Raw genomic sequence first — 115,097 nt, forward strand, 5'->3', positions numbered from 1 at the left:
AACCTTCACCTGATGATCCACCCGGCCCAGGAACTGCACCTGCCCATCCGGCAACACACACGCCAAATCCCCGGTCCGATACATCCGCCCACCCACCACCCCGAACGGATCCGGCCGAAAACGCTCCGCCGTCAACCCCGGCTCACCCAGATAACCCCGCGACACCGCCGCACCGCCCACCCACAACTCTCCCGGCACACCGACCGGCACCAACTCCCCCACCCCATCCAGCACATACACCCGCACACCCCGAATCGGCCGACCGATCGGCACCGACGCCGCCACCGGTGCGGATCCGGGCTCGGTGCAGCAGGCGGTGTCCCATGCCTCGGAGGAGCCGTAGAGGTTGACCAGCCGGGCGTGCGGCATCGCGGTCTGGAAGCGGTGCCACAACGACCACGGCAACGCCTCACCACTGCTCACCCACATCCGCAGCTCCGGCAACCGGGCACCCAGGTCCGGCACCGCGTCCAGGATGGAGCGCAGCAGCGACGGCACCAGCAGCAGCCGGGTCACCCGCTCGCGGGCGAGCACCTCGACGAGTCGTACCGGGTCCCGGGAGACCTCGTCCGAGACCACCACCGACCGCACCCCCGCCAACAACCCACCCACCAACTCCCACACCGAATCCACAAAACCCACACTCGTCTTCTGACACACCACCTCCCCCACCCCAAAACCAAACCCCTCCCACATCCACACCAACCGATTCCACAACTGCCCGTGCTCCACCACCACACCCTTCGGCCGCCCCGTCGACCCCGACGTGAACACCACAAACGCCCCCTGCCCCACCACCGGACCCACCGGCGCCACCACCCCGTCACCCACAACCCCAGCCACACCCCCGGACACATCCACCACCCGACCCGTAAAGTCCGGCACCGCACCGTCCACACCGGACACCAGCACCGAAACACCCGCCGCACCCGCCATCTCCGCCAACCGCCCAGCCGGTAACGACGGATCCAACGGCACGTACACCCCACCCGCCCACCACACCGCGAGCACCACCACCGGCAGATCCACCCCACGCGGCACACACACCCCGACGGGCGACTCCCGCACCACCCCCGCCGAACGCAACACCCCCGCCAACCGACCCGCCAACTCCGCCACCTCGGCGAACGTCACCGACACACCGGAGTCGTCCGACAACGCCACCGCGTCCCCGCTCGAACCCGCCACCCGCACCAACCGCTCAAGCACGGATCCACCGGCATCAGCACCGGCAGCCCGGTCACCGGTCAGCACCGACAGGAGCCACTCCCGCGACGCCGCCGACATCAGCGGTGCCCGCGAGACGGGCTGGTCCGGGTCGGCGACGACGGCGGCGAGCAGGGCGCCGTACCCCTCGGCGAACCGTTCGACGGTGTCGGCGTCGTACCGGTCGGTGTCGTAGGTCCAGGAGGCGACCGCCCCGGTCGGGGTCTCGGCGACGGTCAGCGTCAGTTCGAACGGGGTGGCCACCCGGGGCAGCGGCACCGCGTCGACCTCGAGCGGGCCGAGCCGGCCGTGCTGGCCGGGGATGCCGAGGACGAGGCCGGCCAGCGCGGCATCGCCACCGGGGTGGGCGGCGGCGACGGCGAACATGGTCTGGAACACCGGCGCGTGGCTCAGGTCGTGGGTGCCGCCGAGCGCGTCGGCGACGAACGCGAACGGGTACTCCTGACGCTCCAGGGCGGCCAGCAGCTCTCGACGGACCTGGCCGAGCAGGGTACGGAACGACGGTTCGCCGGAGACGGTGCTGCGCAGCGGCAGCAGATTCGACACGTAGCCCACCACGTCGGCGTCGCCGGGCCGGACCCGGGCACCGGCCGGGGTGCCGACGACCAGGTCAGACGCGCCGCTGTAACGGTGGATCAGGGCCGTGTAGGCGGCCAGCAGCAGGGTGAAGAGCGTCGTCCCCTCGGCCGCCGCGAGGGCGCGTAGCCCGTCGACCAGATCGCCGGGGAGGTCGCTGTGCCGGGTCGCTCCCCGGAACCGCCGGACCGGCGGACGGATGCCGGGGGCGGGCAGCACGGTACGCGGCGGTGCGCCGGCCAGCCGCCGGGTCCAGTACGACCGCGCCGGCTCGGCCCCCGGCCCGGTGACCGCGCGGAGGTGCCGGGCGGCGTACCCGGCGTACGGCGGTGCGGGCGGCCGGTCCGTCGCGCCCTGTCCACCGAGAGCGGCACGGTACCGCTCGCCGAGTTCGGTCAGGAGCAGTTCGGCCGACCACAGGTCCAGGCAGATGTGGTGTGCGGCCAGCAGCAGCAGCGGGTCGCCGGCCCCGGTGTAGAGCCGTACCCGCAGCAGCGGCCCGCGCGCCAGGTCGAAGGGCCGGTCGGCCTCGTCGGCGCACCGCTGGAGCAGCGCGGCGCTGCTCAGACCGGTGACGTCGACGTGTCCGAACCAGCCGTCGACCGCCTCGTGCACCACCGCGACCGGCACGCCGCTCCGGGACGGATAGCTGGTGCGCAGGGCGTCGTGCCGCTCGACGAGGTCCCGCAGTGCACGGTGCAGGGCTGAGACGTCCAAGGTGCCGGTGACCCGTACCGCGCAGCCGAGGTTGTTCGCGGTCGAGTCGGGCAGGATCCGCTGCAACGTCCACAGTGCCCGCTGGTTGGGCGTGGGCTCGCCGTCCGGGCCGCCGCCGGTGCCTGGTTCGGCGGCGGGTCGGGCCGCGGCGGCGAGCCCGGTGAGGACCTCGTCGACGAGGTCGTCGGCGCTGCCGCCGCCGAGCAGGGTGCCGACGGCGACCGGTACCCCGGTGGCCGTCTCGATCCGGTGCTGGAGCCCGACCGCGCTCACCGAGTCGATGCCGTACGAGACGAGTGGCCGGGCGGTGTCGAACCCCTCCGCCGGCTGCCGGGCCACCCGGGCGGCGCCGAGCCGGACCAGCTCGGTGACGATCCGCCGTCGGGTGTGCGGGTCGGCGGCGGCGAGGTCGGCCGGTGTCACCGTGGCGGGTTCGTCGACCTCCCCGTCCGGGGCGGGTTCCAGGACGTCGTGGGCGAGCCCGACGAGTTCCCCGGCCAGGTAGAGCTCGCGGCAGCGCTCCCGCCGTACCTTGCCGCTCGTGGTACGCGGGATGGTGGCCGGCCGGGTCAGCAGCACCGCGTACGGCACGACGTCGTGCTCGGCCGCGACCCGGGTGCGGATGGCGGCCGTGACGGCGGCGTGGTCGACGGTCTGGCCGCGTTCCACCTCCTGGACGACGACCAGCCGCTCCTCGCCGTCGACCGGCACCCCGAACGCGGCGCCGCAGTCGGGGCGGAGCACCGGGTCGGCCCGCTGGGCGGTCGCCTCGATGTCCTGCGGGTAGTGGTTGCGGCCGCGCAGGATGACGAGGTCCTTGAGCCGGCCGGTGACGAAGAGTTCGCCGTCGCGCAGGAAACCCAGGTCGCCGGTGCGCAGCCAGGAGCGTTCGTCCGGGTCGCCGGCCAGCCGGGCGGCGAACGTCCGCGCGGTCTCCGCCGGCCGGTCCCAGTACCCCTGTGCCACGCTCGGCCCACTGACCCAGATCTCGCCGACCCGCCCGTCCGGCACGGCCTCGGCGGTCTGCGGATCCACCACCCGGACCGACTGGCCGGGCATGGACCGTCCACACCCGACGATTTCGGTGCCGGCGGTGGAGGCTACGGCCCTGCCCTCGGCGAGGGCGTCCCGGTCGAACCGGGCGCTGACCGGCGGCCGGCCCGCCGGGGCACCGGTGACGAGCAGGGTCGCCTCGGCGAGCCCGTAGCAGGGGTAGAAGGCGTCCTCGCGGAACCCGCACGGGGCGAAGTATTCGGCGAACCGGCGCAGGGTGTCGGCCCGCACCGGCTCGGCGCCGCTGAACGCGACCCGCCAGGCGCTCAGGTCCAGCTCGGCGAGCTGCTCCGGGCGGACCCGGCGCAGCGCCATCTCGTACCCGAAATTGGGGCCGCCGCTGCAGTCGGCGCGGGTGTCGCTGATGGCGCGTAGCCAGCGCAGCGGCTGGCGCAGGAAGGCGGTCGGTGCCATCAGGGTGGCCGGGAAGCCGGCCCAGACCGGCTGGAGGAGCCCGCCGATCAGCCCCATGTCGTGGTACGGCGGCAGCCACACCACGGCGTGGCTCTCCGGTCCGCTGGCGAAGGAGCGCTGGATGTGCGTGGAGTTGGCGGTGAGGTTGTCGTGGCTGAGCAGGACGCCCTTGGGCGCGGCCGTGGAGCCGGAGGTGTACTGCAACAGCGCGGCCGTCGATCCGTCGGCCGGGCCGGATTCGGGCTCGCCGGCCGGTTCGGTCAGCGTGTCGGTGGCGATCGTCGCGCCGCTCCAGTTGGTCGAGACGGCGTCGCCGAGCGCGGCGGTGGTCAGCGCCACGGCCGGTCGGGCGTCGTCGGCGATCGCGACCAGTCGTTCGGTGCGGGTGCCGGCCCGTGGCGGGTAGGCCGGAACGGCGACGATGCCGGCGTACCAGCAGCCGAAGAGGGCCGCGACGTATTCCGGGCCGGGCGGGTGCAGCAGCAGCGCCCGGTCGCCGGGGACGCACCGGTCGCGCAGGGCGGCGGCGACGGCACGGGCCCGCGAGTCGAGTGTCCGGTAGTCCCAGCGCACCTCGGCGTCCGGCTCGTCGCCGAGGAACGCGAAGGCGAGGCGCTCCGGCTGCTCCTCCGAGCGCCAGCGCAACACATCGGCAAGCGTCGATCGATGCTGGGCTGGTACGTCCGTCACGTTGCCTTCCTCCCGGTCGTCCGGCCCGGCTACGGCCGCAGGGTCAGGGTGTCCTCGGCCGCCGCCTCGATGTCGGCGCGCAGCCAGTACCACCGCAGCATCCGGCCGGTACGCCAGACGTCGAGCTGGTCGGTGTGGTGGGGGTGGTAGGCGTGCCCCGAATTGCCGGTGACCTGCACCCAGCGGGCGGCGTTCAGGTCGGCCAGGTCCACCGCCATCCGCATCGACGGCAGCTCGGTCACCTCGTAGCCGTCCGCCGCGTTCCAGGCGGTGGCGTTCACCGCGTCGGTACCGCCGGAGACCGGCACCGGGTCGTGGTTGAAGAGCCACTCGACCGCACCCACACCGGAGACGCCGAAACTCTGGTCCCGGGGGGTGAGGGTGTGTGCCCTGCCCCACCGCCACCCGTCCGGCTCGTCGCCCTGCGCGGCGGTCAGCTCCTCGTGCGCCGCCCGCATCGCGGCGGCGAGCATGTCGTCGCGCCGCTCGACCTGGCCGGTCTCCTGCCGGTCCCACCACGAGGCGTCCGGCTGGTCGAGCAGCCTCGCCACGACCACGAACCACCGGTCGTCGCCGAGCGGCGGCTCGTGCTCGGGCAGTTCGTCGAAGACTCCGGCCAGCAGGTGCCGCCAGGTCGCGTTGAAGAACGCGGCCGCGGCCGAGGAGCGGCAACCGGCACCGCCGTCGGCGCAGTCGGCCGGCTGCCGGAAGTCCCAGTCCCGCAACAGGTCCCGCCCGGCGGACGGTCCACCGCCGAGCCGCTCCGCCGGCACGGCCAGCAGCGCCGGGACCAGCTCCGGGGCCAGTCCGTTGCGGTCGTCGGTCAGCATCCGCTCCATGTCGGCCAGGTCGAGCCGCCGGCCCGCCGATTCGGCCAGCAGGTCGCCGATCCGGTCGCTGCGGTACCCGTACGACCAGTCCGCGGTGAGCCACCGGCGGGAGTCCGGCGCGGTCACCGCCTGGTTCGCGGTGACGATCACGCCGCCCTCGGGGTTGAACAGGTGCGGCAGCTCGGCGAAGGGCAGCCGGCCGGTCCAGTCGTAGGCGGGATCCCAGCCCGGCGACATCCAACGCCCGTCGCCGGCCCCGCGCACCGGCACCGAACCCGCCGCCTGGTAACCGATGTTGCCGTCCACGTCGGCGTAGACGAAGTTCTGTGCCGGGCTGTCGAAGAGGGCGGTGGCGGCGCGGAAGTCGGCCCAGTTCCTGGCCTGGTTGACCGCGAAGAGCGCCTCGACGCTGCGCCCGGGCTCGAGCGCGGTCCAGGCCAGCGCGACCGCGTAGCCGCCACCGGGCGCCGGCTGGGCGGTCTCGGCCGGGGCACCGTCCGGACCGAGCGGCGGCTTCGCGCCGATGTCGCGCAACTGCCCGAAGGCGTCCGAGAGCAGCGGCCCGTGCCGGGTGTGCCGGATCCGGACGGTACGCGCCGACTCGCCCGCGACGCTGATCCGTTCCTCCCGGACCGCCAGCGGACGCCACTGGTCGCCGACCGCGTAGCGGTCACCGTCGAGCCGCTCCAGATACAGGTCGGTCACGTCGGTGGGCAGGTTCGTCAGCCCCCAGGCGATCCGCTCGTTGTGCCCGATCACCACACCTGGCATCCCCGCGAAGCTGAAGCCGGCGACCCGGTATCCGCAGTCGCAGTGCAGCCCGAGCTGGTACCAGACGCCGGGCAGGGACGGTGCCAGATGCGGGTCGTTGACCAGGATGGGTGCGCCGGAGGCGGTCCGCGCACCGGCGACCACCCACGAGTTGGATCCCGTACCCGGACCACCCGGACGGACCGGCTCCGGAAGGCTCGCCGCCGCCCGCCGTACCGTCTCCAGGCCGTCCCGGGCCTGCTCCAGGTCGTCCGGGGAGAGGCCGCCGACGGGCGTGCTACGCCGGGGTTCGGCCTCCGGGCCGGCTGCCGGCTCCATCGGGACGATCGGCTGGTGCGCCTCGCTCGGGTACGCCGGATACAGCTCCTCGGCCTGGGTTCGGCTGCGACCCTCCAGCACCACGGCGGCACGGTTGATCTCCTGCCACAGGTTGCCGACGAGGTCCCAGGCCATCGCCTTGAGCCACGCGACACTGTCGACCGGGTCCCAGGGCTCCACCCGGTAGCCGGGACTCAGTACGGCCAGCACGGAATACTGCAACGCCTTGCCCCGGTGGGCGTCCCGGCCGCCGTTCGCCTCGATCCAGGCGTTGACCCCGGCCGCGTAGCTGAGCAGCCGCCGCCGCGCGTCCGGCGACAGCCGGTCCCACTCGGCGCGTGCGGCCTCGCGCCAGCCGAGGGTACGCACGAACACGTCGGTCTCCACCTGGTCCGGCCCGAACATCTCGGCGAGCCGGCCGGCGGTGATGTGCCGGCGCAGGTCCATCTCCCAGAAGCGGTCCTGGGCGTGCACGTACCCCTGGGCGCGGAACAGGTCGTCCTCGTTCTCGGCGTAGATCTGCGGGATCCCGTTGCCGTCCCGCAGCACCGTGACCGGAGCGGTCAGCACGGCCAGCCGCAGCTCGCCGTCGGTGGTCGGGAAGGGGTGCCGGACGCTCCACAGCGCGAACCCGCTCGCGGCCATCGCGACCACCACCGCCACGACGGCCGACCACAGGCCGACCCGACGGATGCGCCGGAGCGCGGTGGCCGAGATCCTCATGCCCGGGGAGGTTACGACGCCCCGAGCGATCGAGACAGGTCTAACCGCTCGCACACGGTGGACCGGCGCCACCCGTGCCCGGCACCGCCGCCGTCCGTGCCGTGAGCGGGCACCTAACCGTGCCGGAGGACGGCCACGTACTCGTCATGCTCGCGCAGCAGGGCGGTCGATCCCGGCCGGGGCACCACCGGCGTCTCCTCCTCGCCGACCACCAGCCGATCCAGGCGCAGGCCGGTGCCCTCCAGCAGCAGCATCAGGTCTGCCGGCGTGTAGCAGCGCAGGTACTGGCTGATCCGCTGGTCGGGACTGCCACTCTCCCACCAGGTGTCGACCGCCACGCAGGTGACCGGGTCGAAGACCGTGCGGTTCGACACCGCGTACGGATAGCCGTCGTCGGGTCGCGCCGGCTTCTCCTCCTCGTCACCGTCCCAACGCGCCCAGACGAACGGGTTCATCACGTCGACGAGGGCGGTGCCGCCGGGGGCGAGCCACTCGGTGGCGACGCGTCGCAGCAGCCGGCGCTGGTCGGCGTCGGAACCGACACCGAAGCCGTTCCAGTAGCACACCGCCGGGAAGCGTCCCGAGAGTCGTACCCGGTAGAAGTCGTCCTTGACCACGGTCAGGGTGCCAGGTCCGGCAGCTTCCGGCAGCCCGGCGGCCCGGTCGGCCCGGTCGCTGATCTCCACGGCCGTGACGTCGTGTCCGGCCCGCGCGGCGGCGAGTGCCGTGGTCCCGTACCCGGCGCCGAGTTCCAGCACCCGCGTCGGTGCTTCGCCGACGTACCGGTGCAGCAGGGCGATCCGGCGGTGGTCCCGCTCCCCGACCTGCCCCTCCGCGTCCCCCCACCACCGACCGGTCCGTGTGTAGAAGTCCCGTACCCAGTCCACCGGACCAGATTCTCACCGAGCCGCCGCTAGGCGTCGGAGGCGACCGCCAGACACTCCGCCAGTTCGTCGAGGTCGCCGTCGACGACCGGCGCGTCCGGACCGGCCGCCGCCGGGCCGGCCCGCAACTCCCGACCGGTGACCAGCACGGCGACGCTCTCGGAGCGGTCGAGCAGCTCCTGCTCCAGCGCCGCGACCAGGCCGGCGAGAGCGGCCGCACCGGCGGGTTCGCTGCCGACGCCGGCAGCCTGGGCGAGCAGCCGCACCGCGTCGAGCAACGCGGCGTCGGAGACGGCCACCATCGCGCCGCCGCTTCGACGTACCGCGTCGAGGGCCAGATCACCGGCGACCGGACGGTCCACGGCGATGCCGTCCGCCACCGTACCGGCGGGGTCCGTGGTCCGCGCCGACGGTGCCGTACCCGCCCAGCGGTGCACCAGCGGCTGGCAGGCCTCGGCCTGCACCCCGACCAGCCGGGGCAGCCGGCGCACCGCCCCGCAGAGCACCAGTTCGTCGAAGCCCTTGGCGAGCGCGGCGAGCGTCGGCCCGTCGCCGACCGGCGCGACCACCACGTCGGGGCACCGGCGGCCGAGCTGCTCCCAGATCTCCCAGGCCACGGTCTTCTTCGCCTCGGTGGTGAGCGGGTTCGCCCCGGTGTTGCGGTCGAGCCAGCCGAAGGTCGCGGCGGCCTTCCGCGACAGGTCGAACGCGGCGTCGTAGCCCCGGGCCACCCGGACCACCAGCGCACCGGCGGAGCGCATCAGGGACACCTTCTCCGGGTCGCAGTCCACCGGCACCAGGATCACGGCGCGCAGGCCGGCCGCGGCGGCGCCCAGCGCGGTCGCCACCGCCGCGTTCCCGGTCGACGCCGTGGTGACGGTGGAGATCCCGCGCCGCAGTCCGTCCTCGATGACCAGGGCGGTGGCCCGGTCCTTGTTGGACGCGCTGGGGCCCCGGGTCTCGTCCTTGAGCCAGAGTTCCGGCACGCCGAGCCGGGCGCGCAGCCGGGGCGGCGCCACCAGGGGCGTACCGCCGACCGGGAGTGGGTACCGGACCGGGCCGTCGTCGACCGGCAGCAGCGAGCGGTACCGCCACATCGAGGTGACCGGCCCGGCCGGCGGCACCAGGTCGGGCCCGTACCGGTACTCCAGCAGCTCGCACCCGTGCACCCGGCGGGTCCCGGTCACCTCGCCCACGTCGTCTCCTCCGCGCCCGCCACCGTGTCGCCGGCCGGCGTCCCGGCGGGGGGCACCGGGCCGACGGGTGTGCCTGCACGCCGTCTCACCAGGGAGAACCTCCGTTCAAGAGTCCATCTTGATCAGTCGAACAGGGTGGAGTCAGTCCGCGCCGCCGAGGACGTCCTGGGAGAACTCGACGAGCGAACCCGTCACCACGCCGACGCGGTCGGAGAGCAGCAGCGCCACCATCTCGGCGACCTCGGCCGGTTTGACCAGGCGACCCATCGGCGTCGCCGCCTCCGCCTCCGCGAGCCAGCCCGGCGCCCGGCCGTGGAACGACCGCTGCACCCGGTCCTCGTGCGGGGTGTCGGTCCAGCCCAGGCAGAGCCCGTTGACCCGGATCCGGTCCCGGCGGTGGGCGTGCGCGACGTTGCGGGTGAGGGTCGCCAGCGCGCCCTTCGAGGTGGAGTACGCGCAGAGGTGTGGCTGCCCGCCGTGCGCGCTCGTCGAGAGGATGTTGACGATCGCACCCGGGGCCCGGCGGCGGCGCATGTCCCGGATCGCCTCCTGCATCGTCAGCATCGGCGCGCGCACGTTGACCGCCATCATCCGGTCGAAGAAGGCGGGCGTGGTCTCGTCCAGGGTGGACCGTGCCGTGTCCGCCGCGCTGTTGACGAGAGCGTCGACCCGGCCGAACCGTTCGACGGCCCGCCGGACCACCGCCCGGCAGTCGTCCGGGTCCTCCAGGTGTGCCGGGACGAACTCGGCGGAGCAGTTCGGGCCGGCCAGTGCGGCGGCCACCGCGGCGCCACGCTCGCGGTCCCGGCCGGCGACTACGATCCCGACCGCGCCCTCGCGGGCGACTGTCCGGGCGATCGCCTCGCCGACTCCCGACGTGCCGCCGGTGACCACGACGACCCCGTCCTGACACAGTCTCAGCACCGCACGCTCCCGGCCCGGACGTCGCAGGCGGGTACCGGGTACCCGCCTGCGACCGTCGAACGCGACATCGGACCCGGCCGTACCGGCACGGCGTACCGCCGGGTCACGGCCCTACCGCTGCACCCAGACGCTGTCCGGGGTGAACGTGCCCAGGTTGGAGATGCTGGAGTTGCCCGAGACCTGGTACGGGTCGCCGAGGCAGTCGTCGTTCATGAACATGGCCGAGCTGCGGCTGTGCGTGTTCCGCACGGAGTGGGCCCGGTCGTCCCAACCAGCGTCCACCAGGCTCACACAGGTGCCGCTGGGGTTGAGGGAGGTCACGGCGAACATCTCACCGGTGAATCCGACTCCGTCGTACAGGCAGAGAGCATTCGACGGACAGGTTGCGGCGTCGCTTGTGGACACCTGGGCCGCCGAGGCGGCACCGGACGTACCCAACAGAGCCACCACCGACAGACCTGCTACGAGCAGAGAGGAACGCAGACGCCCTACCAACACATCGACCTCCGTGAGTTGGATTGTTGGTTCGGACTATATCGACGTGTCGTCCGGCGCGGCAGCGGACAAAGATCGGCCCTTGACAGCAACTCCCGCCCGGTGACAGCGGACTCGATCTCCTCGAAATCCGGCCCGTCGCGCACCGACCGCCGCCCCGCGTGCAACGGGGGACAACGGGTACCCCGCTACGGCCCACCAGCCAGGGGGCCGCCGGGTCGGCGACGTGGCCGGGCCCGGCCCTTCCCGTGCGACGGAGGAACCGAGATGAGCATCGCCGGGCGGACGCGACTCCCACCGGGTGCCTCGCTGTTGCTGCTCGCGTCGATCCTGGTGTCGTTCCTGGCCGCGTCGGCAGCCCCGACCCCGCTCTACGGGATCTACCAGGAGCGCTGGCACTTCTCGCCGATCACCACCACGGTGGTGTTCGCCGTCTACGCCGTCGCGGTGCTGGCGTCGCTGCTCACCTTCGGCAGGCTCTCCGACCATGTCGGCCGGCGTCCGGTCCTGGCCGTGGCGATCGCGGTGCAGATGGCCTCGCTGGTGATCTTCGTCTTCGCCGACGGCGTACCCGCGCTGCTGGCCGCCCGCCTCGTGCAGGGGCTCGCGGCCGGCGCCGCCACCGGTGCCGTCGGCGCCGCCATGCTCGACATCGGCCGGGCCCGGGGCACGCTCGCGAACGCGATCGCCCCGGGCATCGGAACCGGCAGCGGTGCCCTGCTTTCGGCGCTGTTCATCCGCTTCCTGCCCGCCCCGACCCGACTGGTGTACGTCGTCCTCTTCGGCGTCCTGCTGATCCAGGCCGTGGCGCTCGCGCTGATGCCGGAGACGGTCACCCCGACGGCGGGGGCGCGCCGGAGCCTCCGGCCGGAGATCCGGCTGCCCCGTGCCGTGCGCGGCCCGGTACTGGTCGTCGCGCCGGTGCTCTTCGCGGTCTGGGCACTGGCCGGCTTCTTCGGCGCGCTGGGTCCGGCGCTGGTACGCGCCCTGATGAACACCTCGATCGTGACCGCCGGTCTGGTGCTCTTCGTCTTCGCTCTCTTCGGTTCGGTCGCCGTACTGCTGATGCGGGACACCGCCGCGAGGACCGTGATCCTCGTCGGGATCACCGCACTCATCCTGGGCATGATCGTCACGCTGGTGTCGGTCATGGCCAGCTCCGTCCCCGGTTTCTTCGTCGGCCTCGCGCTCGGGGGCATCGGCTTCGGTGGCGGTTTTCAGGGTAGCCTCAAGACCGTCATGCCGCTCGTCGAGGCGCACGAACGTGCCGGCGTGCTCTCCCTGCTGTACGTCATCTGCTACGTCGGCTTCGGCCTGCCGACCGTCATCGCCGGCTTCCTGGTGGTCTACGCCGGTGGCCTGCCCCGGACCGCCGACGAATACTCCGTCGCGGTCATCCTGCTCGCCCTGGTCGCCCTCTTCGGGGTACGCCGGGCCACGAGTCCGCGCTAGCACACCGGAACCGGGCGACGGCCGGGCTCAGCGCGCCCGACCGGGTCGGGCCGGCCGACCGGTGCGCTCCGGCCCGGCGGGGAGAGCCCTCGCCGGGAAGGTGACCCGGACGGTGGTGCCCCGCCCGGGTACCGAGGTGACCCCGGCCGTGCCGCCGTGCGCGGCCACGATCGCCTCGACGATGGCCAGACCCAGGCCGGACGAGCCGGCGCCGTCGCGGCTGCGACTGGGGTCGGCGCGGTAGAAGCGCTCGAAGACGTACGGCAAATGCTCCGGCGCGATCCCGTCGCCCTCGTCGCGTACCGTGACCACCACCTCCGCACCCTGATCGCTGACCGTCACCGTGACCGGCGCGCCGGGCCGGGTGTGCTGCACCGCGTTGCCGACGAGGTTGCGCAGCACCTGCCGGATGCGCGGGCCGTCCCCGTCGACGACCGCCGCCGGCACGCCGTCCAGGGTGATGGTTCGGTCGGCGCCGACCACCCGGGCGTCGTCCACCACCTCGCCGGCCACCGCCACCACGTCCACCGGTCCGAGGTCCAGCGGCCGCGCCCCGTCGAGCTGGGCCAGCAGCGCCAGCTCGTCGACGAGCAGCCGCATCCGGCCCACCTCGGCCTGCATCCGTTCCATCGCGCGGTCGAGCTGCTCGGGGTCGCGCAGTCCACCCTGGACGTAGAGGTCGATCCAGCCGTGCATGGTCGCCAGCGGCGTACGCAGCTCGTGGCTGGCGTCGGCGACGAAGCTGCGCAGCCGCTCCTCGGCCCGCCGCTGGGCGTCGAAGGCCCGCTGCACCTTGGCGGTGATCGCGGCGGCCTCCGGGCCGGCGACGAGCGCGACGAGGGCCAGTCGCCATTTCGCGGAGCGGTTCACTGCGGCACCGGCCGCAGGCTGTATCCGAATCCCCGCACGGTGTGGATCAGCGACGGCCCGCCGAAGTCGATCTTTCGTCGCAGGTTGGAGACGAACCGCTCGACCACGGCCGCGTCGCCACCGAAGTCGTACTGCCAGACGTGGTCCAGGATCTGCGCCTTGGAGACCACCCGCCCGCTGTTGGCCAGCAGGTAGCGCAGCAGTCGGAACTCGGTCGGGGAAAGCTCGATCGGGCGCCCTCCCCTGGTCACCGTGTGCCGGGCCTCGTCCATCTCCAGGTCGCCGCAGCGCAGCACCCCCTCCGGCACCGTCGGCGGCAGGTGCCGGGAGCGTCGCAGCAGCGCCTCCAGCCGCGCGGCGACCTCGACCACGTTGAACGGCTTGCTGAGGTAGTCGTCGCCGCCCAGACGCAGGCCGCGTACCCGGTCGTCCACCTCGTCGCGGGCGGTCAGGAACATCACCGGCACCTGGACGCCCCGCGAGCGCAGCAGGTGCAGCAGGTCGAAGCCGTCCGTACCGGGCAGCATCACGTCCAGCACGATCGCGTCGGGCGTACCCGCCCCGATCGCGGCGAGGGCGGCCGGGACGTCGCCGACGGCCTCGACCTCGAACCCCGCGAACCGCAGCGCGGAGACCAGCAGCTCCCGCAGGCCCGGATCGTCGTCCACCACCAGAATGCTGTCCACCTCCCCATCACACCACCGCGACGGGGACGGCAGAGTGCTCCGGCACCGGCCGGCTGAGCTGCACACCCTCCACGTCCAGGTTCGGCAGTACCCGGTCGAGCCAGCGCGGCAGCCACCAGGCGCCGTGCCGGGTGAGCGCCAGCACCGCCGGCACGAGCGTCATCCGGACCAGGAACGCGTCCAGCAGGACACCCACCGCGAGCGCGAAGGCGATCGGCTTCAGCGTGGCGTCGCCGCCCGGGACGAAGCTCGCGAAAACCGAGATCATGATCAGGGCGGCCGCCGCGACCACCCGGGCCGAGGCCCGGAATCCGCGACTGACCGCGCGTCCCGGGTCGCCGCCGTGGGCGTACTCCTCGTGCATCCGGCTGACCAGGAAGACCTGGTAGTCCATCGCCAGGCCGAAGAGCACCGCCATCAGGATGATCGGCATAAAGCTGATCACCGGCCCGGTCCGCGCGACCCCGACCAGATCGGCGAGCCAGCCCCACTGGAAGACCACGACCACCGCGCCCAACGTCGCGCCGACCGAGAGCAGGAAGCCCAGAGTCGCCGTCAGCGGCACCACCAGCGACCGGAAGGCCAGCAGCAACAGCAGAAGGGCCAGACCCACGACGACCAGGGCGAAGGAGACGAGCGAAGCCTCCAGTTGCGCGGAGATGTCGATCCCGATCGCGGTCACGCCGGTCACCGCCACGGATCCCCCGCCCACGGCCTCGAGGTCGGCCACCACCCGTTCGGTACGTTCGTCCTGCGGCCCGGTCTCGGGAATCACCGTCAGCATCGCGTACCGGCCGTCCGCGGAGAGTTGCGGGCGCCCGGCGGCGAGCACCCCGTCCACCGCACCGAGCCGCTCGGCCAGCCCCGTGGCGGCGGCCTGTCCGTCGCCGCTGCCCGCGAGGTCGGCCAGGACCAGCAGCGGGCCGTTGAAGCCCGGTCCGAAGGCGGCGGCAATCAGGTCGTACGCCTGCCGTTGCGTGCTGGCCGCCGGGGCGGAACCGTTGTCGGTGAGCCCGAGCCGCAACCCGGTCGCCGGTACGGCCATTACGCCGAGCGCCGCGACGACAGCGAGCGTGGTGACCAGTGGCCGGCGGGTGACCAGCCGGATCCAGCGCCCGCCGATGCCGCTCCGGCCGTCCCCGGCCGCATGCCGGACGGCCCGCGAGCCGGGCTTCGGGCGCAGCCGGTCTCCGGCGAAGCCCAGCACGGCCGGGATCAGGGTGACCGCCACCAGCACCGCGACGACCACGGCGGCGGAGGCGGCCAGTCCCATCGCGGTCAGGAACGGGATCCGCACGACGGTCAGCCCGGCCAGCGCGATGACCACGGTGAGCCCGGCGAAGGCCACGGCGGTACCGGCCGTGCCGGTCGCCCGGGCGGCGGACTCGGCCACGGCCATGCCGGACGCCAACTGGGACCGGTGCCGAGCGACGATGAAGAGCGCGTAGTCGATGCCGACCGCGATTCCGAGCATGAGGGCCAGGGCCGGCGCGGTCGGCGGCAGCGTCAGCATCCCCGCCACCGTGGTCAGGCCGGCGACGGTGACGCCCACCCCGAGCAGCGCGGTGAGCAGCGGCAGCCCGGCCGTCACCAGGGAACCGAAGGTGATGACGAGGACGACCAGCGCGATCAGCAACCCGGCCGCCTCGGTGCCGTGGCCACTTTCGTCGGCGCCGTCGTACGCCGACCCGCCGAACTCGACCCGCAACCCGGCCTCCCGGCCCGGTCCGAAGACGTCCTCCAGCGCCGCGAGGGTGCCGTCCGCCAGGTCGGCGCGCTTGCGGTGGTAGCCCACGTTCGCCAGCGCGACGCGACCGTCCGCCGAGACCGTCTTCGCGGTGAACGGGTCCACCACCCCGGCCACCTGCGGCAGCTTCGCGGCGGCGCCGAGGGTCTGCTCGATGACGGCTCTCCGCTCGGTGACCCGGTGACCGGCGGGCGCGACGAACACCACCTGCGCGGAGGCACCCGACGAGGCCGGGAACCGCTCGGCGACGGTGTCCAGGGTCTGCTGGGCGCGGGAGCCGGGGATCGAGAAGTCGTCCCGGTACGGGCCGCCAGCGGTGGCGGCGAGTGCCCCGGCGGCGACGAGGACGGCCAGCCAGGCCACCACGACGGTACGGCGGCGCCGGTACGTCCAGGCACCGAGCCGGTAGAGCAGTGCGGCCATGACGGCAGACTCCCGTGGTCGTGGGTCGAGGAGTCTCAGCACACCGTCCGGGCCTGACGACCGGGCGTCGGCGAACCTGACGGTTGCCTGACGGTGCCGTCAGTGTTGGCCGGCGAGCGGACTCCCGTCGCCGAACCTCCAGGTCGGGTACCGGTCGGCCAGGTAGCGGCGATGGCCGTCCCAGTCGGTCGGCCCGAGCAACCGCACCGGCGACAGTCGGAGCCGGTCCTCCGGATCCTGCTCGTAACCCCAGGCGAACCCGACCAGGGGTACGACGAGCCGGCGGTCGACGTCCCACGGACCGATGGTCAGGAAGGTGTGCGCCTGCCACTGCACCACTCCGGAGCGCCAGCGGGAGGGCGCGTCGAAGAGTACCGGGTTGAACCCGTACCAGGCGAAGGGCGCGGTGGAGTCGGCGAACAGGTCGAAGGGGTCGATCTCGAATGGTCCCGTCGTGCCGGGTTCCCGGACCAGTTGCACCCAGCCCAGCAGCGATCGGTAGCCACGGGCGCTGAAGTCGACGGTCGCGGTACACACCGGCATGCCCACCTCCCGTTCGCTCTTGCCGATGGCCACCGGGTCGACGTTCGGCGCGACGTCCACCGAGACCCGACCGTGCTCGTCGTCGAAGTCGAAGCGAATCTCCACCGGGCCATCCTGGCAGCTCGCCCGCGCGTACCCGTCCGCTCGCCGGTGCCGATCGCCGGTTTGGACGGACGGGTTCAGCGCAGGACCCGGCGATAGGTGCGGATGACGTCGCCGTCCGGGGTGGACCGCTGGGATCCGGCCTCCCACCCCAACCGCTCGTAGAATCCGACCGCTCCCAAGGGTCCGGTCGAGGTCTGCAACTCGACCCAGGTCGCGCCGGCACCCCGGACGTACTCGACGAAGTGCTCCACCAGCCGCTCACCGATTCCGCCCTTGCGCCAGTCCGGCCGTACCGCCAGCGCGGTCATCACGGCCACCTGCGCGGCCGGGGTCGACCGGGCCGGTGCCGGCGCGGCCCGGTGGTGCAGCAGCCGGCGTGTCCACGGACGTACCCGCGACCGCAGGAGGCGGACGGCGACCCGAGGCCGGAGACAGAGCGCGGCGAACCCGGTCACCGCCAGGGACGCCACCGTACGCCGGTCCGCCATCAGCCCGGTGGTGTACGCGGCCTGGTCACTGGTACCCAGCACGAATCCGACCAACTCCTCCGGCGCCGCCGTGGGGTCCACGACGACGAAGCCGACGCCGTGCCGCGAGTCGAGGAACGTTCGCTGCCAGCGACGGACGAAGCGCGCCCCGAGCGACGGGAACAGCCCGAACGGCAGGAGGAGGACGTGCGCCCGAGCCGTCGCGGGGAGTTCTTCGTGCGTCGCCGGCCGCAGGAGGAGCCGACCGGAGGCCAGTTCGGTCGCCGTGGAAGCGGGGTTCGGCACCGTTGCCGTGCCGCTGATGTCGGCTCTGCTCTTGATCGTGGGCAGGAAGCGCATAACCTCGACAACCTCGATATCGGGGCGGAAGTCCGCCCCCGCCGCAGGTCACCTCGCCTTGCTGGTACGTCCGTCGGTTCTCGGATCCGCGCGAGGGCAGCCGTCTGCCACCGCCACTGCCACCGTCGGGCCTCCGACGACTCCCCGGCGCCGCCGACTGCCTACCCGTACCCCCTGGCGTTATGCCTGCGCCGGCAGAGCCGGCAGCGGGGATCAGGCCGTCGTCAGGCCCCGGGACCGGGACTCGGAGCGCAGACGAGCAGAAGGGATGCCCCAGCGCCCATCCCGAACGACACCACCGGACACCTCCGGGCCGACGGTCCAGCTAGCCGATCGGCGCCCTCCGGACCTCGGGGGTGCTGGCCAGCAGCAACGCCGACACGGCCGCGAAGGCGGCGGCACCGAGGAAGACCAGGCCCGGTGACCCGTGGGTCAGCGCCCACCCGAACGCCAGGCCGGCCACGATCGGCACCACGGTCTCCGCGACGGCGCCGATCCCGGTCAGCGCGCCCTGCACGACCCCCTGCTCGTCGGCCCGGACGTTACGGGAGATCCACGATTGTGCGGCCGCGCCGCCGACCGAGCCGAGCACCCCGACCGCCTGGAGGAGATAGAGCATCCAGGGGACGGAGACGAACGCCGTACCCAGCAGCGCCGCGACGCCGAGCAGGCTGCCGGCCACCGCCGCGCGCTTGTCACCGAGCCGGCGGACCACCGGGCCGACGGCGCGCGCCTGGAAGACCGCGCCGACGAGCGCACCCGCCGCCATCACCACGCCGACGTGCGCGGTGCTCCAGGCGAACTGGTACGTCAGGAAGAACGTCCAGATCGACTGGTGGGTCATCCGGGCGACATCGGCGCAGAAGCGGGCGTACCCGAGCCGCCCGAGTACCGGCCGGCGCAGGACGACGGCGATGGCGTCCACCGGGTTCGCCATCCGCAGGCTCAGTGGGGTGCTCCGGTCGCCGGGCCGCGACTCCGGCAGGACGAACCAGCCGTAGGCGACGTTGCCGAAGGAGAGCGCGGCGGCGACGAAGAACGGCAGGCGTACGTCGACGGCACCGAGCAGGCCCCCGATGCTCGGTCCGGCGACGAAACCGAGCCCGAACGCGGCGCCGACCAAGCCGTAGGCGCGGGCCCGCGACTCGGGTTCCGTGACGTCCGCGATGTACGCGTTGACCACCGTCTTCGTTCCGGCGCAGGCGGCCGCGAGGGCGTGGAACACCAGGAGCGTCCAGGGGGTGGACGAGGTCGCGTGGGCCAGCCAGTCGACGCCGAGGCAGCCCAGCGACGCGAGCAGGACGGGCCGTCGGCCGTACCGGTCGGAGAGCCGCCCGAGCAGCGGCGAGACGGCGAACTGCAACAGGCCGTAGATCGAGCCGAGCAGGCCGGACCAGAGGACGGCCGAGGCGGCGTCCTCGGTCACGTCCGCCATCAGGGCCGGCAGGATCGGCACGATCAGGCCGAGCCCGAGCATGTCGAGGAGGACGGTGACGAGCAGGAAGGAGAGGGCGGGCGCCCGGCGCATTACGGCTCCTGAGTCTTGAGCGGGCAGGGCCCCCTCGCGACTCGCGGTCCGCCGAAAGTACGGAGGATCAGACTATCTGTACTGTCAAGTCGTTATTTCCCTTGCGCCCCGGACGCCAGCCGGTATCGGAGTCCGCCGCCGACCGCGCGGTCGAACTGCGCAATGCGCGGCCACCGCCCGCTGGCATGATGGGTGCGATGCTGGCCGTCCGGGGTTTCCACCACGATCGCGTCTCGGTCGCGCTCGCCGCCCGTCCCGACGCGGAACTCGCGGCGCTGCTCGACACCGCGCCCCTCGTCGCCGTGGGCGTGGGCGGCGGCGCCGCCATCCTCGACGTCGACGGCGTGCCGGTCTTCGTCAAGCGGATCCCGATCACCGACCGGGAGCTGGCCCATCCGCACAGTACGGCGAACCTCTTCGACCTGCCGACCTACTGCCAGTACGGCATCGGCGGGCCCAGCCCCAACGTCTGGCGCGAGTTGGCCGCCAACCTGGTCGTCACCGAGGCGGTCCTGGCCGGCGAGGTCGAATCGTTTCCGCTGCTGTACCACTGGCGGGTGCTCCCCGGCCGCCCGCCGACCGCCGCCGAGCACCTCGACGTCGACGCGGTACTCGGCCGCGTCGGCGGTGCCGCGGCCGTGCGTACTCGGCTCGGGGAGTTGGCCGGCGCGACCTCCAGCCTCGTACTGTTCCTCGAACACATCCCGCACCCGCTGCCCGGCTGGCTCAACGACGACCCGGTCGGCAGAGCCGGGACGACCGAGCGGCAGCTCGCCGAGGTCACCGCGTTCCTGCGTGACCGCGAGCTGTTGCACATGGACGGTCACTTCGGCAACCTGCGTTCCGACGGCGAGCGGATCTACCTCGTCGACTTCGGGCTGGCGATCTCGCCCAGATTCGACCTCTCCGACGCCGAACGCGACTTCGTCGCCCGGCACGCCGACCACGACGCCGGGTATGCGGCGATGACGCTGGCGAACTGGCTCGTCACCAGGGTCTGCGGGGTGCCGACGCCGGCCAGCGGCGGCCCCGTCGCCCGCAACGAGTACGTACGCCGATGCGCCGACGGTGACATCCCGCCGGACGTGCCCGGGACCGTGGCCGGGATCCTCGCCCGACACACTCCGGCAGCGGCACGCATGAACGACTTCTACTGGCAGTTGTTCGGCGGCGACGTACACGCCGAATATCCCGGTCCAGAGGCCGGGTCGGCAGCGCGGTAGCGCGGTAGTGCCGCCTCGCGGCAACTCCGCCTCCGCCGGCACCCGGGCGCACGGTGGTCCCTGTCGCTCCGCGCGCTGCGCCACGGTTGTCGCCGCGCTCGGTCGACCACCGCCGGGTGGACGCGCAGGGCTGGAAAGCGGACGCGCGGACCGCGTACGAGCGGTCATCGCGGGTCCGGATCCGGAGCGGATCGGGCACCATGCCCGGATGTCGCGCGGTTGCCGGAGGTTTCCGGAGGGCTGTTCGGGAGAACGGCGGCCCGGATCACAAGCGGACCGCGACGTCCGAGCGCCCACACCGTAAGCGCGCAGCAACAGAGCGCCGCCCCCGCGATCGTGACCGCTCTCCAGCCGCCCACGGACCAGAGCGCTGCCGCGGTGGCGGAGCCGATCGCGCCGCCGACGAAGTTGCCGGCGCCCAGCGCCGTGTTGAGCCGGCTGCGGGCCTCGTGGGAGAGGGCGAACAGCCGCGCCCGGTTGAGGAGGGCCTGCCCCTGGAGGGCGATATCGATCACGATGATCACGATGACGACGAGTACGACGGATCGGCCGGCGAACGCCGCGCAGACGAAGGCGCCGAGGGCGAGTACCCATGCCGCGCCGGTGGCCGGAAGCGACCAACCACGGTCGTGCAGCCGACCGGCATGCTGGACGACCAGGACACCGGCGAGGCCGGCCAGCCCGAACAACCCGATCACCTGCACCGGGTATCGGAACGGCGGACCGCTGAGCAGGAACGTCAGCCCCGTCCAGAACAGCGAGAAGACGGCGAACCCGGTGGCCGCGAGGACCAGCGTCCATCGGGCCGCCCGCTCGCGCATGACCACCGCGCCGACCGAGGCGATCAGCGCCGGGTACGACATGCGCGTCCGGGGTGCCAGTGGTGGGATCGCCCGGTACAGCAGGACCGCGAGCAGGACGGCGGCGACCGCGGCGAGGGCGAAAATCGTACGCCATCCGGCGGTGCCGGCGACGAGCCCGCTGATGGTGCGGGAGGCCAGGATGCCGGTGAGGGTTCCGGACCCGACGGCACCGACGACTCGGCCGCGCTCGGCGTCGCCGGCAAGGTCCCCGGCGAGCGGTGTGAGGACCTGCCCGGAGATCGTCGTCATGCCGAGCACGCCGAGTGCGAGGAGGAGCAGCCCGATCGACGGTGCCAGCGCGCACAGCAGCAGCGCGGCGGCCGACATCAGCAGCATCATCGGGACGAACCGCCGGCGGTCGACGACGTCACCGAGCGGCACCAGCAGCAGCACGCCGACGGCGTACCCGATCTGGGTGGCGGTGACGAGCCAGCCGGCGCTCGTGGTGGTGGCACCGAGATCGCCCGCGATGAAGTCGAGCAGCGGCTGCGTCCAGTAGAGGTTGGCGATGGCTGCTCCCGCCGCGACCGCGAGCAGGAACGACAGCCGGCGACTCATCGCCGCCGGCGGTACCGCCCGGGGTGCTGCCACCCTGCCACGCTAGGGCGCGGGATCAACGCGTCGACCCGGCGGCACGACAGCCTTACCGATGGCAGACTGACCGGTGGGCAAAGTTAGCCCTTGCGGGCGGGAATCGCCGGAGCGGGTGTGGACCGACCGTACGCTACTCGACGGTCGCGGTCAGACCCTCGCCACCGCGACCGGCCGCGATGAGCGCTTCGATCCTCGCCACCACCTCCGGCAGCCCGCCGTCGCCGAGACGTCGACCGGCCCGCAGCTCGATGAGGTGCCGGAGGACCGTCAGATGTTCGGTGAGGTCTGCCGGGCCGGCAGGGTAGCTGCGCTGCTGCATCTCCGAGACGGTGGCGGAAACCGCCGCGACCACGTGGCCGAGCTGGGTACTCGCCGTACGGGAGAATTCCACCAGGTCGACACCTGCCGCGCGGGCCGTTTCGAGTGCCCGCAGCAGCCCGAGCTGGGCGTCGTACCACACTCCGAAGAGGGCGAGGTCCCAGACCGCTGCCGCCTCCGGCGCCGCACCGACGAACCGTGGCTGGCTCAGCAGTTCGAGAGTCGTCCGGTGCTGCTCGAATGCCTGCGGCGCTCCGCTGTAGAGGATGGTCGCGGCATCGGTGCCGATCATCTCTGGCGAGGCTTGGATCCCCGCGTCGAGGTACTGCGCGCCGAGGCTGGCGACCCGCCGGGCGGCCAGCCGGGCTTCGCTCGCGGTCCCCGTGTACATCCCGACGATCGTCCGCCCCGGCAGGTCCGGGTCGAGCTGGGCAAGGCACTGCTCCGCCGCTGCGTGGTCCTTGACGGTCAGCAGGACCAGGGTGCTCGACGACACCGCCTCCCGGACGGACCGCGCTGGCAGTGCCCCCGCGTCCGCCAGTTCCCTGGCGCGACTTTCGGTCCGGTTCCAGACCGTGACGTCGCGCCCGCCTGCCAGTAGTCGATGCGCCACCGCACGACCGATGGCCCCCGTGCCGACGATCGCGACTCCGGATGTCGGCCTGTCGAATCCCGCCATCACACGATCGTCGAACCTCAACCTCACTTGATGTCAATGGGCGCGGCACCGCAACGCACCGTCGTGCCGTCGTGCCGTCGATCGGGCATGCCGCACGGCGGTCCCTGGTCATCGATCCGCGGGTGCCGGCTCTGCGGATTGTGGCGCGAAGAACCGGACGATCTCGTCGGCAGCGGTTGGCGACAGCATCATCGCCTGGACCCGTGCGGACATCTCCGCGATCGGGTGAATCCTGCGGAACATCGCCGCTTCGTAGGTCCGGATCGCCGAGTCCGGGTCGGCGGGGTTGTCGGCGAGTTCCGCAGCGAGTTCGGCGGCGTCGAGCATCGCCTGATTGGCCCCCTCGCCGACCGGCGGCATGAGGTGCGCGGCGTCACCGATGAGGGTGATTCCCGGCTGGTTGGCCCATCGGGTACCGATCGGCATGGCTTCGATCCGGCGAGGTGTCGGCGCGCCGTCGCCGGCTTCGATGAGTGCGGTGAGGCTCGGGTCCCAGCCTGCGAAGAGGTCCAGCAGGGCCCGCTTGCTGCGATATGTGTCCAGGTCGACCTCTTTCGCGCGCAGGGAGACCCCGACTCGGATGGTGCCATCGCCGAGGCGTTGCGCGGCGAGGATCTGATTCACGCCGACGCACCACAGGTTTCCGGGGCCGACCAGCTCGGCGAGCTCCGGGTGACGCCGGTCGGCGTCGCCGATGCTCAGCTCCACCAGGGTGGCCACGTAGGACAGTCCCGCGTCGGTCAGCAGCGACCGGACGACCGAGCGTGCGCCGTCCGCGCCGACGAGGATGTCGCAGTCGGCTCTCTGGCCGCCGTCGAAGGTCAACCCGAAGCCCCCGTCGGGCCGTCGCGTCGCCGCGACGAGCCGGTGCTGCCAGGCAACCGCGTCGCCCGGGAGCGAGTCGAGCAGAAGATCACGCAGTCTTCGCCGATCGATCTCAGGACGTCCGGAGAACGAACCGGGTTGTGGCTTGTGGTGCACGAGGGTGCGTCCGGCCGGGTCGAGGATGCGATGCTCCTCGCCCTCCGGCCGCGCCTCGGAGCGGAACCGACCGGTGAGACCCGCCTCGGTCAGGGCCTGTTGCCCGGACTCCGGGTGCAGGTCGAGCATTCCGCCCTGGGATCGCGCGGATCGGCCTGCCTCGCGTTCGTACACCACCGCGTCGATGCCGTGCCGGTGCAGGATTCGGGCCAGCGTCAGGCCGCCGAGGCCACCACCGGCGATCGCGATTCGCATCGTCATCTCCCTTACCGTACGCTGTACCTCATGGATACGCCGTACGGTAACCTACCGCTGCCCGTCTGGGAACGGCCCGAGCCCCAACCGAGGGCGGCGCCCGTACCGCTGAGCCGGGCGAAGATCGCCGCCACCGCGATCCGGCTCGCCGACGCACACGGCCTCGACGGCTTGTCGGTACGCAAGATCGCCAAAGAACTCGGCGTCGGCCCGATGCGGCTCTACGACTACGTGACCAACAGATCCGAGCTGCTCGACCTGATGGTCGACGCCGTCTATGCCCAGATCGCCGAGGCCGGCCAGCACTCCGAGTGGCGCGCAACGCTACTCGCCATCGCTCACCGGACCCGCGAAGCCGCCCTCGATCATGAGTGGTTCGCCGACCTGCTCGGCGGACGGCCACACCTGGGACCGTACGCGCTCGCGGTAGGCGAATCGACCGCGGCGGCACTCAGCCAGGCCCCCGGCGTACGCGACATCGACGACCTCCAACGGGCCCTGGGCGCGCTCAACGCCTTCATCGTCGGGGCGCTCCGCAGAGAGGTCACCGAGCGACGCACCGCCCGCTCCACCGGCACCGACGTGACCGCCTGGCAGGCCGCACTCGGGCCCTACCTGACACGCATGCTCGGAACGGGCCGCTACCCCACCGTCGAGCGGCTCGTCGTCGACGGCACCCACCTCGACGCCGAGGAAACCTTCCACCACAACCTGGTCACCGTCCTGGACGGCATCACCAACCATCCCCACCCGTGACCTCCGCTCCCCCGCTGGCCCCCACAGGGTCTCTGGGGACGACCGAAGACCCCGCCTCTATGCTGGCCCGATGGCGTCGGTCAAGCAGGTCCAGGTCACCTTCGACTGCGCAGAACCCGAGCGTGTCGCCCGGTTCTGGTGCGAGGTGTTGGGGTACGTCGTACCGCCGCCCCCGGAGGGGTTCGCTACCTGGGATGACTTCAACCGGTCGCTGCCGCCCGAGCGTCAGGGTTCGGCCTTCGCCTGCGTCGACCCGTCGGGCGTGGGCCCGCGCCTGTACTTCCAGCGCGTCCCGGAAGGCAAGATCGTCAAGAATCGGGTGCATCTCGACGTGCGGGTCGGTACCGGACTCGTCGGCGCGGAGCGGCTGGCCGTCCTTGAGGCCGAATGCGCGCGGCTGGTCGCGCTCGGCGCGGTACGTGTGCGACTACTGCCCGCCGATGACGACAACGAATCGTGCCTCGTGATGCAGGACGTCGAGGGCAACGAGTTCTGTCTCGACTGAGTGGGCGAGTGGGCCGCGCATGAGGATGCTCGGCAGCGGACGGTAATCATCTTCTCGGCGAACGGACGGCTCCGTGGTCAGGCGGCCGTCACGCAGAACTCGTTGCCGTCCGGGTCGGCCAGCACGACGGCGCCGTCCGCGCCGCTCTCCAACCGAGTGGCCCCGAGAGAGACCAATCGATCGACCTCCGACTGCTGGTCGCCGTCGGCCGGGGTAAGGACGAAGCGCTGCCGATTCCGCCCCTTTCTCGGGGCCACGGGCGGCCCTCCCCACGCGACCTTGGTGCCGCCGTGCGGGGACTGGATCGCGGTCTCCTGGTCCTGGTCCCAGACCAGCGGCCAGCCCAGCGCCTCGCTCCAGAAGAGGCCGACCTCGCGGGTCCCGTCACAGGCCAGCTCACCGAGAAAGCCGCACCCGGCGAGGAACGCGTTGTCCGGTTCGATCACGCAGAACTCGTTGCCTTCGGGGTCGGCGAGGACTATGTGCCCCTCCTCGGGTCGCTGCCCGACGTCGAGGTGGCCGGCACCGAGCTGCAACGCCCTCGCCACCGTGTGCTGCTGATCGTCCTGGCTGACGCTGGTCAGGTGGAGGTGCACAAGGTTCAGCCCCACCTTCTCCGCCCGGCTCGGGACGAACCGGAGACCGAGCTGCCCGTCCGGGCCGGGTAGCCCCACGCCGTCGGCGTCCTTCACGACCTCGCGGCCGAGCATGTCGGCCCAGAACTGCGCCAGCCGAGCCGGGTCGTGCGCATCGAACGTGATCGTCAGCAGTCCGGGAAGCATCACCGCACGGTAGACACGGGCCAGCACGACGACAAGCGGATTTGCGGAGGCGTATCTACCAGGTCCGGCTGGGCGGAGCGGGGGTGGCGGGCACGCTCGCCGGCAACCTCCAGGTCACGGCGGTGCAACCGAACGCGGGGCCGCGCCGCTGCAAGGTCGCGCGCTGGGGCGCCAGCGGCCTCGACATCATCGGGTACGTCAGCTGCTTCGACCAGACCGGCGCGCCGGTGAACAGCGAGTTCACCCTGTCGTACCACCGTGAGCGGGCCGTCTACGGCTCGTTCGGACCGCCGAAGTACACCGGCTACTTCTTCTCGGCCGGTGCGGGCCAAACCAACTGGAACCACCCGGCCGGCGGGTTCGGGTTCAACTCGTCCGCCCCGCTCGCCCCGGCCGGCCGTTACCTGGTGACCTATCCGTTCCTGACCGAGAAGGAGACGCACGCCCAGGTGACCGGTTACGGCTCCGGTGCCGACTACTGCCACCTGACCCAACCCTGGAAGCTCTCCGCCGCCCGGCCGCCGAGGTCGACACGCTCTGCTTCGACAACACCGGCAGCCCGGCACCGCACGACTTCCTCGGCACCTTCACCTCCCGCGAGTAGCGCCCGTCCGGTGACGCCCGGATCACCGTGGGCGCAGCTGCGCCAGGATCGACGGGTCGGTGATCCGGGCGTCGTCGGCGAGCAGGAACGCCTTGCTGAGGATCAGCCCGAGGCGGTCCTCCTCGAAGGGCAGGAAGAGGTCACCGGACGTCCTCCTGCGCTCCGGAACGATGCAGAGGTAGGAGTCGTCCGGCTCCATCAGGATGTTCGCGCTGCCCAGGTGGATCTTGTACGTCCGCAGTTCGCCCCGGACCACGAGATAGCGGTCGGTGAGTGTGCACCGGTCGGCGATCCGCGTCCGGGGCAGGATCCCGGCCAGCGCCTCGCGGCGGATCCGGGCGCTGCTGCCCAGTTCCCGCCTGCTCTCGTCCCGCCAGTAGTCGAGGTACCGCGTGTGCCCGTCCGTCCAGTACGGGTCGGCGGCGATCGAGGCGACCGCGACGAAGAGGTCCACGTCGCGCATCGCCTCGCTGAACAGCTCCGCCGGCACCTCGGTCAGCGGGCTCGACCGCCAGGCACCCGCGCTCGTCCGCTCGAACCACACCCGGCCGGTACCGGCACACTCCACCCCCTCCTCGCCGAGGTAGTCGGTGTGCAGCCCGACCCGCCACGTCCCGCCGGCCAGCACCCGGTACGCCTGCGCGCTGTCCCCGCCGTCCCACGGTCCGAGCATCCCGGTCGTCCAGCCCCGCCCCTTCAGCAGCGCGTAGAGCTGCCGGTAGTGCACGATGTGCGCCGCGAAACGCAGCGAGTGGTCAGCGGTCTCCTCCTCGGCCGGAGTCAGCAGGTACACCTCGCGGAACGCCTGCCGCAGCGGCTGCCGCAACCGTCGCGCGGTCATCAGCTCCCGCCAGGCCCGGACCTCCTCGACCCCGGCCCGGACCGGATGCCACAACCGGATCGGCGCGTCCGGGTCGGGCGGAGGCAGCGGCGCGCCCGCGACGTCCCGGAACAGCTCGCCGGACCCGTCCGGATCCCCCGCCCGCCAGTCGTCGTCCGGCAGCCCGGCCCGCCACCGCCCGGACGCGTCCGGGAACTCCCAGATCAGCCGCTTGGCCACCGACCAGCCGAGCCCGTTGCCCGCCAACCCCTCCCGCCACTGCCGGTACGGCTGCGCCGAGGCCGCCGGCAGCCCCGCCTCCAGGATCCGGGCCAACGCCGTGAGCTGCTCCCTGGCCTGCTTGACCCGGGCACGCAGCTCCTTGAGCCGCTCCGGATGGTCACGTCGGACCGACGCCGGCACGGTCGCCGAGAGCGTGCCGTCGGCGCGACGCCAGCGCAGCAGCACCTCCTCCGACGCGGTCAGCACGGCCTGGTGGTCACCGACCGGGACGACACATCCGCCGTCGGCATCGAAGCCGAGGTCGGGCAGGCGCAGCACGGCATCGGATCGCTCCGCGAGCCCGCGCTCGACCCGCTTGAGCATCCGGTCGAGCTGCTTCGGCACGCCCCGGTGCCGGACCACTCCGCGGGCGGCGATCAGCGCCGCCAGCGCCTCCGGGGTGGGGAAGTCGCCGGCGGCCCGGGCCACCTCGTAGAGCAGCGCCTGCGACGGCAGGGTGTTGGCGCTGGTCGGGGCGACCGCGACGCCGAGCAGCAACGGGCGGAGCAGTTCCGGCAGCCACGGCTCGTCGCGGAGCAGCGCGATCCGGACGGCCCGGCCGAGCGTCTCGACCTCGTCCTTGCCGAACGCCCGATCGGCCGCGTACGGCAGCTCGCCGGCCTGGATCGCCGCCACCCGGGCGTACGCGGCGCCGAGCGCCCGCCGGGCGAAGGCGGCGTACTCGTCGATGGCGGCGAGTCGCTGCCACGCGTCGGGAAGCTGCGGCGGGCAGAGGTAGGACTGGTTCGGCCCGACCTCGGCGACCAGGAGTTGGGCGGTCGTCCCGAGTTTCGCCAGCAGCTCGAACTCGTCCCGGGCGAACGAGTGGCGCGACCAGGCGAAGAGTGTGGAGAGCACCGGCCGGGTGAGCCCACCGGCCAGCCCGGCGAGCGCGGCGACCGCGTACGGCTCGGCGACCCGACCGTACCCGAGCACGCCCCGGGCGATGGCACCGGCGGAGCGCTTCGCGGACTCCGGCCACGGGCCGTCGCAGCGAAGCAGGGCAGCGGTGGCGAGCCTCGGATCGGCGGCGTACGGCTCGGCTGCGGCCCGTTCCCCGAGTGTCGCCAGCAGTGCCGCGCACGACTCCGGAGTGAACGTCGGCTGCCGCTTCCGAAGCGCCTCCTCCACCGCCCAGCGCACCGCCCAGCCGGGATGCTGGACCCCGTTCACCGGGCCCGGCAGGTTGCGGGCGGCCACCACCAGTACCCCGAACTCCCGGTCGCCGACCCGGGCCAGCTCCGCCGGCTGCTGCCGGGCGGCCTGCCCCGCCTCCCGGTCGGGGTCGGTCATCCGGCGCAGCAACCCGGCCGCGTGCGGCGACAGCGGCACCGACATCACCGTCTCGTGCTTCACAGTGGACATCAGGCACCGGCCCGCGACACGACTCGCAGCATCATGGCGCCGCAGTCTAGGGCGGACCTCCGACCGTTATGGGTCCGCGCCGCTACCGGCCCTCCCCGCTACCTGCCCTCCACGCTACGAGTTCCGCTCCGCTACGGGTTCTGCCGAGCTACGGGTTCTGCCCCGCTACGGGTTCTGCCGGGCTATGAGTTCCCGCCGGTTCTGCCGGGCTATGAGTTCCCGCCGGCGGCCGCGCTCAGGGCGCGCGGCCCGAGGAACAGGCCGCCACTGGCGTCGACGACCTGGCCGGTGATCCAGCGCGCGGCGTCGGAGGCGAGGAACGCGACCACCTCGGCGACGTCGTCGGCCCCGCCCAGCCGGTCGAGCGCCGTCATCCCGGCGACGAGTTCGGTCAGGCCCGGCGCCTCGAAGGCCGACCCGTTGGTCGCCGTCCGGGTGGCGCCCGGGGCGACTGCGTTGACCGTGATCCCTCGGGTCCCGAGCTGGTTGGCCAGGGTCATGCTCATCGTCTCGACCGCGCCCTTCGTCATGGCGAAGGAGGTCTGGGTGGGGTTGGCCATCCGGGTCGCCACGGACGAGATCGTGATGATGCGGCCACCGTCGGGCAGCAGCGGCAGTGCGCGCTGGACGATGAAGTACGGCGCCCGCACGTTCACCGCGAAGAGGTGGTCGAACCCGGTCCGCGTCGTGACCCCGAGCGGACCGGCGGGCGCGGCCGCCGCGTTGTTGACCAGGATGTCGAGCGGCCGGCCGGCCAGGCCGGCCTCGAGCCCCGCGAAGAGCGTCTCGACGTCCTCGTCCACGCCCAGCTCCGCGCGGACGGCGAGGGCGGTTCCACCGGTACGTCCGATCTCGTCGACGGTCGCCGCCGCGCCCTCCCGGTCCGTGCCGAAGTGCACGACGACCATGGCACCCCTCGCCGCCAGCCGGAGGGCGATGGCTCGTCCGATGCCGCGCGACGCCCCGGTCACCAGGGCGGTCCTACCGGTCAGGTCGTTCATGGCGAGCACCTTTCAATGTTAGTTACTACCGAACTGTTAGTGACTACCAGTGCGGTAGTGTCTACCACATGCCCGACCAGTCCTCAACGCCGCGAGCGCACTCCTCGCCGCGAGCGCACTCCTCAAGGCTGCGAGCGCAGCGGCGAGCGGAGACGCAGCGGACCATCCAGGCGCACGCGGTACGGCTGTTCACCGAGCGCGGGTACGACGCCACCACCGTCACCGACGTCGCCGAAGCCGCCGGCGTCTCCGCGATGACCGTGTACCGGCACTTCCCCACCAAGGAGGACCTGGTCCTGGTCGACCAGTACGGCCGGCTCATCGCCGAGCGGATCGTGGCGTCTCCCGCCGCGCAGCCGCTGGCTCGCCGCATCGGCAGCGCGCTGATCGACGCGGCGACGTCGTTGACGGCCGGCCGCCACGGAGACGACCTGAGCGGGAACGAGCAGTTCCTGCTCGCCCGCCTCCAGCTGATGACCTCGACGCCGGCCTTGCGGGCCAGGCACCTGGACAACCAGTACGCCCTCCAGCAGGCCATCGTCGACGCGCTCACGGACCCCGCCGCCGACCCGGAGACGGCGTTCCACACCCAGGCGGCGGCCAGCGCCTGTCTCGCCGCCATGCACACCGCGCTGGTGCGCTGGGCGGAGGACGACGGCCGGAGCCAGCTACCCGACCTGATCGCCAAGGCGCTCGCCGCCGCCTTCGGTGACGACGTCGTCGACCCCGGTCCGGAGGCCGGCGATAACGGACGCCCGAGAGAGCGGGAAACCTGAGAAAGCGGGAAACCCGGAGAGCGGACGCCCGGACGAGCGGACGCCCAAAGAGTGGACGCCGCTGGTGGCCGGTGGCAGCGGCCCGGCGGAGATCGCGTCCGGCCGGGCCGCCGGCCGACGGTCAGACCAGGCCGGCGAGCTTGTAGAGGACCAGCGAGCCGGCCACCGCGACGTTCAGGCTCAGCCCGGTGCCGACCATCGGGATCTCGACCGCCGCGTCGAGGCTGTCCAGCGCCTCCGGCGGGATACCGGTCGACTCGTGCCCGAGCACCACGACGGTACGGCGCCGGGCAACCGGCAGGTCGGCGAGCCGGACCGCCTCGTCGGTCAACTCGACGCCGAGCACCCGGGAACCCGCCGCGCGCTCCGCCGCCAGCCAGCGCACCGGATCGCCGACCCGGTGTACGCAACTCGGCCGGCGCAGCGTGTTCCCGCGCGCCAGCGCCTCGTCGACCCACCGCCACGGCGGTACGGCCAGACATGCGCCGACCGCGTCGCAGGTACGCAGCAGCGTGCCGAGGTTGGCGTGGTGCATCGGCCACAGGGGTGCCGCGACGAGGTGCCCCCAGCAGCGGTGTGCCCGGCGACGGCGGGCGGCGGCCAGTTCACGGCGGGGACGGACCCGGATCGCCGGGCTCATCGGCGGACGGCGGCTCCGCCGCAGAGGATATCGAGGCCGCAGAAAATGTCGGACTCGCAGAAGATATCGGTGCCGCACAAGATGTCGATCATTCGAGGTGTGCTTCTCGGCGCACACGGGCCATCGACGGGAAACCGTTCGCCCCAGTGTAGCGGTCGGACCTTCCGACGGTCACCGGCCGAGCACGAAGTACCCGAGTCCCAACAGTCCACGATAGACACCGACGTACTCCCGCAGCCGGGCGTCGAGCTCGTCGCGTACGCCAGCGGCCCGGGGATCGTCCGGGTACGCCCGCAGCCACTCCTCGCGGCCGGCCCGCCAGGTGCTCTCGAAGTCGTCCCACTCCCGCTGGTCCGTGGTGGAGAGGTGCAGTACCCGCCAACCGGCACCCCGGATCAGCTCCACCAGGTCGGGCAGGCTGAGCACGTCGGCGCCGAAGATCTCGACCGCTTCCGGCGAGGGCGCCCGTTCCCAGAAGCCGTCGCCGAAGAGCAGCCGGCCACCGGGTCGGACCAGGTCGGCGAGGGCGGCCAGCGCGGCGGCCGTCCCGCCGAAGGCGTGTGCCGAGCCGAGGCAGAGCACCCGGTCGGCCGGTCGGCGCCAGGTGGCGGCCGGCTGAGCTACGAAGTCTACCTGCGCAAGCCCCCGCTCCCGCGCCGCCCGGCGGCCCCGCTCCAGGGCGGCTGCGTCGGTGTCCACGCCGGTGCCGAGCGCCGCCTCGCCGCCGGCCACGGCCCGCAGCAGCAGTTCGCCCCAGCCGCAGCCGAGGTCGAGCACGGACCCGCCGGCCGGGACGTCGAGCCGGCTCAGTAACAACTCGGCGTGCTCCTCCGACAGCGGCGTGTTCCAGCGCATCCGGGCGTAGCGGACGCTGGCGGGATCATCGGCGGGAGGCACCCGCCGAGTGTGCCAGCGGATGATCGTCACCGCACCCGGATTGCCGCTGCGGTCCGGCCGATCCGCACCCGGATCGCCGCTGCCGGTCCGACCGCCCCGTGCCCGGATCGCCGCTGCCGGTTCCACCGCCCCGCGCCCGGATCGTCGCTGCGGTCCGGCCGCGCCGCGCCCGGATGCCCGGAGACCGGCGACATCGTGCTCGGCCGGGCGGACGTCGGCTACGTCGCGGTCGGGCCGGGCATCCTGGCCGGTTCGGCCGGCATCGGAATCTGCAGGAAGGTGGTGCCACGCAGGTCCAGCCAGGCGCTGCTCGGGGTACGCACCAGCCGGAGCATGACCTCCTCGCAGGCCGGGCAGCGGGCGACCACCCCGGGCGCGTTGGTGTAGACCCGCAGTGCGGCCATCGGGCCGGTCCGGCCGCAGGAGGCGCACCGGCCGGTCGCCGTGGTCACGTCCACCGCGAAGACGTCCCGCATCGGCCCGGCCAGCATGTTGCCGTCCAGGTAGTCCATCCGCCCCGGGTCTGGTCGGAGCTGCTCGGTCATCTCGCCTCCAGGGTCCTCGGAGTCAGCCGGTCGGCCCGAACCGTTCCGTCTTGATCCGCCGGGGTTCGTGCCCGAGCGCGACCAGGATGTCGGAGACCGCCTCGACGAAGCCGGTCGGACCGCAGACGAAGTTGACCGGTTCGAGCTGTGCCGGCCAGCCGTGGGTGTTGACGTCCGCGACGGCGATCCGGTGCGCCTCGGCGGAGAGTCCTTCCGGCACCTCGCGGGTGTAGACGTAGGCGACGTCGAGTCCCCGGTCGTCCCGGACACGCCGCCGCAGCTCGTCGGCGAAGTAGACGTCCTGCTCGGAGCGGACCGAATAGATCAACCGGAACGGTACCCGGCTGTCGGCGCCGCGGCGCGCCCGGATCATCGCCATCAGCGGCGCGATGCCCGAGCCACCGCCGACCAGCAGCACCGGCGAGGGGTCGGTCATCCGCCAGACGAAGTAGCCGCCGACCGGGCCGCGAACCTCGATCTGGTCGCCGACCGAGAGGCCGTCGAGGAGGTACGGCGAGACCTCGCCCTCCGGTACCCGCTGGACGGTGACCTCGATCCGGTCGCCGTCGGCGGGCGCGGAGATCGAGTAGCTGCGCGCCGCCTGGTAGCCGTCCTCGGCGGTCAGCCGCAGGTCGACGTGCTGGCCGGGCAGGTGCCCCGGCCAGTCCGGCACCTCCAGCACCAGCGTGCCGGCGGTGGCGGTCTCGGTCCGGCGGTCGACCACCCGGGCGACCCACCAGCCGGTCCGCTTCATCAGTCTCCCTGGTACCGCTGTTCGCGCCATGGGTCACCGTAATCGTGATAGCCGGCGGTCTCCCAGAAACCGGGCTCGTCGGTCAGGCCGAGGCGGATGCCGCGCACCCACTTCGCGGACTTCCAGAAATACAGGTGCGGCACCAGCAGCCGGGCCGGGCCACCGTGCTCGGCGGGCAGGTCGGCACCGTCGTACTGGTGCACCACCCAGGCCTGGCCGTCGCGCAGGTCGTCCAGCGGCAGGTTGGTGGTGTAGCCGCCGTACGAGTGCACCAGCGCGTAGTCCGCCGCGGTGTCGACACCGTCGAGCAGCGTGTCCAGGGAGACGCCCTGCCAGTTGGTGCCGAGCTTCGACCAGTGTGTCACGCAGTGGATGTCCACCGTCGGCGTCTCGTTGGGCAACGCCCACATCTCGTCCCAACTCCACCGGAACTCGGCGCCGGTCTCGGTGGTGATGACGAATTCCCAGTCCGTCGTCGGCACCCGGGGGGTGGGACCGGCGGAGAGCACGGGAAAATCGTCGGTCAGGTACTGCCCCGGCGGCAGGTTCGGCCCGGACTGCCGACGCCGGCCCTGGAAGCCTGGTGACACGATGCCCACCCGCTAGTCCTACCACCTCCCGGTGCACCGCAGGTTACAACCGGCCATTTCCGGCCGAGCGGTGGCCCGGCGAAACGGCGGCGGCACAGCCGCACAGCGAACGGCGGCACAGCAGACAGCGGTACGGGCGGGAACGGCGGCGGGGCGGGTGCGTGGTCAGGACCGGTCCGGTCTGGCGGTCGCCGATCCGGTCCGCTGGTCCGGGGCCGGCCGGCCCGGCGCAGTCTCGACCTCACCCAGCACCTCGGCGGGCAACCCCGGCCAGTATGCGGAGGCGCTGTCGAGGAAGTAGTCCTGGCCCGGATCCCAGGTGTGCCCGGTGGCCCGCCGGTGGTAGACGTAGCCGAGCGGGTGGGTCCGGTAGATCCCGCCGCCGTCCCGGCGTACCCGGTCGAGCAGTCCCAAGTCGACGGACCGGGGCACCGGCCGCCAGCCGCCGGCCGCCTCCAGGTCTCCCCGGGCGATCAGGATCGTGCCGCCGGCCACCACCTCGCAGTCGGACTCGGCGGTGCCGGAGGGCCGGCGCAGCGTCACGCCCCGGGTCTCCAGGTGCACGAACTCCGATCCCTTGCCCACCAGGGTCGCCCCGGAGTAGTGCCGGGCCAGCACCAGGTCCCAGACGTGTTCGGCGGCGTAGCTGTCGTCGTCGTCGAACTTGCTGACCAGGCTGCCCCGGGCCCGCCCGGTCGCGGCACCGAGCGCCGCACCGAAGCTGGCGCTCCCCGGCACCCGGACGATCTCGTACGGCCGGCCGGAGTCGGCCAGCGTGGCCCGGACCGGTTCCGGCAGCTCGACGCCGTGCAGGCAGAGCACGATCTCCAGCTCCGGGTACGTCTGCCCGACCAGCATCCGGACCGCCTCCGGCAGCCGTTCGGGGCGCCGGGTCGACAGGATCGCGCTCACCGACGGCACGGGGCGCAGCGGCGGGAAGACCGCCGAGGTGAGCCGGGGCAGGACGAACGCGCCGGCGTGCCCGCGCAGCGCCGCCCGCCGCTGCCGGACGCTGCGCGCCTCCAGGGCCAGCGTCCCGGCCTGCGGCACCGGGGCGGTCAGCAGGGCCCGCAACTCCGGCGCGATCAGTCCGGCGACCCGCTCCGGCAGCGTCGGGACGGCGAGCACCGCACCGGTCATCGCGATCTGGACCAGCAGCGCCGCCACCGCCACCGGCTCGGCGTCGGGGACCTGCGGGCAGTCGACCACGGCGGTCTGGCGCAGGGTGGCGAGCACCGGCGCGGTCAGCCCGGGCCCGGCCAGCGGGTACGACCCGGGGCCCGGCCGGCGGGTCTGCGCGGCGAAGTCGAGGCGTACCCGGGGGGCGTCGGGCTGGTAGCAGTCGGGCCGACGGCCACGCGGGTTGATCCGGCGCGCGTCGACCAGTACGGCCGGGGCGGCCCCCGGCGCCTGGAGCCCGTGCCGGCTCGCCTGCCAGCGCACCGCGTACGGCAGCACGCCCGCCCCCTCGTCGCCGCTGCCCGCCCCCCGCAGCAGTACGTCGTAGGACCGGATGTCGGGGTTGTCGACCAGCTCGCCGAGCAGCACCGTCCCGCCCACCGGCAGGTACGCCGGCAGCGTCGCCTGGCTGGTCAGGTTCGGCCCGGCCGGTGCCGGCAACGGCCGCTCCGGCGCCAGCGCCGGCAACGCGGCCCGCAGCACCTCGCGCAGTTGCGCCGGCCGGGACAGCCGGACGGTGACGAGGGCGGTCCCCCGCCCCCGGCCGGGCAGCGCCACCCGGTGCCGGCGCAGGTGCTCCAGCGGCCCGATGCCGCTCGACCAGCCGCGCCGAGGTGCCCGCCAGTACGCCACGACGACGATCGCGCGCCTGGTCGGGTGCAGGGAGGCGGGCCGGGCCAGCAGGTCCCGGAGCCGGTCGGTCGAGCCGGCGACGACCAGTACCCGGCGCAGGCCCGGGATGCGCAGTACCCGCAGGCCGACGAGACGACCGAGCCGTTCGGCCCGGCCCGGGCGGGGCGCACCCACCAGCCGCCAGTGACCGAGCCGCTCCACCCCGTGACGATAAGCCCTGTTCCGGCCGATCGGCGGCAACCGGGCGGGCCGACACGGGAACCGGCGGCGGCGACCTGGCCGCCGACGACGTCTGGACCGGGATGGGGTGCGGTGTCCTATCGTGCACGGATGATCGCACCCCGACCGGCCGGCGCCGGCCCACTCTCCGGCGTCCGGATCGTCGAACTGGCCGGCATCGGCCCCGGACCCTTCGCCGCGATGGTCCTCGCCGACCTCGGCGCCGACGTGGTCCGGGTGGACCGGGTGGCCGAGGTCCGGCCGGAGCGGTTCGGCACCCCCCATCCCGACCTGCTGAACCGGGGTCGCCGGTCGCTCGCCGTCGACCTCAAGACGCCGGCCGGCCGGCATCTGGTGCTCGACCTGGTCCGCAGCGCCGACGTGCTGATCGAGGGCTTCCGGCCGGGCGTCACCGAGCGGCTCGGACTGGGCCCGGAGGACTGCCTGGCGGTGAACCCCCGACTGGTCTACGGCCGGATGACCGGCTGGGGGCAGGACGGCCCGAATGCCCGGTACGCCGGGCACGACATCGACTATCTGGCGCTGACCGGCGTACTGCACGGGATCGGCCGGGCCGGCGAGCGTCCGGTACCGCCGATGAACCTGGTCGGCGACTTCGGCGGCGGCGGGATGCTGCTCGCCCTCGGCGTGGTCTGCGCGCTCTTCGACATCCGGGGCGGCGGCACCGGACAGGTGGTGGACGCGGCCATGGTCGACGGGGTGTCACTGCTGGCCACGATGATCCACTCGATGCGCCGGATGGGCCGGTGGGGCGACGACCGCGGGGTGAACATCTTCGACGGCGGCGCCCCGTTCTACGACACCTACGAGTGTGCCGACGGCCGGCACCTGGCGGTGGGCGCGGTGGAGCCGCAGTTCTACGCCGAACTGGTCCGGCTGACCGGCTTTCCACTGCCGCCGGACGAGGCGCTGGACCGCGACGATCCGGCGAACTGGCCGGCGCTGCACCAGGCGTGGGCCCGACTCTTCCGCACCCGTACCCGGGACGAGTGGGCCGCGCTGCTGGAGCGGACCGACGCCTGCGTGGTGCCGGTCCTCGACTGGGCGGAGGCGCCCCGGCATCCGCACCTCGCCGCCCGGGACGTCTTCGTCGTGCACGCCGGAGCCGAGCAGCCGGCACCGGCGCCCCGGTTCAGCAGGACCCCGGGGGCGATCCGGCGGCCACCGCCGCAGCCCGGCGAGCACACCGACGAACTGCTCGGCGAACTCGGCCTCGACGCCGACCGGATCCGCCGGCTGCGTACCGACGGCGCCGTCGGCTGACGCCCCCGGCCGGCAGTGGGGGAACCTGGCGCGCCGGCGGAACCTGGCGCGGCCGTCCTCCTCCCGGTGCAGCCAGTCGAGCAGGCCCGCCGACCCGAGCCTGTCCGGTCGGCCCCGGTGCTGCGCGGTGATCCCTCCCTCCGGGTAGGCGTGAGGGTGCCCGCAACGGGTATCCGGCCGGCCGGTGAACCAGCCAACCGGCGAGGAGCGGGATCCCATGGTGACCAACGCGGACGTACTGCGGTACCTGGAGTCGATGGACTTTCCGGCGCCGAAGGAGGACATCGTCCGGGAGGCCGAACGCGCGGGGGCGCCCCGCGAGGTGCTCCAGGCGCTGCGCGGGATGCCGCCGGTGGACTACCAGAACACCGAGGAGGTGGCCCGGTCCGCCAAGACGGACCTGGCCCCGGACGCCACTCCGGCGGAGCTGGCCGCCAAGACCCGCGACCGTACGCACCAAAGGGTCGCCCGGCACATGCGCCAGATCTGACCCGCTGTTCCGCGGATGCGGCGCGGCACCTGGTACGACCCGCCCAAGGCCTCGATCCAGATGGCCGTCATCATGGTGGTCGGGGTCTGCGTCGGCATACCGGCCACCATCGTGCTGTCGCCGCTGATGGGGCCGCTGATCGGCTGGGACGCGGCGGCGGCGACCTATCTGCTGTGGGCCTGGCGGGTGCTGTGGTACAGGGATTCGCGGCAGACCGCCGAGCTGGCCGTCCGGGAGGACCCGAGCCGCCCGATACGCGACGCGGTGCTGCTGGGGGCCGGACTGGCGAGCCTGTCGGCGATCGGCATCCTGCTCGCCACCGACCACGAGGCGCGCGGCATCGACCGGGAACTGCACATCGGACTCGGCATCGTCAGCGTGCTGCTCTCCTGGACGGTCGTGCACACCGTCTTCACCTCCCGCTACGCCCGGCTCTACTACACGGGCGAGGACGGCGGGGTGGACTTCCACGAGGACGACCCGCCCCGGTACACCGACTTCGCGTACCTCTCGTTCACCATCGGGATGACGTTCCAGGTCGCCGACACAGACCTGACCACGAAGGCGATGCGGGTCACGGTGCTCGGGCACGCCCTGCTGTCGTACCTGTTCGGCGCGGTCATCATCGCCGCGACCATCAACCTGCTCGCCGGACTGGCCCAGTGACCGACCGTCCGTCCCGAGTGGAGCTGGGGTACCGGACGGGGCGCCCGTCACATCCGCGCTCGCACGCGTGTCCCGGGCGCCACGTCCGCCAGTACCCCGGTGAGGTCACACGTCCGAACCGGACACGCTCACCGGACCGCGGCGGCCGGCCCGAACCAGGCTGGCTGACGCCGCCCACCCATCCTATGATGCGGGATGGACCGTTCGGTCAGGAATCCGGGAAACTGTGCGGGAAAGCACGCTCTTTCGCTGCTCAACGGGCGATTTCGTGGTATCTGTCCTCCAGGTCGATCCTGGCCAGGGTACCCACCAACCAGGCCAGTTTCTCCGACTCGCCGCCACCGGCCAACGTGGCCAGGTCGGCCGCCGAGCGTCCGAGCCCGAGCCGGCGGGCGGCGGCGAGAGCCCGACGGTCCGCGACCGGCGCCGTCTCGGCCCAGAGCGCCTGCACCTCACGCAGAAACAGCTCGACCACCTCGGCGTCCACTCCCGGCAACTCGGCGAGCAACGCGCGCTCCCGCGCCGGCACCTGCCGGGCGGCGGTCCGCAACCGGCGCAGGTCTCCCTGGTAGCGCGCGACGAGCACCTCGGCCAGTTCACCCAGGGTGCCGGCCAACCGGTCGGCGTCGGCGCCCCGACCGTGCTCCCGGAGCACCGCCGCCCGCGCCTCCGGGCGGGACCGGGCCATCCGGGCCGGACTCTCCCAGCCCGCGTCCCGCAGCGCCCGGGCCGGCTCGACCGCCCGTCGCACGTCACCGGTGCGGCGCAGCAGGATCGCCAGGCAGAGCACCTGGAACAGGCTCGCCGGATTGTTGGTGACCCGGAGGCCGTACTCCTCGGCGAAGCCCCGGCTGCGGGCCACCAGCCGGCGGACGAGTCGCTTGCGGTCCTCGACGCTCGTCGTCGCAGTGGTCGCCATGCCGGCGACTACCCACGACGGGTCGGGCCAAAGCTGGCCGGGGCCGCCGGTTTCCGCACCGAGGGTCGGGTGCGCCGGCTCCGGGCCGATGTGCGACGCGTCCGGGTCCGGCCGACGTGCGACGCGTCCGGGTCCGGCCGGTGTGCGGTGGGTGCGGGTCTGGCCGGTGTGCGGTGCCGGCCTCAGCCGACGGTGCGGCCGTGCCGGTCGCGGCTCTTCAGCCGGGTCGTCGGCATCGGCGGAGCCGGCAGCGGTTCCGAGTCGTCGCCCTGCACCCGGCCGAACCGGAGACTGCCGGCCGCCCAGTCCGCGCGGGCCTCGGCGATCTCCTCGTGCGAGCGCCCGACGAAGTTCCACCACATCACCAGCGCGTCGTCGAAGGGCTCGCCGCCGAGCAGCATCAACCGGGTCGGGCCGCCCGCCCGCACCACCAGCTCGGCCCGACCGGCGCCGAGGTAGAGCAGCGAGCCGGGGGTGAGCGCCACCTCGCCGACCTCGGCCGCCCCGGACATCACCAGCAGGCCGTACTCGAACCCGGCGGTGAGCGGCAACCGGGCCGTACCGCCGTCGGGCAGCCAGAGCTGCGCGCCGAGCAGCGGCGTGTGCACCACCGCCGGTGACCGGACCCCGGCCAGCTCGCCGACGAGTACGGTCACCGAGTAGTCCGGCTCGGTCAGCACCGGCAACTCGGCGTGGTGCGCGAAGCCGGGCGGGCCGAACCGGGCCGCGTCGGGCAGCGCCACCCAGAGTTGCAGGCCGTGCAGGGTCGGCGGATGCTCCGGTGGCGAGTACTCCGCGTGCGCTATGCCCCGGCCGGAGGTCATCACGTTGAGCTGACCCGGCCGGATGAGCTGGTCGTTGCCGAGGCTGTCCAGGTGCCGGATCTCGCCGTGCACCAGCCAGGTCACCGTCTGCAACCCGGTGTGCGGATGCGGCCCGATCCCCATGCCGGGCCGGTTGGCCACGTCGTCGGGACCGAAGTGGTCGACGAAGCACCAGGCACCGATGGTGCGGAGCTGACGCTGGGGCAACAGTCGACGCACCGTCGTGTAGCGGCCCAGCGGGACGTCGTGGCCGGGCAGCAGCACGTTGGTCGGCTCGGTGTCCGCGCCCGTCGCCATGCCCGGCGGCAGGGTCTCCCCCGGCATCGGCTCGGTGATGCTCACCGGTCGAGCCTACGCCGCCGGGCGGGGCACCAGGCCCGAGTGGCCGAGCGCGGGCGCCGCCCCGGTGCCAGACTGGCGGTATGGACCAGCCGGTGAGATTCGGCCTCAACGTGGACCCGAACGTCGGTGGCCTGGCCATCGCCGAACGGATCGCCGCGATCGCCGACAACAGCGGCATCGAGTACGTCGGTGTCCAGGACCACCCGTACAACGACGGATTCCTCGACACCTTCACCGTGCTCACCTGGCTGGCCGCCCGGACCGATCGGGTGCACCTCTTCCCGAACGTGGCGAACCTGCCGCTGCGCCCGCCCGCGATGCTCGCCAAGCAGGCGGCCAGCATCGACGTGCTCAGTGGCGGGCGGTTCGAACTGGGGCTGGGCGCGGGCGGCTTCGCCGACGCCATCGCCGGGATGGGCGGCCCGCGCCGCGACCGAGGCACTGCCCGGGCCGCCCTGGCCGAGGCGATCGACGTCATCCGGGCGTCCTGGGCCGGTGAGCCGTACGAGTTCGCGGGCCGGCACTACACGGTGCAGGGGCTGCGCCCCGGGCCCCGGCCGGTGCACGAGATCGGGCTCTGGCTGGGTGTGGTCGGCCCGAAGGCGGTCCGGCTGGTCGGCGCGAAGGCCGACGGCTGGTCGGTGTCGGCGCCGTACGTGCCGCCGAAGCGGGTCGGCGAACTCAACCTCCTGATCGACGAGGCCGCCCGGTCGGCCGGCCGGGATCCGGGGCGGATCGTCCGGCTCTACAACGTGATGGGGCTCGTCCGCCCGGAGGACCGGGACCCGTTCCACGGCCCGGTCCGGCGCTGGGTCGAGACGCTGACCCGGCTGCACACCGAGCAGCGGTTGAACACCTTCGTCTTCTGGCCGAGCGGTGACCGGGAACGGCAGTCCCGGATCTTCGCCGAAGAGGTGGTACCGGCGGTCCGCGCCGCACTGGCCTGATCGGCACCGGCCGCCGTTCCGGGCGCCACACCCGACCCGCCCGACCCGCCTGAGCCGCCTGAGCTGCCTGACACCGGGTCACCCCGACGGTGCGGGTACGCCATGTTGACCTCGACCGCGGTCGAGGTTGTTGACTGGCCGGCGGAGGTACCGGCGGGCCGGGCGGAGCCGCGACGCGGGCAGGTGCCGGACGAGGGTCGCAAGGGATCGGGGGGCGACCGTCGTCCGGTCGCCGACCCCGGGGGCTGCGGGCCGACCCGCCGCACTGGCGGGCGGGACGGCGTCGAAGTGCGACCGGAAGGAACCGCCGTGCACGGCCGCCCCGGGGCCGCCCGACCGTCGCGCCTGCCTGTCAGGCCGGTTTCCGGGCGGCCAGTCGTTCGATCAGGCCGAGCCGGAGCCGGTCCCGGGCCTCGGTGACGAAGCCGAGCCGCGCGGCGAGGTCGGCGGGGCGTCCACGCAGCCAACGCCGCTCCGCGTGGTCGAGCAGCAGCAGCCGGCCGCCCGGACGGAGTACCCGACGCATCTCGGCGAGAGCCGCGGCCCGGTCGGCGACGGCACAGACCGCCAGGGTGCAGACCACGGTGTCGAAGGAGGCATCGGGAAAGGGCAGCCGCTCCGCCTCGCCCTCGTGCAACTCGACCCGCCGGCCCAGCAGTCCGGCCCGGCGACGGGCCGCCGCCAGCATCTTCGGGCTGAGGTCGACGCCGACCAGTTCGACGTCCTCGGCGTACCCCGAGAGGTTGCGGCCGGTGCCGACGGCGACCTCCAGGGTCCGGCCCCGGGCCCGCGCGCAGATCCATTCGCGGCTGTCCCCGATCGTCAGCCGCTCCATCCGGTCGCCCGCCCTGTCGTAGCCCGCCGCTCGCCTGTCCCAGGCCCGGCGGGCGCTCTCTCGCTTGACCATGGGGCCCACTCTGCATGTTAATGTCAACATGAAGTCAAGCCCCGTACCGGTCGAAGGCGCCGAGTTGACCATCGGCGAGCTGGCCGCCCAGTTCGGGCTGGCCACCCACGTCCTGCGGCACTGGGAGTCGGTCGGCCTGATCAAGCCGGACCGGCGGGTCAACGGCCGCCGCCGCTACACCAGCGCCCAGCTCACCCGGGTGGCGATCATCATGCGCGGTCGCGAGGTGGGCATCGGCCTCGACCAGCTCCGGATGATGCTCGGCGTGGAGGACGCGGCGGCCCGCCGGGCCGTGCTCCAGCGGCACCGCGACGAGCTGGACCGCCGGATCGCCGTCGCGACCGCCTCCCGGGACCTGCTCGACCACGCGCTCGACTGCCCGGTGGAGGACTTCCTCCAGTGCCCCGACTTCCAGCGACTGGTGCAGGGCCCCGGCTGCCGGCTCGACACCCTGACCAAAGAAGGGCGCCCGACCGGAGAAGACGACTGACCGGAGAAGGAACCTGAGCGGAGCCGGAGAAAGGCACCTGAACGAGAACGAGGGCGCCTGCCGGACGAGGTGTCTCGTCCGGCAGGCGCCCTGCTACCCGCGGGTCGGCGTGCACCGCCCGCGCGATGGTCAACCGACCGAGGTCAGCTCCCGCGAGCGGCCCCGGTGGCGGCCCTTGGCCCGCCACGCGACCGCCACCAGCACCAGCAGCGCGCCGGCGATCAGCAACATGGTGCCGAGCGCGATCTGCGGCCCGGTGCTGCTACCGGTGACCGGCAGCGGTGGTTGCGCCTGCACGATGCTGACCGTGGTGCTCGCCACCCGACCGGTGGTGAGACCGGTCGCGGTGATGGTCACGGTGCCGGTCCGGGTGAACCGGACCCGGACCGAGAACTCCCCGGTCACGTTGGCCCGGACGGTGATCGTGGTGGGATCCCGGTACACCGTCGGCGCCTGGGCGATCGGCAGCATCGCGCCGACCCCGCCGGTGTCCACCACCGCCGCCTCGGCGCCGAGCGCCAGCGGGGTACGGGTGAAGGTGAGTCGGACGAGTTCGTTACCGCCGAACCCCGAGCCGAAGACGGTGAAGGTCTCACCCACCTCGACCGTCGGGTCGCTGACCGTCAACGCCGGCGCCTGTGGTGGGTACGGCGGTTGTGGTAGTGGTTGTGCCTGTGCGGGCGACCCCGCGATGGCGAACGCGCCCACCGTGGCGAGCGTCGCCACGGCCGAGCCGATGATGCGGGATAGCCGCATGATGGATCCTCTCTCTACTGATCGCATGACGTTCACAACGGATCGCATGACTTGTCCTGACGTGCCGGCCTACTGGCCACACGCGGGTGCGGAACTGACACGGGTGGTCCATGGGGTCGGGCCGGGAGTGAGCCACAACTCGGCTTCGCCACTGGCCTTCGGCGGGGTCAACAGCCCCATCTCCAGTACGCGGGTTCGTCCGGGTCCGACGTCGACGACCAGTACGCCGACCCGGCGCCCCCGCTCGACGCCGCCGCCCATCGGCGTCGCCTTTCCGTCCAGCCGGGCCCGCAGCGGTGAGCCGCGTACCGGGCTGAAGACCGAGACCAGCACCCGGGCGGTGTACGGGTCGCCGGAGAGCGCGAGGCCGCGCACCGACTTGCTGAGCCCCGAGGAGGGCGCGGACGAGCGGAGCGTGAGCCGGAGGTGGAGTTCCCGGCTGCCGTCCGCCCGGCAGTCCCCGACGGTGAGTTCCGCCGAGCGGTGCAGGTAGTAGCCGAGCTTCGCCCCGCTGCCGTCGTTGAGGAAGACGCCGACGTTCTGCACCGACTCCTGCTCGGGCAGCACCCCGGCGAGCCGGCTGTCGACGAGCTCGCGCTGCTCGCCGGCGTGCGCGCTCCAGAACAGGATCCGGCGCTCGGCGACGGCGGTGTTGACCGCCTGCGCCACGGCGCGCGGGTTCACCGGACGCTTGAGCAGGGCGTCGAAGACCGCCCGGGCCGAGGCGGCGAAGTAGTTGTCCTGCTGGGCCGGCTTGTCGAGCCGGCGGTACGTGTCCGACAGCAGGGTACGCACCACCGTGGGGGCGGTGAGGGTCGGATGCCCCGGTACCGGCACCGGTCCGATGGCCTTGAGCAGGTAGGAGAGCGCGACCGGGTCGGTGGCGAGTACGCCGTCGACGGTGCCGCCACCGACCCGCCGGTACATCTCCCGGATCAGGGTGGCCGCGGTCGGGAAGTGCGGGGTGAGGTTCACGTCCGCCGGATAGATCCCGGGCAGGTCGGTGTAGAGCGCGCGCAGCTCGCGGCTCAGCGGCAGCGGCGGCTTGCCGTAGGTGTTCAGGTCGGTGGCCGGGCCCTGCTTGACCAGCTTCACCTCGCCCTTGCTGGCCCGGATGACGGCGTAGGCGCCGAAGATCCCGCCTGTGGCCCGGGGCTCGGCGAGGTTCTGGAAGACCGCGAGGTAGGTCCGGGTGCCGTTGGCGCCGAGCAGGGTGGGCAGCAGCGCGCCGCTGCGCCGGACGGCGGAGGTCACCTCGGCCAGCCGGTCCAGCTCGGCGCGCAACTGCGACACCGCGTCCCGGACCGTGGGCACGAGCCCGGAGGTCGGCACCGTCAGGATCCGGTCCCGGACCTGGTGGACGGTGCTGTCCGCCTCGACGAGCGTGGGCATCGCGCCGCGCAGGGCGGCCAGGTCGAGTCGTCCGGAGCTCGGCAGCAGCGTCTGCGGGTTGAGTTCGACCAGGGCCGGGAAGGCCCGCCGGGCGAGGTCGTCGACGCCGACCGCCAGCTCCCGGACCGCCGCCATGTTCCGGCCGCCGTACGGTGCGGAGCCGGCGGCGCGCCAGCCGACGTCACCGGTACGCGACCGGGCGGCGGCGGTCTGCTGTTGCAGCGCCTCCAGGGTGCGGCGGGCCTGCGCGGTCTCGCCGTCCAGCACCTGCTGGCTCAGCTCCCGGGCCAGGCTGGCGGCGTTCTCCAGGTGGCCACCGGCCTGCCAGCCGCGCAGTCCGAGCCACCCGCCGGCGACGGCCAGCAGGCAGCCGACCACGAGTGCGGTGAGCAGGGCCCGGCGGAGTTGCCGCCGGACCACTCGACGGCGCGCCGTCCGCCGTCTCGGGGACATGTCCCCCACTGCCACCACCGCTTTCGACTTACTCGGATGAAGTAGACACAACGCAGTTTGCGCCTATATCTCTATAGCACGGTGGAGAGTTCGTGGTTGGTATTTCAAGGGGTCTTATGATGCTTTTGCACTTTTATAGTGAGAAAGCCTCACGAACCGGGCAGAGGATCATTGCCGCGTCGCGCGAAGACCCAGGTCAACGCCGTCGCCGGCTGACCGCCGCCTCGGCCAGCATCTGTTCCATCTGATCGACACCGGTCCGCAGCGACATCCGGGACAGGTAACTGTCCCGGGCCCGCTGTGCCATCTCCGCACGGGCGTTACTCGGGATCACCGCGGCCAGGGCGAACCGGTCCGCCAACGCCTGCCAGTCCTCCGGCGGGCAGGAGAGCCCGGCCCGGGCCCGCTCCACCAGGTCGGCGGTGTCCCCACCGGCGGAGGCGACCACCGGCGCCCCGGCGCTCAGCGCCGCCTGCAACTTCGCCGGCACCGCACCGCGCAGCGCCGGAAGGTCCCGCAGCAGCACGAGCTGGTATTCGGCGGCGGCGTACAGGTCGGCCATCTCGGCCGGTGGACGCCAGCCGAGGAACCGGACGTTTGTCGCGCCGAGTTCCTCGGCGAGCTGCCGGGACTGCCGCTCCTCCGGCCCGGACCCGACCAGTACCAGATCCAGGTCGATCTTGCCGTTGACCGCCGCGGCGGCCCGGACCGCCGTGTCGACGCGCTGGAACGGGCCCATCGTGCCGGCGTGCATCACCGTGGTGATCCCCCGGTGCCCGATCGCCCGCCGGGCCGCCGGGGTGGTGCCCATCGGCCGGAACAGCCGCTCGTCGGTCCAGTTCAGCACCACCCGCACCCGCTCCGGATCGGCGCCCCGCTCGATCACCACGTCCCGCATCGAGGGCGAGATCACCGCGATCCCAGCCGCCGAACGGTAGATCGCCCGCATCGTGCGGGTGAGCAGCCCGTGGGTGAACCCGGCCGAGGAGTCCCGCCCCGCCTCACCGGGCGGCGGCGTCACCCCCTCCGGCCAGATGTCCTGGACGTGCACCACCGCCGGCACCCGGCGCAGCATCCGGAGCAGCGCCGCCGCCGCGTACGCGCCGGCCGGCGGGAAGTGGACGTAGAGCGCGTCCACCCCGGCCAGGAACCCGGGGGCGGCCAGCGCACTGCTCATCGCGTACGTGAGCTGCCGCGCCGCCCGCCGGGCCGCCGTACCGTCGTGGCTGGCGTACGCCGGCACCCGCCGGACGAGCACCCCGCCCTCGTCGGTCTGGTGCCGCCACCGCTGCCGGTAACCCGGGTAGACCTGGCCGGTCGGATGGTTCGGGAACCCGGTGAGCACCCGCACCTCGTGGCCGCGTGCGGCCAGCTCCTCGGCCAGGCAGCCCGGTATGAAGGCGGGCTCCGGCGGAAACCAGTACGAGATAATGCCGATCTTCATTTCTCATCCCCCGATCACCCCGCGACCGGGCGAGCCCGCGTCATCGCGGTACCCGGTCGAGCTCCTCCGTGTTGTCCGCGGACGTGGCGGCCACGGCGTCGGTCGGGGGGACGCGCACCGGGTCGGCGGCGGGTGACGCCTCGCCACGGGTGGCGAGAAGCCTCTCCACCGGCGCACCCTTGCGGTACGCCCGGTACTGCTCGACGTCGATCTTGTTTTCCTTCGACATGTTCAGCACGCAGCCGAGCACCCGGGCGGAGACTGAGTGCAGCGCCTGCGCGGCGGCGGCGGTCTGCGCGCTCGGGGTCTTGCCCTGCCGGGCCACCAGCAGCGCACCGTCGGCCTGCACCGCGACCACCACGCCGTCGGTAAAGGCCAGCAGCGGCGGGGTGTCGATGATGACGATGTCGGTCAGCTCGCGCAGCGACAGCAGCAGGTCGGCCATGGCCTTCGAGCCGAGCAGCTCGCTCGGGTTCGGTGGCACCGAGCCGCCCGGCAGCACCAGCAGGGACTTGTCGCCCCACGGTTGCAGCACGTCCTCGACCGCCACCTCGCCGATCAGCACGTCGGTCAGGCCGGCGCCGGAGCCGATCCCGAGATAGCCGGCGACCCGGGGCCGACGCAGGTCCGCGTCGACCAGCAGTACCTGCCAGCCCGCCTCGGCGAGCGTGATCGCCAGGTTGCAGGCGAGCGTGGACTTCCCCTCGGCCTGCACCGCGCTGGTCACCGCGATGACCCGGGCCGGCTCCTGGGCGTCCACGAAGCGCAGGTTGGTTCGGAGTTTCCGCATCGCCTCGGCCCGGGCCGTCTGCGCCGCCGTACCGACGATCAGCGGGTTCGACCGGGCATGCCCGTCGTACGGGATGCTGCCGAGCAGCGGCGCCGAGGTCGCCTCCTGGAGCGTCTCGCCGTCCCGGAAGGTGGTGTCGGTCAGCCCGCGCAACACGGAGAGCGCGGCGCCGAGCACCAGCCCGAAGACTCCGGCCAGCACGAGGTTGCGGACCGGCCGGGGTGAGACCGGTTCGGCGTTCACCCGGGGGCCGCCGACCACCTCGATCTTGATCGGTGGTTCCTTGGCCCCGGGCGGGGTCTCGATGCTGTGCACGAGTTTCACGAAGTGCGCCGCCAGTGCCTCGGTGAGGCGCAGCGCCCGGGCCTGGTCGGTGTCGGTGACCGTCGCGGAGAGCAGGACCGTGTCCGCCTCGACCCGCGCGCTGACCCGGGACCGTACCTCGTCCGCGGTGAGCCCGACCCGTTCCTCCGCCGCGACGGTCTGCGCCAACCGGTCGCTGCTGAGCAGGTCGACGTACGACTTGACCCGCTGCTGGAGGAAGAGGCTGCCCTGGTACGCGTCGGTCATGCCCTGCCCGGAGGAGGTGACGAAGAAGGTCACCGAGGAGGCGTACTGCGGGGTCGCCCGTACCGTGACGAACCCGGCGAGGCCCAGCGCGACCATGACGGTCGCGAGTACCACCCACCAGCGTTGGCGCAGCGCGCGCAGGTAAGTGTGCAGATCCATCAGCCCCGGCCTTCCGTCTCAGCACCAACCGGTCAGGGGTGCCGAAGACATCTAATGATCACGAAAAATGCGACAGTATGAAAAAGTTCCGACTTGTCGCGTCACAGTTCCTACCGAATGTAGATGATTGAGCGCCCTCAGTAGTCGCAGTCGGGCCAATACCGTCGGATAAGTACCGGCGGCGTGTCCACGAAGCGCCGGAGCGGAGGCGCCGTCAGCTAGCCGGGACGGAACGGCAGGAACGGGGCCGACAGCCCCGCCGACAGCCGGGGACGGGCGGTCGGGACGGCGGCGGCTGCTGCGGCTGCTGCGGCGGTGGCGGGAAAGGCGACGGAAAGACGACGGCGCCGGCCAAACCTGGCCGGCGCCGTCGATGGTGTCCGGGACTCAACGCGTCGGGGGCCGCTCCCCGCCCTCGTCCGCCTCGTCCACCTGGTCCGAGTCGGCGAGCGCCTCCCGAAACTCGCGCGACAGGTCCGAGCCGGGCACGGCGACGTCCTCGGCCTCCTCGGCGACCACGTCCCGCTTGTGCGGCCGTTCCGGCTCGGGCAACGCCACGTCGCCAGCGAACCCGTACTCGTTCGGCTCATCGTGCCTGGTCATGCAGTGATCCTCCGTTCGGGCCACACTCCGCCGGACAGCCCGCTGGCCGTCGAAACAGCTACCCGGATCCCGGCCGTCCCACACCGGGATCGGTCAGGTCAGTTGGTGGACCGCGTCCACCAGCAGCCAGACGCCGCAGATTCCGAAGAGCGCGCTGGCGCCGTACCGGATGGTCTTCTCCGGCAGGCGGCGGCCGAGGAGCCGGCCGACGCCGATGGCCAGGGCGTCGGCGGCGACCATGCCGACGGTGGAGCCGAGCCAGGTGCCGAACCAACCGTGCTGGGTGGCCAGGGTGATCGTCGCCAGCATGGTCTTGTCGCCGAGTTCGGCCAGGAAGAAGGCGATCGAGACCGCGATGATCGCGGAACGGCGGGTCCGTTCCGCCTTGCGCCGCTCCTCCTCGGTGAGCGAGTCGCCGCGCAGCGTCCAGAGCCCGAAGCCGAGGAAGGCCAGCCCGGCGACCAGGGCGATCCAGCCGGTGGGGAGCGCGGCGCCGAGCCCGACGCCGAGGGCGACCGAGGCCAGGTGCACGACCGAGGTCGCCACGGTGATCCCGATGATCACCGGTAACGCCTTGAACCGGGTGGCGAAGGTCAACGCCATCAACTGCGACTTGTCGCCCAACTCGGCCACGAAGATGACGCCGAAGCTGATCGCCAAGGCGGTGTTGAAGTCCTCCATGTCACCCTTCCCGGTCGATGCCGGGCGGGGGCGTGGGCGACCTCGACCCGGCATTACTGCCTGAGTCGAAGGTCTCGCCCGCCCCACCGGGGTGAGGCCGCGTGGCCGGGTGCGCGACGCGCGCACACCAGTATGTCGACCACGACGTTGGGAGCTACTCCCCTTCGCTGCCGACGACCCTACCCGAGTACGCCGGGCGGCGCCCACGCACCCTCGGCCGCCGCGACCACCCGCCCGGCGACCTCCTGCTGCACCTGGGCCAGGACCGCGTGGAACAGCGCCGCCCTGCCGTCGAAGTGGTGGTAGAGCGCGCCCTTGGTGACCGGGTTGCTCGGCTTCGAGCCGACCTTCGGGGCCGACTGGTACGTCAGCCTCCGGCGTCCGGGCCCGGCAGGGTACGAACTCGCACTCCTCGCCCACGACCACCCGACGCTCCCCGAGGCGTACCGCACCCCGGCGCGGGGACTGCTGCTCAACGTCGAGGTGACCGACGTCGACGCCGAGTGGCGGCGACTCGTCCTCGACGCGGGACTCCCCGCCGAACTGGAACTGCGCAGCGAGGACTTCGGGCAGCGGCACTTCATCGTGGCCGACCCGAACGGGGTACTGATCGACGTCATCACCCCGATCCCGCCCACCGCGACCTACCCGGAGCAGTACGTCGAGAGCTGACCGGACACCGCCGCGACCCTCGGCCCGGCTCAGTCCGCCCGACCGAGGGTCACCGCGAAGAGGCCGGCGTCGTCGGTCCAGCGGGCCCGCACCGTGAAGCCGGCGGCGGCCAGCTCCGCGTCGACGTCCTCCGGGCGGAACTTCGCCGAGATCTCGGTGCGCAACTCCTCCCCCTCGGCGAAGGCCAGGTCGAGGTCGAGTACCCGGACCCGCATCGGCCGCCGCGCCCGCAGCCGCATCTCGATCCAGCGCCGCTCCGGGTCCCAGAGCGCGACGTGGTCGAAGGCGTCCACCTCGAAATCCGCGCCCAGTTCACGGTTGAGCACCCGCAGCACGTTGCGGTTGAACTCGGCGGTGACCCCGGCCGCGTCGTCGTACGCCGGTACGAGGATTCCGGGATCCTTGACCAGGTCGGTACCGAGCAGCAGCCAGTCGCCCCGCTCCAGTGCCGAGCGGAGCGCGGCCAGGAACTCGGCCCGCTCCGCCGGCAGCAGGTTGCCGATGGTGCCGCCGAGGAAGGCGACCAGCCGTCGGCCGCCGGTGGGCAGCCGGTCCAGGTGGCGCGTGAAGTCGCCGACGATGCCGCGTACCCGCAGCCCCGGGTAGGCCGCGGCGATCTCGGCGGTCGACCGCTCCAGCGCGCTGACCGAGACGTCCAGCGGTACGAAGGTGCCGAGGCTGCCCCGCGCGGTCAGCGCGTCGAGCAGCAGGCGGGTCTTCTCCGACGAACCCGAACCGAGCTCGATCAGGGTCTTCGCGTCGGTGAGCCGGGCGATCTCGCCGGCCCGAGCCGCCAGGACGGCCCGCTCGGCCCGGGTCGGGTAGTACTCCGGCAGCCGGGTGATCTCCTCGAACAGCTCGCTGCCCCGGGCGTCGTAGAACCACTTCGGCGGCAGCCACCGGGGCGTCGCGGTGAGCCCGGTCCGGACGTCGCTGCGCAGCGCCAGCTCCAGGTCCCGTTCCTCCAGGTGTATCTCCAACGGATCCGCGGTCACCCGCACACTCCCCTCAATCGACGCCGCCGCCCCCTGCGACGGGTCCTCTCGCTACGCCGGCCGCTCCCGACCGCCCACCGGGCGACCGCGATCGGCTCGGGCCCCCGCTCCGGTCGTTCGGCAACCCCAACTCCGGACGCGCTTCGGCAACCCCCCATCTCCGGCCGCTCGACAACCCCAGTCCGGCCGCTCGGCAACTCCCAATCCGGTCGTTCAGGAACCCCCGGTCGGCCGGCTCGGCGCCGACCCCGGGCCGATCGGCGTGACGTCGACCCGGCCGGCGGCGGCCACCACGAGGTGTCCGTCCGGGATCGGCCGCCAGCCCGGTTCCTCGGTCAGCGGCTCGGAACTGACCAGCACCGACCCGCCGCCGGACCGGACCGACAGCGCGTGCCCGCAGGTGTTCGCCACCACCAGGTGCCCGTCGGTGAGCAGCAGGTTCAGCCGGGCACCGGGAGCGGCGGCGGCCACCTCCCGGACCGTCTCGGCCACCGCCTCGGCCGGCCCGGCCCCGGCCCGCAGCCGGTGGCGTACCAGGGCCCAGAGCAGGGCCGCGTCGGTCGGGGCGTCCAGGGTGATCAGGTCCCGGGTCGGCAGCCGGCCGGCCAGGCTCGCGACCGAGTCCGGCCAGCCGGGTACCGCACCGTTCAGGCTGAACAGCCAGCGTCCCTCGGCGAACGGGGCGGCGGCGGTCTCCACCACCGGCATGCCGACGGTGGCCGAGCGCACCGCCGCCAGTACCGCGCCGGCCGTGGTCGCCGCGGCCAGCACCGGCAGGGTGTCGTCGGCCCAGATCGGGGTGGCCCGCCGGTAGCGCACCGGCGGGCCGTCCACCGGGTACCAGCCGACACCGAAGCCGTCGGCGTTGACCGTGCCGCCGCCGCGCATCTCCCGGGGCGCCCAGGACTGCCGGACCAGCGAGTGCGGCGGGTCGAAGAGCAGCCCGGCCAGCGGTAGCGGAGGGCCCAGATAGGCCAGGTGACGGCACATCAGCGGGCCCGGCTCCGCCGGCCGGGCGAACGGTCGGGACGGGTCACGCCGTCTCTTCCGGCCGGGCGTCCCGGGCACACCGGAAGCCGCTGAAGATCTGCCGGCGGATCGGCAGGTCCCAGTTGCGGAAGGTACCCCGGCAGGCCACCGGGTCGGTGCCGAAGGAGCCGCCCCGGAGCACCCGGTAGTCGGAGCCGAAGAAGACCTCCGAGTACTCCCGGTAGGGGAATGCGGCGAACCCGGGATAGCCGAGGAACGGGCTGGAGGTCCACTCCCAGACGTCCCCGATCAGCTGGTGTACGCCGAGCGGCGAGGCGCCCGCCGGGTACGCCCCGACCGGTGCCGGTGCGAGGTGCCGCTGCCCGAGGTTGGCGTGCTCCGGCGTCGGGTCCTCGTCGCCCCACGGGTAGCGGCGGGACCGGCCGCTCTCCGGGTCCCAGCGGGCCGCCTTCTCCCACTCGGCCTCGGTCGGCAGCCGCTTGCCGGCCCAGGCGGCGTACGCCTCCGCCTCGTGGAAGCCGACGTGCACCACCGGCTCGTCCGGGACCAGCGGACCGAACCGGCCGAACCGGGTGCAGCCCCAGCCGGCCCCGTCGCGCCGCCAGTGCATCGGTGCGGTCAGTCCGGCCGACGACCGGTGCCGCCAGCCCGCCTCGCTCCACCAGCGCTGGTCGGCGTAGCCGCCGTCGGCGACGAAGGCGAGGTACTCCGCGTTGGTCACCGGTGCCGCGTCGATGACGTACGCCGGCAGCTCCACCGGGTGGCCGGGGCGTTCGTTGTCCAGCGCCCACGGGTCGGTGGAGGTGCCCATGGTGAACCGGCCGGCCGGAACCAGCACCTCACCGGCGACCGGCACCACCGCGCCCGGCGGCTCGGGTGCGGAGAGTACCGGCGGGCCGCTGCGGAGCTGGTGGGTGGCGAGCATCGTCTCGTCGTGCTGCTGCTCGTGCTGGGCGATCATGCCGAACGCGAACCCGTCGGCGACCAGCCGGCCGTGGTCGAACCGGACGCCGTCGAGCAGGTCGAAGACCTTGTCTCGGACGGTCGCCACGTAGCGTCGGGCCTCGGCCGGACCGAGCAGCGGCAGGGCCGGGCGGTCCCGGCGGGGGTGCTTGAAGGCGTCGTACAGCTCGTCGATGTCCTGGCGCACCGGCGGGCGGCCGCCGACGTCCCGGACCAGCCAGAGTTCCTCCTGGTTGCCGACGTGCGCGAGGTCCCAGACCAGCGGGGACATGATCGGCGAGTGCTGCCGGACCAGGTCGTCGTCGTCGACCGCCTCGGTGAGCCGGACGCTGCGGTCCCGGGCCCGGGTGAGTTCGGTGGCGATCCGGTCGCGCAGCGACCCGGTCGGCCGGTTGTCGGATCGGACGTCGGTCATGTCGGTCCCTTCCGCGCGGCGGCGAGCCGTCGCGCCACGATCCGGGTGATCTCCTCGCGGGTCGCCGTGGGCAGACCGGTGCGGTCCAGTGACCGCAGCGCGAGGTCGAGCAGGGTGTCGGCCGCCGTGGCCAGCAAGGGGTCCCGCAGCCCGCGCCGGGCCGCGTCGACCCACCGGCCGGCGACCGGTTCGCAGGCCGCCCGGGCGGCGTCCCGGGCACGGTCGTGCTCCAGCAGCGCCGCGAGCACACCGACCGGCGCGATCCACTCCGGGCCGGGCTGGGCGTCGAGGTAACGGATCTCCAGGTACCCCCGGGGGCGTACCGGCGGGAAGAGGGTGCTCAGGTGGTATTCGAGGTCGTCGGTGGTGGGCGGCCGGGGCAGCGCGCCGCCGAGCCAGTCCCGGAAGGTGATCCCGGGCGGAACGGTCCAGTCCCCGCCGTCCCGGCGTACGCAGAGCAGCGGGGCCGCCAGCGCGTACCGGACCCAGGTGCCGACCGGGTCGGCGGTTTGCGACGGCGCTGACCAGGCGGGACGGGTCCGGGCCGGGTCGATGAACTGCCAGGCGGCCATCCGGGCCGAGGCCCAGCCGGTGTCCCGACCGGCGTGCCGGCGGGCGGTGGCGAAGACCGCGAGCAGCGGCGGCCCGAACGCGTGCGCGGCGGCCCACCGGTCGGCGAACCGGTCGGCGGTACCGGCGTCCAGGCAGACCTGGAGCCCGGCGGTGCTGTACATCATCGTCCGGCCGGCCGCGCCGAGCCGGTCGAAGGCACAGCGCATCGCGCGGTATCGGGGGGTGTCGACCACCGGCGTCGGCGGCCGGTGCGGATCGATGCCGGTGTCGCCGAGGACGAGACCTGCGGCGCCGAGCAGATCGGTGAGGTGGGCGAGGTCCGAGGTGGTGCTCTCGTGCAACTCGCCGAGGGAGCTACGCGGGGCGGTGGAGATTTCCACCTGGCCGCCGGGCTCCACGCTGACCGTGCCCGAACGGGGCAACGGTTGGGCGGGACTGTCGGGATCGAGAGTGGTCGGGGCGTACGGGCCGAGTGCGGTACGGAGCCGGGCCGGGTCGACCGGTCGGCTCGGAACGGCCGCGTCGTGCACGGTCCATTCCAGTTCCACGCCGCTGAGCCTGGGCGGACCGGTCTTGAAACAGATCTTGGCGACGTAACCCTCGGCGTCCTCCACCGCCCGCAGGATCGTGCCGCTGTCCAGGTCGGATGGCATCGGCGCGGGTCCTCCCTCCTGGGGAACCGACTCCCCTTACCCGGTTTTCCGGAGCACACGCTCCGGACTGTTGCCGAGCGTGACCGTGCATAACTTGCTCGGCATATTACTGGCTTGGTATGTTAACCGTCGTGATCACGCCGTTCGAAGTCCTCGCCGAGCCCGTCCGGCGACGCATCCTGGACCTGCTCCGCGAGCGTCCTCGCTCGGTCGGTGAGCTGACCGAGCAGTTGGGGCTGACCCAACCGGGCACCTCCAAACACCTCCGGGTGCTGCGCGACGCCGGGCTGGTGCGGGTCCGCCCGGAGGCGCAACGACGCTGGTATGAACTCTGCCCCGAACCGCTCGCCGAACTCGACGCCTGGCTCGCACCGTACCGCTGGATGTGGTCCAGCCGGATCGATGCGCTTGAACGCCATCTGAACACCATGCCATCCGGGTCCGACACTTTCCCCGACCACGAACCCGAGCGCGAGCCCGAGCGCGAGCCCGAACCGAACACCGAGGAGTTGTCGTGAACGAGAGCCTGGACACCGCCAACGGACGCCAGGTGCTGCGCATCGAGCGCCGGCTGGCCCATCCGGCGGAGAAGGTCTGGCCCGCCGTCACCGAGCCCGAGCACCTCCGCGAGTGGTTTCCCGCCGAGGTGCGGCTGGACCCCCGCCCCGGCGGGCGGATGACCTTCAGTTTCGGGTCCGGCCCGGACGCGCCGCCGGAGTCGGTCGGCCGGATCGAGGCGTACGACCCGCCCCGGCTGTTCGCCTTCAGCTGGGAGGAGGAACTCTTCCGGATCGAACTGCACCCGGACGGTCCGGGCTGCCTGCTGGTGTTCAGCCACGTCTTCGACGACCGGGCCGGCGCGGCGAGCTTCGCCTCCGGCTGGCGACTCTGCCTCGACGCGCTCGAACAGGTGCTGGACGGCCGACCCGTCGACCAGTCGGCGCGACCGTCGGGACGGCTGCACGAGTCGTACGTCGAGCGGTTCGGGCTGGCCGACGGCGTCGCCGACACCGGCCCGGACGGCTGGCGGGTGCGCTTCGAACGGCAACTGACCCGCCCCGCCGAGGCGGTCTGGGCGGCGCTGACCGGGACGGCACCCGACCGGCCGGCCACGCTCGGCGCACCGCCCCCGCCCGGCTTCACCACCGACGAGTTCCCGGCCGGACCGGTGACCGCGCTGGCCGCACCGACGCTGCTGGAGTACTCCTGGGAAGCCGCCGGGGTCCCGGCCGGGCGGATCCGCTGGGAACTGGCCGAGGGCACCGGCCACGGCGCCCGGCTGGTACTCGAGCAGACCGGCCCGGCCGACGCGGCCGGCGACCGGGCGACCGCGCTGGTCGCCTGGCGCTCCCGGATCGAACCGCTCGCCCGGCGGCTCGCCGAAGAGGCCGACCGGCTCGCCGGCTGACCCACCGCCGAGGACCTCGGCCGGTAGCCCGCCGCCGGAGACCTCGGCCCGGGAGCTGCCGCCGAGGACCTCGGCCGGCTCACACAGCGGAGCAGGGCCCGGCCGGACCCGGACTCGGCGGAGCGCCGGTTCGATAACGGGACGGACCGTAACGCCGCCCCCGGCTTGACACCAAGCTTGCGAATATGTGCACTTGTGACACTCCGCTCCAGCCGGCACCGGTGCCCGCTCAGCAGCCGAACCGGGCCGGCACCACCGTCACGGGGAGGCACGATGGCACGACACGCAGGCACGCCCGGCACCGACCTCCGGCTCGACCGGCGCCGGCTGCTCGGGCTCGGCATCGCCGCCGGGGCCGCGCCACTCCTCGGCGCCTGCGGCGGCGCGTCGACCAGCGGCTCGGACGAGGAAGGCTCGATCACCTTCCTCTCCACCCAGTTCACCCCGGTCGAGGAGCGGCAGCGGTTCGAGCAGATCCTCCGGGACCGGGTGCCCGGCGGCGCGGTCGCGTACAACACGGTCGAGCCGAACGTCTTCTCCTCGACCATCACCTCCCAGGTCGGTGCCGGGCGGGTCCAGGTCAGCCTCGCCGGTGGGCTGCACGGCGACTTCGCCCCGCACGCCGACAAGTTCGAAAACCTCGACGACCTCGCCGGCAAGCTCGCCGACCGGAAGTTCCCGGCCGACCTCGCCCAGCTCGGCAAGCTGGCCGGCGGCGCCACCACCTACCTGCCGTGGATGCAGGCGTCGTACGTGCTCGCCGTCAACAAGCGGGCGTTGCAGTGGCTGCCCAGCGGTGCCGACGTGCAGAACCTGACGTACGACCAGTTTCTGACCTGGGTCGGCGACGCCCGGCGGGCCAACGGCAACAAGCCGGTCCTCGGCCTGCCCTGTGGCCCGAAGGGTCTCTACCACCGGTTCTTCCAGGGCTACCTGCTGCCGAGCTTCACCGGCGGTCAGATGACCACCTTCCGCGGCCCGGAGGCGGTGCGGGCCTGGCAGTACATGGTGGAGCTGTGGGCGCAGACCGCACCCGCGTCGACCAACTACGACAACATGCAGGAGCCGTTGCAACGCGGTGAGGTGCTGATCGCCTGGGACCACGTCGCCCGGCTGGTCAACGCCCCGGGCGACAAGCCGGACGACTGGGTGATGGCGCCCGCGCCGCGCGGCCCGAAGGGGCTCGGCTACATGCTGGTGGTCGCCGGGCTGGCGATCCCGAAGGGCGCCCCCGAGTCGGACCGGGCACGCCAGGTGATCGAGGCGCTGACCACCCCGGACGTGCAGTTGGAGGTGCTGCGCCGCAACGCCTTCTTCCCGGTGGTCGAGGCCGCTCTCCCGACCGACCTGCCGCCGGCCGTGGCGCTGGAGGCCGAGGCGGTACGCCGGCAGCAGGAGGCCGAGGGTGCGGTGCTGGCCCTGCCCCCGGTGGGGTTGGGCGCCAAGGACGGCGAGGTGTCCCAGATCTTCAAGAACTGCTTCAAGGAGATCTGTCTGGACCGCCGTCCGGTGCAGCAGGTCCTCGACCGGCAGGCCCAGCAGCTCAACACCATCCTGGACGAGGTGAAGGTGCCCTGCTGGCGCCCGGACCCGGTCGCGGCGGGGCAGACGTGCCGGGTGCAGTGACCACCGCGCCGGATCCGGCGCCCACCGAACCGTCCCGGACGGCACCGGCCCGGCCGGACCGGCGGCGGGGACGTCCCCGGGTACCGACGGCGGCACTGCTGGTCGCCCCCTCGGTGATCTTCCTGGCCGCGCTCTTCCTTTGGCCGATCGTGGTCGGGGTCGGGCAGGCGTTCACCGGCGCCGACGGGCCCACCCTGGCCCACCTGCGCCGGATGCTCGACGATCCGTACTTCTGGACGGCGACCCGGAACACCGCACTGCTGATCGTCGTACTGATCCCGTTGCAGTTCGCGTTCGCGCTGACCATGGCGCTGCTGCTGCGGGAGCGGCCGAGGCTGTCGTCGTTCTACTTCTACGTCTGGTGCGTACCGCTGGCGATCAGCGACCTGGCCGCCGGGCTGGTCTGGCTGTCGATCTTCGCCGACCGGGGTTACCTCAACTCGGTCCTGGCCCACCTCGGGCTCGGCGACGGCTACGCCTGGCTCTCCTACGACAACGACACCACGATGTTCGTCGCGGTGCTGCTGGCCGAGCTGTGGCGGGCCACCTCGCTGGTACTCGTGATCGTGGTGGCCGGGTTGCAGAACATCCCGCGCGACTACGACGAGGCGGCGGCGGTCTTCGGCGCGACGTACTGGCAGCGGCTGCGGTACATCATCCTGCCGCAGTTGCGCCCCAGCCTCCAGGTGGCGCTGATCCTGCGTACCATCCTCGGGTTGCAGACCTTCGCGGTCGCCCAGGCGCTCACCGGCCGGAGCTTTCCGCTGCTGGTCGGCGAGACCTACCAGTGGTACGTGGCGTTGCAGAACGAACGGGTCTCGGCGGCGATCGCCCTGGTGATCATGCTGATGTCGCTCGGCACCGCAGTGGTCTACCTGCGGGTGCTGCGCGACCCGGCCGCCACCGGCGGTGGCCGGTGAGCCGGTTGCGGGCGGCCCGGCGCCGCACGATCGCGATCCACCTCGCCTGTGTCGCGGTGACCCTCTTCATGGGGCTGCCGATCTATCTGATCGCGCTGGCCGCGCTCTCCAGCCGGGAGTCGCTGAACCGCTTCCCGCTCTCGCTGCTCCCCACCGACGTCTCCACCGAGACGATGCGGGTCTTCCTGGACAGCACCGGCGTGGTCGGCGGGTTCCAGAACTCGGTCGAGGTGGGGCTGCTCAGTCTCGCCCTCTCGCTGGTCCTCGGGGTGCCGGCCGGTTACGCCGTGGCCCGGTACGCCTTCCGGGGCCGGGAGCCATACCAGCTCTTCCTGCTGCTCACCCGGGCGCTGCCGATCGTGGTCCTCTCGGTGCCGCTGGCCCGGGTCTTCCTGGCCACCGGGCTCTACGACACGACCTATGCCGTGGCGCTGCTGCACACCGCGCTGGCGCTGCCGACCACCGTCCTGATCACGTCGGCGATCTTCGTGGCGGTGCCGGTCGAGCACGAGGAGGCGGCGATGGTCTTCGGTGCCAGTGCGCCGAGGGCGTTCGCCCGGGTGGTACTCCCGCAGGCGCTGCCCGGGATCGCCGCCGCCGCCATCTTCACCTTCGTCACCTCCTGGAACGAGGTGCTCGGGGCGGCGGTGCTCACCCTCAACCGACGTACCCTGCCGGCGCAGGTGCTCTCGACGCTGGCCGACTCGCCGCTGGCGTTCCGGTTCGCCGGGGGCTTCGCGCTGGTCGTACCCGCCCTGGTCTTCATCGCGTTCATGCGCCGCTACCTGTTGAACATGTGGGGAACCACGATCCGCTGAGAGGGACGAACGTTGGCCGAGATCGTGCTGCGGAACCTGGTGAAGACGTACCCGGGAACCCGCTCCCCCGCCACCGACGACATCAGCCTGGAGGTGCGCGACGGCGAGTTCCTGGTCCTCGTCGGGCCGAGCGGCTGCGGCAAGACCACCCTGCTGCGGATGATCGCCGGGCTGGAGACCCCGGACTCCGGCAGCGTGCGGATCGGCGGCCGGGACGTGACCGAGCTGCCGGCCCGGCAGCGTGGCCTGTCGATGGTCTTCCAGTCGTACGCCATCTGGCCGCACATGCGGGTACGCCAGAACATCGCGTTCGGGCTGGTCATGCGCAAGACGTCGAAGGCGGAAATCGACCGGCGGGTCGGCGAGGCGGCCGAACTGCTGCACCTGAGCGAATACCTGGACCGCTATCCGGCGCAGCTCTCCGGCGGGCAGCGGCAGCGAGTGGCGGTGGCCCGGGCGATTGTCACCGACGCCGACGTGCTGCTGATGGACGAGCCACTGTCCAACCTGGACGCGCTGCTCCGGATGGAGTTCCGCACCGAGTTGAAGCGGATCGTCGGCAAGCTCGGCACCACCACCGTCTACGTCACGCACGACCAGGCCGAGGCGCTCTCCCTCGGCGACCGGATCGCGGTGCTGCGCGAGGGCCGGGTCGCGCAGATCGGCCCGCCGCTGGAGGTCTACGACCACCCGGCCGACGAGTTCGTCGGCGGTTTCCTCGGCGCCCCGCCGATGAACTTCCTGCCGGCCCGGGTGGACCGGACCGACGGCCCGGCACGGTTGCGGATCGGCGACCAGTCCACCCCCGCACCACCACTGCTCGGCGACTATTCCGGTGACGAGGTCACGGTGGGGGTCCGGGCCGAGAACATCGAGGTCCACGACGCCGACGGGCCGGACCGGCTGGCGGCCCGGGTGGAGGTGGTCGAGCCGACCGGCGCGGCCATCCTGCTCACCGTCGAGCTGGCCGGCCGGCAGCTCAAGGTGCAGGCGCCGTCGACGTTCCGGATCGGCCCCGGCAGCCCGGTCTGGCTCGCCGTCGACCCGGACCGGCTGCGCTGCTACCACCCCGCCGACTCGATCGCGATCGGCGTCCCCGGCTGATCCGGCGACCGGCCCGGCCGGGGCGGCGGAGCGGTCGAGGTGCCCTCCGGGTACGGTGATTCACGGCTCCACCCGGTCGATGCCCCGCTGCCGCCGCCGCGATTGGGTACCCGCCCGCCCCGCTGGGTACGGTGTGCACGTGCTGGAATCGGGAGTCCTGCTCAGCGGGCGTTACCGCCTGGACGAGCGTGTCGCCACCGGTGGGATGGGCGACGTGTGGCGCGGTACCGACGTGGTGCTCGGGCGTCGGGTCGCGGTCAAGGTGCTGCTTCCCTCGCTGCTGGCCGACCCCGACTTCATCGCGCGGTTCCGGGCCGAGGCCCGGATGCTGGCCACCCTGCACCACCCGGGCATCGTGCAGGTCTTCGACTACGGCGAGGACGAACTGCCGACCGGCCGCACCGACTACCTGGTGATGGAGTACGTCGACGGCGAGCCGCTCTCCGCGCGGATCCGGGACACCGGCCGACTCGGCGTGGTCGACGCGATGCACGTGGTGGCGCAGGTCGCCCAGGCGCTGCACGCCGCGCACCAGGGCGGGATCGTGCACCGCGACGTCAAGCCGAGCAACCTGCTGGTGCAGGCCGACGGCACCGTCCGGCTGCTCGACTTCGGGGTGGCCCGCTCGGTCAACATCACCAGCATCACCAGCTCGAACGCGGTACCCGGGACCGCGCTCTACATGGCGCCGGAGCAGGCCGCCGGCAAGCCCGTGTCGGCCGCCACCGACATCTACGCGCTCGGCGCGGTGGCGTACCAGTGCGTGGCCGGGCAGCCGCCGTTCAGCGGGGAGAACCCGTTGCAGGTCGCGGTGAAGCACCTGCACGAGGATCCGGATCCGCTGCCGGCGGACGTACCCGCTCCGGTGGCCGAGTTGATCGGCCGGGCCCTGGCCAAGGACCCGGCCGACCGGTACCCGGACGCGGCGGCGATGGCGACGGCGGCCCGGGCCGCCGCGATCCACCCGGAGGTGGTGGCGGCGGACGCGGCGGGCGGCGTCGACGGCGGCGGGATCGCCCCGGCACCGTCGCCGACCGCGGTCACCGGGCTCGGCGTCCGCGCGGCGGCGGGCGGCGCCGGCCGGGCGGGCGGTGCGGGCGCGGCGAGCGGGCCGAGCACCCTGACCGACAATCCGGTGGTCGGCTCGGGCGGCCGGGACCGGGAACCGGGCATCGGCATCCTCACCCTGGCCGGGATCGCCGCCGTGGTGGGACTGGGCGCGGCGGTGGTGACCGCGGTGATCGCCCTCAAGATGGCCGACGACGCCCCGGCGACGAACGCGCCGCCGTCCCCGACGCCCAGCAGCAGTGCGACGGTGGAGGCGCACATCCCGGATCAGCCGTCGGCGACGGTACCGGACGGGCAGGAGACCAACCCGGATCGTCCTCGGGACACCCCCCGACCGCGTCCCACCACCTCGCCGAAGCCGAGCCCGACTCCGGACAGCGAGCCGACCGACGAGCCGACCGAGTCGACGCCGCCGACGAATCCGCCGCCGACGAATCCGCCGACCGGTCCGGAGAACCCGCCGGGCAGTGGCGGGCCGGTCGAACCGGGCAACGGCTGAGCCGTACGGCATCGCACCGTTGGTAGTCTCCGCACTACGGACGGTGCGCCGAATCGTTGTCGTCGGTCAGAGCGCGAAATACTTCCCTTTATCCCCGTTTCCAAGGTGATCAACGATAAATCCCCCTAAGGTGTGCTCGACGTTGTCGAAGCCCGGTGGGAGCCCCTATGAGCAGGGAAAAGCTGGTTGTCGTTGGTCAGGGATACGTCGGCCTGCCCCTCGCGGTGGCCGCCGTGGAGTCGGGACTGGACGTGGTCGGACTCGACCTCGACACCGACCGGATCAAGCGACTCGGCAGCGGGGAATCCTTTGTCGAGGACATCTCCGACCAGCGGCTCGGCGCGGCGCTGGCCACCGGCCGCTACCTGCCCACCAGTGACTACGCCGACAGCCGGGACTTCGACGTCTGCGTGATCAGCGTGCCGACACCGCTGCGGGACGGCGTACCGGACCTCAGCTATGTGGAGCAGGCCGGGGCGGCACTCGCCCCGTACGTCCGCCCCGGCTGCACCGTCATCCTGGAGTCGACGACCTATCCCGGTACGACCGAGGAACTGCTCCGGCCGCTGCTCGAGGAGGGCAGCGGGCTGCGTAGTCCGGACGACTTCCACCTCGGCTACAGTCCGGAGCGGATCGATCCGGGCAACCCGGTCTGGGGGCTGGAGAACACGCCGAAGGTGGTCTCCGGGATGGGGCCGGCGGCGCTGGACCGGGTCGACGCGTTCTATCGCCGGATCGTGGAGCGGACCGTGCCGGTCGACTCGACCCGGGTCGCCGAACTCACCAAGCTGATCGAGAACACGTTCCGCCAGGTCAACATCGCACTCGTCAACGAGTTGGCCACCTTCAGCCACCAGCTCGGCATCGACATCTGGCAGGCGATCGACGCCGCGGCGACCAAGCCGTTCGGGTTCATGTCGTTCCGGCCGGGCCCCGGGATCGGCGGGCACTGCCTGCCGATCGACCCCTGCTATCTCTCCTGGCAGGTGAAGCGCCGGCTCGGCCGGCAGTTCCGCTTCATCGAGCTGGCCAGCGACATCAACCACACCATGCCGGAGTACGTGGCACAGCGGGTGATGGCCGGGCTGAGCAGCCGGGGTCGCCCGCTGCGGGGTGCCCGGCTGCTGATGATCGGCCTGGCGTACAAGAAGAACACCGGTGACCTGCGGGACTCCCCCGCGATCGACCTCGCCGGCCGGCTGCACGCGCTCGGGGCCCGGATCAGGGCGGTGGAGCCGTACGCCGACCCCCGGCACGTGCCGACCGAGCTGGCGATGGTCGAGCTGACCGAGGAAGAGGTCCGGCTCGCCGACGCGGTGGTGGTGGTCACCGACCACGACGGGCTCGACTACGACATGATCATCAAGACCGCCCGGTACGTCTTCGACAGCCGCGACCGCTGCCGCGGCCCGGTGGTCGAGCGGCTGTAACCCCAGCGGCCGGGTCCCGCAGCGGCGGATGGCTCGCCCGCAGCGGCGGATGGCTCGCCCGCAGCGGCGGATCGGTCGATGACCCTTCGGCCAGACGGCGGCGTGGGTCAGCGGGCGCGGGCCAGCGCGCCGACCGGCTCGACGTGCTCGGTCGGCCAGCAGCCCCGGGCCATCGCGAGCCGGTGGTAGAGGTCCCGGGTCGCCGCCACCAGCCGGGGCGTGCCGAACGCCTCCCTGGTCTCGGTCAGCGCCGTCCGACCCATCCGCTCCCGCAGCTCGTCGTCGCCCAGCAGCCGCAGCACCGCCCGGCTCAACCCGTCGACGTCCCGGCGGTCGCAGAGCAGTCCGGTCCGGCCGTGCCGGACGACCTCGGCGGTGCCGCCCACGTCGGTCGCCACCACCGGCCGGCCGGCGTGACCGGCCTCGACCAGCGTCAGCGGCGTCCCCTCGTGGTCCGAGGTCTGCAACACCAGGTCGGCGGAGGCGTAGACCGTCTCCAGATCCGACCGCCAGGGCAGGAAGGTCACCTCGATCCGGCTGGCGGCGGCCGCCCTGACCGTCTCGGCCAACCGGTCACCCTCGCCGCAGACCACGAACCGGACATCGGAGCGGGTACGCCGGACCGCCCCGGCGACCGCGAGGAACCGGTCCGGCCGTCTGGGCGTACTCAGCGGACCGAGGTACGCCACCACCGGCCCGGTCTCGGGGAGTCCGAGGGTACGCCGCGCCCGAGCCTGCTCGGGCAACGGAGACAGGCTCGCCCCCGGCGGCATCACGATGTACTGATCGGGGCGGCCGATCGAGGCGGCCAGCAGGTCGTCGCGTACCCGGGCACCGACCGCGACCAACGCGTGGCTGGCCCGGGCCAGCACCGCCTCGGCGCCCGCGACGAGCTGACCGGCGACCGGCGGTGACCCGGGCAGCGGATGGGTGTGGAAGCTGTGCACCCGGATCGGCACCCGGCAGGTGACCGCCGCCACCCGGCCCAGCAGGCCGGCCCGCAGGTCGTGGGTGTGCACCAGGTCCGGCCGGAAGTGCCGGATCTCCGCGATCAGCGCGGCCGTGGCCCGGATGTTGTCGACCGGCCGGACCGGGCGACGGAGCGCGGGCAGCACCCTGACCGGGACGTCGGAGGCGCGCAGCCGGCGGTAGTCGCCGGCACCCGGCTCGACCGGGCCCGCGTAGAGCCGCTGCTCGAAGCGGTCCGGGTCCAGCCCACGCATCAACGCGCCGACCTGCGGCGCGGCCTCGCCCACAGCCATTCGGGAGATGATCCGCAGCACCCGAAGCGGTCGCATGACCAGACCTTTCGCGCGTCGCGGCAGGACCGATCCGGTGATCGGTCGCGCCGAAATCAACCTTTGATCCCGTTATACGCCTATCTGTAGAGATAGACCGATGATCTGGCAAATTTGGAGGGTCGACAGTGGCCGACCGGCCGGATCGGCCGATGTCGACGAAGGTCGGCGGGCCGGGTCTGCCGGTAATGTGGTCGCCCATGACAGCGCAACCCCGGGCGAGTTCCGGCCGGGCCCGGTGAGCGTCCTCCGGGTACGCGGGCGCGCCCTGCCCGACGGCGAGTGGGTCGACCTGTACGCCGACGGCGACCGCTGGACCACCGACCCGGTCCGGAACGCCGAACTGGTCGCCGAGGGGTGGCTGCTGCCCGGCCTGGTCGACGCGCACACCCACCCCGGGGCCGAGGCGCCCGGTCGACCGCTGGACGAGAAACTGCTCCGCGTCGACCTGGGCCGGCACGCCGAACACGGGGTGACCCTGATCCGCGCGCCGGGCCTGGCCGGTGAGCCACCGCCCTGGTTCGGCACCGACCCCGACCTGCCGCGCGCGGTCCACGCCGGACCCTGGATCGCCCAGCACGGCCAGTTCTTCGCCGACTGGGGCCGCCGGGCAGCCCACGCCGACCTGCCGGAGGTCGCCGCCGCCCAGGCCGCCCGTACCGGTTGGGCGAAGGTGATCGCCGACTGGCTGCCGGGCGACGACCCGCTGCCGGTGGAGGTACTCCGGGCCGTGGTGACCGCCGTGCACGACGCCGGAGGCCGGATCGCCGTGCACACCCAGCACGCGGCGGGCGGCGCGGCGGCGGTGGCCGCCGGGGTCGACTCGGTGGAGCACGGCATGCACCTGGACCCGGCCCTGCTGCACCGGATGGCGGAGCAGGGCACCGCGTTGACCCCGACACTGTCGATCATCACCGGCGCACTCGACCGGCTGCGCGACGCCGCCGACACCCCACGTCGACGCTGGGGCTTGACCGGTGCCGTCGCGCACGGGCCACTGGTCGCGGCCGCCGCCGAGGCCGGGGTCACACTGCTGGCCGGTACCGACTCCCGGCCGCACGGACGGATCGCCGACGAGGTGCGCGCGCTGGTGGCCGCCGGGGTACCCCCGCACGTCGCGCTCGGTGCCGCGTCCTGGACCGCCCGGGACTACCTCGGCCTGCCGGGCCTGGTTCCGGGCGCTCCCGCCGACGCCGTCGTCTATCCCGACGACCCCCGCGACGACCTCGACCGGCTGGAACACCCCAGCGCGGTGCTGCTGCGGGGACGACTCGTCCGGGCAGCCGCCGGATAGTCGACAGCCGTGCCACGTCCCGGCCGACGGTCCAGCCCGGACTCGACCGAACCGGACCGGACCGGTGGCTCAGTGGCGTTCCAGCAGCACCACGGGGATCTGCCGGGACGTCCGTTCGGCGTACGTCCGGTACATGGGGAAGATTTCCGCCATCAACTCCCAGAGCCGGGGCCGCTCGGCAGGGTCCGCGACCCGCGCTCGGGCGGCGAACCGGTCGGCCCGGACCTGTACCCGCACCGACGGGTCTGCCCGCAGGTTGAGAAACCAGCTCGGGTGGCGGGCGGCGGCGCCGTTCGAGGCCACCACGACGTACCGGTCGTCGTCCCGGCCGTAGATCAGCGCGGTCCTGCGCAGCGCACCGGTCCGCCGTCCTCGGGTGGTGACCAGCAGGGTCGGAAAGCCCTGGTAGTCGTGTCCCTCCGCCCCGTCGGTCTCCAGATAGCGCCGGACGTGCGCCGACACCCAACCGGTGGGGCTGTCCCGTACCTCCCCCGGCGCCTCGTCCCGTTCGTCGTGCGTCCCGGTCATCGGTCTCCCCCGGCCGTCCGGCATCACAGCCTACCGCCCCGGTGCGGTGCGAGGTCCCGCACCGGAAGTGGGCGGAAGTCGTCCGCGTGGTCGGCCGCCCACTCCCGGAAGGTACGCGCCGGTACCCCGGTCACCTGCTGCACGGTCCGGGTCACCGGCTCCGCTTCGCTGACCAGCCCCGCCCAGTACGCCAGCGCCCCGTCGACCTGGTCGCCGTCGCCCCACGCCGCGAGGAGTTCCCGGCGGGCCTGCTCGACCGGGATCTCCACCCAGTGCACCGGCCGGCCGATCGCCTCGCCGATCAGCCGGGCCTGCTCGGCCTGGGTCACCGGCTCCGGCCCGGTGAGCACGTACTTCCGGCCGGCGTGCCCCCGCTCGGTCAGCGCCCGGACCGCCACCGCCGCGATGTCACGTTCGTGGATCAGTGACCGGGCCGCCTCGCCGTAGACCCAGCGGACCGTTCCGGTGGCGCGGATCTGCTCCGCCCACCCCAGGGTGTTGGTGGCGAAGCCGCCGGCGCGCAGGAAGGTCCAGGTCGACCCGGACATCTCCACCAGCCGCTCGACCTCGCCCCAGAATCCGTTGCGGGCCGGGTCCTGGTCGTCCCGGACGTTCATCGCGGAGAGGTAGACGACGTGCCTCCCGGGTGCGGTGACGGCGTCCACGACCGCCGGGGCCAGCTCGGTGCTGAAGAACGGCCAGAGCAGGAAGACCCCGTCGACCCCGGCGGCTGCCCGGGCCAGCCCGGCCGGATCGGCGAGGTTGCCGCGGACCGGGGTGGCGCCGTCGGGCAGGTCGGCCCGGTCGGGATCCCGGACCAGCGCCCGTACGCCGACACCGGCCGCCAGCAGCCCGCTGACCACGTGCCGCCCCACGTTCCCGGTCGCGCCGATGACCAGGACTGTTCGGTTGTCGCCCATGTCGGTTCCCCTTCGTAGCAGCGGGCCGACCGGATGTGGCCGGCCCGGGGCCCCGGTGTGGGACCGCCGACCCCAGGCTCGGACTTAAACAAGGGTTCAAGTCAAGCTAGCCTCGGCGGGGTGACGGCAATCTCTTGGCAGGCGGAGGAACTCACGATCGGCGAGTTGGCCGAGCGCAGCGGCGTACCGGCGTCGGCACTGCGGTTCTACGAGCGGCAGGGGCTGATCGGCAGCCGCCGTACCTCTGGAAACCAGCGGCGCTACCACCGCAGCACCCTGCGAAAGGTCGCCTTCATCCGGGCGTCGCAGAGCGTCGGGATCCCGCTGTCGGTCATCGGAGAGGTGCTCGGCTTCCTGCCCGAGGGCGTCGCGCCCACCCGGGAGTTCTGGCTCCGCGCGTCGGAGTGCTGGAGCGCCGAACTGAACGACCGGATCGCCCGGCTGGAGCGGATGCGCGACCTGTTCACCGAGTGTGTCGGCTGCGGCTGCCTCTCCTTCGAGCAGTGCGGGCTGGTCAACCCGCGAGACGTACTCGGCGAACAGGGCTCGGGACCGCGCCGGTTGCAGTGACCGGTCCCGCCGCCGCCCGCCGGACGACTCAGGCCCCGCCTCGGGCAACGGCGGCGTTTGCACGGGATCGGGCGATGGGTATCAGGTCCGCAACACTCCCGGCGGGCCGGGGCCGGCAGGGGGTTCGCAGCCGGTCAGCGCGCCGGGGCGATCCGCATTCCACCCCCGAGGAGGCTCTCATGCGTTACGGATCGATAGGCGGCGTCATCGTACTGCTCTGGCTGATCATCGGCGCGATCGCCGCCGGGCAGCGCGGCTACTTCGACCGCAGCAACGACAACTGCGCCGAGGTCGGCACCACCATCGTGACGGTGATCGCCGGACCGCTCAACTACGTCGGGTTGAACCCCGAGATCGAGTGCGACGTGCCCGAGCCGTCGCGCTGACCTGGCCGGTCAGTACCGATCGACGGTTTCCTCGTCGTCCGCGCCCGGGTCCCCGGTGGCGAGTTCGAGCTGAACGGTGGCGATCTCCCAGGCCCGCAGCGGCAGCCGGACCGACCCGTCGACACCCACCGACAGTGCCGCGCCGGGCCGACCCAGCAGGTCGGCCCGGCGCGCCGCGCGGATCGGCCGACCGGCCCCGAGGGTGGCCACCGTGTCGGCGGGATGCTCCGCCACCACCCGCACCTCGACCAGGCCGTCCCGGTCCCGCACACTGCTCAGCACCACCCCGGCCCCGGCCACCGACAAACCGGTCCGGGCCGGCGGGACGGCACCGCCGGCCGGACCGGTGCCGGCGAAGCTGAGGAACCCGTGCCGGTACGCCTCCGCCGCCGCCGGCACCCCTGCGGCATGCCACCCGCCCCGGAACGGCAACAGCGCGAACTCGGCCGTCCGCTCCCCCCGGCACTGTGCCGACGGCGTCGGCACCTGCGGCCCGGCCGGCTCGTCCCGCATCGAATTCCGGTTCCGGGAGAGCATCCCGACCGACCGGAGCAGGGTCAGTGCCAGCTCCCGGCCGTCGTCGACCAACTCGTACTCGCTCGACTGGGTGAGCAGCACCGCCAGCGAGCCGCCGGCACCACCGGCCGTCACGAAGCCGGCCGCCGGATAGGTCGGCAGCGGTACCTCGCCGGAACCGCCCTCACTGGTCAACCCGCGTGCGACGACCGCGAACTGGCCCTGCGCGTACGACACGTCGGCCCGGGACGGCAGCGGCAGGTGTGCCCGTACCCGATGGTCCGCCGACCGGTTGTCGAAGCTCACCGTCACCCGGAGGAACGGCTCGGCCGCCCGCAGCTCCAGCCGGGTCGCCACGGTCACCGACTCGGTACGCACCGAGCGGGTCCCCGCCGCCACCTCCGCCTCCACCGGCCACCGATAGGTACGCAGCACGTCGAGTACCGCCGTGACCGGTCCCTCGTGCAGGATCGCGGTCCGCACCGACTGCGGCTTGTCGACCAGCGAGTCCGTTGCCGGCGGCGCGTAGTTGTAGCTGTCCCCGACGTCTCCGCCGTCGACGATCCGGCCGAGTCCCTCGACCCGCAGCCCGTCGGGGGTGTGCAGGCCCAGCGTCCCGTCGTCGGCCACCTCCACCCGGAGCAGCCCGTTGTCCAGCGTCCGGCCCCAGGCCCGGGCCGGCGGTGGTCCCGCGTCCCCGTCGGCGAGCGTGCCGGCGTCTTCCGGGTCGTTCCGGGTGGCGCCGTCCGCCGGTACCGGCCGGACGCTGGTCCAGCCGAGTGCGGGCACCTCGACCAGCGCGGCGACCGTCGCCCGGGGTTCGGCGAGGATCCGCACCCGCCATCGCCGACCGGTACCGCCCGGCCGGCCCGCCCAGCCGTTGCCCGGGTCGGCGTGCGCGACGGATCCGTGCGACTCGGCGGCGGCCGGGCGAGGATCGGTGGTGCCGGCGCTGTCGGCGGTGGCGGCGCTGTCCGTATGGGCGGTCGCCTCGGCCAGGGCCGCCCGCACCTCGGCGACGTCGAACGCCTGGTCAGCGTGGCGGGCGACGTGGAAGGTGAGGGCGCCGGGCCGACCGGGGGATCCGTCGGGACCGGCCGGCCGGGGCGGCGAGACCGACCACCGGGTGACCTCCTGGCCGTACAGCTCGGTGCCGTGCAGCCGGGCCAGCACAACGGGCAGGTCGGCCTCGTCGTACCAGTCGTCGGCGAGCAGCGTCGGTGCGGCCGCCAGCCGCTGGGTGGGCACCATCCGACCGGCGCTCGTGTGCAGGGCGACCGGGGCTCCGGGGCCCGGCAGGGCGACGTCCAGCCGCACCAGCGCGGTCCGGGGGCGGGGCGTCGGGTTGAAGACCGCGTAGCCGTCCCGGGGCGTACCGGCGGCGTACCGCCCGCCGACCAGGTCGTGCACCGCCCGGCCGAGCTGTTCCGCCTCGGCGATCCGGGTCGCCACCTGTTCGGCCGTCTCGTCACAGCCGCAGCCGGTCACCGAGTCGTGGCAGCTCGCCTCGATCAGCCGGATCCAGGCCATGTCGAGGAAGCGCTGCGCGGAGTCGTCGTACCAGAGGATGCGCAGCGGTTCGGCGTACCGCTCGACGCAGCGTTCGGCCCGGCCCATCGCCTGCTTCAGGTGCGCCCGCACCGAGTAGACCCCGGGCAGGATGTTCGCCCGGGCGTGTGAGCGGAGTTCGCCGCGTACCTCCGGCAGGCCGGCGACCCCGGTCGGCTGCTCGGCGAAGTAGTCGGTCAGGGTGCCGAGGCGCAGCCGCAGGCCGGTCCGCTCCGCCGCCTCGGCCAGCAGGTCGGGCGTGGCGGCGGCCGGGGCGCCGTGGTCGGCGCCGTACATCGCCAGCATCGGGGACGTCGGTTCGGCGTCGTCCGGGCGCCAGGCGGCGAGCCGCTCGGCCAGCTCGGCGGCGCGGCGGGCCACCAGGGCCGGGTTCTCCACCAGGCCGGCGGCGTTGCCGTAGCCGCCGTGCAGGTATTCGGTCCGGATCGTGGTGCCGTCCGGTGCCGTCCAGGCGAAGGCGGAGCTGCGTACCCGGTCCGGCACACCCCGCCAGACGCAGGCGTGCGCCAGCCCGGCACCGGCCAGGATCTGCGGCATCTGGGCGACGTGCCCGAACATGTCGGGCAGGTAGCCGACCGGCATGGCGGCGCCGAAGCCGGCGGCCCGGCGCAGCCCCAGCTCCAGGTTGCGGACGATGTTCTCGCCGGAGCAGAGGAACTCGTCGAGCAGGATCTGCCACGGGCCGACGGCCAGCCGGCCGGCCGCGACCAGGGCGGCGACCCGGTCCCGCCGCTCGGGGCGTACCTCCAGGTAGTCGTCAACGGCGGCGAGCTGGCCGTCCAGGGTGAACCGCTGGCGCGGGTCGCGCTCCATCCGCTCGAACACCTCGTCGAGGAGCGCGACCAGGCGCAGCCGGAAGCGCTGGAACGGCTCGTACCACTCCCGGTCCCAGTGGGTGTGCGGCACCACCACGATGCTCGCCGGTACGCCCGCTCCGGCCCGCCCACGCTCGTCCGTCGTCATCCGGTCGCCGCCTCTCCACCCACCGCCGTACCGGTCAGCTCCCCGAACCGGCGGACCACCTGTTGACTGGTCACGATGTCGGCCGTGCCGCCGGCCAGCCCGGTCCGGGGCGGGGCACCCGTGGTGACCATGGCGTGGAAGGCGACGAGTTGCCGCTCGAAGGCCGAGACGTTGCCCCGGTGGACGCAGCGGCGCTCGACCCCGTCGTCCCCGTCGTCCCCGTCGTCCCCGTCCCGCACGGTCAGCGTGGCCGGCCGGTCCGGCCGGTAGGGGGTCGGGAAGACCAGCTCGAACGAGCCCCGGGCGTGGTGCAGGGTGACGGTCTCCCGGTAGCCGGGGTAGTCCGGCAGGTAGAGCCAGCGGATGCCGTACCGGCCGCCCGCCGGCAGCTCGCCGCTGACCTCGACCGAGGGTTCGTGTCCGGGTGCCGGCTCGGCCGGCCAGAGCGCGACGTGCTGCACCGTGCCCGGTGCGCCGGTCAGCAGCCGGAGCAGGGACAGGTCGTGCGAGACACTGTTGATCATGATTTGGTAGAGCGCCCGGACCGCCGGGTCCGGCCCGACCGCCCGGGTCAGCAGCTCGTCGGCGCGCTCGCGCAAGCCCCGGACCCGTTCACCGTCCGCGTCGGTCGGTGCCGGTGCCAGCCGGTGGGCGGCGAGCTGCGACCCGCCGCTCGGGTGCAGCACCGTCACCTCGACCGCGTGCACCGCCCCGGCGCCGCCGATCCGGTCGAGTCGGCGGGCGAGTTCGACCACCACCGGGTCGTACTGCTTCATGTAGCCGACCATCAGCCGGTCCTCCCCGGCGGCCAGCGGGGCCAGCTCGGCGGCCTCGGCCCGGGTGTGCGCGAGCGGCTTCTCGCAGAAGACCGGTACGCCCCGGCGCAGCGCCGCCGCCGCGAGGTCGCCGTGCGAGCCGGAGGTGAGCAGCAGCACCGCGTCCAGGCCGGCGACGTCGAGCAGCTCGGCACCGTCGACGAGCCGGCACCGCTCGGGTACGCCGTAGCGCCCGCCCACCTCCCGGGCACGGCTCGGCGACAGGTCGGCGACGGCGACCAGCTCGAAGAGGTCGCGACGGCGTTCCAGCAGCGGCAGGTGCACCGTCTGGGCGATCACGCCCAGCCCGGCGACCGCCACCCGGAGCCGCTTCCCCGGGCTCACACCCGCACCCCGCCCGTCACCGCAGACCCAGCCCGTGCAGATACTCCCGGTTGGCCCGCTGCTCGGCCAGCATCGCGGCGACGTCGCGGCGGCCGGCCGGGGCATCCTGCTCCACCACCAGCCAGCCCGCGTAGCCGATCTCGCCAAGCGCCGCCAGTACCCCGGGGATGTCCACCCCGCCGGCACCGAGCCGGCAGAACCCGCCGGCCGCCACCACCTCGGTCAGCCCGCCGCCGGCCAACCGGACCCGGTGGTGCGCGGCCAGGTCGGCGTCCTTGACGTGCACCTGGCGGATCCGGGCACCCCAACGGTGTACCGCCGCGACCGGGTCGCCGCCGGCCAGCCAGAGGTGACCGGTGTCCAGGCAGACCGAGACGTCGGTCAGCTCCAGCAGCCGGTCCCCCTCCTCCGCCGTCTCCACGTCCGTGCCGAGGTGGTAGTGGAACACCGGTTCGAGGCCGCGCTCCCGGCACCGGTCCGCCGCCCGCTGCACCCGGTCGGCAAAGCCCGGCCAGGCGTGCGCCGGCAGGGCCAGGCCGGGATCGTGCGGCACGCCCGGCCGGGCCATCCGGGCCGGGTCGGCCGAACAGGCCAGCGTGGGCCGGGGCGCGAACCGGGGGTCGTCGACCGGGGCCGCGCCGAAGACGTCCAGCGCGGCGTCCAGGCCGGGCAGGTCGGCGGCGAACCCGTCGGGGTCGGCGAAGCGCAGATCCACCCAGCCGCCGGCCAGGCCGAAGCCGACCCGGTCCAGCCGGCGCCCGAGCCCGGCTCCGGTGCCGAGGTAGCCGAGCGGACCGCTGTCGATGCCCCGGTAGCCGGCCTCGGCCAGCCCGTCGAGCAGCTCGTCCGGGTGCAGCGGCGCCGCGTCCGGGGCGTAGATGCCGAAGCTGACCGGCGCGTTCGCCACCCGTACGGCCGCGGCCGGGGGTGCGGGGTCGTCCGTCGTCAGGCGCACAGCGCGATCACCTCCGTCCGGTACGACTCCAGCAGGTGCAGCCCGTCCACGGCGGGCAGCAGTACCCGGTCGCCCCGGATCACCTCTCGTGCCCCGTCCGGCCGGATCAGGACCGTCCCGTCGGCGTCCAGGGCGAGCAGTTCGGCACCGAGCCGGAGCAGCAGCGGCGCGTCCGGCCCGGCCGACACGGCGGTACGCCCCGCCGCCAGCCCGGCCAGCAGCGCCCCGGCGTCCGGGGCAGATGTCGGGTCCTGCCCCGACTCGGCCAGTACCCAGCTGGTCGGGGTGCCCGGTGCCGGGTCCCCGGGCCGGTGGAAGTCGCTGCCACCGACCGGTACGACGTCCGGCCGCCAGGCCTGCGCCCAGGCCAACGGCGCTCCCCAGGTCCGGTCCCACCAGCCGGAGTGCCAGATCTCGGCCAGCCGGGGCCGGCTGCGCAGCGGCTGCCGCCAGGCGCAGTCGACGGCGAGCGGATGGTTGATCGAGAGCAGCCCGCCGGCCAGCTCCGCCGCCGCGACCCACTCGTCGGCCGGTCTCCGGAAGTCGATCCAGCCGGTCGAGCCGAAGACGTTGGCGTGGCCGCGGTCGGTCGTCACCTCCTGGCCGGGCAGCAGGGTGACGCCGTACCGGGCGCTCGCGGCGGGCAGTTCGGGGTGGTGGCTCACCGTGTTGTGGTCGGTGACCGCGAGGAAGTCCAGGCCCTGGCCGGCGGCGAGGGCGGCGAGTTCCGGCACGGTGCTGGAGCCGTCGCTGTGCACGGTGTGCGCGTGCAGGTCACCGGCGAACCAGCGGAGCCCGTCGACGGCCGGTACGGGTCGGCCGGGTCGGCGCTCGGGCCGGGCCGGGGCGGGGGCCGGCTCCGGCGGTGCCGGTCGGGTGCCGCTGGTGGTGGCGGTGACCGTGAAGTCCAGCCCGTCCGGCGGGATCCGGTGCAGCCGGAGCAGCACCTGCCACTGCCCGGGTTCCAGCTCGCCGGGGAGATAGCCCGGGGTCGCCCAGTCGACGGCGACGGTGAACGCGTCCCGGGAACCACCGGACCAGCCCCGGAAGCCGGCCGTACCCTGGCAGCCGAGGTCCAGCACCCCGGCCTCGTGCGGATAGTCCAGCCGTACGCTCACCGCGGCGGTGCCGGGCGGCACCTCCACCGGCAGCGGCCGGATCATCTTCGCCGCCCGGTCGTCGAGGGTCCATCGCCCCCGGTGCGTCGTCACCCGGTCCCGCACTGCCGCACCTCGATCCGCTCGTCCGTCCCGTCAGCCAGATCCGCCCACCGCACCGCCGACCGCCGCCGGGGCGCCGGCCGGTGCGGCGGCGCCGAGCAGTTCGCCGTCCCGGTAGAGCAGCGAACGGCCCTCGCGCGGCAGCACCCACCCGATGTCGCCGAGTTCCGGCTCGTGGCCCTCCGGCACCACCACCTGGAGACCGACCCCGGAGACGCCGTCCGTGTCGGGCAGGTCCAGCGAGACCAGCGAGCTGCTGCCGAGGTTCTCCACCACGACCACCCGGCCGGAGAGCGCGTCCCGCACTGGGGCGGGGTGCAGGTCGAGGTACTCCGGGCGTACCCCGTAGACCACCCGGTCGCCGTCGGCGACCAGGGTGCGGGCCGGTTCGGGCAGCGGCAGCCGGGTCCCGGCGACCAGCACCGCGTCGCCGGCCACCTCGGCGTCGAGCAGGTTCATCGGGGTGGAGCCGATGAACCCGGCCACGAAGGTGTTCGCCGGGCGCCGGAACACCTCGACCGGGGTGCCGACCTGACGGATCCGGCCGCCCTCCATCACCGCGATCCGGTCCGCCAGGGCCAGCGCCTCGGCTTGGTCGTGGGTGACGAAGACGCAGGTGACCCCGAGTTCCCGCTGCAACCGCTTGAGGAAGGTCCGGGCCTCCAGCCGGAGCCGGGCGTCGAGGTTGGAGAGCGGTTCGTCGAGCAGGAAGACCTGCGGATGGCAGGCCATCGCCCGGGCCAGCGCGACCCGCTGCTGCTGGCCGCCGGAGAGCTGGCCGGGGCGCCGGTCGAGCAGCCCGGTCAGGCCCAGCTCGGCGGCGGTCCCGGCGGCCTTGTCGCGCCGGGCCGACCGGGGCACCTTCTTGATCCGCAGCGGGTAGCCGATGTTCTCCTCGACGGTCATGTGCGGGAAGAGGGCGTAGTCCTGGAAGACCATGGCCACGTCCCGGCGACCGGGCTGGAGGTTCGTGACGTCGCGGTCGCCGATCTCGACGGCGCCCTCGGTGGCCACCTCCAGCCCGGCGATGGTCCGCAGCAGGGTCGTCTTGCCGCAGCCGGAGGGCCCGAGCAGTGCGAAGAACTCGCCGTCGGCGATGGTCAGGTCGAGCCCGTCCAGGGCCCGGACACCGCCGGGATAGACCTTGCCGAGCCGGCGCAGGGTGATGGCGGCCATCAGCGCTTGATCCCTCCGTGGAACCGGAAGCCGTACCGGCTGCTGACGAAGACGAACATCAGCACCACCGGCAGCGAGTAGAGCAGCGAGAAGGTCGAGAGCAGCGCCAGGTTCGCCTGACCGCCCTCGGTGTAGAGGGTGTACATGATCACCGCTGCCGGGGCCTTGTCCGGGTTGCGCAGCAGCAGGAACGGCACCAGGAAGTTGCCCCAGACGTTCGCCACCGCCCAGACCGCCACGGTGGCGAGCCCGGGTCGGACCATCGGCAGCACGATCTGCCAGACGATCTGCACCGGGCTGGCCCCGAAGACCCGGGCCGATTCCTCGTACGAGGTCGGCGTGCCGTCCATGAAGTCCTTCAGGATGAAGATCGCCGCCGGCAGCAGCCCTCCGCTGAGGATCAGGATCACGCCGAGCCGGGAGTCGATCAGGTTGAGCCGGAAGGCCAGCTCGTAGAGGGGCACCATGGTGGCGGTACCGGTGACGATCGAGGAGAGCAGCAGGAGTCCGTAGAGGAGCGCGTCCCGGCCCGGCATCCGTACCCGGCTCAGCGCGTACGCGGCGGAGGCGGCGAACGTCACCACCAGGACCGCCGTACCGCCGGAGAGCAGGATCGAGTTCCACAGCGACCGGAGCGCGTACGGGTTGTCCAGCAGGGCCCGGAAGTTGTCCAGGGTGAACTCGGGCAGCGAGGTGGTGATCGTCGGGGTCCGGTCGAAGGGTGCGGTGGCGAGCCAGAGCAGTGGCAGCGCGAAGAAGCCGAGCACCAGGGAGACGAAGGTGTAGCGGCCGATCTGGGCCAGCGCGCCCCGCCACCCGAGGGTCGTCGCCGGGCCGGTCGCCGCCGGACCGGTCGGCGCGGGACGGGTCGTCGTCTCCGGGCCGGCCGTCATCGCCGGGCCTCCCGCCGCTGGCCGAGGGTACGCAGGTAGACCAGCGCGATGACCAGGTTGATCAGCAGCATCAGGAAGGAGATCGCCGCGCCGAACCCGAGTTCACCACCGGAGAGGGCGATCTTGAACACGTAGACCGGGAGGATCTCGGACCGCTGCTCGGGACCGCCCGCCGTGATCAGGAACGGGGTGAAGTCGTTGAAGGTCCAGAGGCTGATCAGCAGCAGGTTGGTCAGCACGTGCCCACGGATGCGCGGAAAGACCACGTCGCGCAGTTGCTGCCAGCCCGAGGCCCCGGCCAGCCGGGCGGTCTCCAGGTGCGACGGCGGCACGTTCTGCAGGGCGGCGCCGTAGAGCATCATCGAGAAGGCGGTGCCGCGCCAGGTGTTGAAGAGGATCACCGACAGCATCGGGTGGTCGAGCAGCCAGGCCATCCCGGGGGTGCCGAGCAGCGCGTTGAGGGTGCCGGCGTCCCGGTCCAGCAGGGCGATCCAGAGGAACGCCACCACCGAACTCGGCAGGATCCAGGCGAGCAGGACCAGCGCCTCCACCACCCGGCGTACCGGGCCGTGCCGGTCACGCAGCGACCAGGCGATCGCGAAACCCAGCCCGGCCTGGCCGAGCACCGCCGAGCCGAAGACGAACTGGAGGGTGAGCCAGAGCGAGGTACGGAACCGCTCGTCACCGAGGGCCGCGGTGTAGTTGTCCAGCCCGACCACCTGCGGGTCGGCCGCGGCCAGCCCGGTGAGCCGGTAGTTCGTGACGCCGAGGTAGATGGTCCAGAGTGCCGGGACCACCAGGAAGAGGACGATCAGCACCAGGCCGGGCAGCACGAACCCGCCCGCCAGGGTCCGGCCCAGCCCGGCGGCGTCGGCACGGCGGGCCAGCGGGGTACCCGGGTCGGCCCGGAGTGTCGCGGACCCGCCGGTGTCGACGGTGGTCGGGTCAGGAGACGACGTTGTCCGCGCCACCGACCAGCCCCGCCAGCTTCTTCTGGTAGTCCGCCGCCGCAACGTCCGGCGCCTTGCCGCCGACCACCGCCGCGGTGGCCTCCTGGATCGCCACCGACACCTGTGGATAGACCGCCAGCGGCGGCCGGGCGGCGGTGATCGGCAGGACCTTCTCGGCCACGAACCTGAGCATCGGGTCGCCGGCCAGCACCTCGTTGTTGACGTCGGTCCGGGCGGTGATCCGGGGTACCTCACCCAGCTCCGCCTTCACCGCCTCCGCCGAGTGCATGAAGGTGAGCAGCTCGAACGCCTGGGTCGGGTACTTCGAGTGCGGGTTGAGCACCCGGACGCTGCCGCCGGACATGCTGACGAAGTCCTGCCCCCGGATGCCGGCCCCGGGGTTCTTCGCCGGGATCAGCGCGTAGCCGACGGTGGCGTCCCGGTCGGCCATCTTGGCGATGCCGGCCTTCGGCTCGACGACGCTGCGCCAGAAGTAGTCGCCCTCGGCGAGGATGCCGACCTTGCCCTCGGCGAACCGCTGGAACGCCTTGTCCCGCCCCTTCGCCTCCTGTTGCAGCAGCGGGTCGCCGAGCCCGCCGGCATAGACCCTGGCGTAGAAGTCGAGCATGTCCCGAACCGGTGCGGTGGCGCCGCTCCACTTGCCGTCCGCGTAGACCTCGCCGCCGGCACCGGCCAGCAGCGGCAGCGCGCCCTGCATGCTGGTCGCCTCGCCCATCGCGGTGCCGGCGTTGATCTGGATCGGGGTCACCCCGGGCAGGCTCTTCAGCCTGGTGCCGGCGTCGAGGATCTCCTGCCAGCTACGCGGTTGCCAGTCGGCGGGGAGGCCGGCCTGGCCGAAGAGCTTTCTGTTGTAGTAGAGCACCCGGCCGTCGGTGCCGATCGGGATGGCGTACCGCTTCTCCTCGAAGCGGCCGAGCCCCTGCACCGCCTCCGGGATCTGTGCCCAGCCCTCCCAGGAGTCGGTCTCCGCCCCGGCCACCTCGGAGAGTGGCTTGAGGTATCCGGCCTGGGCGAACTCCCCGACCCAGATGCCGTCGATCGAGATCACGTCGCCGCCGGACCGGGCCCGCAGGTCGAGCGCGAGCTTGGTCTTGTACTGCTCGTCGTCGACGCCGCTCGGCAGGAAGGTCACCTTCGCGGTCACGCCCTTGGCCTTCTGCGCCTCGACGAACCTCGGGATCACCCAATTCTGGATCCACTCGGCACTGCGGGAGTTCTTGCCGCCGGCGATCGCGTTGTCGGTGATGGTCAGCGTGATGTTCTTCGCGTCCCTGCCGGCGGGCTCCGAGGAGTCCCCGCAGGCGGTGGCCGCCAGCACCATCGCCAGCACCGTGCCGACCGCGCCCGTCGCGCGGCCGACCGCCGGTCCGGTCGTACGGCCCCACCGGCGCCTGCGCCGATCTGACATGTCCGCCTCCCCGCGCCAACGATCGATCTCGAACGACCTCACCTTTGGCAGAATGTCATGACAGCCTGACGACGTAAATAGATCTACTCGAAATCCACCGGCAACCGCGAGGCGGACCGCTGACCTCGCCGTCGGCGCCGCGCGCCCCTGCCCTCCCCCGGGTGTACCGGCCGGCTCCCGGGGCGGTCAGGCCGCAGTGGAGGGTTCACCCGAGGGGCCCCCGACGCCGCTCCGCGATCGCGGACGTACCGGAACAGACGTCTCCAACCAGCGGTGATTCGTATATCCGGATTTAGCAATATTGATGGTCCTCATTCGACCGGCGGCCCTGACATTTGTCATAGGTACCCGTGCATGACGCACCTTGGGGGATGACTTAACACACTAGTAACACCTCGGACCCGACCAGGAGACTCGGATGCATCGATGGAGCACGGTCGCCCAGGGAACACCCGAGGAGCCGCGAGATGGACGAGAGATACGACGCCTACTGTGCGGTCGATCCACTGTTCTACGACTCGCTCAGCACCACCTCCGCGACCGTCGCCGCCGGGTTCACCGCCGCCGACCGGCCGGTGCCGGCCGGCTGGCAGCGCGAGCCGAGCGACGACTGGCTGATCTACGGCCCCGAGGACGGCACGCTCCCCCAGCAGGGCTGGAAGATCCACGTGTCGGCCTGTCTCGACAACGCCGACCGGATCCTGGACAGCGTCTTCGACTACTGCGTACCCCGGGGAATCTCGTTCAAGTTCCTCCGTGGCCCGCGGATGCTGCTGATGCGCAACTCGAAGTACGCCCGGCGCGGCTCCAGCGGCAAGTTCGTCACCATCTACCCCCGGGACGAGGCCGAACTCGAACTCGCCTGCAAGGAGCTCGCCGAACGGCTGGACGGCGAGGCCGGGCCGTACATTCTCAGTGACCTGCGCTACGGCGCCGGCCCGGTCTACGTCCGGTACGGCGGCTTCGCCGCCCGGTACTGCGTCGGCGACGACGGCCAGGTGGTACCCGCGATCGAGGACGGCACCGGAACCCTGGTACCGGACCGGCGCGACCCGGTCTTCCACGTACCGGACTGGGTGACCCTGCCCGAGTTCCTCGGCCCGCACCTCGCGGCCCGCAACGCGACCACCACCACGGACCTGCCGTACCGGATCGAACGGGTGATCCACTTCTCCAACGGCGGCGGCCTGTACGTCGGCCGGGACACCCGCACCGACGCCCAGGTGGTACTCAAGGAGGCCCGCCCGCACGCCGGGCTGGACGCCACCGGCACCGACGCGATCACCCGACTGCACCGCGAGGCCGAGATGCTCCGCCGGCTCGCCGACGTGCCGGGGATCGCCCGGGTGCACGACGAGTTCGTCCTCGGCGACCACCACTTCCTCGCCCTGGAGTTCGTCGAGGGCCGGGCGCTGAACAAGCTGATCGTCGAGCGGTACCCGCTGGTCGACGCGGACGCCACCCCGGCCGAGCTGGCCGACTACACCGACTGGGCACTGCGGATCCACCAGCAGGTGGAGCGGACCGTCGAGGCGATCGCGGCACACGGCATCGTCTACGGCGACCTGCACCTGTTCAACATCATGGTCGGCCCGGACGACCGGGTCACCCTGGTCGACTTCGAGGTCGCCGCGCCGGTGGCCGAGGCGACCCGCCCCGCGCTGCGCAACCAGGCCTTCGCCGCCCCGCGCGACCGGACCGGGCTGGCCGTGGACCGCTACGCCCTGGCCTGCCTCCGGCTCGCCCTCTTCCTGCCGCTGACCCAGATGGTCCGGCTCGCCCCGGCCAAGGCCGCGCACCTCGCCGACGTCGTCGCCGCGCACTTCCCGGTGCCGCGCGACTTCCTGGACGCGGCCGTCGCCGAGATCACCGGCGACGCCATCCGCACCGACGCGACGCGGACGGCCGACACGACGCCGACGGCCGACACAATGCCGACGGCCGACGCGACGCCGACGGCCCGCCCCGAGAAGCAGGTGCCGAACGTCCGCGCCGGAGAACCGCTGCCGGCCAGCCACGCCGGGGACCCGGCGCGGGGCCGGGCCACCCACCCGGTGCCCGGGGCCGAGGACTTCGCCGCCGACCGGACGGCCTGGCCGAGACTGCGCGACCGGATCGCCGGCGCCGTCCTCGCCAGCGCGACCCCGGACCGCGACGACCGGCTCTTCCCCGGCGACATCGACCAGTTCCGCACCGGCGGCCTGAACCTCGGGTACGGCGCCGCCGGCGTCCTGCACGCGCTGCACGCCACCGGCGCCGGCCGGTACCCGGAGTACGAGGACTGGCTGGTGAAGCGGGCCCTGCGCCCGGCCTCCGGTACCCGCTGCGGCTTCTACGACGGACTGCACGGGGTCGCGTACGCCCTGGAGCACCTCGGCCGCCGGCAGGACGCGCTCGACGTACTCGACATCTGCCTCGGAGAGCCCTGGGAAGAACTCGGCGAGGACCTGGTGAGTGGGCTCTCCGGCATAGCGCTCAACCTCGCCGAGATGGCGGACCGGACCGGTGAACCGACGTTACGGCAGGCTGCCTGGCGCGCCGCCGAGTTGGTCGCCGACCGGTCGGCCGACGGCGCCGGTGCGCCGGCCGGAGGCGACACCGCCGGCAGCACCGGCGCCGGGGCGCAGATCAGCGGCGGGCAGCACCCGTACGCGGGACTGACCCGGGGGCGAAGCGGCCCGGCCCTGATGTTCCTCCGGCTCTACGAGCGCAGCGGTGACACCGGACTGCTCGACCGGGCCGGTGACGCGCTCCGGCACGACCTGCGCCGGTGCGTGGTACGCCCGGACGGGGCGCTGGAGGTCAACGAGGGCTGGCGGACCATGCCGTACCTGGCACACGGCAGCGTCGGCATCGGACTGGTGCTCGACCAGTACCTCCGGCACCGGCCGGACCCGGAACTCGCCGAGTCCGCCGACGCGGTACGGCGGGCCGCCCGGGCACCGTTCTACGCACAGTCCGGGCTCTTCGCCGGACGGGCCGGCATCATCGCCTACCTGGCCGCGCGGACACCCGACGGCAGCCACCCGACCGGGGAGCGGCCGAGCGGCGCCGAGGCGGACCGGGAGGACGACCGGACCGAACTGGACCGGCAGGTGGGCCGGCTGGCCTGGCACGCGCTGCCGTACCAGGGCTTCCTCGCCTTCCCCGGCGAGCAACTGCTGCGGCTGTCGATGGACCTGGCCACCGGGAGCGCGGGCGTACTGCTCGCCACCGGGATGGCCCGGCACGACGAGCCGGTGACGCTGCCCTTCCTCGCGCCGCTGACCGGCGCGACCAGACTCCCCTCGCTGCCGCGAGGGGCACATCGGACCGAACAGTAAAGGAGGAGGTGAAACAACCATGGCGCTTCTGGACCTTCAGGGGATGGAGCTGGCCGACCGCACCGGTGGGGGCGGCGGTGGCGGCGGTAGCCGCGCGAGCCTGCTGCTGTGCGGCGACAGCTCGCTGTCCGTGACGACCTGCAACTGATCAGGTCAGCATCGGGGCCCTGGGTGGGCAGACGTCCCCGCCCAGGGCAACCCCGTGTCGACGGAAGGGTGGTACGCGTGGCCGCCGACGGGAACCGGCCGGTCCAGGCCGACGGGAACCGGCTCCTCCGGCAGGCGATCGCGTACGGCGGCGGTTGGACCGTCGCCCTCGCGGCCGCCGCGCTGCTCGGCGCGGTGGCCGAACTGCTGTTACCGGCCGCGCTCGGGCTGGCCGTGGACGCCGCGCTCGGCGGGGCGGACCGGTGGTGGCCACTCGCCGCCTGCGGCCTGGTGGTGCTGATCGTCGCCACCGACACGCTGAGCAACCTGGCCGCCGGTGCCGGCACCGCCCGCACCACCGCCCGGCTGCGGCACCGGCTGCTCGGGCACCTGCTCGCCCTCGATCCGCGCCGCGCCACCCGCTATCCGGTGGGCGACCTGGTCGGCCGGCTGGTCGGACAGGCCGCCGACTCCGGCCAGGCCGGGAGCACGGTGGTATTCGGAGTGGCCGCCGCGCTCCCCCCGCTGGGCAGCGTCGTCGCGCTGCTGCTGCTCGACTGGCGCCTCGCAGTCACGTTCGGCGCCGGGCTGCTGCTGCTCGCCGCCGGCCTGCGCGCCTTCGTCACCGACGCCTCGGCCGCCGCCGCCGGCTATCTCGGGGTACAGGGTCGGATCGCCGGGCGGCTCGCCGAGGCGCTGCACGGCTCCCGCACCATCGCCGCCGCCGGCACCGTCCGCGCCGAGATCGACCGGGTACTGGAGCCGCTGCCGCAGCTGCGCGCCCACGGTATCCGCACCTGGACCACGCTGGCCCGGGCCTCCGGCCGGACGGCGGCGCTGGCCCCGCTGCTGCAACTGGCGATCGTCGCGGTCGGCGGCTGGTCGGTGGCGCAGGGGCGACTCACCCCGGGTCAGCTCTTCGCCGCCGTGCAGTACGCCGCGCTCGGCGCCGGGCTGGGCAGCATCGTCGCCACGCTCAACCGGCTGGTCCGGACCCGGGCCGGGGCGCAGCGGGTCGCCGCCGTACTGGCCGAGCCGCCGAGGTCGTACGGGACGGCGCCGCTGCCCGACGGTACCGGCCGACTGGTCCTCACCGGGGTGACCGTGTACGCCGACGACGGCCGTCCGGTGCTGGACGGAATCGACCTGCGGGTACCGCCCGGCGCGACCGTCGCCGTGGTCGGCCCCTCCGGAGCGGGCAAGTCGACCCTGGCCGCGGTCGCCGGCCGGCTGCGCGACCCCGACGCCGGCGAGGTACTCCTCGACGGGGTACCACTGCGCCGGCTCAGCCGCTCCGCGCTGCGGCAGGCGGTCGGATACGGCTTCGAGCGGCCGGTGCTGGTCGGCGAGACGATCGCGGAGGCGGTCACGCTCGGCTCCGCCGCCGGCTCCGAGGCGCGGCTCGGCGCGGTGGCCCGGGCGGCCGCGATCGACGAGTTCGTCGAGCGGCTGCCGGACGGCTACCAGAGCCGGCTCGACGCGACCCCGATGTCCGGCGGCGAGGCGCAGCGACTCGGGCTGGCCCGGGCCCTGCACGCGCAGCGGCTGCTGATCCTCGACGACGCCACCTCCAGCCTGGACACCGCCACCGAGCACCGGATCGCGGCGGCGGTCGCCGCGCACCCGGATCGGCGTACCCGGTTGGTCGTGACCCACCGGGTGGCCACCGCCGCCGCCGCGGAGCTGGTCGCCTGGTTGGACGGCGGCCGGCTGCGCGGCGTCGGCCCGCACCGTCGGCTGTGGCGGGATCCGGCCTACCGGGGCGTCTTCGCCGCTTCCGCGCCACCCCGGGCGGAGCCGGCGAAGCCGCCGGCCGAGCCACCGATCGGGCCCGCAGTGCCATCGGTCGAGCCGGCAGTGCCACCGGCCGAGGCGGCAGTGCCACCGGCCGAGGCGGCGGAGCCACCGGCCGAGGCGGCGGAGCCACCGGCCGAGGCGGCGGAGCCACCGGCCGAGGCGGCGGAGCCATCGGCCGAGGCGGTGCGATGAGCGGGGTCGCCCGGTTCACCGCCGCCGCGCTGCGCCGCCGGGCCCGCCCGCTCGGCCGGCTCGCCGGGTGGTCGGCCGCCGAGGCGCTGCCGACGCTGCTCGCCGGCTACCTGACCGCCCGGGCCGTCGACGACGGATTCCTGGCCGGCCGGCCGCAGACCGGGCTGGCCTGGCTGGGCGTACTGGCCGTGGCGGTGGTGATCGGCGCGGTCGGCACCAACCGGGCGTACGCCTGCCTCGGCGACGTCGTCGAGCCGTTCCGCGACGAGCTGGCCGGCCGGGTGGTCACCGGGGCGCTGCACCGGTCGACCGCCGCCGGAGCCCGGCCGGAGACCTCGGCGGTGGCCCGGCTGACCCATCAGGTGGAGATCGTCCGGGACACCTTCGCCGGACTGGTGATGGTGGTCCGGGGCTTTCTCTTCACCGCCGGGGCGGCCCTGCTCGGGCTCTTCTCGCTGACTCCGGTGGTGGCGGGGGTGGTCGCGGTACCGCTGGTCGCCGGGTTGGTGCTCTTCGCCGCCGCGCTGCCGGCGATGGTCGCCCGGCAGCGCGACTACGTCACCGCCGACGAGCGGCTCGGCGAGGCGGCCGGCGCGGCCTTCGCCGGGCACCGGGACGTGGTGGCCTGCGGCGCGCAGGAGATCGTCGCAAACCGGGTGGGCCGGCAGGTGGACCGGCAGGCCCGGGCCGAACACGCGCTGGCCCGGATGGCGGCGCTGCGCAGCCTCAGTCTCGCGGTCGGCGGCTGGCTGCCGCTGGCGGTACTGCTGCTGGCCGCCCCCTGGCTGGTCCGGCGTGGGCTCACCGCCGGTGCGGTACTCGGCGCCCTGGTGTACGTCGCCACCGGTCTCCAACCCGCGCTGCACGCGCTGGTGCAGGGCGTGGCCGGCGGCGGACTCCGGTTCGCGGTGACGCTGGACCGGATCCTCGCCGCCACCACGCTCGGATCCGACACCGACACACCCCCGAACGGTCTCGCCACTGTCGGTGCGGCCGACACCGCGCCGCCCCGCACCGGTGCCGCCGCCGGTATTGCGTACCGGGCCGGGTCGGCCTGGGCGGAGCTGCGCGAGGTCACCTTCCGGTACGGCCCACGGGCCCGCCCGGTCCTCGACGGCTTCGACCTCACCCTCGGCGAGGGGGCGTACCTGGCGGTGGTCGGGCCGAGCGGGGCCGGCAAGTCCACCCTGGCCGGGTTGCTCGCCGGGCTGCTCCGGCCGCAGGCCGGTACGGTGCTGCTCGGCGGGGCCCCGATCGGTGCCGCCGATCCGGCGACGCTGGCCCGGCACCGGGTGATGATCCCGCAGGAGGCGTACGTCTTCGCCGGTACGCTGCTGGAGAACCTGCGCTACCTCTGCCCCGGCGCGGGGCAGGACCGGGTGGACGCGGCGGTGCACCGGCTGGGCCTGCTGCCGCTGGTACGCCGGCTCGGCGGGCTGACCGCCACGGTGGACCCCACGGCGCTCTCCGCCGGGGAACGGCAACTCGTCGCGGCGGTCCGCGCCTACCTCTCCCCCGCGCCGCTGGCGATCCTGGACGAGGCGACCTGTCATCTCGACCCGGTGGCCGAGGCGACGGTCGAGGAGGTCTTCGGCACCCGCCCGGGCGCGTTGGTGGTGGTGGCGCACCGGATCAGTTCGGCGTTGCGGGCCCGGCAGGTGCTGATCCTCGACGGCGGCCGTCCGCTGTGCGGCCGGCACGACGAACTGCTGGCCCGTTCGGCGACCTATCGGGAACTGGTCGGGCACTGGCAGGGCGATCCCGTTTCCAGCGAGGTGCCCGCTATATAGAGTTGTCTCGATGGCAGCCATTCGGGCACTCGGGCCTAAGCAGGTACTCGGTCTCAGCGCGCTGTCGCACGACGCGTCGGCCTGTGTGGTCCGGGGTGCCGAGATCCTCTTCGCCGGCCACGCCGAACGGTACTCGCGCCGGAAGAACGATCCCGACCTCGCCCCGGGGCTGCTCGCCGAGGCGCTCTCCTTCGGCCGCCCCGACCTGATCGCCTGGTACGAGCACCCGTTGCGCAAGAAGCTGCGGCACGTACGGGCCGGGCAGTTCCGGCACGCCGTGGACGTCGAGGACCTGCCCCGCCGCTACCTGGCCCGGCTCGACCTGCCCGAACTGCGCGGCGTGCCGATCCGGTACGTCGGGCACCACCGTTCGCACGCCGCCGCCGGGCACTTCACCAGCGGCGAGCGGCACACCGCGGTGCTCACCGCCGACGCGATCGGCGAGTTCGAGACGTTCACCCTCGGCGAGTTCCGCGACGGCGTCTACCGGGTCTTCGCCCGTTGCCGCTATCCGCACAGCCTCGGACTGCTCTACAGCGCCTTCACCCGGCGCTGCGGGTTCAAGCCGAACGAGGAGGAGTTCATCGTGATGGGGCTGGCCGCGCTCGGTCGCCCCCGGTACGTCGGGCAGCTCAAGACGGACCTGATCGAACTGACCCCGCCCACCTTCCGGCTGCGTCGCAACGTGCACCGGGGCATCGGCGACTGGCAGCCCCGGGCCGATCCGGCGGACCTGGCGGCGAGCATCCAGGCGGTGACCGAGGAGGTGCTGCTCGGGGCGGCGCGCTGGCTGCGTAGCCGGGTCGACGCGGCGACGCTGACCGTGATGGGCGGGCTGGGGCTCAACTGTGTCGCCAACGAACTGCTCGCCCGGCACAGCGGGTTCGACCGGGTGACCCTGCTGCCGAACCCCGGGGACGCCGGGTCGAGCCTCGGCGCGGCGGCGGCGGTCCTCGGTCACCAGCTCGACTGGACCGGGCCGTACCTGGGGACCCTGATCGAGGGTGACTACCCGGTCGCGGCCCTGGCCGGGGCGCTGGCCACCCGAGGGGTGGTCGGGGTGGCACGCGGCCGGGCCGAGTTCGGTCCCCGGGCGCTGGGCAACCGCTCCCTGCTGGCCGACCCGCGCGGGCCGGACAGCCGGGACCGGGTCAACCGGGTGAAGGGGCGGGAACCGTTCCGCCCGTTCGCCCCGGTGGTCCGGCAGGAGGTCGCGGAGCGGTACTTCGACATGCCGGTCGACGCGTCGCCGTACATGCAGTTCACCGCCAGGTGTCGCGAGCCCCGGGCCTTCCCCGGCATCGTGCACGTGGACGGGACGTCCCGGGTGCAGACGGTGACCCGGCGGCAGCATCCGGGCCTCTACGACCTGCTCGGCGAGTACGAGCGGCGGACCGGCTGCCCGATCCTGCTCAACACCAGCCTGAACCTCAAGGGTGAACCGCTGGTCAACGACCGGGCGGACGCCCGCCGGTTCAGCAGCCGGACGGGTGTGCCCGTGCTCTGAGCCGCCCCGGCGGATCGGCGGTGTCGCGGATCAGTCCGGTGCCGCCGGCCGCCGGTAGACACCGTGCCACCAGATCAGCGCGAGTTCGCGGGCGAACGCGTCGTCGCCGCTGCTGTCCCCGCCGGAGCTGGCGATGTGGTCGATGATGGCGCTCTCGCCGCCCACCACGACGACCCGGGTGGCGGCGTCCACGTCGAGGTCGGCCGGGGCACGCCCCGCCCGTTGGTCCTCGGCGAGGAGCCGGACGGTGTTGTCGGAGAACCGCGCCACGCCGGTACGCCAGAACCGGCGTACCGCCGGGTCGTAGGCGGCGACCTCGTTGACGGCGTTGATCACGGCGGCGTACCGGCGGTGTATCCCGAGTAGTTGTCGGAAGGCGTCGACCAGGGCCTCGACGCCGCTCTCCGGTCGCCAGGCGCTCGCGATGTCGAAGTTGGCGGTCTGCATCGTCCCGGCCAGTCGCATGAGCAGTTCCGACTTGTCCCGGAAGTGGGTGTAGAAGGTCGAGCGGGCCACCCCGGCCGCCTCGGCGATCCGCTGTACCCCGAGCTCGGTGAAGCTCGTCCCCTCCGCCAACAGCCGCTCGGTCGCGGCGAGGACCTGGGCCTCGACCGTGGCGCGCCGGTCGGGGTCGGGCGCGCGGCGCCGGGTGATCGATGGCATGTGGGAAATCTTAGGTCGGCCCGCCGAGGCGGCGGCGAGGCGGCGGCGGGTCGCCGAGGAGCTGGTCAGGACCGGTGTACGGCGTCGGCGGAGCGACCTGGGAGGGCGCGCTAGCATTGCCTCGGACACTGTGTCCGACGCAGTGTCCGGGACGGCTTCGGTGACCGGGCAGGAGTGGCCCGGCGCCGCGATCGAGCACGACACAAAGGGGCAGACAGTGAAATACCGCCTACTAGGGCGTACCGGAGTATGGGTCTCGGAGATCTCGCTGGGCGCGATGACCTTCAGCGGGGAGAACCACCCGATCTACCGCCAGCTGGGCGCCCTGGGCCGGGAGGACGTCGACCGGATCGTCGGCACCGCCCTCGACGCCGGGATCAACTTCATCGATACGGCCGACGTCTACAGCGACGGCGAGTCCGAGGAGCTGCTCGGCCAGGTACTCGGGCAGCGGCGCCGGGACGTCGTACTCGCCACCAAGGTGCACGCGCCGATGGGGACCGGCCCCAACGACAACGGCCAGTCCCGGCTGCACGTCATGCGGGCACTGGAGGACAGCCTGCGCCGGCTGCGGACCGACCACATCGACCTGTACCAGATCCACAACTTCGACCACCTGACCCCGTTCGAGGAGACGCTGCGTGCCCTCGACGACGCCGTACGCCAGGGCAAGGTCCGCTACGTCGGCTGTGCCAACCTGGCCGCCTGGCAGGTCAGCCGGGCGCTCGGCATCTCCGCCCGGCACGACTGGGCCGGGTTCGTCTCCGTCCAGGCGCACTACTCGCTGGTCGGCCGGGACGCCGAACGGGACCTGCTGCCGATGGCCGAGGCGGAGGGCGTCGGGCTGACGGTCTGGAGCCCGCTGGCCGGCGGCTTCCTCGCCGGCAAGACCGACCGGACCGGAACGGTCGCCGAGGACGGCTCCCGGCAGGCGCATCCGGAGTACTCCCAGTTCCCGCTGATCGACCCGGCACGCGGGCACGAGGTGCTCGACGTACTCCGGACGGTCGCCGCCCGGCACCAGGTCAGCCCGGCCCGGGTCGCGCTCGCCTGGCTGCTGGCCCGCCCGGCGGTCACCAGCGTCATCGTCGGCGCCCGCCGGCTCGACCAGCTGACCGACAACATCGCCGCGACCGAGCTGGCCCTCAGCCCGCAGGACCTCGCCGACCTCGACGAGGTGAGCAGCCTGCCGCCGGCCTATCCGAACTGGATCCAGCAGGCCTTCGCCGGCGCCCGCACGCCCCGGTAGGGCCGACCGGCGTCCCCCGGTAGGGCCGACCGGCGCCCGGGGCACGACGGCGGGCGGGACGGCGACCGTCCCGCCCGCCACCGGCCTGCAATCTCCGGTCCCTCCCGGTGCCGCACCGGACCGGACGGTTCAGATCCAGCCCCTCTCCCGGGCGATCCGGATCGCCTCGATCCGGGTACGCGCACCGGTCTTGCCGGCGATCCGCGACAGATGGTTACGCACGGTACCGGCGGAGAGGGACAGCTTGCTGGCGATCTCCACCACCGGCCACCCCTCGGCGGCGATCTCCAGCACCTCCACCTCCCGTTCGGTGAGCGGGTTGTCCCGGGCCAGCGCCGCGACCACCAGATCGGCGTCCACCACGGACCCCCCGCAGGCGAGCCGACGTACCGCCTCGATCACCCGCTCCGGGCCGACGTCGCTGCCGAGGAACCCGAGGCGCTGGCACTGGGCACGTAACGCGTCCCCGAGCACCCTCGGTCGACGCGGGTCCACCAGTACCAGTACCGGAGGCGGTTCGGACGGTGCGGCCCCGTTGGAGAGGGCCCCCGCCCCGAAGAGCTTGACGTCCGCGATGGCCACGTCGGGACGCTGCATCCGCAGCGCCGTGCCGATGTCCTCGGCTCGGTCGACCTCCGCGACGACCTCGATGTCGTCCTGAGTGGTCAGCACGAAGGCCAGGGCGCCACGGATGAGAGCGCCGTTCAGCGCGAGCAGCGTTCGTATCACGTTCCCCCCTGCTACTTGTCATCGCTAGATCACCCCGCGTGAACATTCAAACACGAGCACGCCGAGTGCGCCCGTTGGAGCGACCGGGGCCGCCGACGCGTTCCTCGCCGTCGGCCCCGGCCCAGGATGTGCCGGTGACGGGGCCGGTCAGATCCAACCCGCCCGCTGGGCCTGCCGGACCGCCTCCAGCCGGTTCCGCGTCCCGGTCTTGCGCAGGATCATCGAGAGGTGGTTACGCACCGTGCCGTGCGCCAGGTAGAGCCGACGGGCGATCTCCTTCAGCGGCAGGCCCTCGGCGACCACCCGCAACACCTCCAGCTCACGGCTGGTGAGCGGGCTTTCCGGCGGGTTCAGCGCGGCTACGGCGGCGACCGGGTCGAAGACCCGCTCGCCGAACGCCACCGCCCGGACCAACCGGGCCAGCTCCGCCGGGGGCAGGTTCTTGTCGACGAAGCCCCGGGCACCGGCCCGGATCGCCCGTTGCAGCGCCTCCGGGGTCAACTGGGTACTCAACGCCAGTACCGCACTGCCCGGCGCCTCCACACCGAGCTGCGCCACCACGTCGAGCATGTCGGCACCCGGCAGCTCCATGTCGACCACGACGACGTCCGGCCGGCGCCGACGGGCGACCGCCACCAACTCGCCCGGCTCGTGGAGGTCCGCCACCACGTCCAGGTCCTCCTCACTCGACAACACCGCCCGCAACGCCCCCCGCAACAAACCCATCTCCTCAACGATCACAATCCGGATCACGAGGTCACTCCGATCTCGGTACACGACTCAGCGACAACCTCGACGTCCGAGCGGGTCACCACCCGACCGGAGCCGATCACGAGCACGATTGAGTACGGCGCCGTCGGTCGGGCCCGCCACCTCGACGGGTACGGCGGTGCCCGGTGCACCGACGGAGGCTTCCACCGGGTGCCCGCAGGAACGGGCCGGCCACGGCGGAGACGGAGGAAGCGACCGGAAGTACGGCCGCCGGGGCGGATCAGCCAGGCAGCGCTGGTACGCCCGGCGACCGGCCGGTGGGACTGGCACCTCCGCCGGGCAGAACCGACGGAGATCGTGTGGTCGGCTGCCAGCCGGGCGTGGCCGGCAGTGCGGCGGCCTGTCCGCCACTGGACTGCGTGGGCCCGGCCTGCTGGGTGCCGGCACCGCTGTCGACGGGTGGATGGGGCGTGGACGGCAACCCGGGATTGGTGTCCCGGGCGACGGCACGCGGAACCGACGGACGGCTCGCGCCCGCCGCGCTGCCGGCACCCGGATCGAGCGGCTGCCGCAGCGGCGCGGAGAACGTGGGCGGTTCGAGGGGAACCGGGACCGGGGCGGCCGGCTGGGCCTGTGCCGGCGCGGAGACCGGTGGCCACGGCACGGCGGGCGCCGGAGCCGGCTGCGCCGGTTGGTCTGCCAGGAGCCGGGGCGACGGTGCGTCGAGGCGGCCGCCGTGCGGTACGTCACGGACGACGGGCACGCTGCCCACGATCTCCGGTACCGTGCCGAGCAGCTTGGGCCACCGTTCGGCCGCTGCCGGGACGCCCGCCACCACCTCGGGCAACGCCTCCAGCACCAGCGGCACCCCGGCCACCACGTCCGGAACCGCTCCGGCCAGCACGGGCACCCCGGCCGCCAGCTTCGGCACCACGGCGGTGAGCGCAGGTATCCCGGCCGTCAGGTCCGGGACCACCTCGGTCACCACGGGCAGTGCGGGCGGCGTCTCGGGGAGCACCGTCCGAAGCGGAGTGCCGAGGACGGTGGCCGGTTGGACGGTCTCGGCCGTGGCCCGGTCCGGCCGGATCGGGGCGCTCCCGTCCCGCGATCGGGACGTGGAGGCCGATCCTCCGGCGCCCGGCGCCGGTTCGCCGCGCTCCGGGTCGGGCGCGGAACCGTCGCGTGTGGACCGGCCGGCGGAGTGCTGCCGCTGCGGCCGCGACGCGGGTCCATCCCGCTCGGCCCCGGTCGCCGGCCGGGCCCGCTCCCGACGGGACCCCTCGGGCCGGGTCCGCTCCGAACGGGTGGACTCCGAACGGGACCGCTCAGGACGGGCGGACTCCGAACGGGACGGTTCCGAACGGGTGGATTCCGGACGGGTCCGGGTCGGGCCGGAAGTGGGGCGATCGGTCTCGGGTGTCGCTTTTCGAGGCAACTGAACGTGATCGTCGAGCAGTCCCGGCAATCCCGGCGCGACCGTCTCGACGAGCGAGCCGAGCGGTCGCGGTGCGGTCGCCGACGCGTCGCGGTCGCTGGCGAGCGCCGGCCCGTCGAGCATGCCGAGAAGGACGTACCCGGCCAGCGCACCGCCGCCGAGCAGGGCGACTCGGGTCAGCAGTCGGACGGTACGCCTACCGGAGCCCGGCCTGCCCGGACCCGGCACGCGCCGGACTGCTGAGACCAGGGCCATGTCGCGAAAGCGCTCCTCGAGTCGGCGGACAGGAACGAAAGCGTAACGCAGTGTCTATCACGATGCACCCGACGGGCCACGCCGGCTCGCGGGCGCGGCGAGGAGTATTGGTTCACTCACGCCGTACCCGGCGGTACGGCTGGGACGGAGCACAAGGGGCGGTCGAGACGGTGCACGGTGTACCGCCGAGTCAGCCAGCTTCGGTCGCGATCCGTCCGGCCGATCGGCGGGCCCGGGCTGTCCTATGGTGAGTGGATGACGGCACCGCGCCCGCCCGCACTGCCCATCGTGCAGTTCCGGAGCCGGGCCGGGAGCGTCGACCTCGGTTGGGGACATCCGCACCCGGCGGCGCTGCCGGTGGACGCCTGGGCCGAGGCGACCCGTTCGGCGCTGCGCCGCCACGGCGCGGCCGCGCTCACCTACGGCCACTCGGCCGGCCCTGGGCCGCTGATCGAGTGGCTCTGCGAACGGCTGGCCGAGGTGGACTCGGTGGCACCGGAACCCGAGCAGGTCTTCGTCACCGCTGGCGCGTCCCACGCGCTCGACCTGGTCGCCTCGGTGCTCTGTCGGCCCGGCGACGTCGTACTGGTCGACTCCCCCACCTACCACCTGGCGCTGCGGGTCGTCGCCGACCACCGGGTCGACATCGTGCCCGCCCCCGCCGACGAGGAGGGGATCGATCCCGCCGCCACCGCCGACCTGATCCGGGCGCTCACCCGACAGGGCCGGCGGGTGGCGATGATCTACCTGGTACCGACGTTCAACAACCCGACCGGTCGGTGCCTGCCGGCGGAGCGCCGTACCGCCCTGGTGGCGGTGGCCGCCCGCACCGGCGTACCGGTGGTGGAGGACGACACCTATCGGGAACTCGCCTATCCGCCGCCGGCACCGGCCTCGCTGTTCAGCGGTGCCGAACCGGGGACGGTGGTCCGGATCGGGTCGTTCGCCAAGAGCGTCGCGCCCGGACTGCGGCTCGGCTGGCTCACCGGGGCCGCATCCCTGGTCGCGGCGGTGACCGCACGGGGCTACGTGGACAGTGGCGGCGGGGTCAACCACGCCAGCGCGCTGGCCCTGGCCGAGTTCGCGGCGTCCGGCGCGTACCGGCGGCACGTGGCGGCGATCCGGATCCGGTACCGCCGGCACCGCGACGTGCTGGTGGCGGCCGTACGCGCCGAGCTGCCGCAGGCCGAGTTCACCGTACCCGGGGGTGGCTGGTTCCTCTGGCTGCGGCTGCCGCACCCGCGCGGCGGTACCGAACTGCTGCCGTACGCGGAGGCTGCCGGGGTCTCGTACCTGCCCGGCCGGCAGTTCTTCGTGACCGACACCGGGCACCGCCACCTGCGGCTGTCGTATTCGATGTGTGATCCGGAGACGTTGGCCGAGGGGGTACGCCGGCTCGCCGTGGCCTACCGGGAGGCCGGACTGTCGACCCGGCCCACCCCGCTGCCGGGCTGAACCGGGGGCGGCACCTTCCCGGGGCGGTTCAGTTCTGCCGGCCGGAGCCGGTGAGCCGGCGCCACGCCGGGCCGACCTTCCATCTCGCCATCCCGGCCAGGTCGCGGGCGTGTTCGAAGACGTCCGGCCGGGTGGCGCCCCGCTCGACCGCGCGGTCGAGGTCGTGGCCGCAGCGCACCAGTACGGTGTCGAAGTCCCGGCGTACCGGTTCCAGCAGTTCGTAGCCGAACGCCCGGTACTGGCGGGCGAAGAGCGCGCGGTAGGGCCGTACCCCCTCGTGCAGCCCCGACCCGTACGCCATCGGCTCCCTCGGCCGGTCCCGGACGTACTGCGGCAACAGGTCGGCGTAGGCGTGCCGGAGCAGCCACTGTCGCCGGCCGTCCCGCAGTTTCAGCTCGGCCGGCAGCCGCATCGCCAACTCGACCAGGGAGAGGTCGAGGAAGGGCAGCCGGGCCTCCACCGCGTGTCCGAGGCTGGTCCGGTCCACCCGCTGCAACCCGGTCCGGCAGAGGTTGCGGAGCCGGTGTCGGAAGAGCCGGCCGGCCGCTTCCGGACCGACCCGGCCGGAGCCCGGATGCCCGCCGAAGAGGTCGTCGGCGCCGTCTCCGGTGAGTACCATCCGGACGCCGAGGTCCCGGACCCGCCGGAAGAGCGGGACCGAGACGACCGCGTCGATCAGGTCGGCGTACTCGGTGAGTTCGGAGATCCGGATGGCCGCCCGGATGTCGTCGAGCCGGACGTCCCGGGGCTGTATCTCGATCACCTCGTGGTGCACGCCGAGGTCGGCGGCGAGCCGGCGGGCGGTCCGCACGTCCGGGCTCTCCGGTATGCCGACGGTGAACGCCACGCAGTCGTGGTGGAACTCCCGGACGTGCAGCAGGGTGAGGGTGCTGGCCAGCCCACCGGAGAGCAGTACTCCGACGGTGAGGTCGGTGTCGACCCGGACCCGGACGCTGTCCCGGACGGCCTCGCGGAGCAGTGCCGCCGCCTCCCCGGTGTCCCGGACCGGTGGCTGCCCGGCGCCGGACCGGGCCAGGTCCAGGTAGGGCACCAGCTCGGGCCCGCTGCCGGCGTCGGCCCAGCCGTGGTGTCCGGGTGGCAGCTCCGAGATCGGCGCGCCGACCGGCACCAGCGCCTTGACCTCGGAGGCGACGTGCAACCGGCGCAGGTGCCGGGACCAGTAGAGCGGTCGCACCCCGAGCGGGTCGCGGGCCAGGTAGAGCCGTCCGGTGGCGGTGTCGGCGAGCGCGAGGGCGAACTCGCCGCGCAGCCGGGTGACCGCCTCCGGTCCCCAGGCCAGGAACGCCTCCAGGACGACTTCGGTGTCGCTCTCGGTGCGCGGCGCCCGGCCGAGCCGGCGCAGTTCGGCGGCGAGTTCCCGGTGGTTGTAGACCTCGCCGTTGTAGCAGAGCAGCCACCGGCCGTCGGCGGAACTCCAGGGTTGCACCGCCCGCTCCCGGTCGACGATCCGCAGCCGCTGGACGCCGGCCAGCAGGTCGGGGCCGAGCCTGGTCTCGGCCAGGTCACCGCGTGGGGTGAGTTCGGCCATCATCCGGTGGAAGGTGCGGCGGTCGGCGCCGGGACCGAGCAGAAGGACGATGCCGGACATGCCGCTCAACCTCCCAGTGCGGTCAGGAAGTCCCGGCGCAGCCGGTTGGCCGCGCGCGGGCTGACACAGACGTGCCAGGTCTGACCCTCGTCGATCACGTTGACGTCACCCCAGCCCTGCCGCTCGCGCAGCAGGGCGGCGACCATCCCGGGCGCGTCGAGGCGGCGCAGCCAGGACATTTCAAGATCCATCGCGTACCCGAGGCAGTGCCCGCTGGGCAGCATGGCCGCGTACCCGAGGGCCCGGAGCCGGTGTTGGTGCTCCAGGCTGCGGGCGAGGCTGGTCACCCGGAGCGGCGGGGTGGGGCCGGGACGGCGCCGGCGGAGGTCGACGGCGAGTTGGTTGAGCAGGGCCACCACCTCGGGCCGGGTTCGGGTGGTCCGTGGTCCGGTGCCGGCCGCCGGTACGGCGGCGCGGCCGGCCGGCGGTGTCCCGGGTGGCCGGACCTGGCGCCGGAGCGCTCGGGCCGCCCGGCCGAGCAGGTGCCCGGCCGGTCGCCGGTAGCGGAACCGGAGCAGGTCGGTGCGGCGCAGCGTGTCGAGGTCGACCAGTTCCGCGCAGCGGTGCAGGTCGGCGTCGGTCGAGAAGCCGGGCAGGTGTCCCCACCACATGGCGTCGATCCGGGAGAGCAGGTAGATCCGGATCAGCCCGGCGAGGTCGCGGGCGGCGCTGCGGTTGTTCGGCCGGTAGTCCCGGATCTCCCGGACGAGCCGGTGCGCGGCGTCGGCGGCGCCGCCGGGCAGTGTCCCGAGTACGGCGGCGAAGTCGGGGCCGGTGATCCGGTCCGTGAGGGTCCGCTCCAGTCTGGGCAGTTCGTCGCGGCCGGTGTGGCCGGCCACCTCGGCGAGCAGCTCCGCGACCGCCGCCCGGTAGCCGACCAGTTCGGAGAGGGACGCTCCGCTGGCCGGGCGCAGGGTACGGCCGGCGGTCCCGCGCGACTGCTGCTGCCCGCTGGGCCGGATCGGTGATCCGATCTCCCCGGCGACCTCTTGGCTGGGCATGTCCGGCCTCTCCCAGGTTTCGGCGTGACCCCGAAAAATACTGCCGGTTTTGACCGTAACACCCGTTAAACCGGAAAAATGCATCTTGCTCCGGCTGGTCGACGCCAGCGCTCCGATACTTGGAACGTTTTACCGCTGCATTGACGGGCGTAGATCAATCTCCTACCCTTCCTCACAAGCTTTTCGTACTCGCACCCTCGCCCCGTCCGATGCCGTCTACGGCGCGCTGGTCCCGGGAGGTTTCACGCCCATGATGAAACGTTTCAGAAGCGTGGTGGCGACTGGCGCCGCGCTCGTCTGCCTCGGCGCACTGCTCGCCGGCTGTGGCGGCGGCGACTCCGAGTCCGGCTCGGCCACCCTCCGGTACTCCTGGTGGGGCAATGCCGAACGCGCCGAGCTGATGAAGCAGGCGATCGCGCTCTTCGAGTCGAAGAACCCGGGCGTCAAGGTCACACCGAGCTTCCAGGAGTACGAGGCGTACTGGCAGAAGATGGCCACCGAGACGGCCGGCGGCAACGCACCGGACGTACTCCAGATGGACTTCTCCTACCTGCGCGAGTACGCCGACCGGGGTGTGCTCTACGACCTGGGGAAGCAGACCGGCGACAACCTCGTACTGACCGACCTGCTCCCCGGCTTCCAGGGCGCGGGCGAGGTCGACGGCGCCCTGTACGGCGTACCGGTGGGCGGAAACACCTGGAGCCTGTACTACAACCCGGCGATCTTCGCCAAGGCCGGCGTACCGGAACCGGCCGCCGGCTGGACCTGGCAGGACTACCGGAGCGGCATGGCGAAGATCACCGAGGCGACCGACAGCTACGGCGGCGGCAACTACACCGGCATCATCTACAACCTCGAAGCGCGGCTGCGCCAGCAGGGCGGACAGCTCTTCACCCCGGACGGCAAGCTCGGCTTCACCAGGGAGCAGCTCAGCGCGTTCTGGACCGAGGGCCAGGAACTGATCAGGGCCAAGGTGGTGCTGCCGGTCGACAAGGCGGTGCAGATCAAGCCCCGCTCCGGCTTCGTCGACGACCTGATCGCCTCCGAACTCGGCTGGGACAACTTCCTCGTCCGGTACGCGGCCGAGGTCAAGACCCCGTTGAAGCTGGCCCCGGTGCCGACCGACAACCCGGGACAGCTCGGCCAGTACCTGAAACCGGCAATGCTGCTCAGCGCCTCCAGCCGGACGAAACACCCGGAGGCGGCGGCCAAGCTGATCTCGTTCCTGATCAACGACCCCGAGGTCGGCCGGATCTTCGGCGGCAACCGAGGCCTGCCGGCGACCAACGCCCAGCGCGCCGCCGCCCAGCTCCAAGGCCCACTGGCCGAGGTCGCCGCCTTCGAGAAGAGCATCGCCGACCAGTTGTCCAAGGCTCCCCCGGCACCGCCGAAGGGTGCCGGCGGGGTCGAGGCGGCCTTCATCCGGATCAGCGAGGAACTCCACTACGGCCGGATCACGGTCCCCCGGGCAGTGGACGAGTTCTTCACCGAGGCGGAGCAGAAGCTCGGTTCCTGAAGCGGTGGCAGCGCCGGCCCGGAGGGAGCGCCAGCAGCGCATGACGACCAGCCAGACAGCCGTACGCCGGGACGAGCCGGCCGGTCCGGCGCCGCGCCCCCGCCGGGCCGGCGCCGGACCGGGACGACGGGGGCGACGGCCGGGTGACGGACCGGCCGGCTATCTGTTCCTGTCCCCGTGGATCATCGGCATGCTGCTGTTGACCGTCGGGCCGATGGCCGCCTCGCTCTACCTCTCGTTCACCGACTACAACCTCTTCACCGCCCCGGAGTGGGTCGGACTGGAGAACTACCGGCGGATGTTCGACGACTCGCGCTGGCTCCAGTCCGTCCGGGTCACCGGCGCGTACGTGCTGGTCGCCGTACCCGTCAAGCTGGCCGCCGCGCTCGCGGTGGCGCTGCTGCTGCACCAGCGCCGCCGGGGCGAGGGCTTCTACCGGGCGGCGTTCTACGGGCCGTCGCTGATCGGGGCCAGCGTCAGCGTGGCGATCGTCTGGCGGGCACTGTTCAGCGACGACGCGGTGGTCGACCGGCTGCTCCGCGCCGTCGGCATCGACATCGGCGGCTGGGTCGGCAATCCCGACCTCTCGCTGCTGATGCTGGTGCTGCTCGCCGTCTGGCAATTCGGCGCGCCGATGGTGATCTTCCTGGCCGGGCTGAAGCAGGTGCCGACCGAACTCTACGAGGCCGCCCAGGTCGACGGGGCCGGCCGCTGGCGCCGCTTCCGGTCGGTGACGCTGCCGATGATCTCGCCGGTGCTCTTCTTCAACCTGCTGCTGGAGACCATCAACTCCTTCCAGATCTTCACCTCGGCGTACGTCATCGGCGGCCGGAACGGCAGCCCGGCCGGCTCGACCCTCTTCTACACCGTCTACCTCTACGACCGCGGCTTCGCCGACTTCCAGATGGGCTACGCCTCGGCGCTGGCCTGGATGCTGCTGCTCGGCGTGGGCCTGGTGACCGCGTTCCTGTTCCGGACCGCCCGGGGCTGGGTGCACTACGCCGGAGACCAGCGATGACCACCACCGAGGTACCCCGGACCGGAACGCCGCCCCCGACGGTGGCCGGACGCCCCGCCGCACCGCGCCGCCGCTGGGGCAGCCTGGCCTGGCACCTCGGGGCGCTGGCGATCCTGGCCGTGCTCCTCTACCCGGTCGGCTGGCTGGTGGCCGCCTCGTTCAAGCCGTCCCAGTCCATCCTCGGCAGCCTGGAACTGCTGCCGACCGAACCGACGGCGGCGAACTACCGGCGGGCCGCCGACGGGCTCGCCGGGATCGGCGTACTGCGGTTCTTCGGCAACTCCGCCCTGCTGGCCGGGCTCTCGGTGGTCGGCACGGTCGTCTCGTCGGCGCTCGCCGGCTACGCCTTCGCCCGGCTGCGCTTCCGGGGCCGGGCCACGATGTTCGCGCTGATGATCTCGACGCTGCTGCTACCGTTCCACGTCCTGATCATCCCGCAGTACGCGGTCTTCCAGCGGCTCGGCCTGGTCGACACCTACCTGCCGCTGCTGGTCGGCAAGTTCCTGGCCGGCGAGGCGTTCTTCGTCTTCCTGATGGTGCAGTTCATGCGGACCATCCCCGCCGAGCTGGACGAGTCGGCCCGGATCGACGGCGCCGGCCACTGGGCCACGTTCTGGCACATCGTGCTGCCGCTGTCCCGCCCCGCCCTGGTCACCACGGCCATCTTCACCTTCATCTGGAGCTGGAACGACTTCTTCGGCCCGCTGATCTATCTCAGCACCCCGGAGAAGTACCCGCTGCCGCTGGCGTTGCAGCTCTACATCGACCAGACCACCATCTCCGACTACGGGGCGCTGATGGCGATGTCGATGCTGGCCCTGGTGCCGGTCATCCTCTTCTTCCTCTTCTTCCAGCGGTTCCTGGTGCAGGGCGTCGCCACCTCCGGGCTGAAGGGGTGACCGACCGCACCGGCTGAGTAGGGGTACTCGGGTCCGGGCCCGGTCGATGGTGGAGAGTCGGGGGATGACCGAACGGCAGCCGGCCCAGGCCCGGCACACCCCGCTCTGGATCGTCGGACTCGCCGGCCTCACCGCGCTGGCGTACTGGGCGTTCCTCGGCTGGGACCAGCAGAAGGAGACGGATCCGGTGACTGGGACGCAGACCGGGCCGTACTCCGCCTGGCCGGTGGTCGGGCTCGGGGTGGTCCTCGCCGTACTGGTCTTCGAGGCGGGGCGCCGGGGCCGGCCCTGGCTGGCCGGCGTGGTCGTGCCGGCCGTACTCACCGTGGCGTTCTCGGTCGACGCCGCGACCGATCCGGACGCCGACGGGCTCTGGGTGATCGGTGCGGTGCTCGTGGCGCTCGGCTCGGCACTCGGCACCGGACTGGTCGCCGCGCTCGGCGCCTACGCGGGCCGACGCCGCCGCTGAACTCGTACCGCCGGGGCCGGATCGTCAGGCGCGGGCGGAGAGGGGGCGTTCGGTGGGATCGTCGATGGGTGGGCCGCTGTCGTCCGGCGCGATCCGCGCCGGGGCGGGCGGCACCGCGCCGCCCGCACGGCGGTGGGCCCGGCTGACCGGGCCCTGGTCCGCCCGGATCCCTAGCGCCGGCCGGCGGGTTCGCCGTCGAGCAGCGGGTCCGGCTCCTGCCGCCGGATCATGTACTGCGCGGTGAGGGTGTCCACCCCGGTGCCCCGGGCACTGTTCGGCCGGTACGTGACCGTCGCGGCCAGCGCCGAGGCCGCCTCGACCACTCCGGCCCGCCAGGTGCCGGACCGGTAGACCCAGACCGGGTCGGTCGGCCGGTAACTGGCGGTGGAGTCGATCTCCGCCGGGTTCCGTCGGTGCGGATCCACGTTGGGTACTGGCATCTTGTCACTGCCCTCCTGACTCGGCACCGGGTGTCGTCTCGATCAGTTCACGGGGCACGGCCGGCGTGCCGGTGGTCTCGCCGGTACTGCTCGACCGGGCGAGCTGCGCCTGGCTCTGCACGTACCCCCCGAGCGGGCCGACGCAACCGGCCGCGTCGACATCGCCCGGGGCGAGCCGGGCCCGCCGGGTCTTCACCCGGTACATCGCGGCGTCGGCGAGGTCGAGCACCTCGGCCAACTGCGCGCAGCCGTGCACCGGGGCCAGTCCGATCGACGCGGTGACCCGCAGGTCGCGCTCGGCCACCTGGATCGGCGCGGAGAGCAGTTCCGCGAGCCGTCGCGCGGACTGGTGCAGCCAACGGCCGTCGGCACGGGTCCCGGCGAGCAGCCCGGCGAACTCGTCGCCGCCGAGCCGGGCCACCAGGTTGTTGCCCGCGTACGCGGCGAACCGCCAGGCGACCGCGACCAGCACCTGGTCCCCGGCGGCGTGCCCGAACCGGTCGTTGATTTGCTTGAAGTCGTCGAGGTCCAGGACCACCGCGACCAGCGGCGGCCGGCCGGGATCGGCGACCAGTGCGGCGCCGATCTGATAGAAGGCCCGCCGGTTGAGCAGCCCGGTCAGCGGGTCGTGGGTGGCCGCGTGCCGTTCCGACTGCAACTCCTCGCGGAGCCGGACCACCTCCGCCTGGGCCAGCCGCACCTGGCCGCGCATCCGCCAGGCCGCGCCGAGGCCCGCTACCGCGGCGGCGCCGGCCGCGAGGGTGAAGGGATCCACGGTGTCGTGTCCCTTCAGGAGACCCGGCGCGGGGCGCGGTCGTGGGCCGGACCCGGACCGTGTCCGAAGGCCGGTTGCCGGGAGTAACTGGTGACTGTCCGTGATCCAAGTTCGCGTACGCCAGCACGGGCCGAAACTGCGCCGTTGCGATCCGTTGGCGACCATCTGCCCAGGCAGGCGCGCGTGTCGGCGATCTTGCCTGGTCCCCGACGCTTCGGTTGCGCTGGCAACGGCCCCCCGCCTCCATCACGAAAAGTGAACAAACGGACACACCCTTACCGCGCTATCATGCTCGCTGTCAGGTGCAGGCGCAAGAGCGAATGCACGTGCAGATGGTCATGCAGAGATGACCAGACGGATGCTCCACGCACCGTCACGGCTGAGGACGCGTCCACGGGGAGGAATCAGTACGCAGTCGGGCCTACGCGACGCCCACCGCCCCCAGCCCTCCGGAACCCCCAGAAAGACTGGCGATGATTCAGACGTACAACGGCATGTCCACCGGCCAGCTGCCCACCCTCGCCTGGCAGAAGAGCCGCCGCAGCAACCCCAGCGGAAACTGCGTCGAGATGGCCGAGTTGCCCGGCGGCGCCGGTATCGCCGTCCGCAACTCCCGGGACCCCGACGGCCCGGCGCTGATCTACACCATCGACGAGATCACCGCCTTCATCCTCGGCGCCCGCGACGGGGACTTCGACAACCTCATCGGTTAGCCGACCGTACCTACGGCGTCCGGTACGCCGACACCACCGTTCGCCACCGTCCCGACACGCTCGGCGCGAGCCCCGACTGTACGAGGGTCGAGAAAATTAGCGCGTTGGGTCTACCCTCCTCACCGTCCAGCCATGGCATGCTTACCGACGGATTTGGCCCAGCCCTCGGTGGGCTGCGTCGAGCATGTGTGGAGGCGACACGTGACGATGGCTCCATCCGGCCATGACTCGGTCCCGGACGGCGAGGTCGCCGACGGTGGACCGATCGTCGATGGTGGGCCGGTCTTCGCGGGTGGAGCCGCCGACCCCGGGATGGCGGGCGGCCCCACCGTGCTGCGAATCCTGCTCGGCAGCCAGTTGCGGAAGCTGCGGGAGGCCAGGGGCGTCAGCCGCGAGGACGCGGGCTGGGAGATCAGGTCGTCCGGGTCCAAGATCAGCCGGATGGAGCTGGGCCGGGTGGGATTCAAGGAACGCGACGTCGCCGATCTGCTGACCCTCTACCAGGTGACCGACGAGAGCGAACGCTCCGCCCTGCTCGCCCTGGCCCGGCAGGCCAACAACCCCGGCTGGTGGCACCGGTACGGCGACGTGCTGCCCAACTGGTTCCAGTCCTACCTCGGCCTGGAAGCCGCCGCCGCGCTGATCCGGGCCTACGAGGTGCAGTACATTCCCGGGCTGTTGCAGACCCGGGACTACGCCCGGGCCGTCGTGCTGCTCGCCCACGACGGTGCCCCGCCGGACGAGATCGAACGGCGGGTCGAACTTCGGATGGACCGGCAGAAGGTGCTGACCCGACCGGGCGCGCCGCAGCTCTGGGCCGTGGTGGACGAGGCGGCGCTGCGCCGCCCGATCGGCGGGGTCGGCGTGATGCGCGGCCAGCTCGAGCACCTGATCGAGGTCGGCAAGCTGCCGAACGTGACCGTCCAGGTGATCCCGTTCCGGGCCGGCGGGCACGCCGCGGCGGGTGGCGCGTTCAGCCTGCTCCGCTTCCCCGACCAGGAGCTGCCGGACGTCGTCTACATGGAACAGCTCACCAGCGCGCTCTACCTCGACAAGCGCGACGACGTGGACTACTACGCCGCCGCGATGGAACGGCTCTGCGTCGAAGCCGTCCCGCCGACCGAGACCCCGGCGTTCCTCCGCGCGGCCCTGGCCGACCTCGAGTCCTGAGCCCCGGTCGCCGCTCCCGCGGCCAGACCCGGTTCGGCGCTCCGTCCGGTCCACCGGGGCCGGATGGGCCACACTACCGATATGACTTCCCGCCGCCTCGCTGGCGCCGTCGCCCTGGTCACCGGCGCCTCCTCCGGAATCGGCGCCGCCGCCGCCCGGCGGCTGGCGGGTGCCGGCGCGCGGGTCTTCCTCAGCGGCCGCGACCCGGAACGGCTCGCGGCGGTCGCCGCCGCCTCAGGGGGTACGGCGATCCCGTGCGACCTGACCGACCCGGAGCGGACGAAGGCGCTCGCCGGACGGGTACTCGACTGTGCCGGACGGGTCGACATCCTGGTCAACAACGCCGGGCAGGGCTTCGCCGGGCCGCTGACCGGGATGACCGACGCCCAGATCCAGGCGCTGGTGGCGGCGAACCTGACCGCCCCGATGCTGCTCGCCCGGGCGGTGCTGCCCGGGATGCTCGACCGGGGCAGCGGGCGGCTCGGCTTCGTCGGCTCCATCGCCGGCCGGCTCGGCGTACGCGAGGAGGCGGTCTACGCCGGCACAAAGGCCGGGCTGAGCGTCTTCGCCGACAGCCTGCGCAAGGAGACGACCGGTCGGGGCATCGTGGTCACCGAACTCGTCCCCGCCGTGGTGGACACCCCGTTCTTCGCCCGCCGGGGCCGACCGTACCCGCGCCGCCGCCCCCGGCCGGTGCCGGCGGAACGGGCCGCCGACGCCCTGCTCACCGGCATGCTCACCGGCCGGCACGAGGTCTGCCTGCCACGCTGGATGGTGCTGCCGATCGCGGTCCGGGCCACCCTGCCGGCCACCTACCGCCGGCTCGCCGACCGGTTCGGCTGACCGCCCCGCGCCGGGCGGCCAGCCTGCACCGGTCAGTTGGCGCGGATCGCCCGGATCGACTGGCGCAGCGACGACATCGTGGCGAGCACGGCCGTCGGCTCGTACCCGCAGTGCGCCATGCAGTTGGCGCAGCGGGCGTCCCGCCCCCGGCCGTACGCCGACCAGTCGGTGGTCTCGATCAGCTCCCGGTACGTCTGCGCGTAGCCGTCGCCGAGCAGATAGCAGGGGCGCTGCCAGCCGAAGAGCGAGTACGACGGGATGGCCCAGGCGGTGCAGGAGAAGTCGACCTTGCCCTCCAGGAAGTCCAGGAAGAGCGGCGAGTGGTTCAGCCGCCACTTCTTCCGGCGCCCCTCGCCGAACGCCTTCTTGAACATCGCCCGGGTCTCCGCGACACCGAGGAAGTGCTCCTGGTCCGGCGCCTTGTCGTAGGCGTACGCCGGGGAGAGCATCATCTGGTCGACGCCCAGGTCGTCGTTGAGGTAGTCGAGTACCTCGATCACCGTCTGCGGGGTGTCGGTCGAGAAGAACGTCGTGTTGCTGGTGACCCGGAAGCCGCGCCGCTTCGCCTCCCGCACCGCCTCGACCGCCTCGTCGAAGACGCCCTCCTTGCAGACCGAGGCGTCGTGCCGCTCCCGCAGCCCGTCGATGTGCACGGCGAAGGAGAAGTAGCGGGACGGGGTGAACTTGTGCAGCTTCTTGCGCAGCAGCGCCGCGTTGGTGCAGAGGAAGACGTACTTGCGGCGCTTGACGAGTTCGTTCACCAGCCGGTCGATCTCCGGGTGCATCAACGGCTCGCCGCCGGCGATGGAGACCATCGGCGCCCCGCACTCCTCGATCGCGGCGAGCGCCTGCTCCACCGGCATCCGGCGCTTCAGCACGTCCGCCGGGTGCTGGATCTTGCCGCAGCCGGCGCAGGCCAGGTTGCAGGCGAAGAGCGGCTCCAACTCGACGAGCAGCGGAAAGTGCGTCCTCCGACGCAGCTTCTGCTCCATCAGATAGCGGCCGACCCGCAGGCTCTGGCGCAGTGGCATGCCCATCGTCAGCACCCCGTTCCGGTCGGCCGGTCGATCGGCGCGCGGCTGTCCCGCGCGACGCTGCGCGAACTGGTCCCCGTCATGGCGTTCGGATCTCCTTGGGAAGGGTGAAGTGCACATCCTCGGTACGGGTGCTGTGCTCCCGTACCGCGTCGGCGCCGAGCCCGGCCAGCGCCGCCACGGTCTGGTCGACCAGCCACGGCGGAGCCGACGCACCGGCGGTCACGCCGATCGTCCGGGCCCCGGCGAGCCAGCGGAGGTCGACCTGCTCCACGTCGTCGACCAGGTACGCCGGGGTGCCCCCGCGCTCGGTCACCTCGACCAGGCGCCGGGAGTTCGAAGAGTTGGCCGAGCCGAGCACCAGCACCACGTCGGCGACGGCGGCCACCTCGCGCAACGCCGCCTGCCGGTTGGTGGTGGCGTAGCAGATGTCGTCCGAGGAGGGTCCGGTCAGCGCGGGGAACCGCCGCCGGAGTACGTCGAGGACCCCGGCCACCTCGTCCACGGCCAGGGTGGTCTGCACCAGGTACGACACCCGGTCCGGGTCGGCGACCTCGATCCGTTCCGCGTCGCCGACCGACTCCACCAGGGCGATCCGGCCGGGCACCTCGCCGAGGGTCCCCTCGGTCTCCTCGTGCCCGGCGTGCCCGATCAGCAGCACCGTGTTGCCCCGCCCGGCGAACCGGCGGGCCTCGCTGTGCACCTTGGTCACCAGCGGACAGGTCGCGTCGATCACCGGCAGTCCCCGGTCGGCGGCGGCGGCCCGGACCGCGGGCGCCACCCCGTGCGCGGAGAAGACCGTCGTCGCGCCGTCCGGGATCTCGGTCAGCTCGTCGACGAAGACCGCGCCCCGGCGTTGCAGGTCGGCGATGACGTGCAGGTTGTGCACGATCTGCTTGCGGACGTAGACCGGCGGGCCGTGCCGGTCCAGCGCCTGCTCCACCACGCTGATCGCCCGCTCCACCCCGGCGCAGAACGACCGGGGGGCGGCCAGTACCACCTGCCGGGCGGTGGTCGCCGCCGCCCACTCCGACAGGGCCGGGCCGAGCCGCGGCAGCACCCGCAGCGCCGCGATCACCCGGCCGAGCGTCGCCGGCCGGTACAGCGGATGCGGTGGCACGTCGGCGACCACCCGTACGCAGGCGACCGGGCGGCCGGCGGCACCGGCCAGCAGCGCCGCCGACTCGGTGTCCACCGCGATCGCGCCGGTGGCGGCCAGCCGGGTCCGGTCCGCGCCGTCGACGATCCGCCGGCTGGTCACCACCGGTCCGAGGTGGACGGTCAGGCCACGTCGGCGCAGCGCCGCCGCGATCATCGGGGCGGCCGGGCAGGGCACCGGGGCACCGCCGACGACGCCGGCCCGGCGTACCTCGGTGGCCACCACCACGTCGCCGGTGCGCAACGTCGGCACCAGGCCACCGGCGATGCCGGCCACCGCCAGCGCGGCGGCGTCGCTGCGGCCGGCGGCGACCGTCGCCCGGGCCGGTCCCCGACCGGTACGCCGCAGCGGTGCGCCCGGCGGCAGGCCGCGCCGCAGCGCGATCGCCTCCGCCCGCATCGGTGCGAACAGCACCCAGTTTCCGTTCCTCAACTGGGCTCTCCCGGATCGGTGCGCAGCCGCGCGAAGTCGTCCGGGTCGCGCAGCAACCGGCCGAGCGCGCTGACCGGAAAGACCAGCCGGTAGAGGTGGTAGTTGATGTAGAAGTCGCCGGGAAACCCGGTGCCGGTGTACTGCGGCTCGTCCCAGCCCCCGTCCGGCCGCTGGGTACGCACCAGCCAGTCCACCCCGCGCCGGACCGACGCCGAGTCGTCCGAGCGGGCGGCGTGCAGGGCCAGCAGCGCCCACCCGGTCTGCGAGGCGGTCGAGTCGCCCTGACCCCGCCAGGCCGGATCGCGGTACGAGCGCATGTCCTCGCCCCAGCCGCCGTCGGCGTTCTGCCGCCGGTGCAGCCAGCAGACCGCCCGGACGATCCTCGGGTCCTCCCGGGGTACCCCGGCGGCGATCAGCGCCGGCACCACCGCACCCGTCCCGTAGACGTGGTTGGCGCCCCACCGGCCGAACCAGGAACCGTCCGCCTCCTGGTGGCGCAGCAGCCACGCCACGCCCCGGCGAACCGGTATCGAACCGGCCAGCCCCTCCGCGCAGAGCGCCTCCACCACGTGCGCGGTGACGTCCGCGCTCGGCGGGTCGATCACCTCACCGAAGTCGCAGAACGGCAGGTCGCGGGCGATCGCCCGGGTGTTGTCCGCGTCGAACGCCGCCCAGCCGCCGTCGGCGGACTGCATCCCGCAGAGCCAGCGGACCCCGCGCTCCATCGCCGGCCGCAGCGCCGGATGCGCCCCGCAGCGCCGCAGCGCGAGCAGCACCTCGGCGGTGTCGTCGGTGTCCGGGTAGCCGTCGTTGTCGAACTCGAACGCCCAGCCGCCGGGCTCCACCCGGGGCCGGCGTATCGCCCAGTCGCCGGGGACCCGGATCTCCTCGGCGAGCAGCCAGTCGGCGGCGGTGGTCAGCGCCGGATGGTCGGCCGGCACCCCGGCGTCGGCGAGCGCGACCATCGCCAGCGCGGTGTCCCAGACCGGGGACTGGCACGCCTCCAGCCGGCGTACCGGTCCGTCCGGGGTCTCCTCCCGGACGGTGAACCGCTCCAGCCCGGCCAGCCCGCTGCGCAGCACCGGGTGGGAGAGCGGATAGCCGACCAGGTGCAGCGCGATCAGCGAGTAGACCCACGGCGGCTGGATGCCGCCCCACGAGCCGTCGGCCTCCTGCCGGGCCACGATCCACTCGGCCGCCCGGCGCAGCGCGTTGCGGCGTACCGGGCCGACCGGGTGCCGCTCGTAGCCGCGCAGCGCCGTGTCGAGCCGGTGCATCCAGCGTCCCTTGCCGCGCCGCTCCTCCGGCGGCGCCGGCCGTCCGGTACGCAGTTCGCCGAGCGAGAACCCGAGCGGGCGTACCGGGCGCAGCGCGCGGACGATCGACAGCGGCACGATGGTCTGCCGGGCCCAGCAGGCGAAGTCGTAGACGTTGAGCGGAAACCACGACGGCAGCAGCACCACCTCGGACGGGATCGCCGGCAACCGGTGCCACGGCCACTCGCCGAAGAGCGCCAGCCAGAGTCGGGTGAAGACCCGGCTCCGCTCGATGCCGCCCTGCGCGAGTACGAAGTCCCGGGCCCGGCACATGTGCTCGGCGTCCGGCGGGTCACCGGCCAGCCGCAGCGCCGCGTACGCCTCGATGGTGGTGGAGAGGTCGCCCGGCCCGCCGTAGAAGGTCGCCCAGGCGCCCTCCGCATGCTGCTTCGAGCGGATCCACCGGGCGGTCGGCTCGGTCTCCACCTCGGTACGGATGCCGAGGAACTCCCGCAGCAGCAGGTCCTCGGCCTCCATCGTCACGTTGGTCTCCAGCTCACCCTGCCACCAGCCGCCCGGCTGCTGCCGCGCGAGCAGCAGGTCCCGGGCCCGGTCCAGGGCCGCCTCGGCGGTGCTCCGCTGCCCCTCGCCTCCGATGCCGAGCGGACCGGGTCCCTCGATCAGGATGCCGTCGCGGCGGGCGCCGGTCGGGTTGCCGTCGCTGGTGGAGAGCGTCGCGCCCATCAGTGGTCCCGTCCCGTCATGAAGTGCGCGATCGCCACCAGGTCGGCGTGCACGTCGGAGCGTTCTCCGGTCGAACCCGGCTCGCCCAACTGGTCCAGTTCGGCCAGCGCCTCGGTGAGCAGCCGGTCGGCCTGCTTCTCGGTCCAGTCCCGGGCGCCGGTCTCCTCGATCAGCTCGGCGGCCAGGCCCAGGTCGGTGGCGGAGAGTTCGCCGGTCCGGGCGTACAGCTCGGCGAGCTGGTCACCGGCCGGGCCGCCGGAGGTGAGGGCCCGGACCACCGGTACGGACTTCTTCCGGGCCCGCAGGTCGGAAAGGACCGGCTTGCCGGTGACCGCCGGCTCACCCCAGATCCCGAGCAGGTCGTCCACGAGCTGGAAGGCCAGGCCGAGCCGTTCCCCGTACCGGGCCAGCCCGTCCACCAGCGCCGTCGGGGCGCCGCAGAGCACCGCGCCGAGCGTCGCGGAGCAGGAGAGCAGCGCCGCCGTCTTGTCCCGGGCCATCGCCAGGCACTCGTCGAGGGTGACGTCGGGACGGGACTCGAAGGCCACGTCGGCCGCCTGCCCGGCGATCAGTCGCCGGATCGCGGTGTGCATGGTGCTCAGTCCGGCGCGTACGTCCAGGGTGGGGTCGTCCGCCAGCACCTCGTCGGCGAGGCCGAGCATGGCGTCCCCGGCCAGGATCGCCGGACCGATGCCGAACGCCGCCCACGCCGTCGGCCGGTGCCGGCGCTCCAGGTCACCGTCGATCACGTCGTCGTGCAGCAGGGAGAAGTTGTGCACCAGCTCCACCGCGACCGCCGCCGGCAGGCCCCGGCGTACCGGCTGGCCGGCGGCCTGGGCGGAGAGCAGCGCCAGCGCCGGGCGCAGCCCCTTCCCGCCCCGGCCGGCGGGCTCCCCCGCGGCGTCCCAGTAGCCGAGCTGGTAGCCGGCGACCAGCCGGGTACGCTCGTCGATCCGTTCCAGCGTCGCCCGGATCTCGGGCTGGACGAGTTCGTCCACCTGGGCGAGGACGCTGGGCAGCATCACGGTCATCTCGTCTCCTCGTCGCGCCCGGTCATGCCGGTGCCTGCCGTCTGGGTCGGTGCGGACCCGAGGTGGGCGAGGACCACGTCGGCGGCGCGGTGGCCGCTGCGTACCGCGCCCTCCATCGTGTCCGGCCACCCGGTGTCGGTCCACGCGCCGGCCAGGGCCAGCCCGGGCGCCCGGGTCTGGGCGGGTGGCCGGGCACTGCGGGAGCCCGGCCCCTGCCGGAACGTCGCCCGGGGTTCCCGGGTCACGAACGCGTCCCGGACCCGGGCCTGCCGGGCCGCCGGGAAGAGTTCGGCCAGCGCGTCCAGGTAGGTCCGGACCAGGTCGCTGGCCCGGACGCCCAGCACCTGCTCGGCGGCGGAAATCGAGACCACCAGGTACTGGCCGGAGCCGCCGGGCGCGGTCCGGTCGAAGACCCACTGCACCGGCGTGTCCAGCCCGGCCGCGAACTCGAGTTCGGTGACCCGCTGCTGGTAGTGCACGTGCACGTTGACGATCGGCGCGGCACCCAGCCGGGCCCAGCGCGCCCGGTCCGGGGCGGCCTCGGCCGGCACCAGCCGGGCGGCCTGCGGGTGCGGCACCGCCAACACCACCGCGTCGGCGGTCAGCTCGACGCCGTCACCGGAGATCTGGAACCGGCCCCGGTCGGCCCGGATCCGCTGCACCCGTACCCCGGTGCGGACCGTCGCGCCGCGCTGCCGGAGGAGTACGGACGCCGGGGCACCGTGCAGTTCGGACAGTGGCGCGGTCGGCCGGCCGATGTCGGCGGCGTCGGCCCGGTCGAGCAGCCCGGTCCGGAAGACCCGGGCGGCCAGCGCCAGCGAGGCCCGTTCCGGCGGGGCGTTCAGGGCCGCCGTGCAGATCAGCTCCCAGAGCCGGGCCACGGTCGGCGCGTCCTGCCCGTGCGCGGTCAGCCAGGCGCCGAAGCTGACCCGGTCGGCGGCCGGGTCGTCCGGTTCGACCCGGCGCAGCGCGGCGGCGGCCCGTACCGCCGCCAGCCGCTGTCCCACCCGCAGCGGGCGGTAGCCCAGCAGGGCCGGCAGCAGGTGCGCCGGGGCCGGCAGTCGGCGGTTGCGGGCGAGTACGTGCGGCGGCCCGCCGGCCCGCAGGATCGGCACCGCGAACCCGTCCTGCACGGCCGCCCGGTCGGCGCTGCCGAGCCGGACGAGCAGGTCGCGGTACTGCTGGTAGCAGCGGAGGAAGACGTGCTGCCCGGTGTCCACGGTCAGCTCGCCCCGCCGGAACGAGTAGGTGGCCCCGCCGAGCGCCGGACGGGCCTCCACCAGGGTCACCCGGTGCCCGGCGTCGAGCAGCCGCACCGCCGAGGCGATGCCGGCCAGCCCTCCGCCGACCACGCAGACCCCTCCGTCGGTCACGGTGCGCTCCGGGTCATCGCCCGCGCCGCGACGTACGCCTTCTCCCAGCCGGGCAGCGAGACCCGCTGCCGGGTCACCGCCAGCGGGTCGGCCACCATCCGGGCCAGCAGCCGGTGGTAGATCCCGGCCATCGCCGCCACGCAGGCCGCGCTGCGCCGGTCCAGCAGCGGCAGCAGCCGCAGCCCGCTCTGGTAATAGCGTTCGGCCCGGTGCGCCTGCCAGCGGAGCAGCGCGGCGAGCCGGTCCGGCGGGTCGGTCAGCGCGCCGTCCGGGCCGAGTTCCAGGGTGCAGCCGAACCGCTCCAGGTCGCGGCGGGGCAGGTAGACCCGGCCGGCGGCCCGGTCCTCCACGATGTCCCGCAGGATGTTGGTCAGTTGCAGCGCGATGCCCAGGGTGTCGGCGAGTTCGGCGGCCGCCGACCGGTCCACCGAGGGGCGGAGCGCGAAGACGCCGAGCGAGAGCCGGCCGATCGACCCGGCGACGCAGCGGCAGTAGCCGACCAGCTCCTCGAAGGTCTCGTAGCGGGCGCCCCGGACGTCCGCCACGCAGCCGTCGACCAGCTCGTCGAAGGCGGCCAGCGGGATCGGCAGCCGGGCCGCCGCATCGGCCAGGGCGACCAGCACCGGATCCCCGCCGGCCTCCGGCAGCCGGTGCAGCGCCGCCCGGATCTGGTCGAGCCGGGCCAGCTTGGTCGCGGCGGGCAGCTCCCCGTCGCCGATGTCGTCGATGCGCCGGGCGACGGCGTACACGGCGCAGAGCGCGGCGCGCCGGTCGGGACGGAGCAGCCGGATCCCGTACGAGAAGTTGCGCGCCTGGCTGCGGGTCACCCGGGCACACTCCCGGTAGGCGCGTTCCAGTCCGGCGTCGGCGGTCATCCGCGCACCCCGCTCGGGCGCAGGGCGGCCCGGGGCGGCCGGTACGACCTGAGCCAGGCGGCGGCGATCCCGGCCCGGGTGGGCTTGGGCGGCCCGGGCAGCGGGTCGTGGTCGGCCCGGGCCAGTGCGGCGAGCGCGGCCCGCCCACCGGCGACGTATCCGCCGACGGCCAGCCGGGCCCAGCCGTGCAGGTCGGCGACGAGCGGCGCACCGGCGTCGAGCAGGTCGGCGGCGCGCTGTGCCTGGCGCCGGACGACGGTACGGAGCCGGTCACCGGCGCGGGGCGCGTCGAGGTCCTCCTCGGACACCCCGGCCGCCGCCAACTCCTCGGTCGGCAGGTAGATCCGGCCCCGGCGCCGGTCCTCGGCGACGTCCTGGAGATGCTCGACCACCTGTAGGGCGGTGCAGATCCGGTCGGAGAGCCGGATCCGGTCCGGCGAGGCGGCCCCGAAGACGTGCAGCACCAGCTCGCCGACCGGGTCGGCGGAGAGGTGGCAGTAGTCGACCAGGGCGCCGAAGGTCGGATAGCGGCGCACCGCCTGGTCGCGCCGGTTCGCCTCGATCAGCCGCAGCAGCGGGTCGATCGGCAGCCGGCAGTCGACCACGGTGGGTGCCAGCCGGACCAGTACCGGGTGCCGGGGCAGCCGGCCGTGGTAGAGGGCGCGTACCTCGCGGTCGAACCGGTCCAGCCCGGCGAGCCGGGTCGCCGGTGTCTCGTCCCGGCCGCGCTCGTCGGGCTCGTCGCCGAGGTCGTCGACGTACCGGGCGTACCAGTAGAGGGCGAGCAGGTGCCGGCGGATCCGTGCCGGCAGGACGCGCAGCGCGACGGGGAAGTTCTCCCCGGCCAGTACGGTGTCCGGCTGCCGGCGCCCACCCGGCCGATCCGCGGGCGGATGGTCGGGAGCGTCGTCGGTCAGATGAAGCACACTGCCGCCTCTCGCGAGGTCCAGCCGGCTCAGCGGGGCCGCGCCAGACCGCCGCGCCGGATTGGTCGTAATCCACCACTCGCGCTAAGTAATCTTCACCGAGAGTACCCAAATTCCCACCCTGGGCGGTGCGGCCTGCCGAATTCCTCTCGGCGTGTTCGACCATCCGTCGCGGCGTAGCCCGGATCGACCGGACCGGCCCGGTGGATCGACGGTGGCGGCCGGCGTGTCAGCTTGACCGGGTACGCCGAGCCATCCAGATGCCGACCGTCATCGCCGCCACCGCGACCAGCCCGGCCAGCAGCCGAGGCCCCTCCAGCGACAGTCGCTCCTCGAAGGCGAAGACCCCGATCAGCACGCCGGTGAACGGGTCGAGCAGCGCGATCGCGGTCAGCGGGGCGGCGATCGGGCCGCCCTGGAAGGCGTTCTGGTTCAGCACCAGCGCGGTGCCGCCGACCAGGATCAGGGCGTAGAGGTGCCAGTCCGTGAAGACCTCGACCGGGTGGTCCGGCAGCTTCTCGATCACGCTCTTCACCAGGGCGGCGGCCAACCCGTACAGCAGTCCGGTGGCGATGCCGAGCATCAGGCCCCGGGTCGCGTCCTGGGTCCGCCAGGCCACCAGC

The 115,097-nt window shown here is 73.2% G+C and carries 99 protein-coding genes and 1 pseudogene (2 of these 100 cut by a window edge); 36 read left to right on the forward strand and 64 right to left on the reverse strand.

What is annotated here, in order from left to right:
- From C6361_RS04295 to C6361_RS04320, 6 genes are all read right to left on the reverse strand, one after another.
- A protein-coding gene (locus C6361_RS04295; protein ID WP_159079168.1) for a non-ribosomal peptide synthetase crosses the window boundary here: on the reverse strand, positions 1-4,677 show its 5' portion. 657 nt of this gene lie to the left of the window's left edge; 4,677 of the gene's 5,334 nt are visible here — the first part of the coding sequence; it begins with the start codon at positions 4,675-4,677; the stop codon falls past the left edge of the window.
- Between the two features lie 29 nt (positions 4,678-4,706).
- Positions 4,707-7,319: a penicillin acylase family protein gene (locus C6361_RS04300; protein WP_107266832.1), complete on the reverse strand. Its 2,613-nt coding sequence runs from the start codon at positions 7,317-7,319 to the stop codon at positions 4,707-4,709.
- A gap of 113 nt (positions 7,320-7,432) precedes the next feature.
- Positions 7,433-8,206, reverse strand: coding sequence for a bifunctional 2-polyprenyl-6-hydroxyphenol methylase/3-demethylubiquinol 3-O-methyltransferase UbiG (locus C6361_RS04305; protein WP_107266833.1), 774 nt, complete (start codon positions 8,204-8,206; stop codon positions 7,433-7,435).
- Positions 8,207-8,232: 26 nt separating this feature from the next.
- Positions 8,233-9,399 (reverse strand): pyridoxal-phosphate dependent enzyme, encoded by a 1,167-nt coding sequence (locus C6361_RS04310; RefSeq protein ID WP_199853235.1) that lies wholly within the window; start codon positions 9,397-9,399, stop codon positions 8,233-8,235.
- Between the two features lie 141 nt (positions 9,400-9,540).
- Positions 9,541-10,323, reverse strand: a complete 783-nt coding sequence (locus C6361_RS04315) for an SDR family oxidoreductase (RefSeq protein WP_199853236.1) — start codon at positions 10,321-10,323, stop codon at positions 9,541-9,543.
- 111 nt (positions 10,324-10,434) lie between these two features.
- Positions 10,435-10,821: a peptidase inhibitor family I36 protein gene (locus C6361_RS04320; protein ID WP_369931275.1), complete on the reverse strand. Its 387-nt coding sequence runs from the start codon at positions 10,819-10,821 to the stop codon at positions 10,435-10,437.
- A 264-nt stretch (positions 10,822-11,085) separates the two neighbouring features.
- On the opposite strand from C6361_RS04320, the gene C6361_RS04325 reads away from it, so the two are divergent.
- The gene (locus C6361_RS04325; RefSeq protein WP_199853237.1) at positions 11,086-12,270 is read left to right on the forward strand and encodes an MFS transporter; all 1,185 of its coding nucleotides are present in this window, start codon (positions 11,086-11,088) and stop codon (positions 12,268-12,270) included.
- Positions 12,271-12,297: 27 nt separating this feature from the next.
- Here C6361_RS04325 and C6361_RS04330 read toward each other — a convergent pair whose 3' ends face one another.
- The 6 genes from C6361_RS04330 to C6361_RS04355 form a co-directional block, all read right to left on the reverse strand.
- Positions 12,298-13,140: a cell wall metabolism sensor histidine kinase WalK gene (locus C6361_RS04330; RefSeq protein WP_107266834.1), complete on the reverse strand. Its 843-nt coding sequence runs from the start codon at positions 13,138-13,140 to the stop codon at positions 12,298-12,300.
- Entirely contained in the window at positions 13,137-13,826 is a 690-nt protein-coding gene (locus C6361_RS04335; RefSeq protein WP_199853238.1) for a response regulator transcription factor, read from the reverse strand. The genes C6361_RS04330 and C6361_RS04335 overlap by 4 nt, the downstream gene beginning before the upstream one ends.
- A gap of 7 nt (positions 13,827-13,833) precedes the next feature.
- The gene (locus tag C6361_RS04340) at positions 13,834-15,996 is read right to left on the reverse strand and encodes an MMPL family transporter (protein ID WP_107266835.1); all 2,163 of its coding nucleotides are present in this window, start codon (positions 15,994-15,996) and stop codon (positions 13,834-13,836) included.
- A gap of 99 nt (positions 15,997-16,095) precedes the next feature.
- Positions 16,096-16,644, reverse strand: a complete 549-nt coding sequence (locus C6361_RS04345; RefSeq protein ID WP_107266836.1) for a hypothetical protein — start codon at positions 16,642-16,644, stop codon at positions 16,096-16,098.
- Between the two features lie 74 nt (positions 16,645-16,718).
- Positions 16,719-17,471, reverse strand: coding sequence for an N-acetyltransferase (locus tag C6361_RS04350; protein WP_107266837.1), 753 nt, complete (start codon positions 17,469-17,471; stop codon positions 16,719-16,721).
- 325 nt (positions 17,472-17,796) lie between these two features.
- On the reverse strand, positions 17,797-18,999 hold the full coding sequence (locus C6361_RS04355) for an MFS transporter (protein ID WP_107266838.1): 1,203 nt from the start codon (positions 18,997-18,999) through the stop codon (positions 17,797-17,799).
- Between the two features lie 197 nt (positions 19,000-19,196).
- Between C6361_RS04355 and C6361_RS04360 the strand changes: the two genes are divergently transcribed.
- Positions 19,197-20,222, forward strand: coding sequence for a serine/threonine protein phosphatase (locus tag C6361_RS04360; RefSeq protein WP_107270723.1), 1,026 nt, complete (start codon positions 19,197-19,199; stop codon positions 20,220-20,222).
- A 164-nt stretch (positions 20,223-20,386) separates the two neighbouring features.
- Here C6361_RS04360 and C6361_RS04365 read toward each other — a convergent pair whose 3' ends face one another.
- The 3 genes from C6361_RS04365 to C6361_RS04375 all read right to left on the reverse strand — a co-directional run bounded on the left by C6361_RS04365 (position 20,387) and on the right by C6361_RS04375 (position 23,912).
- The gene (locus tag C6361_RS04365; RefSeq protein ID WP_234359315.1) at positions 20,387-21,676 is read right to left on the reverse strand and encodes an MFS transporter; all 1,290 of its coding nucleotides are present in this window, start codon (positions 21,674-21,676) and stop codon (positions 20,387-20,389) included.
- A 133-nt stretch (positions 21,677-21,809) separates the two neighbouring features.
- A complete protein-coding gene (locus tag C6361_RS04370; protein ID WP_107266839.1) occupies positions 21,810-22,676 on the reverse strand; it encodes an NAD(P)-dependent oxidoreductase in 867 nt (288 codons plus the stop codon).
- A 108-nt stretch (positions 22,677-22,784) separates the two neighbouring features.
- The gene (locus C6361_RS04375; RefSeq protein ID WP_107266840.1) at positions 22,785-23,912 is read right to left on the reverse strand and encodes an NAD(P)/FAD-dependent oxidoreductase; all 1,128 of its coding nucleotides are present in this window, start codon (positions 23,910-23,912) and stop codon (positions 22,785-22,787) included.
- A gap of 30 nt (positions 23,913-23,942) precedes the next feature.
- Here C6361_RS04375 and C6361_RS04380 point away from each other — a divergent pair, with 30 nt between their 5' ends.
- Together C6361_RS04380 and C6361_RS04385 are read left to right on the forward strand one after the other, a co-directional pair.
- Positions 23,943-24,668 (forward strand): TetR/AcrR family transcriptional regulator, encoded by a 726-nt coding sequence (locus C6361_RS04380; protein ID WP_234359316.1) that lies wholly within the window; start codon positions 23,943-23,945, stop codon positions 24,666-24,668.
- A 70-nt stretch (positions 24,669-24,738) separates the two neighbouring features.
- Entirely contained in the window at positions 24,739-25,173 is a 435-nt protein-coding gene (locus tag C6361_RS04385; protein ID WP_107255909.1) for a VOC family protein, read from the forward strand.
- 77 nt (positions 25,174-25,250) lie between these two features.
- Here C6361_RS04385 and C6361_RS04390 read toward each other — a convergent pair whose 3' ends face one another.
- The 3 genes from C6361_RS04390 to C6361_RS04405 form a co-directional block, all read right to left on the reverse strand.
- Positions 25,251-25,955, reverse strand: coding sequence for a VOC family protein (locus C6361_RS04390; protein ID WP_107270726.1), 705 nt, complete (start codon positions 25,953-25,955; stop codon positions 25,251-25,253).
- A gap of 626 nt (positions 25,956-26,581) precedes the next feature.
- Positions 26,582-29,026 (reverse strand): DUF4132 domain-containing protein, encoded by a 2,445-nt coding sequence (locus tag C6361_RS04400; RefSeq protein ID WP_159079171.1) that lies wholly within the window; start codon positions 29,024-29,026, stop codon positions 26,582-26,584.
- Between the two features lie 209 nt (positions 29,027-29,235).
- Entirely contained in the window at positions 29,236-30,027 is a 792-nt protein-coding gene (locus tag C6361_RS04405; protein ID WP_107270727.1) for an SDR family oxidoreductase, read from the reverse strand.
- A gap of 68 nt (positions 30,028-30,095) precedes the next feature.
- Between C6361_RS04405 and C6361_RS04410 the strand changes: the two genes are divergently transcribed.
- Positions 30,096-30,803, forward strand: a complete 708-nt coding sequence (locus tag C6361_RS04410; RefSeq protein ID WP_107266843.1) for a TetR/AcrR family transcriptional regulator — start codon at positions 30,096-30,098, stop codon at positions 30,801-30,803.
- A 121-nt stretch (positions 30,804-30,924) separates the two neighbouring features.
- Here the strand turns inward: C6361_RS04410 and C6361_RS04415 are convergent, their stop codons facing one another.
- From C6361_RS04415 to C6361_RS04440, 6 genes are all read right to left on the reverse strand, one after another.
- The gene (locus C6361_RS04415) at positions 30,925-31,443 is read right to left on the reverse strand and encodes a TrmH family RNA methyltransferase (protein ID WP_107266844.1); all 519 of its coding nucleotides are present in this window, start codon (positions 31,441-31,443) and stop codon (positions 30,925-30,927) included.
- Positions 31,444-31,614: 171 nt separating this feature from the next.
- Positions 31,615-32,340, reverse strand: a complete 726-nt coding sequence (locus C6361_RS04420; protein ID WP_234359317.1) for a cyclopropane-fatty-acyl-phospholipid synthase family protein — start codon at positions 32,338-32,340, stop codon at positions 31,615-31,617.
- Positions 32,341-32,558: 218 nt separating this feature from the next.
- The gene (locus C6361_RS04425) at positions 32,559-32,885 is read right to left on the reverse strand and encodes a DUF6510 family protein (RefSeq protein WP_369931281.1); all 327 of its coding nucleotides are present in this window, start codon (positions 32,883-32,885) and stop codon (positions 32,559-32,561) included.
- Positions 32,886-32,907: 22 nt separating this feature from the next.
- On the reverse strand, positions 32,908-33,639 hold the full coding sequence (locus C6361_RS04430) for a ferredoxin reductase (RefSeq protein ID WP_199853239.1): 732 nt from the start codon (positions 33,637-33,639) through the stop codon (positions 32,908-32,910).
- A complete protein-coding gene (locus C6361_RS04435; protein ID WP_199853240.1) occupies positions 33,639-34,229 on the reverse strand; it encodes a molybdopterin-dependent oxidoreductase in 591 nt (196 codons plus the stop codon). The genes C6361_RS04430 and C6361_RS04435 overlap by 1 nt, the downstream gene beginning before the upstream one ends.
- A 165-nt stretch (positions 34,230-34,394) precedes the next feature.
- A complete protein-coding gene (locus C6361_RS04440; RefSeq protein WP_107266846.1) occupies positions 34,395-36,242 on the reverse strand; it encodes a glycosyltransferase in 1,848 nt (615 codons plus the stop codon).
- Positions 36,243-36,371: 129 nt separating this feature from the next.
- Here C6361_RS04440 and C6361_RS04445 point away from each other — a divergent pair, with 129 nt between their 5' ends.
- The 3 genes from C6361_RS04445 (at position 36,372) to C6361_RS04455 (ending at position 38,700) form a co-directional block, all read left to right on the forward strand.
- Positions 36,372-37,544, forward strand: a complete 1,173-nt coding sequence (locus C6361_RS04445; protein WP_107266847.1) for a CaiB/BaiF CoA-transferase family protein — start codon at positions 36,372-36,374, stop codon at positions 37,542-37,544.
- A 184-nt stretch (positions 37,545-37,728) separates the two neighbouring features.
- Positions 37,729-38,034: a DUF2795 domain-containing protein gene (locus tag C6361_RS04450; RefSeq protein WP_234359318.1), complete on the forward strand. Its 306-nt coding sequence runs from the start codon at positions 37,729-37,731 to the stop codon at positions 38,032-38,034.
- Positions 38,035-38,049: 15 nt separating this feature from the next.
- Positions 38,050-38,700, forward strand: coding sequence for a DUF1345 domain-containing protein (locus C6361_RS04455; protein ID WP_107255918.1), 651 nt, complete (start codon positions 38,050-38,052; stop codon positions 38,698-38,700).
- 253 nt (positions 38,701-38,953) lie between these two features.
- On the opposite strand, the gene C6361_RS04460 is transcribed toward C6361_RS04455, so the two are convergent.
- The gene (locus C6361_RS04460) at positions 38,954-39,619 is read right to left on the reverse strand and encodes a hypothetical protein (protein WP_107266848.1); all 666 of its coding nucleotides are present in this window, start codon (positions 39,617-39,619) and stop codon (positions 38,954-38,956) included.
- 182 nt (positions 39,620-39,801) lie between these two features.
- A complete protein-coding gene (locus C6361_RS04465) occupies positions 39,802-40,785 on the reverse strand; it encodes a pirin family protein (RefSeq protein WP_107266849.1) in 984 nt (327 codons plus the stop codon).
- An 80-nt stretch (positions 40,786-40,865) separates the two neighbouring features.
- On the opposite strand from C6361_RS04465, the gene C6361_RS04470 reads away from it, so the two are divergent.
- Complete coding sequence (locus tag C6361_RS04470; protein ID WP_107266850.1) at positions 40,866-41,732, forward strand: LLM class flavin-dependent oxidoreductase; 867 nt, start codon at positions 40,866-40,868, stop codon at positions 41,730-41,732.
- A gap of 352 nt (positions 41,733-42,084) precedes the next feature.
- On the opposite strand, the gene C6361_RS04475 is transcribed toward C6361_RS04470, so the two are convergent.
- Positions 42,085-42,639 (reverse strand): class I SAM-dependent methyltransferase, encoded by a 555-nt coding sequence (locus C6361_RS04475; RefSeq protein WP_107266851.1) that lies wholly within the window; start codon positions 42,637-42,639, stop codon positions 42,085-42,087.
- Positions 42,640-42,667: 28 nt separating this feature from the next.
- Between C6361_RS04475 and C6361_RS04480 the strand changes: the two genes are divergently transcribed.
- Positions 42,668-43,129, forward strand: a complete 462-nt coding sequence (locus C6361_RS04480; RefSeq protein WP_107266852.1) for a MerR family transcriptional regulator — start codon at positions 42,668-42,670, stop codon at positions 43,127-43,129.
- Positions 43,130-43,258: 129 nt separating this feature from the next.
- Here the strand turns inward: C6361_RS04480 and C6361_RS04485 are convergent, their stop codons facing one another.
- The 6 genes from C6361_RS04485 to C6361_RS04510 all read right to left on the reverse strand — a co-directional run bounded on the left by C6361_RS04485 (position 43,259) and on the right by C6361_RS04510 (position 49,977).
- Complete coding sequence (locus C6361_RS04485; protein WP_159079172.1) at positions 43,259-43,885, reverse strand: hypothetical protein; 627 nt, start codon at positions 43,883-43,885, stop codon at positions 43,259-43,261.
- A 69-nt stretch (positions 43,886-43,954) separates the two neighbouring features.
- Positions 43,955-45,730 carry a DUF4012 domain-containing protein gene (locus C6361_RS04490; RefSeq protein ID WP_107266854.1) on the reverse strand — a complete coding sequence of 592 codons (1,776 nt, stop codon included), beginning with the start codon at positions 45,728-45,730 and terminating at the stop codon, positions 43,955-43,957.
- 196 nt (positions 45,731-45,926) lie between these two features.
- Positions 45,927-47,174: a glycosyltransferase family 4 protein gene (locus C6361_RS04495; protein WP_107266855.1), complete on the reverse strand. Its 1,248-nt coding sequence runs from the start codon at positions 47,172-47,174 to the stop codon at positions 45,927-45,929.
- 40 nt (positions 47,175-47,214) lie between these two features.
- Entirely contained in the window at positions 47,215-48,693 is a 1,479-nt protein-coding gene (locus tag C6361_RS04500; protein ID WP_107266856.1) for a polysaccharide biosynthesis tyrosine autokinase, read from the reverse strand.
- A gap of 387 nt (positions 48,694-49,080) precedes the next feature.
- Positions 49,081-49,296 (reverse strand): hypothetical protein, encoded by a 216-nt coding sequence (locus C6361_RS04505; RefSeq protein WP_107263548.1) that lies wholly within the window; start codon positions 49,294-49,296, stop codon positions 49,081-49,083.
- 93 nt (positions 49,297-49,389) lie between these two features.
- Positions 49,390-49,977, reverse strand: a complete 588-nt coding sequence (locus tag C6361_RS04510; protein ID WP_107266857.1) for a TMEM165/GDT1 family protein — start codon at positions 49,975-49,977, stop codon at positions 49,390-49,392.
- A 318-nt stretch (positions 49,978-50,295) separates the two neighbouring features.
- On the opposite strand from C6361_RS04510, the gene C6361_RS36840 reads away from it, so the two are divergent.
- A complete protein-coding gene (locus C6361_RS36840; protein ID WP_234359559.1) occupies positions 50,296-50,649 on the forward strand; it encodes a glyoxalase/bleomycin resistance/extradiol dioxygenase family protein in 354 nt (117 codons plus the stop codon).
- 29 nt (positions 50,650-50,678) lie between these two features.
- Here C6361_RS36840 and egtD read toward each other — a convergent pair whose 3' ends face one another.
- The 4 genes from egtD to egtA form a co-directional block, all read right to left on the reverse strand.
- Positions 50,679-51,644, reverse strand: a complete 966-nt coding sequence (egtD, locus tag C6361_RS04525) for an L-histidine N(alpha)-methyltransferase (RefSeq protein WP_107270729.1) — start codon at positions 51,642-51,644, stop codon at positions 50,679-50,681.
- 213 nt (positions 51,645-51,857) lie between these two features.
- Positions 51,858-52,634 carry an ergothioneine biosynthesis protein EgtC gene (gene egtC / locus C6361_RS04530; protein WP_107270730.1) on the reverse strand — a complete coding sequence of 259 codons (777 nt, stop codon included), beginning with the start codon at positions 52,632-52,634 and terminating at the stop codon, positions 51,858-51,860.
- A gap of 43 nt (positions 52,635-52,677) precedes the next feature.
- The gene (gene egtB, locus C6361_RS04535; RefSeq protein WP_107266859.1) at positions 52,678-54,012 is read right to left on the reverse strand and encodes an ergothioneine biosynthesis protein EgtB; all 1,335 of its coding nucleotides are present in this window, start codon (positions 54,010-54,012) and stop codon (positions 52,678-52,680) included.
- On the reverse strand, positions 54,009-55,238 hold the full coding sequence (gene egtA / locus C6361_RS04540) for an ergothioneine biosynthesis glutamate--cysteine ligase EgtA (RefSeq protein ID WP_107266860.1): 1,230 nt from the start codon (positions 55,236-55,238) through the stop codon (positions 54,009-54,011). Before egtA ends, egtB begins: the two co-directional genes overlap by 4 nt.
- A 131-nt stretch (positions 55,239-55,369) precedes the next feature.
- On the opposite strand from egtA, the gene C6361_RS04545 reads away from it, so the two are divergent.
- The 8 genes from C6361_RS04545 to C6361_RS04580 all read left to right on the forward strand — a co-directional run bounded on the left by C6361_RS04545 (position 55,370) and on the right by C6361_RS04580 (position 64,111).
- Complete coding sequence (locus C6361_RS04545; RefSeq protein ID WP_107255933.1) at positions 55,370-55,756, forward strand: helix-turn-helix transcriptional regulator; 387 nt, start codon at positions 55,370-55,372, stop codon at positions 55,754-55,756.
- Positions 55,753-56,646, forward strand: coding sequence for an SRPBCC family protein (locus tag C6361_RS04550; protein ID WP_107266861.1), 894 nt, complete (start codon positions 55,753-55,755; stop codon positions 56,644-56,646). Before C6361_RS04545 ends, C6361_RS04550 begins: the two co-directional genes overlap by 4 nt.
- Positions 56,647-56,919: 273 nt before the next feature.
- Positions 56,920-58,272: an ABC transporter substrate-binding protein gene (locus C6361_RS04555; RefSeq protein ID WP_107255935.1), complete on the forward strand. Its 1,353-nt coding sequence runs from the start codon at positions 56,920-56,922 to the stop codon at positions 58,270-58,272.
- Positions 58,269-59,192 carry a carbohydrate ABC transporter permease gene (locus C6361_RS04560; RefSeq protein ID WP_234359319.1) on the forward strand — a complete coding sequence of 308 codons (924 nt, stop codon included), beginning with the start codon at positions 58,269-58,271 and terminating at the stop codon, positions 59,190-59,192. Before C6361_RS04555 ends, C6361_RS04560 begins: the two co-directional genes overlap by 4 nt.
- A complete protein-coding gene (locus C6361_RS04565; protein ID WP_234359320.1) occupies positions 59,189-60,010 on the forward strand; it encodes a carbohydrate ABC transporter permease in 822 nt (273 codons plus the stop codon). Before C6361_RS04560 ends, C6361_RS04565 begins: the two co-directional genes overlap by 4 nt.
- A 12-nt stretch (positions 60,011-60,022) precedes the next feature.
- Positions 60,023-61,114, forward strand: coding sequence for an ABC transporter ATP-binding protein (locus C6361_RS04570; RefSeq protein WP_107266862.1), 1,092 nt, complete (start codon positions 60,023-60,025; stop codon positions 61,112-61,114).
- Positions 61,115-61,253: 139 nt separating this feature from the next.
- Positions 61,254-62,681, forward strand: a complete 1,428-nt coding sequence (locus C6361_RS04575) for a serine/threonine-protein kinase (RefSeq protein WP_107270731.1) — start codon at positions 61,254-61,256, stop codon at positions 62,679-62,681.
- Positions 62,682-62,848: 167 nt separating this feature from the next.
- On the forward strand, positions 62,849-64,111 hold the full coding sequence (locus C6361_RS04580; protein ID WP_107266863.1) for a nucleotide sugar dehydrogenase: 1,263 nt from the start codon (positions 62,849-62,851) through the stop codon (positions 64,109-64,111).
- 107 nt (positions 64,112-64,218) lie between these two features.
- On the opposite strand, the gene C6361_RS04585 is transcribed toward C6361_RS04580, so the two are convergent.
- Entirely contained in the window at positions 64,219-65,409 is a 1,191-nt protein-coding gene (locus C6361_RS04585) for a glycosyltransferase (protein WP_107266864.1), read from the reverse strand.
- Positions 65,410-65,647: 238 nt separating this feature from the next.
- Here C6361_RS04585 and C6361_RS04590 point away from each other — a divergent pair, with 238 nt between their 5' ends.
- The gene (locus C6361_RS04590; protein WP_234359321.1) at positions 65,648-66,703 is read left to right on the forward strand and encodes an amidohydrolase family protein; all 1,056 of its coding nucleotides are present in this window, start codon (positions 65,648-65,650) and stop codon (positions 66,701-66,703) included.
- Positions 66,704-66,772: 69 nt separating this feature from the next.
- Here C6361_RS04590 and C6361_RS04595 read toward each other — a convergent pair whose 3' ends face one another.
- Positions 66,773-67,231 carry a nitroreductase family deazaflavin-dependent oxidoreductase gene (locus C6361_RS04595; protein WP_107266866.1) on the reverse strand — a complete coding sequence of 153 codons (459 nt, stop codon included), beginning with the start codon at positions 67,229-67,231 and terminating at the stop codon, positions 66,773-66,775.
- 23 nt (positions 67,232-67,254) lie between these two features.
- Entirely contained in the window at positions 67,255-68,151 is an 897-nt protein-coding gene (locus C6361_RS04600) for an NAD(P)H-binding protein (RefSeq protein ID WP_107266867.1), read from the reverse strand.
- Between the two features lie 129 nt (positions 68,152-68,280).
- On the opposite strand from C6361_RS04600, the gene soxR reads away from it, so the two are divergent.
- Both soxR and C6361_RS04610 read left to right on the forward strand, forming a co-directional pair.
- Positions 68,281-68,721, forward strand: coding sequence for a redox-sensitive transcriptional activator SoxR (gene soxR, locus C6361_RS04605; RefSeq protein WP_369931406.1), 441 nt, complete (start codon positions 68,281-68,283; stop codon positions 68,719-68,721).
- 179 nt (positions 68,722-68,900) lie between these two features.
- Positions 68,901-69,107, forward strand: coding sequence for a hypothetical protein (locus tag C6361_RS04610; protein ID WP_101366221.1), 207 nt, complete (start codon positions 68,901-68,903; stop codon positions 69,105-69,107).
- A 9-nt stretch (positions 69,108-69,116) separates the two neighbouring features.
- Here the strand turns inward: C6361_RS04610 and C6361_RS04615 are convergent, their stop codons facing one another.
- The 8 genes from C6361_RS04615 to C6361_RS04650 are packed head-to-tail and all read right to left on the reverse strand — an operon-like array spanning position 69,117 to position 79,938.
- The gene (locus C6361_RS04615; RefSeq protein WP_107266869.1) at positions 69,117-72,155 is read right to left on the reverse strand and encodes a glycoside hydrolase family 38 C-terminal domain-containing protein; all 3,039 of its coding nucleotides are present in this window, start codon (positions 72,153-72,155) and stop codon (positions 69,117-69,119) included.
- Complete coding sequence (locus C6361_RS04620; RefSeq protein ID WP_199853242.1) at positions 72,152-73,315, reverse strand: Gfo/Idh/MocA family protein; 1,164 nt, start codon at positions 73,313-73,315, stop codon at positions 72,152-72,154. Before C6361_RS04620 ends, C6361_RS04615 begins: the two co-directional genes overlap by 4 nt.
- 16 nt (positions 73,316-73,331) lie before the next feature.
- The gene (locus tag C6361_RS04625) at positions 73,332-74,270 is read right to left on the reverse strand and encodes a sugar phosphate isomerase/epimerase (RefSeq protein WP_199853243.1); all 939 of its coding nucleotides are present in this window, start codon (positions 74,268-74,270) and stop codon (positions 73,332-73,334) included.
- Positions 74,261-75,493, reverse strand: coding sequence for a PHP domain-containing protein (locus tag C6361_RS04630; RefSeq protein WP_199853244.1), 1,233 nt, complete (start codon positions 75,491-75,493; stop codon positions 74,261-74,263). Before C6361_RS04630 ends, C6361_RS04625 begins: the two co-directional genes overlap by 10 nt.
- A 30-nt stretch (positions 75,494-75,523) precedes the next feature.
- Positions 75,524-76,666 carry an ABC transporter ATP-binding protein gene (locus C6361_RS04635; RefSeq protein WP_107266871.1) on the reverse strand — a complete coding sequence of 381 codons (1,143 nt, stop codon included), beginning with the start codon at positions 76,664-76,666 and terminating at the stop codon, positions 75,524-75,526.
- The gene (locus C6361_RS04640; protein WP_107266872.1) at positions 76,666-77,559 is read right to left on the reverse strand and encodes a carbohydrate ABC transporter permease; all 894 of its coding nucleotides are present in this window, start codon (positions 77,557-77,559) and stop codon (positions 76,666-76,668) included. Before C6361_RS04640 ends, C6361_RS04635 begins: the two co-directional genes overlap by 1 nt.
- Entirely contained in the window at positions 77,556-78,530 is a 975-nt protein-coding gene (locus tag C6361_RS04645) for a carbohydrate ABC transporter permease (RefSeq protein ID WP_199853245.1), read from the reverse strand. The genes C6361_RS04640 and C6361_RS04645 overlap by 4 nt, the downstream gene beginning before the upstream one ends.
- The gene (locus C6361_RS04650; RefSeq protein ID WP_199853246.1) at positions 78,505-79,938 is read right to left on the reverse strand and encodes an extracellular solute-binding protein; all 1,434 of its coding nucleotides are present in this window, start codon (positions 79,936-79,938) and stop codon (positions 78,505-78,507) included. Before C6361_RS04650 ends, C6361_RS04645 begins: the two co-directional genes overlap by 26 nt.
- A gap of 467 nt (positions 79,939-80,405) precedes the next feature.
- Here C6361_RS04650 and lanKC point away from each other — a divergent pair, with 467 nt between their 5' ends.
- From lanKC to C6361_RS38955, 5 genes are all read left to right on the forward strand, one after another.
- Positions 80,406-83,261 carry a class III lanthionine synthetase LanKC gene (lanKC, locus tag C6361_RS04655; RefSeq protein ID WP_107266873.1) on the forward strand — a complete coding sequence of 952 codons (2,856 nt, stop codon included), beginning with the start codon at positions 80,406-80,408 and terminating at the stop codon, positions 83,259-83,261.
- Between the two features lie 19 nt (positions 83,262-83,280).
- Entirely contained in the window at positions 83,281-83,409 is a 129-nt protein-coding gene (locus tag C6361_RS04660; RefSeq protein WP_101366223.1) for a SapB/AmfS family lanthipeptide, read from the forward strand.
- A 77-nt stretch (positions 83,410-83,486) separates the two neighbouring features.
- Complete coding sequence (locus C6361_RS04665; protein WP_107266874.1) at positions 83,487-85,397, forward strand: ABC transporter ATP-binding protein; 1,911 nt, start codon at positions 83,487-83,489, stop codon at positions 85,395-85,397.
- Positions 85,394-87,187 carry an ABC transporter ATP-binding protein gene (locus C6361_RS04670; RefSeq protein WP_107266875.1) on the forward strand — a complete coding sequence of 598 codons (1,794 nt, stop codon included), beginning with the start codon at positions 85,394-85,396 and terminating at the stop codon, positions 87,185-87,187. The genes C6361_RS04665 and C6361_RS04670 overlap by 4 nt, the downstream gene beginning before the upstream one ends.
- 10 nt (positions 87,188-87,197) lie before the next feature.
- The gene (locus C6361_RS38955; RefSeq protein ID WP_107266876.1) at positions 87,198-88,694 is read left to right on the forward strand and encodes a carbamoyltransferase C-terminal domain-containing protein; all 1,497 of its coding nucleotides are present in this window, start codon (positions 87,198-87,200) and stop codon (positions 88,692-88,694) included.
- Between the two features lie 30 nt (positions 88,695-88,724).
- Here C6361_RS38955 and C6361_RS04680 read toward each other — a convergent pair whose 3' ends face one another.
- The gene (locus tag C6361_RS04680; protein ID WP_159079173.1) at positions 88,725-89,357 is read right to left on the reverse strand and encodes a TetR/AcrR family transcriptional regulator; all 633 of its coding nucleotides are present in this window, start codon (positions 89,355-89,357) and stop codon (positions 88,725-88,727) included.
- A 160-nt stretch (positions 89,358-89,517) separates the two neighbouring features.
- Here C6361_RS04680 and C6361_RS04685 point away from each other — a divergent pair, with 160 nt between their 5' ends.
- Positions 89,518-90,606 carry an aldo/keto reductase gene (locus tag C6361_RS04685; RefSeq protein ID WP_199853247.1) on the forward strand — a complete coding sequence of 363 codons (1,089 nt, stop codon included), beginning with the start codon at positions 89,518-89,520 and terminating at the stop codon, positions 90,604-90,606.
- A gap of 129 nt (positions 90,607-90,735) precedes the next feature.
- On the opposite strand, the gene C6361_RS04690 is transcribed toward C6361_RS04685, so the two are convergent.
- The 3 genes from C6361_RS04690 to C6361_RS36845 form a co-directional block, all read right to left on the reverse strand.
- Positions 90,736-91,335, reverse strand: a complete 600-nt coding sequence (locus C6361_RS04690) for a response regulator transcription factor (protein ID WP_107255952.1) — start codon at positions 91,333-91,335, stop codon at positions 90,736-90,738.
- Positions 91,336-91,482: 147 nt separating this feature from the next.
- Entirely contained in the window at positions 91,483-92,112 is a 630-nt protein-coding gene (locus C6361_RS04695; protein WP_304598524.1) for a response regulator transcription factor, read from the reverse strand.
- 214 nt (positions 92,113-92,326) lie between these two features.
- Positions 92,327-93,064, reverse strand: a complete 738-nt coding sequence (locus tag C6361_RS36845) for a hypothetical protein (protein ID WP_159079174.1) — start codon at positions 93,062-93,064, stop codon at positions 92,327-92,329.
- Between the two features lie 927 nt (positions 93,065-93,991).
- Between C6361_RS36845 and C6361_RS04705 the strand changes: the two genes are divergently transcribed.
- Positions 93,992-95,191, forward strand: coding sequence for a PLP-dependent aminotransferase family protein (locus C6361_RS04705; protein ID WP_107266879.1), 1,200 nt, complete (start codon positions 93,992-93,994; stop codon positions 95,189-95,191).
- A 28-nt stretch (positions 95,192-95,219) separates the two neighbouring features.
- Here the strand turns inward: C6361_RS04705 and C6361_RS04710 are convergent, their stop codons facing one another.
- Together C6361_RS04710 and C6361_RS04715 are read right to left on the reverse strand one after the other, a co-directional pair.
- Positions 95,220-96,800: an asparagine synthetase B gene (locus tag C6361_RS04710; RefSeq protein ID WP_107266880.1), complete on the reverse strand. Its 1,581-nt coding sequence runs from the start codon at positions 96,798-96,800 to the stop codon at positions 95,220-95,222.
- A 5-nt stretch (positions 96,801-96,805) separates the two neighbouring features.
- Positions 96,806-97,801, reverse strand: a complete 996-nt coding sequence (locus C6361_RS04715; protein WP_107266881.1) for a hypothetical protein — start codon at positions 97,799-97,801, stop codon at positions 96,806-96,808.
- 250 nt (positions 97,802-98,051) lie between these two features.
- Between C6361_RS04715 and C6361_RS04720 the strand changes: the two genes are divergently transcribed.
- The 4 genes from C6361_RS04720 to C6361_RS04735 all read left to right on the forward strand — a co-directional run bounded on the left by C6361_RS04720 (position 98,052) and on the right by C6361_RS04735 (position 101,703).
- The gene (locus C6361_RS04720) at positions 98,052-99,317 is read left to right on the forward strand and encodes an ABC transporter substrate-binding protein (RefSeq protein ID WP_107266882.1); all 1,266 of its coding nucleotides are present in this window, start codon (positions 98,052-98,054) and stop codon (positions 99,315-99,317) included.
- A 40-nt stretch (positions 99,318-99,357) separates the two neighbouring features.
- On the forward strand, positions 99,358-100,335 hold the full coding sequence (locus C6361_RS04725) for a carbohydrate ABC transporter permease (RefSeq protein ID WP_107266883.1): 978 nt from the start codon (positions 99,358-99,360) through the stop codon (positions 100,333-100,335).
- The gene (locus C6361_RS04730) at positions 100,332-101,234 is read left to right on the forward strand and encodes a carbohydrate ABC transporter permease (protein ID WP_107266884.1); all 903 of its coding nucleotides are present in this window, start codon (positions 100,332-100,334) and stop codon (positions 101,232-101,234) included. The genes C6361_RS04725 and C6361_RS04730 overlap by 4 nt, the downstream gene beginning before the upstream one ends.
- Positions 101,235-101,298: 64 nt before the next feature.
- Complete coding sequence (locus C6361_RS04735; RefSeq protein WP_107266885.1) at positions 101,299-101,703, forward strand: hypothetical protein; 405 nt, start codon at positions 101,299-101,301, stop codon at positions 101,701-101,703.
- A 170-nt stretch (positions 101,704-101,873) separates the two neighbouring features.
- Here the strand turns inward: C6361_RS04735 and C6361_RS04740 are convergent, their stop codons facing one another.
- Complete coding sequence (locus C6361_RS04740; RefSeq protein WP_107255961.1) at positions 101,874-102,143, reverse strand: hypothetical protein; 270 nt, start codon at positions 102,141-102,143, stop codon at positions 101,874-101,876.
- Positions 102,144-102,330: 187 nt separating this feature from the next.
- Positions 102,331-102,918, reverse strand: a pseudogene (locus tag C6361_RS04745) (GGDEF domain-containing protein); the annotation flags it as partial.
- A 473-nt stretch (positions 102,919-103,391) separates the two neighbouring features.
- On the opposite strand from C6361_RS04745, the gene C6361_RS04750 reads away from it, so the two are divergent.
- The 3 genes from C6361_RS04750 to C6361_RS04760 all read left to right on the forward strand — a co-directional run bounded on the left by C6361_RS04750 (position 103,392) and on the right by C6361_RS04760 (position 105,644).
- A complete protein-coding gene (locus tag C6361_RS04750; protein ID WP_107255963.1) occupies positions 103,392-103,631 on the forward strand; it encodes a DUF397 domain-containing protein in 240 nt (79 codons plus the stop codon).
- 312 nt (positions 103,632-103,943) lie between these two features.
- A complete protein-coding gene (locus C6361_RS04755; protein WP_107263560.1) occupies positions 103,944-104,801 on the forward strand; it encodes a helix-turn-helix transcriptional regulator in 858 nt (285 codons plus the stop codon).
- Positions 104,802-104,882: 81 nt separating this feature from the next.
- The gene (locus C6361_RS04760) at positions 104,883-105,644 is read left to right on the forward strand and encodes an SDR family oxidoreductase (protein WP_107255964.1); all 762 of its coding nucleotides are present in this window, start codon (positions 104,883-104,885) and stop codon (positions 105,642-105,644) included.
- 32 nt (positions 105,645-105,676) lie between these two features.
- On the opposite strand, the gene hpnH is transcribed toward C6361_RS04760, so the two are convergent.
- The 8 genes from hpnH to C6361_RS04800 all read right to left on the reverse strand — a co-directional run.
- Positions 105,677-106,681 carry an adenosyl-hopene transferase HpnH gene (gene hpnH, locus C6361_RS04765; RefSeq protein WP_107263561.1) on the reverse strand — a complete coding sequence of 335 codons (1,005 nt, stop codon included), beginning with the start codon at positions 106,679-106,681 and terminating at the stop codon, positions 105,677-105,679.
- Between the two features lie 76 nt (positions 106,682-106,757).
- A complete protein-coding gene (gene ispH, locus C6361_RS04770) occupies positions 106,758-108,251 on the reverse strand; it encodes a 4-hydroxy-3-methylbut-2-enyl diphosphate reductase (RefSeq protein ID WP_234359323.1) in 1,494 nt (497 codons plus the stop codon).
- A gap of 14 nt (positions 108,252-108,265) precedes the next feature.
- Positions 108,266-110,269, reverse strand: coding sequence for a squalene--hopene cyclase (shc, locus tag C6361_RS04775; RefSeq protein WP_107266887.1), 2,004 nt, complete (start codon positions 110,267-110,269; stop codon positions 108,266-108,268).
- Complete coding sequence (locus tag C6361_RS04780; protein WP_107266888.1) at positions 110,269-111,300, reverse strand: polyprenyl synthetase family protein; 1,032 nt, start codon at positions 111,298-111,300, stop codon at positions 110,269-110,271. The genes shc and C6361_RS04780 overlap by 1 nt, the downstream gene beginning before the upstream one ends.
- A complete protein-coding gene (gene hpnE, locus C6361_RS04785) occupies positions 111,297-112,673 on the reverse strand; it encodes a hydroxysqualene dehydroxylase HpnE (RefSeq protein WP_107255967.1) in 1,377 nt (458 codons plus the stop codon). Before hpnE ends, C6361_RS04780 begins: the two co-directional genes overlap by 4 nt.
- Positions 112,670-113,548, reverse strand: a complete 879-nt coding sequence (gene hpnD, locus C6361_RS04790; RefSeq protein WP_107266889.1) for a presqualene diphosphate synthase HpnD — start codon at positions 113,546-113,548, stop codon at positions 112,670-112,672. Before hpnD ends, hpnE begins: the two co-directional genes overlap by 4 nt.
- Positions 113,545-114,474, reverse strand: coding sequence for a squalene synthase HpnC (gene hpnC / locus C6361_RS04795; protein ID WP_199853248.1), 930 nt, complete (start codon positions 114,472-114,474; stop codon positions 113,545-113,547). Before hpnC ends, hpnD begins: the two co-directional genes overlap by 4 nt.
- 229 nt (positions 114,475-114,703) lie before the next feature.
- A protein-coding gene (locus tag C6361_RS04800) for a DMT family transporter (protein WP_107255969.1) crosses the window boundary here: on the reverse strand, positions 114,704-115,097 show its end. 449 nt of this gene lie beyond the right edge of the window; only the last 394 of its 843 coding nucleotides appear in the window; its start codon lies off the right edge, out of view; it ends in the stop codon at positions 114,704-114,706.

Source organism: Plantactinospora sp. BC1 (assembly GCF_003030345.1).
Taxonomy (GTDB): domain Bacteria; phylum Actinomycetota; class Actinomycetes; order Mycobacteriales; family Micromonosporaceae; genus Plantactinospora.

What these genes read in the sequence shown, in the direction of transcription:
- C6361_RS04300 (WP_107266832.1), bottom strand. Translation starts at nt 7,319, where the DNA reads ATGAGGATCTCGGCCACCGCGCTCCGGCGCATCCGTCGGGTCGGCCTG.
- C6361_RS04325 (WP_199853237.1), top strand. Translation starts at nt 11,086, where the DNA reads ATGAGCATCGCCGGGCGGACGCGACTCCCACCGGGTGCCTCGCTGTTG.
- C6361_RS04340 (WP_107266835.1), bottom strand. Translation starts at nt 15,996, where the DNA reads ATGGCCGCACTGCTCTACCGGCTCGGTGCCTGGACGTACCGGCGCCGC.
- C6361_RS04350 (WP_107266837.1), bottom strand. Translation starts at nt 17,471, where the DNA reads ATGCGCTTCCTGCCCACGATCAAGAGCAGAGCCGACATCAGCGGCACG.
- C6361_RS04355 (WP_107266838.1), bottom strand. Translation starts at nt 18,999, where the DNA reads ATGCGCCGGGCGCCCGCCCTCTCCTTCCTGCTCGTCACCGTCCTCCTC.
- C6361_RS04360 (WP_107270723.1), top strand. Translation starts at nt 19,197, where the DNA reads ATGCTGGCCGTCCGGGGTTTCCACCACGATCGCGTCTCGGTCGCGCTC.
- C6361_RS04370 (WP_107266839.1), bottom strand. Translation starts at nt 22,676, where the DNA reads ATGGCGGGATTCGACAGGCCGACATCCGGAGTCGCGATCGTCGGCACG.
- C6361_RS04375 (WP_107266840.1), bottom strand. Translation starts at nt 23,912, where the DNA reads ATGCGAATCGCGATCGCCGGTGGTGGCCTCGGCGGCCTGACGCTGGCC.
- C6361_RS04380 (WP_234359316.1), top strand. Translation starts at nt 23,943, where the DNA reads ATGGATACGCCGTACGGTAACCTACCGCTGCCCGTCTGGGAACGGCCC.
- C6361_RS04385 (WP_107255909.1), top strand. Translation starts at nt 24,739, where the DNA reads ATGGCGTCGGTCAAGCAGGTCCAGGTCACCTTCGACTGCGCAGAACCC.
- C6361_RS04390 (WP_107270726.1), bottom strand. Translation starts at nt 25,955, where the DNA reads ATGCTTCCCGGACTGCTGACGATCACGTTCGATGCGCACGACCCGGCT.
- C6361_RS04400 (WP_159079171.1), bottom strand. Translation starts at nt 29,026, where the DNA reads ATGTCCACTGTGAAGCACGAGACGGTGATGTCGGTGCCGCTGTCGCCG.
- C6361_RS04405 (WP_107270727.1), bottom strand. Translation starts at nt 30,027, where the DNA reads ATGAACGACCTGACCGGTAGGACCGCCCTGGTGACCGGGGCGTCGCGC.
- C6361_RS04410 (WP_107266843.1), top strand. Translation starts at nt 30,096, where the DNA reads ATGCCCGACCAGTCCTCAACGCCGCGAGCGCACTCCTCGCCGCGAGCG.
- C6361_RS04415 (WP_107266844.1), bottom strand. Translation starts at nt 31,443, where the DNA reads ATGAGCCCGGCGATCCGGGTCCGTCCCCGCCGTGAACTGGCCGCCGCC.
- C6361_RS04425 (WP_369931281.1), bottom strand. Translation starts at nt 32,885, where the DNA reads ATGACCGAGCAGCTCCGACCAGACCCGGGGCGGATGGACTACCTGGAC.
- C6361_RS04430 (WP_199853239.1), bottom strand. Translation starts at nt 33,639, where the DNA reads ATGAAGCGGACCGGCTGGTGGGTCGCCCGGGTGGTCGACCGCCGGACC.
- C6361_RS04445 (WP_107266847.1), top strand. Translation starts at nt 36,372, where the DNA reads ATGATCGCACCCCGACCGGCCGGCGCCGGCCCACTCTCCGGCGTCCGG.
- C6361_RS04455 (WP_107255918.1), top strand. Translation starts at nt 38,050, where the DNA reads ATGCGGCGCGGCACCTGGTACGACCCGCCCAAGGCCTCGATCCAGATG.
- C6361_RS04460 (WP_107266848.1), bottom strand. Translation starts at nt 39,619, where the DNA reads ATGGCGACCACTGCGACGACGAGCGTCGAGGACCGCAAGCGACTCGTC.
- C6361_RS04470 (WP_107266850.1), top strand. Translation starts at nt 40,866, where the DNA reads ATGGACCAGCCGGTGAGATTCGGCCTCAACGTGGACCCGAACGTCGGT.
- C6361_RS04475 (WP_107266851.1), bottom strand. Translation starts at nt 42,639, where the DNA reads ATGGTCAAGCGAGAGAGCGCCCGCCGGGCCTGGGACAGGCGAGCGGCG.
- C6361_RS04480 (WP_107266852.1), top strand. Translation starts at nt 42,668, where the DNA reads ATGAAGTCAAGCCCCGTACCGGTCGAAGGCGCCGAGTTGACCATCGGC.
- C6361_RS04485 (WP_159079172.1), bottom strand. Translation starts at nt 43,885, where the DNA reads ATGCGGCTATCCCGCATCATCGGCTCGGCCGTGGCGACGCTCGCCACG.
- C6361_RS04490 (WP_107266854.1), bottom strand. Translation starts at nt 45,730, where the DNA reads ATGTCCCCGAGACGGCGGACGGCGCGCCGTCGAGTGGTCCGGCGGCAA.
- C6361_RS04495 (WP_107266855.1), bottom strand. Translation starts at nt 47,174, where the DNA reads ATGAAGATCGGCATTATCTCGTACTGGTTTCCGCCGGAGCCCGCCTTC.
- C6361_RS04500 (WP_107266856.1), bottom strand. Translation starts at nt 48,693, where the DNA reads ATGGATCTGCACACTTACCTGCGCGCGCTGCGCCAACGCTGGTGGGTG.
- C6361_RS04505 (WP_107263548.1), bottom strand. Translation starts at nt 49,296, where the DNA reads ATGACCAGGCACGATGAGCCGAACGAGTACGGGTTCGCTGGCGACGTG.
- C6361_RS04510 (WP_107266857.1), bottom strand. Translation starts at nt 49,977, where the DNA reads ATGGAGGACTTCAACACCGCCTTGGCGATCAGCTTCGGCGTCATCTTC.
- egtC (WP_107270730.1), bottom strand. Translation starts at nt 52,634, where the DNA reads ATGTGCCGTCACCTGGCCTATCTGGGCCCTCCGCTACCGCTGGCCGGG.
- egtB (WP_107266859.1), bottom strand. Translation starts at nt 54,012, where the DNA reads ATGACCGACGTCCGATCCGACAACCGGCCGACCGGGTCGCTGCGCGAC.
- egtA (WP_107266860.1), bottom strand. Translation starts at nt 55,238, where the DNA reads ATGCCATCCGACCTGGACAGCGGCACGATCCTGCGGGCGGTGGAGGAC.
- C6361_RS04555 (WP_107255935.1), top strand. Translation starts at nt 56,920, where the DNA reads ATGGCACGACACGCAGGCACGCCCGGCACCGACCTCCGGCTCGACCGG.
- C6361_RS04580 (WP_107266863.1), top strand. Translation starts at nt 62,849, where the DNA reads ATGAGCAGGGAAAAGCTGGTTGTCGTTGGTCAGGGATACGTCGGCCTG.
- C6361_RS04585 (WP_107266864.1), bottom strand. Translation starts at nt 65,409, where the DNA reads ATGCGACCGCTTCGGGTGCTGCGGATCATCTCCCGAATGGCTGTGGGC.
- C6361_RS04595 (WP_107266866.1), bottom strand. Translation starts at nt 67,231, where the DNA reads ATGACCGGGACGCACGACGAACGGGACGAGGCGCCGGGGGAGGTACGG.
- C6361_RS04600 (WP_107266867.1), bottom strand. Translation starts at nt 68,151, where the DNA reads ATGGGCGACAACCGAACAGTCCTGGTCATCGGCGCGACCGGGAACGTG.
- C6361_RS04610 (WP_101366221.1), top strand. Translation starts at nt 68,901, where the DNA reads ATGCGTTACGGATCGATAGGCGGCGTCATCGTACTGCTCTGGCTGATC.
- C6361_RS04615 (WP_107266869.1), bottom strand. Translation starts at nt 72,155, where the DNA reads ATGACGACGGACGAGCGTGGGCGGGCCGGAGCGGGCGTACCGGCGAGC.
- C6361_RS04635 (WP_107266871.1), bottom strand. Translation starts at nt 76,666, where the DNA reads ATGGCCGCCATCACCCTGCGCCGGCTCGGCAAGGTCTATCCCGGCGGT.
- C6361_RS04640 (WP_107266872.1), bottom strand. Translation starts at nt 77,559, where the DNA reads ATGACGGCCGGCCCGGAGACGACGACCCGTCCCGCGCCGACCGGTCCG.
- C6361_RS04650 (WP_199853246.1), bottom strand. Translation starts at nt 79,938, where the DNA reads ATGTCAGATCGGCGCAGGCGCCGGTGGGGCCGTACGACCGGACCGGCG.
- lanKC (WP_107266873.1), top strand. Translation starts at nt 80,406, where the DNA reads ATGGACGAGAGATACGACGCCTACTGTGCGGTCGATCCACTGTTCTAC.
- C6361_RS04660 (WP_101366223.1), top strand. Translation starts at nt 83,281, where the DNA reads ATGGCGCTTCTGGACCTTCAGGGGATGGAGCTGGCCGACCGCACCGGT.
- C6361_RS04670 (WP_107266875.1), top strand. Translation starts at nt 85,394, where the DNA reads ATGAGCGGGGTCGCCCGGTTCACCGCCGCCGCGCTGCGCCGCCGGGCC.
- C6361_RS38955 (WP_107266876.1), top strand. Translation starts at nt 87,198, where the DNA reads ATGGCAGCCATTCGGGCACTCGGGCCTAAGCAGGTACTCGGTCTCAGC.
- C6361_RS04680 (WP_159079173.1), bottom strand. Translation starts at nt 89,357, where the DNA reads ATGCCATCGATCACCCGGCGCCGCGCGCCCGACCCCGACCGGCGCGCC.
- C6361_RS04705 (WP_107266879.1), top strand. Translation starts at nt 93,992, where the DNA reads ATGACGGCACCGCGCCCGCCCGCACTGCCCATCGTGCAGTTCCGGAGC.
- C6361_RS04710 (WP_107266880.1), bottom strand. Translation starts at nt 96,800, where the DNA reads ATGTCCGGCATCGTCCTTCTGCTCGGTCCCGGCGCCGACCGCCGCACC.
- C6361_RS04715 (WP_107266881.1), bottom strand. Translation starts at nt 97,801, where the DNA reads ATGCCCAGCCAAGAGGTCGCCGGGGAGATCGGATCACCGATCCGGCCC.
- C6361_RS04720 (WP_107266882.1), top strand. Translation starts at nt 98,052, where the DNA reads ATGATGAAACGTTTCAGAAGCGTGGTGGCGACTGGCGCCGCGCTCGTC.
- C6361_RS04725 (WP_107266883.1), top strand. Translation starts at nt 99,358, where the DNA reads ATGACGACCAGCCAGACAGCCGTACGCCGGGACGAGCCGGCCGGTCCG.
- C6361_RS04730 (WP_107266884.1), top strand. Translation starts at nt 100,332, where the DNA reads ATGACCACCACCGAGGTACCCCGGACCGGAACGCCGCCCCCGACGGTG.
- C6361_RS04735 (WP_107266885.1), top strand. Translation starts at nt 101,299, where the DNA reads ATGACCGAACGGCAGCCGGCCCAGGCCCGGCACACCCCGCTCTGGATC.
- C6361_RS04740 (WP_107255961.1), bottom strand. Translation starts at nt 102,143, where the DNA reads ATGCCAGTACCCAACGTGGATCCGCACCGACGGAACCCGGCGGAGATC.
- C6361_RS04750 (WP_107255963.1), top strand. Translation starts at nt 103,392, where the DNA reads ATGATTCAGACGTACAACGGCATGTCCACCGGCCAGCTGCCCACCCTC.
- C6361_RS04755 (WP_107263560.1), top strand. Translation starts at nt 103,944, where the DNA reads ATGGCGGGCGGCCCCACCGTGCTGCGAATCCTGCTCGGCAGCCAGTTG.
- C6361_RS04760 (WP_107255964.1), top strand. Translation starts at nt 104,883, where the DNA reads ATGACTTCCCGCCGCCTCGCTGGCGCCGTCGCCCTGGTCACCGGCGCC.
- hpnH (WP_107263561.1), bottom strand. Translation starts at nt 106,681, where the DNA reads ATGGGCATGCCACTGCGCCAGAGCCTGCGGGTCGGCCGCTATCTGATG.
- shc (WP_107266887.1), bottom strand. Translation starts at nt 110,269, where the DNA reads ATGGGCGCGACGCTCTCCACCAGCGACGGCAACCCGACCGGCGCCCGC.
- C6361_RS04780 (WP_107266888.1), bottom strand. Translation starts at nt 111,300, where the DNA reads ATGACCGTGATGCTGCCCAGCGTCCTCGCCCAGGTGGACGAACTCGTC.
- hpnD (WP_107266889.1), bottom strand. Translation starts at nt 113,548, where the DNA reads ATGACCGCCGACGCCGGACTGGAACGCGCCTACCGGGAGTGTGCCCGG.